The sequence below is a fragment of the Clostridium sp. D33t1_170424_F3 genome (assembly GCF_015667585.1).
Taxonomy (GTDB): domain Bacteria; phylum Bacillota; class Clostridia; order Oscillospirales; family Acutalibacteraceae; genus Anaeromassilibacillus.
The window spans coordinates 57,672-173,014 of the sequence record NZ_JADPEG010000006.1; the positions used below are offsets into that span (position 1 = coordinate 57,672).

Consider the following 115,343-nt stretch of genomic DNA (forward strand, 5'->3'; position numbering starts at 1 on the left):
GCGGTGAAGTATTCACTGGTGACATCGGAGATCTCCTCAGATTCCAGCTCAGATAGCTTTTGGTTTACCGCGTCTAATTTTACCTCCAGTTTGCTTTTCTCTTCAAAATACTCCGTTTCACTCATATCCGAATCGGCGTACATAAAAAGCAGATGAAGCCTGCTTAGCGCACGTTCGTGGCTGTTTTTTTCACCGAGATAAATTGCCTTTTGATCCGGTGCAGCTTCATGGTCGGGAAGATTGGGTTCATAACAGACGGGATTTTCAGAGAACACCTGTGTCTTAAGTGCCTGATATAACTGATTTAAGCCCGTCGTCTCAATGTGCGCAACCTCTTTGAAGGCTTCTCCCCGGAGAAGTTTATTTTCCAATGTTTCAATAGAAGTGCTTTTTCCAAAGGTTTTCTGAATCCGATACATATTGGCGACGTAGTTCAGGATAAAGGGACCGATCATGGAATCGCTGGTAAAGGGGTTGTCACACAGCCCGTGCCGTTTGTTGTAGCAGGAATAATTGCTGGGGATGATCCCGCCCTTTGATTTTAGCGGCTTGCCTATCTGGGCGGCCATCATGGAGCCGCAGTAATCACAGTAGAGGAGACCGGCCAGTACATGGCAATTTCCTCGAAAATAGGTGGAACGGTCGGAGCCGATCATGTTCCTCTTAAGCAAAGCATGGCAGCGTTCAAACTGTTCTGTATCAATGATAGCCGCATGATGGTTGTCGACCGTGATCCATTCATCCTCAGGTTTTAATTTTCCAGTCACAGAGATACGCCGCTTGTTATAGACCATAGTACCCTTATAAACGGGATTGCGCAGGATAAGGCAAATAGTGGAGGGATTCCACTTGTTACCCGCCTTTGTAGTAATTCCTTTCTCGTTTAAGAACTTTGCCACAGCCGTTGAAGATTGCATCCGCTCATAGGTATTAAAGATCAGTTTTACGACTTCTGCCTGTTCCGGATGGATGTGAAAAGCTTTCTTCTTTTTATCGTGAATGTATCCCAGCGGAACTTTGCCGCCATTCCAGGAGCCGCTTTCCGCCCGGGAAATCATAACGGCTGTCACTCGCTCCGACGTCATCTGCCTCTCCAGCTCTGCAAAAACCAGAATGATTTTCAGCATTGCTTCGCCGATGGCGGAAGATGTGTCAAACTGCTCGTTCTTGCTGATAAAGGCGACACCGAGGTCTTTGAGTTTCGCATACATCTCCGCAAAGTCCAATAGGTTTCTGCTTATGCGGTCTATCTTCCAAACCACCAGATGCGAAAATTCTCCGGTTCGAAGCTTACTCATCATTTTCTGATAATCCGGGCGGTCTGTATTCTTGGCTGAGTACCCGGCGTCTCGAAAGATCTCATAGTCCTTGATATTCAAAACCAACTTTGTGTAATTAATCAGTTCCCGTTCCTGCACCTTCAGGCTGTCCTTGTCGATCTGATATACGGTAGATACTCGGATGTACAGCGCGGCCTTATCTTTCTTTGCAGAAATGGGTCCGTTTTTCTTCTTCTGTGCCATATGTGCACTCCTTTCGTCTTCAATGGATTCAAAGTGAAGATGAAAGAAAGTGGATGCAGTAAAGAATTGGGGCAAAAAAGGCTTAGATTGTAAGCAAAAAAAGAAATGGTAGAGCGTATAAGAAATCTTCATTTTATAAAGCAAAGCAAATCCCCTTCGGATGATAAAACATCATTCGGAGGGGATTTGCTTTGCAAGAATCAATGAATCTGATTTTGGACTCAATGTCTTTCATATTTACGTTGGAGAAGGAAACCACTTTGCTGTGTTTTCATATCTCACAAGAAATCATTTTGGCATATAAAAGGAGGAGCGGAAATGAATCAATTTTTGAAGGACCGTTACATCGACTTTAACATTACGGAAGTAGTGCAAACAGGGGATAGGTATGGCTTTGAAATTCAGCTGCATTACAAAGACGAGAGTACAGTTCGGTTTTCAGGCCCATTCTGCGACTCGGCAGTAGAAGCGGAGCATTCCCAGAAAGACCATGAGAAAAGCCTTAAAAATCATTCCTACATTATTGATCCTGATTTGAGAGTGAGCGAATTCTTTGAAGCATGGCTGAATCAGATTGCAAAGCCCAAGATATCCAAGGCTGTGTTTTCTGCATATGAGAACGCTGTCTAGTATATCGTTGGCCGTTATGGCAAGCTCAGACTGAGCTTGATGAGCGAGGCACATGTCGTTTCAATCTTTAAGGGTGCGGTAGAATGTCCTATGCGAGAACCTGCATTTGTAAAGGAAGTATTGAAAAATGCGCTGAAATTTGCAAAGAAGGTCGGTTATATCAATTATGATCCGGCAAGAGATGAGCTGTTATTTTCGGCATGGTTTATAGAAAACGACGGATTATCCAGTTCGGATGATATTGAAACATCTGAGGACGGATGGCCGATATGGGATTGCGGTGAGATTATTGACGAATACATAAAGGAGATTGGGCTGGATCTCATGGAGAATGAGTAGCCAATGTTATGCTAAAATAATGCGTGCTGGTTTTTTGTCTCATCAGAAGTCTGGTATTGCTATAATTAAAAAAGGAGATGCAAAAATGCGAGAGAAAAACACTGTAATTTATGAAAGGAATTCGTGGTATTTCCGCTATAAGATCATAAACGAAGAAGGGAAAACCAAGTATATGAAAAAAGGAGGATTTGAATCCAAAGAAGAGGCGGAATACGCAGCTTTTCTATTCGAGCAACAGCGAATGCATGATAATGATGCGGCAGTGCAACCAGGTATGCATGCCAGTTATATAGCATTCCGAGATTATCTGCAGGAGTGGTTTGACAACCGGGATAGTATTAAGGGAGTTACCCGCTTGGTTTATGAACGTGTTTTAGAACTCATTTTGCCGGAGATGGACGATATTTTGTTGGGAAGTGTCAACTCAAACTACCTGTCGCAGTTGATCGCAGCGATTTCCAGGCAAAGAGCCTCCTACGGAGAAAAGCTATACGAGCTTTTTAGTATGGCGATTGGAGACGCATTCAGACAAGAATTGATCGCCTATAATCCCATGGTCAATGTTAAGAAGCCGGCTCGTCCGAAAAAAGAATTGGTTCGTTTGGATGAGGAACAGCGAAAAACCTTATTTCGTGCTGTGTTTGCATGTGAAGGCCGGTTTGAGTTACTGCTAGCTCTTTTATGTGGGTTAAAGAAAGGGAAAATCTATGGGCTCAAGTTTACCGATTTCAATATAAATGAAAAGACGGTGCATGTGCAGCGGCAGGTACAGCCTGATATGGTGGGAGAGAGAAAAGGGTTGAGCCAGACAGAGAAAGAGTTGGGGGCGTTTTCCAGCAACCGGGTTTTATCGGTTCATCCACTTATATTGAGGGAGCTTCAATACAAGAAAGCGGCTATAGAGAACAACAAAAAAACATATGGGCGTCAATATCATGATTTTGGCTATGTCAGTTGCCAAAAAGATGGAAACAGAAGAAGTCCCGCATATATGAACAACATGCTTTCCCGGCTGTGTAAAAAGGCAGGCCTTTCGTCTTTGTCCGTACAGGATCTGCGGGATCAGTATGCTGCAATTTTGTTAGAACAGGGGCAAGCGAACTTTCTGCAGTTAAAAGGCCTGTTGGGGTACTCCACGATTGAGGATGTTTATGACCGTTACAGCGGTTTGGCTGATACGAGAACAGATTTAGCAGAGAGGGTGGATCGGTTATTTGCGGAATAAAAGAGAAAATGATAGCGATGCGAGGCAATGGGTGCTTATTGGGCTGGGAAGTAAGCAAGATCTCAAAGAGTAATAGAGGATACAGATTTGAAATAACATTTACCTTTCAACACGAGAGCCAAAGCAGATGGAAGGGTGAGTTTGATACTTTGAAAGACGCGGAGACAGAAAGGGATAAGGTGGTTGCCGCTTTCTATAATAATACTTTTATTATGGATGAGACGATCAGTGTTTCTGAATTTTATCTGCATTGGCTGGAGGAAATCAAACGTCCATATCTAAAGCACGATTCCTACCTTTCCTATAGGAACTGCGTCTATAACTATATCATGCCATATTGGAAAGGAAAAACGATTTGCCAGATAGATCAAAAAAGCGTGGAAACTCTGCTCTTTGTGACCGCAGAGCGCTCGTATAGCGTTGCAAGAAATTTGAAGGCGCTTCTAACCACTTCTATGAAATACGCATTGGAGAATCATTTTATTTCTACAGATCCTTCCATAGGAATCAGATTAAAGAGAAAGAAGGCAGTGGTATCCGGCCATCAGCAAGCTGTATACAGCCAGTGGCAAATGAGGCGGCTTCTTATTTGCAGCAAGGGCACATCCCTATACCTCCCCATTTTATTTGCAGCCCTTTTAGGATTGCGGATGGGGGAGATTATAGGCCTTAAATATTCGGATGTGAATTACATGCAAAAAACAATTCATATACAGCGCCAGCTTAGAGCGGCTCCAAAATCCTCTGTCGAAATTCCTCCAATAAAACTAAAACAAGAAGTTTCTACAAAAACTCCGGCAGGGGATAGAGTGCTAAAATTGCCTCAGATTGTATTGGAAGCAGTCATGAAGGAAAGAACGAGATATGAGATGTTACGGGATAGGCGAAAGAAAGCTTTTCAAGACCTTGATTTTATCTGTTGTTCCTCTTATGGAAAACCACGTAGCAAGAACTATTTCTGGGAGCCGTTCAAGGATTTACTGAGAAGCCACGGCTTTCCGGATATAAAATGGCATGGGCTGCGCCATAGCTATACCACGTTGCTGCTAAAGGAAAACTGCAACCTAAGGGAGGTGTCTCGATCCCTGGGACACACCAAAGCCTCGTTTACCGCGGACGTCTATGCTGACATGGCCACAATTATTCGGGGCATAATTCCTGATGTGGATCAATACTTACCCGAATATAAATCTTCGGACTATTCTCATGTGCTTTTTCCAGAAGCATATTTACGCAAACTTTTACCCGAAGCGTGTATATAAAACCCACACACTTCGGGTAAAGATATCGAACAAAGTATTCATTTTGGGGCTGTTGAACATGGGACAAAGGCTATAGTTGTATACTTTGTCAATTATTATGATTAGTATTGGCCCTAAAGTCGATATAAATCAGATTTACACGAAACTTGCTTTTTCTATTTTATAAAATGCCGTCAAAGTCACCTGACGAACGATACCAATGTGTCATTCCGGTGACTTTCTGGGATTCTTATGTATAGAAAGGGCAAGTTTTTTGTTTGTTGGCGTTGCTTTCCAGGAAGCACAAAAAATGCTGATATCAATATTACAACGGTATCGAGCAAGAAATTGCTCAAGCCCTGGAATTTGGTACTCCTGTAATAAAACCTTCTCATACTCATTCTGACTAATCAAGTGAGCACCTCCTCAATAAGAATACTTCAATAGAAGCTCACTTGAAATATGAAAGAGATTGAAAGAAATGAGATCGTGATAATTTCAGCAGTGTAGTTTCTGTTTTTGTATTGGCTGCCAAACAGCACTTGCGGCAACTTGCTCACGTTTTTCTTCGGGCAGATTTATGAAATCCAAAATATATTCGTTAGGGAAATAACTCTCGCAGTAAAACGGCATAACACCCTTGGGTACAATACCGATCTTATCGCTTGCCGTAAGGCGGGCAGCCATTGCCCCACCATCGTTCATCCAAACCGGAATGTTTTTGCGGGCCAAAGCAAGATAGAACTTGATGGCTTCTATAGAGCGGCCATAGGATTTCCCGGCTGCGACTAAATAAATCCCTTTTTCGTCTTCCCGAACATATAGAGAGATATGTGTTGCGTTTCCCCCGCGGCATACCTCCCAAGGATGGCCGCTTCCTTCTCTATTATGAAGCCAGCTATGAAAAGCCTCGGGAGAATCCTCATGAATGTGTCGAAGGCCTTCGTCTCTTCCATCGGCATTTTTGTAATACTGTTCTTTGGGGGATAACGTATTGCAGCCATCATAGCAATTGGCTTGGTACCCCAGGGAGCAGTATTCATAAAATATTCCGGCTGTCAAGCGTGGAATTCGTGATTTGGGTTTTTCAGCCTGTTCTTGTATCAGCATATACTTCAAAAAATCCTGAATGTCTTCTGATGAAATGTCGCTCAGATACTCTTGCCGGTATTCGGGAAAAATATCCCAGTAATCACTGCGGAGGATGGTTCCCGTCCTGTGCTGCGGCGGTAACTCAAGACTGACCGTTTCATTGTAAGTATGTGCTTGCAAACCGAAGATACAGTTTTTAACCGATTGAATCATCCATTTTATAAATGGTGTTACGTCATGGCCCCACGAACTTTTTTCATGCGGGTCGATTTGAATGACGGGCTGATGCTGGACAATAATGGCACGGAAATCGTTGTATTCCACAGCAACAAAATGATACCAGACTTTTTCTTCGGGATATTCACTACGCCACCAATCTTCCCATTCCTCACGATTTTCAATTTCTCCGCCCGTGAGCATTTCTTCATAGTCGCCGAAGTCTTCAATCGTTCCGCGTTCGGCACAAAGCCAAAGCTCACGGCGATTGTCATCACCACAGGAAACGATCTTTTTTAATTCGTGATAAAGCGTATCTATTAAGGCGAGGGAGGCTTTGTCGAATGCGCTGGTACCATCGCGCAGCCATCTTATGTAATGGTCTATTTGAGGTGCTGCTAGTTCTGTTTTTATCATTTGGTCATCTCCGAAAATTACTGTGCGCGGGGCAAAAAATCAGACATCGTTCATATGGATAGAAAAACCTGGAGAGTTTCAACCACGAACGCTGTTTTATTAATAATATCATATTTTGTTTTTCGCTTCCAACTTTTTACGGTGGTTGCCCTTGTTTGAGCGCGATGAGAGGCTTCCAGATAGATAGCCTATGATGTGATCGGAGAGTACAAAGCAAAAGACCAGAAAGAACGTTCGCATGAGTACAAAGATGAATGATTGGCGAGATGGAAGTATCCGTCTAGCGGAAACAACGGGAATCTAAACCGACACTATATTGAGTGGTGATGAATGAAGCTTCTATATAAAAGAAATGGAGAATCTGTAGTATGGTGGCAGAAAAAGAACAAAATCACAATAACGCTTGATTTTATTCGGAATAATGTTGATTTTATTCTGAATCCAAAGTATACTATATTTAAAGGACTTGGGAGGTGCTTTAATGGACAATGCTATGACTGTAAAGGAAGCGGCGATGCTGTGGGGGATCACTGAACGCAGAGTAACCATCCTATGTAAAGAAGGGCGGATAGAAGGGGCATATAAAAAGGGACGCGGTTGGGTGATACCTATCGACGCCGAAAAACCTGCGGATAGTCGCATTAAGACCGGTGCATATAGAAAAAGTAAAATCCAGCCGAATTTGCCGCTGCCGGTTGGAATTTCAGATTATCGATTGGCTTCGTCAGAATACTACTATGTTGATAAAACCATGATGCTCAAGGACTTTCTGGATGAACGGCCGATGGTGTCTCTGTTTACCCGCCCCCGACGTTTTGGCAAGACTTTAAATATGGATATGCTCCGCACCTTTTTTGAAAAGACGGACGAAGATACGTCGGTTTATTTCAGAGACAAAAAGATTTGGTCCTGCGGTAAAAAATATCGTGATTACCAAGGAAAATACCCGGTGATTTTCATCACCTTTAAGGATATAAAGCGGGACACTTGGGAAGAGACTTATGATCAGATCTCAAAGATTCTGAGGCAGGAGTTTGAACGCCATAGCGAGCTTTTGGAAAGCGAACATTGCAGTATATATGAGAAAGCATATTTTAAAACGGTGCTGGAAGAGAAAGCGGACAATACGGACATGATGATGTCTCTGCAAAGGCTTTCTCAAATGCTGGATGAGCATTATGATATCCCACCAATCATTATTGTTGACGAGTATGACACGCCGATCCAGCAGGGGCACATGAGGGGTTTCTACGATGAAGTAATCCTTTTCATGCGCAACCTCTTTTCAGGCGGCCTAAAGGATAACCGGCATCTTTCCTATGGCTTTTTAACGGGTATTCTTCGTGTGGCCAAAGAGAGCATTTTCAGCGGTTTGAATAATCTTGCAGTCAATTCGATTTTGGATAGTCGATATAGTGAATATTTTGGCTTTACGCAGGAAGAGGTAAAAGAGATTGCCCGCTATTATCATGCAGAGGAGAAGTACGGGGAGATCTGTGCTTGGTACGATGGATACCGTTTTGGGGATTCGGAAATATTCAATCCTTGGTCTGTCATCAATTATTTTAGAAATCATTGCCAACCAAAAGCCTTCTGGCAGTCAACCGGCAGCAACGAAATTATCGGTGAGGTTCTGGCGCATGCGGGGGCAGATATTTATGAACGCCTCAAAGCTTTATTGCAAGGAGAATCTTTCTTGACCTATATTGATACCGGTGTCATTTATCCTCAGATTCGAAACAATCCATCTTCCGTATACAGCTTTTTGCTGGTTGCCGGTTATCTGAAGATCGTAAGGGTAGATCCCGCTTTTAGCGGAGATTACATGTGTGAGGTGGCGTTACCCAACCAGGAAATCGCATTTGTCTATAACAAAGAGATCCTGCAAAAGTTAACTGATATCATTCCCCAAGCCACTGCGATTTCGATTCAGGAAGCATTGTATTCCAATGATGCGCAAAGACTGCAAAAAGAAATGCATAAGCTTCTTCTCCAATCAGCAAGCTGCTATGATGCAGCCAGAGAAAACTTTTACCATGGCTTTGTCCTAGGCCTTTGCGCCATGATGGATAACCGCTACTATATCAGTTCAAATGGCGAGTCAGGGGAAGGCCGATACGATCTTCAATTGTTACCCAAGTCGGCGAATATGCCGGGCATTCTGATTGAGCTGAAGGCGGCCAAAAATTTCTCCGGGGATAAACTAAAACAGCTCTCAGAGACGGCTTTGGCACAGATTGAGGATCGTAAGTACGATACCGATATGAGCTCCAAGGGTGTTAAAACAATCTTCAAGTACGGGGTTGCCTTCAGCGGGAAACAGGTGGAGATTACTACAAACTCTTTATGAGTGTCATTGCGTTGAAAAAATGGTGAAAGCACGTTTGTATAGAAATTGAGATTTCTAAAGACAAGACTTTGCTGAGCGACAGAGAATCAGACAGGACGCTATATTCAGGCGATATTCTGGGGACTCAATTTGGATCAAGTCCGGCACTTTGGAAAATCCAGAAAGGAACAGTAGATGAAGATATATATAACAGGAGATACCCATGGAAGGTTTGAACGGGTGGAACACTTTTGCGAGAGGTTTGAGACCAAACGTGAGGATATATTGATCATACTTGGAGACGCAGGGATTAATTTTAGCGGCGGCCGCTATGACAGGATGAAGAAAAGTTTTTTGGAAACGCTGCCGATTACAATTTTTTCAATCCACGGGAACCATGAGCAGAGGCCGTATACAATAGACAGTTATCAAGAAAAATTGTGGCATGGCGGAACGGTGTATTATGAAGAGGAGTTTCCGAATTTGTTTTTTGCAAAGGATGGGGAAGTATTTGACTTGAATGGAAAGCAGTCTATCGTGATAGGTGGTGCGTATAGCATTGATAAAATGATGCGGCTCAGGTATGGTTATGGCTGGTGGCCGGATGAACAACCTTCTCAAGAGATTAAGAAGAATGTGGAGCAAAAGCTCGATGAGCAGGGATGGAAGGTGGACGTGGTGTTGAGCCATACCACACCGCTGAAATATGAGCCAGTGGAAGTGTTTCTGCCTGGAGTAAACCAGAGTCAGGTGGATAAGACTACGGAGGTTTGGCTGGATGGCATTGAGGATAGGCTGGACTATGAGAAATGGTACTGCGGTCATTATCATGTAGAAAAGAAGGTTGACAGGATGGAGATCATGTTTGAGAATTTTGATGAGTTTTGCGGAAAATAGTTACGGTGCTCAAGAAGAGCTTAAAAGCCCATTGGGAAGCAATATAAACATGTGGTATTATCATCAAAGCCTGTGCGGTGAGTAACTTCCGTACAGGCTTTGACTCATACTATACGCGCTTCTCCGCTTTGTGGACTGTGCGGGGATAAATAAACAGGAGGCATACCATGCGATAACCTATAAATCACAATAATTGTTTACTTTGAGGTTAATGTGCGGTATACTATAAAACGAAAGCGAGGCATGAATTTTATGGATCATATGGTTTTATCGGAATACAAAGATTTGCTTGAACGCAAATTGAAGCTGGAAACAGAGCTGCAGTCCCTTGTGCAAGGCTACATTTCAAAAAAGACGATTAAGGGCAACACCTACTGCTATTTGCAGAATAGAGTTGACGGGAAACTGACAAGCCGATATTTAAAGAGTGAGGAAGTGGATGCGGTCACAGAACAGATTATGCGACGCAAAGAATATGAGGTGAAATTACCAAAACTGAAAGCCCGGCTCAGTGAACTGGAACAGGCTGCGGAGTTACTTGGAAAAAATATCAGCCGTCAGCTCATGCTTTTGAAGCTTAGTACAGGGATGGACAATTTGACAACGGAACAGAAAAGGCAGAGCTCATCCTTTGCCAGCGCTATGAACGCTGTTGAGGGAATTCCTGTCAGCGAACAAACAGCGCAGGACATTGAGGCTTGGCAAAACGGAAACAAACCTTTCCTTTCGATTTTTGAAGCGACGCTCAAGAGGTATGGCTTCTCTGCGGAGGTGTGAAATGCGAGATCCATATTTATATGATGACGCTGACGTATTGGTAAACCTTGGCGGCATCAAAGACCCGGAGCTTCTGCATAAAGCCGAGGCGGACATCACCAATTTAGCAATGATGGGCATCTATAACCAGCAGTATGAGAAATTCAATACAGACACGTTAAAAGATATCCACCGTGCCATTTTCGGCCAAATTTATGATTGGGCGGGGGAGTTCCGTACCATTCAGATGATCAAGCAGGAAGACGTTTTGGGCGGCGACACGGTTCGATATGCATGTCCCAAGGAGATTAAGAAGCAATTGACGGCATCTATGAAAGAAATCGCCAAGCTGAAGCGAAACGGCCAGAATGATAAAGATGTTGTATTTCGTCTGGTCAGGATCATCGCCCAGATTTGGCAGACCCATCCCTTTCGGGAGGGAAATACCCGCAACGTTATCGTCTTTGCGGTATTGCTTGCCAAGTCGATCGGCTTTGAGGTGGATCACGAGTTATTCAAGGCACATTCCGCTTATGTATGCAGTGCCCTTGTTTGGGCGTCGCAGGGGATATATGCAAAGTATGAGTATTTGGAACGAATTTTCTTTGACGCGATTCTCCATGACGATATAACTTCCGATGAAACAGATGTACCTGCCGCTGGGAAATATGAGAAGGTTGGTGATTACCTGGTGCGGGATTACAAAGAGCGGCCGCACGAATATCAGGATCATGATAGATCCAGAAAATAGGAGCAAGAAATGATGAACGGACAAAACAGATCTGATGTGAAGATTGGAGCGACAGTCAAGATTGTCCTGAAAGCGGGTCAACGTGCGGGCAAGCTGACGGAGGGAATTGTGGCGCGGTTGCTGACGAAGAGCAGTTATCATCCCCACGGAATAAAAGTGATGCTTGAAGATGGGCAGGTTGGTCGGGTACAAGAGATTATCGAATAGATGATTCCAAGTTTGTCATGAGGGAAAATGGTATGGGTCGTTGATCTGGGTCCAGAACATAGATAAATATTTGACTACGGTAACGATGAAGAACAATTGGCTTGAGTATGTGCTGCGATTGCTATTTAACCGAATATGTCTATGAGGATTGATATCCTTCGGCTGAGCGAGTGCGGCTGATAGCATATTGCTGTTGGGGGAAATATGAGTTTTGAGAAATGAAAACGGTATATGAGGAAATAAGACTTTGGACAATTCAGCCATTGGCAGTATGGGAACAACTGCAAAGAGATAAATCTTTTCGGTGTGATAGCCGCCTTGCAAAGTGTATGCAGGAGTGTGAATTTGAGTGCGCTTACCAATGGATGACAAAGCAGATGTGACGGCGGATCGGTGAACCTCCGGCTGGTGTGACTTATCCCATTTGGGCATGGCACACCCTAGAGTGGCAGCACAAAAAACCAGATCTTCGAAGAATGGAGTTTCGCAGTTACAAGGGAAAGCACGTTTGCATAGAAATCGAGATTTCAGCAGACAAGGTTTTGTTGAGCGATGAGATAGATTGGCATTTCGTACTAAATGATTCATATATGCCATCGGCGCAAAATCAGAAGGAACTCGACAGGCAATGGGAAGAGCTTTGAGCATTTGCCGGAAGAAGAGAAAAGAATTACAAAGGAAAAGTCCTGGGAATCTATATTTACCGTCTCTCCACCACTCTATGATGAATGGAATCAGACAGGGCGATATATTCAGGCGACATTCTGGGAACTCAATATGGATCAAGTGCGGGGCATCTGGTACTTTGGAAGATAAGCGTTACTTTTTAATCCTAAGAAGAGGGAGGTGAAACGTATGGCGAAATATTCGGACGATGAGATTAGAACGATGTCAAAGATAACCATTAAAATTGCGGCCGATTACCTGGGTATCTCTCCCAATATGCTGACTCTGGGAATGAGAAATAATTTGCTTCCAATTGGATTTGCGGTACATAATGAAGACCGATACAGGGACAGTTGGAGTTATACCATCGTGCCGGAACGACTGATCGCGTATAATCATGGAAAAATCAATGAAATACAGGTCGAGAACATCGAAAAGAACTTGAATACTATTATCAATCAGTTTGAAGAAATGAAACGTGACTTGGTTTTTCTATTAAGCGAAAAAGAGGAATAGGAGGGATAAAACAGTACGACGCCATCATAGGCCGGAATGCTGAAAAAGAGTTACAGGATAAAAATGTGGGAGGCCTGAATTCTCCACCAGAAGTATTTGATGAAATTCATATAGTGAAAAGCAATGCGGGAGAAGGAAAAGCAGAGCATGGGCGACAGGCGGAGGTGATACAATTGCCGGAAAAGCCAGTGATTACTATAACAAGGAAACAGATTTACGATGAAGCTTGGAAGATTTCTGTAGCGGGAATGGCAAAGAAATACGCGATGCCTTATGCACACCTTTTGAAACAGATTAAAGCGGCAGATATACCGATCCCGCCTTCTGGGTATTGGACAAAATTAGCGCATGGAAAGCCAACAAAAAAACCTGAATTACCAGGTTTGCCCGATGTTTTAGTGAAACTCTATGAAACAACTCCTGATACAAGAAAAAAGAAACAGGCTGTACAAGAACAAATTGAAAGTTTAAAATCAACGGATTCAATTGCATCCATTCCTCCGGATTTTGAGAGCGAACTGGTTGTTGAGACTGATGAGAAGATACAAATTGTACCGGAAACCCGGGAACGGTATGGCCAAACTTTCAATGTCTACGATCGTAAAATGTTATATCAAGAGGTTTGGAAGCAGCCTGTTACCGAAGTGGCAAAAAGGTATAGAGTTTCTGATGTTGCCATCCATAAGGTTTGTAAGTCACTTAATATTCCAACGCCTCCAGCAGGGTATTGGGCAAAGAAAAAAGCGGGGAAATCAGTGCCCAAACCAACACCATTACCTGTAAGTAATTATCCAAAGCATAAAGAAGGGGTAAGAACTGCAAAAAATGAACTTAAAAATGTGGATCCTGATGATCATCTTGCTTTTTTGGAAGCAGAGGAGCGATCCATTGCTTTTTCTGTTGCTGAACAGCTTCAAATTCCAGATGCAGATGCCAGATTGCACACTAAAATCATTTCCCATCGAAAAAAGGTTGTGGAATGGCAAAAAGAGTTGAAAATTAATAAAGCGAAAGGGTGGGGGAAACGCAATATGCCACAGGCTCCATTTCTGGCGGATACCATTTCTGAGGAAACGCTTTCACGTGTATGCCGTATTTTTGATGTGTTGATTAAGGCGATGGAGCCATTAGGATGTAGTCTGACAGATCAACTGAATTTTATAGTTAATGGTGAGACGGTACGGGTAACAGTCACGGAGGCAAAAGATGAGGTAAAGCATATTCCAACGAGAGAAGAAAATATTCAGTTACTCAAATATGAAGAAGAACGACGTCGTTATTCCTATGCCTCCAAACCCAATATCAGGAAATATGATCACCCCTATAATGGGCGTATTTGCTTTACGGTATATGGACAAAAATCTTATCACGATTGCAAATCCTATGTCGTAGAGGACAAGCTGGGAGAAATTATGCTTTCTCTTTATGAAGCCTCTGAACTTGTTCGGCAGGAAAGAGAAGCGAGAGAAGAGGCGGAACGCAAGCGACAGGAAGAAACGCGTGAACGCGAAGAACGACGGGAACGATATAATCTGGAGGTGGAGAGGACGAATGCGCTTGTTCATGCTGCCGAAGATTATGAAATTGCCTGTAAAATCCGTGCCTATATCAGCGCGAAAGAGAATTCCGGCGCCGAGGATGAAGAAACAAAAGCATGGATTATGTGGGCAAAGCAGAAAGTGGATTGGCTTGATCCGACCATTGCCCGAAAAGATGAATATTTAGGAAAACGGGAATATGAAAAAGATGAAGATGCGAAGAAGTTGAAAAAATCCTATTCTTCTTGGGGATGGTGAGTTGGGTGCATAAAATGAATGACGTAACAGGCTTCTCTTTTAAGCTGAAACAAAGCTTAAAAACACAAAATTTTTCTCCTTGCATATTGACTTTCCAGCTAAATTCCGCTATTATAAATATACAGAAAAGCGGTGTAGGGAAAGTGTCCCTGCACCGCTCGTTTTTTCCAGATGCAATGCTCGTGGAGTGAGAAAAACTTTCAATTAAAAGAAAACCCGCAAAAGAGCAGTAAAAATGCCTTTTGCGGGTTTTGACTTTAAGGATGGTGGGGCCATATTTCCCCGCGCTGGGAAAAGCGAATGATGCGGTCCCGGTAGGGCAGCGTCTGCGGGTCCGAGAAGATGCGATCAAAAATAGAAAATTGGGAGCCGAAATGCATGGGAATGATTGTCTTTGCGTCGGCGTGCTGTGTGAAATACTGCAAGCCCAGCAATGCGTTTTCTTCCTGTCGTGGGTCGACAGGAAGGAAGGCAATATCGATGGGGATTCCCTCCAGTGTGTCAATTTGTTTTTGAAAGCTTTGTGCCATCAGACGATTGGCCTCTTCCGGCTCATCGTTCCAGTGCCACCAGTTCAGATCCCCCGCGTGGTAGATACAGAGGCCGTCTACCTGCACCAGAAACGCGACGCCCAAATCCGTAGAGGCCAGCGTTTGGATCTGCAGATCTCCGAGGTCGCAGCTTTGTCCGGCGCCTACCCGCAGGCATTCTTCGGAAGTGGTGATATCATCCGACAGGACATACCGGATGGAGGGAATTTGTTTGCGCCATTGAAAGATATTGCGATTGAAATGGTCCGCATGGCTATGGGAGACAAAAACCACCGTGTCGTAATCTTGCAGCTCTGTTGAGTCAACGACGCCGCTCTTCAGGCCGCCGGAGCGTGGAGAATCGAGAAAATAATCGAATATCAGGAAATGTCGTTCCGTTTTCACCGCAAAGCCGCTGTTGTATAAATACCAAATGGAAACAGGCTCCATAAAATCATCTCCTTTGATTTGGAAATTGTCAAAAAGGCGCATGCCTCCCCAGCCGAGTTAAACTATTCCCTAAAAAGATCTTCCGGACGTTGGACCGGCATGTGCTGCATGTATCACCCAATGTATGGTCAGGGCAGACGGTTTTCTGTACAGCGCGAAAAAGGGCGGGGCGTAGGGCTCTTCTGGGAAGACTGTGGTCCTTCCGCTTGCGGGACTTCCATTTCGTCTTCCGGTTTCTATAAAATAAGCATACCACAGTTATGCGCCCCGGACAATTGCTTTTTACGCACTTTTGCGTTAGAATAGGACGGGTAAAGAGGTGTGGTATGGAACGAACCATTTGTTATCAGGGTGAGACAATTGCCTATCAACTGGAATGGAAACATGTGAAAAATGTGAATATTCGCGTTATGCCGAGCGGGCTGGTCTGTGTGTCTGCCAACCGGAAAGTCGCTTCCAGGGAAGTTGACCGGATCGTTTCCAGCCGTGCGGAGTGGATTTTGCGTGCCAGGACATATTATGCGGGACGGGCGGTACAGCAGATGCCTGTTGCCTGTCAAAGCGGCGAACCCGTGTGTTTATTTGGGAAGCGCTATGAGCTGCAGCTGGAACGTTCCAACCCGGAACGGGTTGTTCCGGAGGGAACTAGTCTGCGTATGTTTGTAAATGACCCGGCGGATTCTGCTCATAACAAACGCTTGTTTGAAGCCTGGTATCGCGCCGTTTGTGAAGCGGCCCTGACGCGGGCGGTGGAGACGGTGTATCCGCTTTTTCAAGCGTACAAAATTCCCATGCCGCAGTTTCGTATCCGCAAAATGAAGACGCGTTGGGGTTCCTGTCTGCCCGTCAAACGGGTGGTGACCATCAATCTGTATCTGGCGCAGGCCCCCGTTGCCTGTATGGAGTACGTGGTGGCGCATGAACTTGCACATTTGGTGCGAGCGGATCATTCTGCACAGTTCTACGCGGTGTTGGACGCGGTCATGCCGGACCATAAGGAGAGAAAACGTTTGCTGCGGGAACAGCGAATCAACTGTTATGCCGAATGATTCCTATATAAATACAAACAAGCCCCCTTGGCATACAATTTGCCGAGGGGGTGTTTTTATAGCAGTATTGCATTTCAAAAAGAGAAGGCGTCCCCGTGGAAACCAAATTTATTGGATTTTTTCCAAAAGACGCGCGTTGGTTTTGCTTTTCAGCTGTTTGGCATTGGTGCTGGCATGTGCGATCGGCGCTCGCTGTATTCAGACGGTTTGGACGGCGGCAGACGCCTTTTCTGCGCCGGTTTATCGTGTCCAAACAGAAGAGAAGCGGGCGGCGATCACGTTCGATGTGGAATGGAATGACCGGCAGATCGAAGAGCTGCTGGCAGTAGTGGAGCAAAATGGCGCGGCGGCAACTTTTTTTGTCACCGGTCGTTGGGCGGAGACACATGCCGATTCCCTGCAGAAAATCGCAGCGGCGGGATGTGAGGTTGGAAATCATTCCGACACACATCCTCATATGGCAAAGATGCCCGCAGAACAGATGATTGTGCAAATGGAGAGCTGTAATAGAAAAGTGAAATCGATTCTGGGGAGAACGCCTGCATTGTTTCGTTCCCCCTACGGGGAGGAAAACGCAGAAATGATGGCAGCTGCGGAAGAAGCGCGCCTGCTGTTTGTTCAGTGGGACGTAGAAGCGCTCCGTACAAAAGAAAATACCGGTTTAGGCGTTATTCAGCGCCCAATGCCGCCATAGTGATATAGTTGTACGGCTGATTAAAGTGGGGCAGGAAAAACAGATCCAGCAGCTTGAGCCGGTCAATGGTGACCTTTTCCTGTACGGCGAGGGAGAACATGTGGATGCCCATGGACATGTCATAGCGGGAAGCCATCTGCGCGCCGAGGATGACGCGCGTGTCGCGTCGGTAGACAATGCGGACTTTTACTTTTTCGTTGCGGTCCATAAATTGCGGCTTCTGGTAATCTTCAAAGTCGGCGGAAGCGACGTCAAATCCGAACCGGCGCGCTTTTTCCAGCGTAAGGCCGGTGGACACCATATGAAAGCCCCAGATGCTGATACCGTTGGAGCCCTGCACGCCCTCGGTTTCCACATGTCCGCCGCAGACGTTGTTGGCGGCTATGATGCCGGAACGCACCGCATTGCTTGCAAGCGCGATGTAATTGACGTCGTCGATGGAATTGTCGTAGACAGTGGCGCAGTCGCCGATGGCATAGACGTCCGGCAGGCTCGTACGCTGTTCTTTGTCCACATGGTAAGCGCCGTTTTTAAACAATGCGATTTGGTCCGCGCCCAGCTTGGCGTTGGGCTTAAAGCCGATGGCCAGCACCGCCATGTCCGCGTCAAATTCGCCCTGGTCGGTAATCACCTTTTCCACCTTTGTCTTGCCGGCAATTTTTGTAACCGTCTGGTTAAAAGCAAGCTCAATACCGTGGCTGCGCAGTGTTTCTGCCATCAGGCCGCAAAAATCGTCGTCGTAATAGCTGGAAAGGCAGGTGGAGGCGCAGTCGATCAGTACGACTTCTTTGCCGTTGCGCTTGAAGGCCTCGGCAAGCTCCACGCCGATATAGCCTGCGCCGATAACGGCGACCTTTTTGATCTCATCTGTATGAAGCTTATGAATGACTTCGTCCGCGTCCTGGTAGCGCTTGACCAGCTGTACGTTTTCCAAATCACATCCTTCAATTTTCGGAATGATTGGCTGCGAACCGGTTGCCAGAATCAGTTTGTCATAGGGTTCCTCATACTGGGAGTGGCTGGAGTCCTCCGCGTACACAATTTTACGGTCAAAATCAATTTTATTTACGAGTGTTTCCATATGGACAATAGCGCCTTTTTCCTGTAACAGTTTTTGGGAGGAATAGAACAGTCCCTCCGGCCCGGCAATTTGTCCGCCAATCCACAGCGCCATACCGCAGCCTAGAAAGCTGATGTTGGAGTTGGCGTCGAAAACGACTATTTTGCTGGAAGGGTCCAGATCTAAAATGGTGTTGACAGCGGCAGTGCCGGCGTGGTTTGCGCCGATAATGACAATCTTACTCATATTGCACAGTTCCTCACTTTCGTATTGGGTTTTGCAGAGAATAAATCAGATTGCTGCTAGTATGTACATATTTGGAAGGAATAAACATTTAAAAGGCCTGTCCGCAGAGCTTCCCGCAGGCCAGGAAAGCCAAAGCTTTGCCTGGTTCCGCGGGGAGGTCAATCGTCCAGATGTGTGTCACCCTGTACCAAAAGGCCAAAGCGAAGCAACGCGGCGATAATGACCAGAATATCTGCGGAGTGGTTGATTTTACTGCGGCAAAATTGTTTGGGGTCGTTGCGGGCCTGGCATACGCTGTTGCCGGAAAGCTTAAAATAGAAAAGCAGGGCCGAAATAACCATGATACTGGAAAGCGCCTGAAACGGAAGCGTTTTTGGCAGGCATTTGCACAGCTCCGGATCCGTGGCGGAGCAGATCAGTTGCTTTCGCTGAATACTGACAGAGTAATAAGACAGCAGAATTGCACCGATAATGACCAGGATATACCACTGTGATTTGTCTATGATTTTCAGCTGTTGCCGGGTTTCTTCCGGCAGATCGCTGATACAAAAATGATTCGTTTGGATCACCGCCTATATATTAGGTGTTCTATTCTATGCGAAAACGTATGGGGAAGTGAAAACATAATCCACTGTATCCACTCATAAGTATGAGAATACAAGAGACTGTCTCAAGCTGAGTGAAAAGGGTGGATTACATATGACGGAAGTGGTTCAGGAAAATGGTTTTACGGTTCGAAATGTCTTTTCGGATTCGCCAAAAGAAAAAGGCCGGCAGGAATTTGTCCGGAGGGTAGGGGCGGCAATGGAGACGTTTGACCGCAATAAGCGGACAGAACCGTCCCCTGCGGAGCATTGAATGGAGAAATAGGAACTGCTATAATGGGGTTGCCGCAGGACTGCGGCAGCTCCGTTTCTTTGTAAGGCGGGGTGAGCATGTGATTGCGATTTATGCGCGGCAGTCCGTTGAGAAAAAGGACAGTCTGTCCATTGAAAGTCAAATTCAGCTGTGTAAAAATGAAACCGCCGGGGAAACATACCGGATTTATCAGGACCAGGGATTCAGCGGCAAAAACATGGAGCGGCCCGGCTTCCAGACGCTGCTGAGGGATGTGCGGGCAGGGCAGATCACGAAGGTTGTTATTTATAAACTGGACCGGATGAGCCGTTCCCTCTTGGACTTTGCCAATTTGATCGCGCTGTTTAAACGGTACGGTGTGGAGTTCCAAAGTACGCAGGAAAAATTTGATACATCCACGCCGATCGGGAATGCGATGCTGAGCATCACCATGGTATTTGCCCAGCTGGAACGTGAAACGATTCAACAGCGGATTCGGGACAACTATTATACGCGCGGAGAAAAAGGATTCTTTCTGGGAGGTCCGGCGCCCTATGGGCTTTGTAAGGTTGAAACAAGGGTGGAAGGGAAAAAGACCCATACCTATGTACTGGATGAAGCGCGGGGACCGGTTCTGCGGCGGGTTTTTCACACCTATGCGCAGGGAGGCCGGTCTCTGGGACAGATCGCCAAAGAGTTGAATACGGAAGGGATTGCGGGCCCGCGGGGAAATACAAAATGGGATTCCGGGAAGCTGAGCCGCATCCTGCGCAACCCAATCTATGTCAAATCCGATGAGGATGTGTTTGCTTATTATAAAGAAAAGGGATGCGGCATTGCGTGGAAACCGTTTGCCGATCGGATTGGAAACGGCTGCTATTTATATGGAAAGCAGCCGGAAGGAGCGCGCGAGCATGGGAGTTTTGCGGGGCGGATCGTATCTCCCGCGCTGCATCCGGGGATAATCGAACCGGACGTTTTTCTGGCTTGTCAGCGCCTGCTGGACCGGAACAGCCCGTTAAAAAACAGCGGCAGGGGGAAAAACAGCTGGCTTTCCGGAATCATCTGCTGCGGGCGCTGCAGCTTTGCCATGACGGTGGATACAGGAACCACCTCCGGGGAAAAACGGAAATACTTTCACTGCAGCGGCAGGAAGAATACCGGGAACTGCCCCGGACATTCCATCGTGTATCATGTACCGGATGTGGAACGTGCGGTGGAGCAGCAGCTTCTCCGTATGGTCCGGTTGCATGGGAATTGGGCCTGCACGCCGCCGGCGCAGTGTACAAAAGAGGAACGGGCTCTGCAGGCAGAACTGGATCAGGTAGAAGAGCGAATCAACCGTTTGCTGGCGCAGCTTTCTGCAGGAAGCGCAGTAGTAGACGGTTATATTGGCAGAGAGATTGAAAACCTGGATCAAAAAAAGTTGGAATTGAACGCCTGTATTTTACAGAAGAAAGAACAAAATAAGCAGGAGGCGTTTCGCTTGGAAATTTTGGCGGAACAGTGGCCATCCTTTTCTTTAGAGCAAAAGAAAGTGATCGCAAAGCTTTTTATTGAAAAAATAGCGCTGACGGATGACGTCATAACCATTCGCTGGCAACCGCCGTTTCAGTTGCAGACTTAATCTTTTTACGCAATGATTTTCTTTTGCATCGTACGGCGATTCGCTCGACTGGAAAAATCTTCCGCCGGAACAAATTCACAGGAGGGTATTGTCCCAGGTGAGGCCGGGCTCCATTATACGCTTTCAAAGCAGTGCACTGAATACGCCGGCCGCGGTAAGAAGAATCGTAACATCCCTCCGGGAGGACGGCTATGAGCTGGTAACCGTTTCCCATTTGCTGGAATCAAATGAAAGATGACAGGAGAAAATAGTATGGCAAGAATTACACAGATACGAAAATGCAAGCGGCCGATCCGCGTGGAAAGCCGCACGGTAATGGATATTAATATGGATACGCGTTATTTTTCCATGTGGGTTTATGCGGCGGGGCAGGAAAGCGGTCAGGATCTGCGTCCGCTCAGCATCCAGCTGGATCATGAGCTGGCCAGCCAGCTGCAGGGGTATCTGGAAACATTTTTGAAGAAGAAAGAATAGATAAATTTTCCAGTCCATCTACATATTTACGTGTCTGCGGCAAATACTGATTTCACACCCGTTCTGCGGGAAAACGGATTCGGCTGCGGCCGGTTTGGAGTGTTCGAGACAAATGACCGACATTTTGCTCTGCGGAAAAAGAAGCGACCATTCCCTTGCGAAGGTGCTGCTGCCGGCACTGGCGCGGTACGGCGAAGTCAGCTATTATCATCCGGAGCTTTTTCAAAAAAGCGGCAAAGGAAAGGAAAAATTTCTGATCTGTGATTGTGAGCACATACCACAGCTGCAGGCGGAGAGGGGAATTCTCCTTTTTAAAAACAGCTTTGAGGCGGAAGAAAAGCTGCGGATACCGCCAGGGTTCCTGTGTGTACTGGAACCGCAGAACCTGAAGGCCGCCGCGCTGCTACAGGAGGCGGGAGCCGCCGCGATGACCTGCGGCATGAGCGCGAAGGATACGCTGTCTATCTCCAGTCTGGACTACGGTGCAGCTGCGATGAGCCTGCAGAGAAGCGTTCCCACGCTGACAGGAGAGATTGTGGAGCCGGGGGATATAACGGTAGAGGTGGGCGATGCCCTTAGCCCGCGGCAGATTCTTTCCATATGTATGGTGCTGCTTCTGTCCGGTGTGGACGCCTCCAATGGATACCGGATTTCCTGACAAAACAACATGAAAAAATTAACAGTCATAAAATCACTCCAAGGACGCAAAATAGGAAAGCAAACGCAAAACAAATCAAATCAAAAATAAAAACGTTTAAGGAGTGTATTGATTATGTCTAGTAATAAGAATGTTGTTCCTGAGGCTCGTGAAGCACTTGACCGTTTTAAGATGGAAGCTGCGGCGGAAGTCGGCGTGAACCTGAAGCAGGGTTACAATGGCGACCTGACCTCCAGAGAGGCTGGTTCTGTTGGCGGCCAGATGGTTAAGACCATGATCAAGAAGTACGAAGAGAGCATGAAATAAATGTTTCCCCGAAAGCGCCATACCAAACGGTATGGCGCTTTTTCTATCAATAAATAAAAATTTCCGCAGACAAAGCGCCTGCGGAAACGCAAAGTGGTTCAGCTTTCATAATCTTCAATCAATTGGTTCAATTGTTCGCGGGTTGTTACCAAAATACCCTGTTCCAAAAGGGTCTGGTCGGCCTCCGGCAGTGTAACGACCGCTACGTCAATTTCGTCATATGGAAATTGACTGTCATTCAAAAAGATTCCGATATGTCCCTGATAACTGCGGACAGTATAGGTTTCTCCGCCGCTTGCCATGGCGTATGCGCCGCTGCTTTCTTGACTTGACGCTTCCTCCGGGGTATAATACATTATATTTGAGCTGGATTCCTCCGGCGGTACAGTCGCAAACCATTTGGCGGGATATCCCATCAGAAGCATACCGATTAACAGTACGTCTATGCTCGCCAAAACAATCATGAGCTTTTTCACATAAATCACCTCAGGTCTATTATTTGGTAATTTCAGTCAAATATGCAAAGTCTTTGCACATTCTATGAAGAAGGTTGGGAGGTGGCGCTTCATGCGAAAAACCGACATCAATCAGTTTGGCAATACGGGACCGCTGAAAGACCGTGCCGCGGCTGACACGGCAGGCTCGATCGGGAAGATCATTGGAAAAGCGTTTTTAACCTTAATCGCAATTTTAATGGTGACAGGAATTATCGTCGGGACGTTTTTAATCTCCTTTATCTGGAGTATGAAGGACGAAACGATCAGTTACGACCTCAACAAATTAAAACTGAATTACACCAGCTTTATTTATGTGAACGACGACAATGGAAATCCGGTGGAATACCTGAGCCTGCACAGCAATGAAAACCGTATCTGGGTCAGTTACGATCAGATTCCTCAGGCGATGAAGGATGCAATTGTTGCCATTGAGGACAAGCGGTATTGGGAGCATGAAGGCGTGGACTGGTACCGTACGTTCGGCGCGGTGACGCATCTCTTCTCACAGGGGAGCAGCTACGGCGGTTCCACCATCACACAGCAGCTGATTAAAAATGTGACAGGTGACAAGGACGTCAGTCTGACCCGTAAAGTCAAAGAGATTTTTCGTGCGCTGAACCTGAACAAAGCGTACAGCAAAGAGCAGATTCTGGAAACGTACCTCAATGTAGTGCCCTTTGGCAGCGGTACGAACGGCGTGCAGGCTGCGGCGAACCTATATTTTGACAAGGACATACAGGACTGCGATATCGCAGAGTGCGCCGCCATTGCGGGGATTACGCAAAACCCGTCCCGTTATACGCCTCTGGTCTATCCGGAAAACAATATGGGCCGTCAGCAGACGGTGCTGACGGAAATGTACAATCAGGAAAAGATCAGCAAGAAGCAATACGATGAGGCAATGGAAAAATCCAGAAATATGACCTTTGTCGGCAAGCAGAAGGAAGAGGGCGGCAGCAGCACACAGATCTGGAACTGGTATGTAGAGACCATGTTTGAAGACGTAAAGGAAGATCTGATGGAGCTGTACAGCTGTACCAGCGCCAAAGCAGAAGACATGATCTATCACGACGGACTCAAAATTTACAGCGCTATGGAACCCGAAATGCAGGAAACTGCGGAAGAGGTCATTAAAGATCCGGAAAACCTGCCGGAAAACCATAAAATTGATCTGGGTTATATGGCAATGGACTATAATGGACGGGTGCTGGCGGTAGTCGGCGCGCGCGACAAAACCAGAAACCGCCCGATGAATCTTGCAACCGACGCGCAGCGCCAGCCCGGTTCGACGATTAAGCCGATCGGCGTTTACGCGCCGGCAATCGAGATGAACGCCATCAATTATTCCACAATCGTGGAAGACGAACCCCTGGAAAATTGGAGCGGCAATAAGCCGGGCCCAAAAAACTTTGATAATCGTTATCTGGGGAGCATGACGGTAGAATTTGCGCTGGAAAATTCCCGGAACGCCCCGTCGGCGCGCATCTGTAAAGAGATTACGCCGGACGTCGGTTATACGTTTTTGAAGGATAAGCTGAACTTTAAAAGCTTGCAGCCTGCGGACAACGACCTGGCTCCCATCGCCGTCGGCGGAATGAGCGAGGGCGTTACCGTGCGTGAAATGACCGCCGCGTTCCAGATTTTTGCAAACGGCGGCGATTTCTATAAGCCGTACACGTATTACTATGTGGAAGACCACGACGGAAACGTCATTCTGGATAACCGTACGCCGGAGCCGGTGGAGGCAATTTCTTCACAGACGTCTTCTGTTATGCATAGGCTGTTGAACCGGGTCATTGTCGGTTCCCAGGGAAGCGGAAGCAAAGCGGCCATTTCCGGCTGGGAGGTATTCGGCAAGACCGGAACCACAAACGACCAGAAGGACAGCTGGTTCATCGGCGGTACGCCATACGCTGTTGCGGGCATTTGGACCGGATACCGGGACACGCCTACCGCGATGAATAATACGGAGAAAAAGTATGCCATTTCTATTTGGCAGAAGATTATGGCAAATTATCTGGAGGACAAAGAGCCTCTGAAATTCACATATGATGAAGAAGTAACGGCGGCAACCTTCTGCCAGCAGAGTGGAAAACTGGCGGTTTCAGGCGTGTGCCCGAAAACCGGGACCGGTTGGTATAAAAAGGGAGAGTTCCCCGGAAAATGTGAGATTGCGCATGAGGTGGAAAATCCGGAAGAAAACGCAGAGGGCGAGGATGGAGAAACTTCAACCACGCCGCCGGCAGAATCCAATCCTCTGGAAACGCCTTCCGACCCCGCCCAGACAGAACCGCCGGTGGACTCCGGAAACCATCAGCCGGAGCCGCCGAACCACACGCCTTCGGAGCCAATGGAGCCTCCGGTCAGCGTGCCCCCGGACGACAGCGTTTATGTGCAGCCGGGCAACGACGATATGGTTCCGCCGGGAGTGGTCCCGGTCGGATAAACCAAAGGGATGCGACGCTTATCAAGGGCGCGCATCCCTTTTTGCAGGGTAAAAGCGCCCAGGCTGCATCAAGCGTTTTGACAAGTGTTTTATAAATTACTGTGCTAAAGCGCGAATTGTTGTATTTTTTGATATTGAATGTCTAATCAAAAAATGGTAAACTGTAAAAGTATTTACGCTGTTAAGGCAGCGGCGTATCCGTTCCATGCGAAAATCCGCCGTGACGGATGAGACAAAAATTGAATCGGCGGCAATATAATATAGGGAGTGCTTGTAGATGGTACAGATAGCGGTTATGGGCTATGGCGTAGTTGGATCCGGTGTGGTGGAAGTGCTCACTACGCACACAGACAACATTGCAAAGCGTGCAAAAGAAGAAATACGGATTAAATATATTCTGGACCTGCGGGATTTCCCGGACAGTCCTTTTGCAGATACTTTTACAAAATCCTTTGAGGATATCATTAACGACCCTGAAGTCCGCGTAGTGGTGGAGGTTATGGGCGGTCTGAACCCGGCGTTTGAGTATACCAGGCGCTGTCTGGAAGCCGGCAAGAGCGTCGTCACCTCCAATAAGGAGCTTGTTGCGGCAAAGGGTGCGGAGCTTTTAAAGCTGGCACAGGAGAAGAACGTCAACTTCCTGTTTGAAGCGAGCGTCGGCGGCGGCATCCCGATCATCCGCCCGATCAGCCAGTGTTTGGCGGCGAACGATGTAATCGAGATCGCCGGTATTCTCAACGGCACGACAAACTTCATTCTGACCAAAATGATTCACGATCAGATGGATTTCCAGGACGCGCTGGCCCTGGCGCAGAAGCTGGGATATGCGGAGCGCAACCCGGCGGCGGATGTAGAAGGGCACGACGCCTGCCGCAAAATTTGTATTTTGGCTTCTTTGGCCTTTGGACGCCATGTTTATCCCGATCAGGTGCATACAGAGGGCATCACCAACATATCTTTGGCAGATGTGGAGTATGCGGACCTCTGGGGCGGCGTGGTCAAGCTGATTGGCCAGGTAAAGATGGCGGAGAGCGGTAAGCTGCAGATCATCGTCTGCCCGATGTTTGTCCCGCGTGAGAGCCAGCTGGCAAATGTGGACGACGTTTTTAACGGTATCATGGTGCGCGGCGATTCCACCGGCGACGTGGTGTTCTACGGAAAGGGCGCAGGCAAGCTGCCGACGGCCAGTGCGGTTGTGGCGGACGTCATTGACTGCGTCAAGCACTTTAAAGCCCGGAAGTACCTGTTCTGGAGCGACGGTTCTCCGGAGTATGTGGAAAATTATCTGGATGATAAAGTCAGCATGTTTGTGCGCGCCAAGGCGGACAACGAGGCGCTGGCCCTGGGCAATGCAAAGCATCTGCTGGGCGGCATCAGCCAGCTGATCCGGAAAAACGCACAGCCCGGCGAAATCGCTTTTGTAACCGATCAAAAACCGGAGCGTGAAATCCTTGCCGGACTGAGTAAGCTTTCCGAGCTGGGTGTAACGGTTGAAAACACCATCCGTATCGGCGAGCTGTAATAGAGAGAAACAAGAGGTAGGAGAGTTAGAATTATATGATTAGAATACAGATTCCGGCGACCAGCGCAAACCTTGGTTCCGGATTTGACTCACTGGGAATTGCGTTGACGATGTACAATCAGGTCTGGATGGAGGAATCCGATACGCTGGATATTTCCTCCAAGGATGACATTGTCATTCCGACAGATGAGAGCAATCTGATTTTCTGGGCTGCGAAGCAGGTGTATGAGCAATGTGGCCGCAAGCTGCCGGGGCTGAGACTGATTCAGCAGAACGACATTCCGATGGCGCGCGGTCTTGGAAGCAGCTCCGCCTGCATCGTGGCCGGTATCCTGGGCGCGAACCGCCTGCTGGGAAGCCCACTCTCCCAGACGGATCTCATCAATCTGGCGGCGAAGATCGAAGGCCACCCGGACAATACCACGCCCGCAATCGAAGGCGGCCTGGTTGCTTCCGCAATTGAAGCGGGCCGGGTGTACAGCGTAAGCGTACCGGTTTCTGAAAAAATCCGTTTTGCCCTTTTTATTCCGCCGTTTGAGCTGAAAACGGAAAAGGCGCGTTCGGTTTTGCCGGAACAGTATCCCCGTGCGGACGCCGTTTACAATCTGTCCCGTTCCGCTTTGATGACCGCCTCTTTGTTCTCCGGAAAGCTGGAAAATCTGCGCGTCGCGGTGCAGGATAAAATTCACCAGCCGTACCGCTCCGGCCTGATTGACGACCTGGACAACGTGTTCCGCCTCAGCTATGAGCTGGGTTCTCTGGGAACCTATATCAGCGGCGCCGGCCCCACAATTATCTCCATGGTTGATTCCGCGGATACCGATAACTTTGTCAAGTATGCCGGCAGCCACCTGGAGGAAAAGGGGATTACCGGCTGGCAGATCAAAATTCTGAACGCTGATTCCAAAGGCGCCCAGATTTTCATGGCCTGATCGACTGGGGAAATTACCGGGAGACCGGTTTTGATAGATGAAGCGCTTTCCTAAAGGCGCTTTGCAGATTTTATTCATTCAGAGACGGAGGATGAACCAATGAGCCTTATAGTCCAAAAGTTTGGCGGCAGTTCCGTAGCCAACGCCGAGCGTGTGTTTAACGTGGCCAGCATCGTCACGGAGAAGTACAAGGAAGGCAACGACGTCATTGTGGTAGTGTCTGCACAGGGCGACACGACGGATGATCTGATTACAAAGGCAAACGAAATCAACCCCAATGCGAGCAAGAGAGAGATGGATATGCTGTTGACTTCCGGCGAGCAGATTTCTGCTTCCCTGCTGGCGATGGCGATTGAAAAGCTGGGTTTCCCGGTGGTTTCTCTGCTGGGCTGGCAAGCAGGCTTTTACACCAGCTCCGCGTATGGCACAGCCCGCATCAAGCGAGTGACGCCGGACCGTATTAAAAAAGAAATTGACAAAAAAAATATTGTGGTTGTCACCGGATTCCAGGGCGTCAACCGCTATGATGATATGACGACGCTGGGCCGCGGCGGTTCCGACACCAGCGCCGTGGCGATTGCAGCTGTGATGAACGCCGATCTCTGCCAGATTTATACGGACGTCGAAGGCGTCTATACCGCGGACCCGCGCAAAATAAAGGATGCGCAGAAGCTCGACGTGATCTCTTATGACGAGATGCTGGAGCTGGCGTCCCTGGGCGCGCAGGTGTTGAATAACCGTTCGGTTGAAATGGCAAAGAAATACAACATCCAGCTGGAGGTTTTGTCCAGCCTGAAAAGGGCAAAAGGCACAATTGTGAAGGAGGCAACTAAAGTGGAAAAGATGATGATCAGCGGAATTGCAAAGGACGAGCGCGTTGCGCGTATCTCCGTCATAGGCGTGCCGGACAGACCGGGCCTTGCGTTTAAGATTTTCTCCAAGCTGGCGGCGAAGAACATCAACGTCGATATTATTCTACAGTCCATCGGCAGAAATGGCACAAAGGACATCAGCTTTACCATTGACCAGGATAAGCTGAAGGAAGCCATTGAGCTTCTGAATCCCTATGTGGAGCTGATTGGCGCGACCAGCGTGGTCTACGATGAAAACGTTGCAAAAGTTTCCGCCGTTGGCGCGGGCATGGAGACCCACCCGGGTATCGCCGCAGAGATGTTTGAAGCGCTGTATGAGGCCAACATCAATATTCATATGATTTCCACCAGCGAAATCAAGATTTCCGTTCTGATCGACCGTGCGGACGCAGATAAGGCGGTCGCAGCGGTTCATGAGAAATTCTTCAGCGATTCTATCAATTCCTGATAGGTTACATAGTAATCAAGGCGGGCTTCTAGATCAGAAGCCCGCCTTTAATATTTTTCGCTTAAATTACTGGCGGATATGGTTCTTTTTTGTTTAATATGATATAATACATACCAGTCCTTTTGGAAAAAGGAAGGAGAGGAAAAATGGATATTAAATTGATAGATGCATATCTGCAGGGCGGTTCCTTAGAGGGCTACCAGGTATTTGGCGCGCATCTGTGCCACGAATATGACCAGGACGGCGCCCGTTTTACGGTGTATGCTCCGAATGCGGCCCGGATACGGCTGATCGGGGATTTTAACGGGTGGACGGGTTACGATATGGACCGGCATCCTTCCGGTGTTTGGAGCATTTTTGTGCAGGGTGTGCAGGAAATGCATATGTACAAGTATCAGATTTACACGGCGGAGGGGGAAACCTATGATCGCGCGGACCCCTTTGCGTTTTACAGCGAGCTGAGGCCCAATACAGCTTCTATTGTGTACAATCTCAATGATTTCCCCTGGACAGACGAAACATGGCTGCAAACGCGCGACAAAGGCTATAATAAACCGCTGAGTATTTATGAAGTACACGCCGGGTCGTGGAAGATCAAAAACCTGCCGGAGGACGAACGGTTTTACCGGTACGACGAACTGGCGGAATTGCTGATTCCCTATGTGAAAAAAATGGGATATACGCATATCGAGCTGCTGCCGCTGACGGAGTACCCGTTTGATAAGTCCTGGGGCTATCAGGTTACCGGGTATTTCAGCGCGACCAGCCGCTATGGAAGGCCGAAGGACTTGATGTATTTTATCAACCGCTGTCATGAACAGGGAGTAGGCGTGATCCTTGACTTTGTGCCCGCGCATTTTGTTACGGACTTTTACGCGCTTCACCAGTTTGACGGCGGGTTTGTATACGAAAGCGAATATCAGGACGCGCGGTACAGCGAATGGGGAACGGTTCTGTTCGACTACACAAAGCCGCATGTGATCAGCTTCCTGAAATCCGCCATCAATTTTTGGATTACCTATTACCACTTTGACGGCATCCGTTACGATGCGGTTTCCAATCTGCTGTACCGGAATGGGGACACCAACAGCCCGGTTAATGAAACCGGCGTGTGGTTCCTGAAAAACTGCAATTACGCTCTTCAAAAGCGCCACCCGGACGTCATGTTGATTGCGGAGGACTCCTCCAACTTCCTGAAGGTGACGGCTCCGGTCGAGTATGGCGGCCTGGGATTTGATTACAAATGGGATCTGGGATGGATGAACGATACGCTGGATTATTTGTCCGTTCCCGCGACGCACCGGTCCGGCGTGCACAATAAGCTCAGCTTTTCCATGGGCTATTTCTACAACGATATTTTTCTGCTGCCCCTGTCGCATGACGAGGTGGTACATGGGAAAAAGACGGTTATCGATAAGATTGCCGGGACCTATGAGGAAAAGTTCCACCAGCTGCGCACGCTCTATTTGTATATGTATACCCATCCCGGCAAAAAGCTGAACTTTATGGGGAACGAATTGGCGGAATTCAAGGAGTGGGACGAAGAAAAAGAGCTGGGATGGAATCTGCTGGATTATCCGGCGCACAAAGATTTTTATCAGTATATCCAAGCTCTGCAGCATTTGTATCTGGAAGAAAAAGCGCTGTACAAGGAGGATTACCATCCGCAGAGCTTTACCTGGTTGGATGTCAATAACGCGTCTCAGTGCGTTTTTGCATACAAGCGCAGCGATCTGGATAAAAACGATCTGTACGTTGTACTGAATTTCTCCAACAGGATGTATGTCAACTACCATCTGCCGGTTTCCCATTACGGGGTATACGGCGAGCTGATTAATACGGACGATATGGCGTTTGGCGGTAAGGGGAAAGTCAATGCGGAAGAGTTGCGCGCCTCCCTGCGCGGCGGCAAATACGTGCTGGAGCTGACAGTCGCGCCGTTCAGCGCCTGTATTTTCAAGCAAATTCCAAAGCCGAACATTCCGGCGCTGAAGAGGCCGGGAATTGGTATTTCCATACAGGAACCCGCGAGTATGCGCGGTTCCCTTGCGGAGTACGAGTAAGCATAAAAAAGCAGCCGGGTTGCAATCCGGCTGCTTTTTACGTTCATCAGAGAAGATGGATGCCGTATCCTTCGCAGGCGTTGCGCATGCTGTCGGGCCAGACGGAAGACTGCACCTCGCCGATATGCGCCTTTTGCAGCAATGCCATACAGATACGGGACTGTCCGATTCCGCCGCCCATGGTCAGGGGCAGGCGGCCTTCCAGCAGCATGCTGTGGAACGGCAGTTCCGCGCGGTCTTGGCAGCCGGAAAGCTCCAGCTGGCGGCGGAGCGCGTCCGCGTCTACCCGGATCCCCATGGAGGAAAGCTCCAGGGAACGGTTCAGGACCGGATACCAGATGATGATGTCGCCGTTCAGGGACCAGTCGTCATAGTCGGGCGCGCGTCCGTCGTGCGGCTTACCGGATTGCAGCGCGCCGCCGATTTGGGAAATGAACACTACGCCGTATTCTTTTGCGGCGATGTCTTCCCGCTGCTTTGGCGTCAGGTCGGGATAACGATCCTCCAGCTCCTGGCTGGTGACAAAGGTGATTTCCTCGGGAATAAAGCAGTCGAGAGCAGGAAAGCGCTCCTGTAAAGCTGCCTGGGTTTTATGTAATGCGCCCATGATACCGTGTGCGGTATTTTGCAGGGTTTCCATCACGCGCTCTTCTTTTGTGATGACTTTTTCCCAGTCCCACTGGTCCACATATACGGAATGCAGATTGTCCAGTTCCTCATCGCGGCGGATCGCGTTCATATCGGTATACAGGCCGGTCCCGGCGGTGAAGCCATAGCGGGCCAGCGCCATGCGCTTCCATTTTGCCAGGGAATGCACGATCTGTACGTCCGCGTGAATCTCTGCTACGTCAAATTGGACAGGCCGCTCCACGCCGTTCAGGTCGTCGTTTAAGCCGGTTTCCGGCCGGACAAAGAGCGGAGCGGAAACACGGGTGAGGGAAAGGGCGGAGGCCAGTTCCCGCTCAAAGGTGTCCTTTGCGAGTTTGATCGCAATTTCCGTCTCTATAATATCGAGTTTGGAAGAATAATCCTTGGGTAAAATCAAATTGCTCAAAGCCATGTCAGTAACAATCCTTTCTGTCGCGGGGGGCAAAAAGAAAAACATAGCCGCAAGGGGCTGTGTTTTCCAGAACACGCTCCGCCGCCGGAATCATGTTTTTCATTATACCTCTAAAAAGCGCTTTTTGCAATCATTACGCAAAAGTAGAGCCGTCGTTTTCGGAATCCATGAGCAGGTTGATATAGGCCAGGTAGGGTTTGGTCTGCGGGGTAACCTCCGCCTGCCCGGACATGGCAGCCTGCAGGTCGTCCGGCAGTGCCATAAAGAAGCGGTTTACCTCTTCGTGTAATCGTAAATATTGGTACAGCTTGTCATCCATAAAAGTCGCCGTCCGCATAGTTGTTGTGTTCCATCAGGTAATCGGCGTGACGCTTGAGCTCCTCGTAGGACCGGATGTGATGTTCCTCGCGGCTGACGATTTCCCGCAGGTATTCGGGCAGAGAAAGGTAGTATTTCCGTGCCTGTTCATCGGTGTTGATGAAGTTTTGAAAGTCGGTTGGCATAAACTGCCTCCTTTCTGTATTCAGCTGAAAATTAGTATGTTCCAAATATGCGGCAAAATGCGTTATAAAGGCGCAGAGAAAGCATAAGTTAATTTTTTAACGTTTTCTTTCAGCGCGGTTTTTCGACATTCAGCAATTTGAACAAGGCTGTGATGGAGCGGGACAATTTATGGCAAATTTCTGACAAGAATGCGCATTTTCTCATTTTCCCCGGTGGAAGCTCTTGCATAATCTTCAGGATTGTGATATATTTAACATACACCTTAAGTCAATGATTAACCCGTTGATCCAGCCAAACAAACGGGTTAGTGAATAATGAAATGGAGGAACAAAATCATGTCTAAGAAAATCGTGTTAGCAGGTGCTGTGCGTACTGCAATCGGTAAAATGGGCGGCTCTCTGGCCAATGTCCCGGCTGCCACCCTTGGTTCCATCGTTATCAAGGAAGCTCTGAAGAGAGCGAACGTCGCTCCGGAGCAGGTTGATGAAGTTCTGATGGGTTGCGTTCTGCAGGGCGCTCTGGGCCAGAACGTTGCGCGCCAGGCTTCTGTGAACGCAGGCGTTCCGATTGAAGTTCCGGCTCTGACCGTTAATAACGTGTGCGGTTCCGGCCTGAAATGCGTGAACATGGCTGCGGCGATGATCGCGGCTGGCGAAGCGGATATCGTTGTCGCCGGTGGTATGGAGAACATGTCCTCCGCTCCGTATGCAATGACCCAAGCCCGTTTTGGCTATCGTATGAACAACGCTACCATCATCGACACCATGGTGAACGACGCGCTGACCGATGCGTTTAACGGCTATCACATGGGCATTACCGCTGAGAATGTGGCGGAAAAGTACGGCCTGACCCGCGAAATGCAGGATGAATTCGCCGCTGCCAGCCAGCAGAAGTGTGAAAAGGCGCAGGCGGAAGGCCGCTTTGACGATGAGATCGTTCCGGTCCCGGTCAAGGTCAAGAAGGAAACAGTCATGTTTGCAAAAGACGAGGGCCCGCGTGCCGGCGTCACCGCAGAAGGCATCGCAAAGTTGCGCCCGGCGTTCAAAGCGGACGGCAGCGTAACCGCTGCAAACGCTTCCGGCATCAACGACGGCGCCGCTGCAATCGTTGTGATGAGTGAAGAGAAGGCCAAGGAGCTCGGCGTCACCCCGATGGCAGAGTGGGTTGCCGGCGCTTCCGCAGGTGTTGAGCCGTCCATCATGGGCATCGGCCCGGTTGCCGCAACCAACAAGGCGATGGCAAAGGCCGGCCTGAAGGTTGCCGATATGGACCTCATCGAAGCAAACGAGGCGTTCGCGGCGCAGTCCCTCGCTGTTGCGAAGGATCTGGAACTCGATATGTCCAAGGTAAACGTCAACGGCGGTGCAATCGCTCTGGGTCATCCGGTCGGCGCTTCCGGCGCCAGAATCTTGGTCACCCTGCTGCATGAGCTGCAGAAGAGAGATTCCCAGTACGGCCTTGCTACCCTCTGCGTAGGCGGCGGCATGGGCGTTGCGGCGATCGTGAAGAACTACAAATAATTAGGAGCGATTAAAACATGAGCTTTGTGAAATATGAGCAGACGGGCTTTGTGGGCGTTATGACCATTGACCGCGAAAAGGCTCTGAATGCATTGAATTCCGAGGTCCTGGCTGATCTGGAAGCGACGATCGACGCGATTGATCTTGACGCGACCCGCTGTGTGGTTCTCACCGGCGCAGGCCAGAAGTCCTTTGTCGCCGGCGCGGACATCGGCGAGATGAGCACCCTGACCAAGGCGGAGGGCGAAGCTTTCGGCAAGAAGGGCAACGATGTGTTCCGCAAGCTGGAGACTTTGCCGATCCCGGTGATCGCGGCTGTCAACGGTTTTGCACTTGGCGGCGGCTGCGAGCTGTCCCTAAGCTGCGACATCCGCCTGGCTTCCGAGAACGCGGTATTCGCACAGCCGGAAACCGGTCTGGGCATCACCCCTGGCTTTGGCGGCACGCAGAGACTGGCCCGTACAATCAACGTCGGTAAGGCGAAGGAAATGCTGTATGCCGGTACGAAGGTAAAGGCGGACGAAGCGCTCAGCCTCGGCCTTGTCAATGCGGTGTATCCGGCGGATGAGCTGATGGGCGCGGCGATGAAGCTGGCGGAGAAGATCGCGAGAAACGCTCCGATCGCGGTCCGTGCTTCCAAGAAGGCTGTCAATGACGGCCTCCAGGTCAACATCGACGAAGCGATCGTCATCGAAGAGAAGCTCTTTGGCAGCTGCTTCGAGACAGAGGATCAGAAGAACGGCATGACCGCTTTTGTTGAAAAGCGCAAGCCGGAACCGTTTGTCAATCGATAAGTTCGTTTCCGCAGCAGGTACTGCGCCGCATGGCTGGCGCAGTACCTTTATACGGGATTTTAACATAATCAACAATGATTCAGGAGGTTTTTCATCATGAAAATTGGCGTTATTGGCGCAGGCACCATGGGCTCCGGCATTGCACAGGCATTTGCACAGACCGAAGGTTATGAAGTAAAGCTCTGCGACGTAAAGGCGGAGTGGGCAGAAGGCGGCAAAGCAAAGATTGCAAAGGGCCTCAATAAGAGAGTTGCAAAGGGCAAGATGGAGCAGGCTGCCGCAGATGCGATCCTGGCGAAAATCACCACCGGCACCAATGAGATCGTCGCGGACTGCGACCTCGTTGTGGAAGCCGCTCTGGAAAAAATGGAGCTGAAGAAAGAAATCTTCAAGCAGCTGGAAGCCATCTGCAAGAAGGATTGCATCTTCGCCACCAATACATCCTCCCTGTCCATCACAGAGATTTCCAACGGCCTTGACAGAGCGGTTGTCGGCATGCATTTCTTCAATCCGGCTCCGGTTATGAAGCTGGTTGAGGTTATCGCCGGTGAGACCACTCCGGAAGAGACCGTGAAGAAGGTTATTGAAATCTCCGAGAGCATCGGCAAGACCCCGGTGCAGGTCAACGAAGCGGCTGGCTTTGTTGTCAACAGAATCCTGATCCCGATGATCAACGAAGCAGTCGGCATCTATGCAGAGGGCGTTGCTTCCGTTGAGGGAATCGATACCGCGATGAAGCTCGGTGCAAACCATCCGATGGGCCCGCTCGCTCTGGGCGATCTGATCGGCTTGGACGTCTGCCTGGCAATTATGGAAGTTCTGCAGGCTGAGACGGGCGATCCGAAATACCGTCCGCATCCGTTGCTCAGAAAAATGGTCCGCGCCGGCAAGCTCGGCCAGAAGACCGGCAAGGGATTCTACGATTACACCAGATAAGAAATTGTTTGGCGTAAATTTGAATTTGGAGGAACAGGTATGGATTTCGTACTGAGCAAAGAACAAGAAATGGCCCGTACGCTCTTCAGAGAGTTTGCGGAAAATGAAGTAAAGCCCCTTGCACAGGAAGTGGACGAAACGGAGCGTTTTCCGGCTGAAACTGTTGAGAAGATGCAGAAGCTCGGCTTCCTGGGCATTCCGATGCCGAAGGAATTCGGCGGCCAGGGCTGCGACACGCTGACTTATGTGCTCTGCGTGGAAGAGCTTTCCAAGGTTTGCGGCACCACCGGCGTTATCGTTTCCGCGCATACGTCTCTGGGCGCGGACCCGATCAAGAAGTTCGGCACCCCGGCGCAGAAAGAAAAATATCTCCGCCCGCTGGTTTCCGGCGAAAAGCTGGGTGCGTTCGGTCTGACAGAGCCGGGCGCGGGCACGGATGCTTCCGGCCAGCAGACCAAGGCGGTTCTTGAGGGCGACCACTATGTCCTCAACGGCAGCAAGATCTTCATTACCAACGGCGGCAAGGCCGATATTTATATTATCTTTGCGATGACCGACAAGAGCAAGGGTACAAAGGGTATTTCCGCGTTCATCGTGGAGAAGGAGTTCCCGGGCTTTAAGATTGGCACCAAGGAGAAGAAGATGGGTATCCGCGGTTCCTCTACTACGGAGCTGATCTTCGAGAACTGCATTGTTCCGAAGGAAAACCTCCTCGGTCAGGAAGGCAAGGGCTTCGGCATTGCCATGCAGACCCTGGACGGCGGACGTATCGGTATTGCGGCGCAGGCGCTCGGCATTGCGGAGGGCGCGCTGGAAGAAACTGTAAACTATGTCAAGGAAAGAAAGCAGTTCGGCAGACCGATTGCGAAGTTCCAGAACACGCAGTTCCAGATTGCCGACATGGCAACCAAGATTGAAGCAGCCCGCTATCTGGTATACCGCGCGGCGGTTGCGAAGGACACGCAGAAGCGTTTCTCCGTAGAGGCTGCGATGGCAAAATTGTATGCCGCGGAAGTAGCGATGGAAGTAACCACCAAAGCGGTACAGCTCCACGGCGGCTATGGTTACACGAGAGAATATCCGGTTGAGCGCATGATGCGCGATGCCAAGATCACAGAGATCTACGAAGGCACCAGCGAAGTGCAGCGCATGGTTATTTCCTCTAACGTAATTAAATAGTCGATAAAGGCCAAAAGGAGTGAAATTTGTTGAATATCGTAGTTTGCATTAAGCAGGTTCCGAATACCAATGAAGTGAAACTGGACCCCGTTACCGGTACCCTGATCCGTGACGGCGTGCCGAGCATCATCAATCCGGATGATAAGGCGGGTCTGGAAGCCGCTCTGCGTCTGAAGGACGCACAGGGCGCGCATATCACAGTTGTTTCCATGGGTCCCCCGCAGGCGGACGCCGCGTTGCGTGAGGCGCTGGCAATGGGCGCGGATGAGGCAATCCTCGTTTCCGACAGAGCGTTCGGCGGCGCCGACACTTGGGCTACCTCCACAACGATCGCCGCTGCGATCAAAAACCTCAAGTATGATCTGATCATCACAGGCCGTCAGGCGATCGACGGCGATACCGCACAGGTTGGCCCGCAGATTTCCGAGCACCTCGGCATTCCGAACATCAGCTATGCGGAGGACATCCAGGTAGAGGGCGATTCCGTCATTGTCAAGCGTCAGTATGAGGATCGCTATCACATCGTGAAAGCGAAAATGCCCTGCCTGATTACCGCTCTGACCGAGTTGAACAAGCCGCGTTACATGACGCCGGGCGGTATCTTCGATGCATACAGAGAAAAAGAAGTCAAGGTTTGGGGCCTGAAAGATATTCAGGTTGACCAGGCGAATATCGGCCTGAAAGGCTCACCGACCAGAGTTTTCCAGACATTCACAAAGAGCTTGAAGGCGGCTGGCACGGTTGTCCAGCTTGATCCGGAAGAGTCCGCGGATTACATGATTGAAAAGCTCAAGGAGAAGTTCATCATCTAGTTTGCAGTGTGAATTCGTTTTTATATCATTCAGTAATTGAAAGTGGTGAGCAAAATAATGAATATTCAGGATTATCAAGGCGTATTTGTATTTATCCAGCAGGTTGATAATAAAATCACCGGCGTTTCATATGAGTTGCTCGGCAAAGCGAAGGAGCTTGCCGCCGACTTGGGAACCGAAGTCACCGCTGTTCTGCTTGGCTATCAGGTGGAAGAGCTGTGCCCGAAGCTTGCCCGCTACGGCGCGGACAAAGTCGTTCTGGTGGATGACAAGGCTTTGGAGCCCTATACCACAGAGCCTTATACCCATACGATGTACAATGTAATTGAGAAGTATAAGCCCGCTGTGGTTCTCTACGGTGCAACGGCGATCGGCCGCGACCTGGCGCCGCGCGTGTCCGCCAGAGTGCATACCGGTCTGACCGCAGACTGCACGAAGCTGGAAATCGATCCGGAGAACAAGAACCTGAAGATGACCAGACCGGCGTTTGGCGGCAACATCATGGCAACCATTGTATGTCCGGAGCATCGTCCGCAGATGGCGACGGTCCGCCCTGGCGTCATGCAGAAGATTAAGCCGGTCGACGGCGCTTCCTGCCCGGTGGAAGCGTTCAATCCCGGTTTTGAGCCGAACAATAAGAACGTGGAAGTTCTGGAAGTCATCAAGAAGGTCAGCGATAAGATTGACATTCAGGATGCAAAGATTCTGATTTCCGGCGGCCGCGGCGTTGGCTGCCCGGAGAACTTCAAGCTGCTGCAGGATCTGGCCGACGTTATTGGCGGCGAGGTCAGCGCGTCCAGAGCTTGTGTTGATGCAGGCTGGGCGGAAAAGGATGTTCAGGTTGGCCAGACTGGTAAAACCGTCCGTCCGAACCTCTACATTGCGTGCGGTATCTCCGGTGCGATCCAGCATCTCGCCGGCATGGAGGATTCCGATGTGATCATCGCGATCAACAAGGACGAAAATGCCCCGATCTTTGAAGTGGCGGATTACGGTATTGTTGGCGATGTTGCAAAGGTTCTGCCGATCTTCACAGAGAAGCTGAAGGAAGAACTGGCGCTCCGCAACGCGTAATTTTTGGAAAAGTAAAACACCCTTCTGCACGAATTTGTGTAGAAGGGTGTTTTTCATTACATTAAGAAAATAGCCAGAATTTCCGGTTCTGGACGCAACAAAAATTCATTCCTGCCAGACCAATTGAAAAGTATTTAAAGATGGTAAAACGAAACTGTTTTATTACATCGGGAAAACCATCAGGTTTTCCACCTGTGAATGCAGTAAAAACTTCTTTTCTGCTGAGTCAACCAAAAAGCACACAAAAATCATGTATATAAAGCCATTTTATGAATTTTTATAAACTTATCCCGCTTATTTGATAATTTATGAAGAAAACGATTGGTTTTGTAGTATAATGGAAAAACAGAATGTTTGAAAGGCGTGCGGGGTAGGTATGAAAAAAAAGCGGTTAACGATCCATCTGTTGTGCTGTGCGGAAAGTCTGATTTTGCTGGTTTTGATTATGTATACAACGCTTCATCTGCGGGAGCAGAGTCCTTTTGCTTGGATCATCTGGGGGTTGCTTCTGGCATTGATGGGAATCGGAATTCTTACAGAGGTTCTGTTTTATCAGTGGCATATCAACCCTTTGAAAAAACTGCGAGCTGCATTTGTCCGTCTTGTTCATTCGGAAGACCAGGAAGCAGTTCCGGAGGACGCAAACGCTGATCTGCTGGAAATAGGCGGCTTGATTCAAAAGGAGTGCGAGCGCATACAGAATCAGCTGGAGTATTCTGAGCAGCGCTATCGCCTTATGGCCAAGCTTTCCAACGATGTAATATTTGAGTTTGATTTAAAAAATGATACAATCTGCGATTCCAATGACTGGAATATTTTGGCGAGCGGGAAACAATTTGTGCAGGGAACGATTGACCAAAAGGTGGTTCATCCAGAAGAAGCAGACCTGTTTTATGATTTTTTCCGGGGTCCGCAGACTGTTGGGGAGTTGAAAGAGGTTCAGCTTCGGTTATACTCGCGAATCTGCGATGCTTACGAATGGACGCAGATTCGCGGTATTGTTTTGGGTGATCGGGAAGGGAAACCGGAAAAAATTTTAGGGCGAAGGCTGAACATCGATAAATTGAAAAAGGAGTCGGAGGGCCTGCGTGAAATGGCGCAGCGCGACTCGACGGGGCTCTATAACAAGCTGACAGCGGAAACACGCATTCGGCAGATCCTTGCCGGGGAGCCTGAGCAATCCTGTGTCCTGCTCCTCATTGATATTGACCACTTTAAAAAGGTCAATGATACGCTGGGGCATCAGGTAGGGGATGAAGTTATACAGGAAATTGCCCAAAAATTGGATGCTCTCTTCCGGGAAGATGATATTATTGGTCGTTTTGGCGGGGATGAATATATTGTTTTATTAAAAGGAAGGCCTGTTTTCCCCCGCGATGGAATCTGTAATTGCTGTAACAGGATCATTAATGTTTTCCACAACGCGGAGGTCGGAAAGAAATACGGCTATTCGCTTTCCTGTTCTATTGGGGTCGCTCTTTATCCGGAGGACGGTACAGATTTTGAAACGCTGTTCCAAATGGTGGATCAGGCGCTCTATACGGCGAAACGTTTGGGAAGAGACCGTTTTGCTTTTTATCAGGAAGATACCGCAAAGCAGTAAAGAGAAACTGTACCACATGGCGTGATATATAAAAATTCGATCAACATGACGATTCCCCCCGCTTATGGCGGGGGGAATCACTTTTTTATCTTATCAATTTTTCCGAGATAAAACATGCATGGTGATACAGATTCTTGTATCTGTTTATTTAGACAATCCCATTTTATCCTCTTTGAAAATACGCGCATCCATCGGTTTTAAATCAGGAGAAACAAGCGGCTTTTGCGGCATGTGCGCAAAAATGTCTTTTTCAATATCGACGCCGGGCGCATATTCAATCAGAGTGAGCCCGTCCTCTTTGAGCTCGAAAACAGCGCGTTCCGTAATATACATAACCGGCTGGCGGTTCTTCTTGGCGGTTTTGGCGCTGAATGTAATATGTTCCAGATCGGTCTTGAATTTATCAATGCTGCCGTCGGAGAGGATATGCAACACACCGTCTTTGACTTCGGTTTTTAACCCTTTTGCCGTAAAGGTACCGCAGAAGAAAAGCTGTTTGGCATTCTGGGAGATGTCGATAAATCCGCCGCAGCCCGGCAGCTTTACGCCAAATTTGGAAACATTGACGTTACCTTCGGTATCGCCCTCCGCGAAGCCGAGGAACGCCTGGTCCAGGCCGCCGCCCTGATAGAAGTCAAACATGGAGGGCTGGGACATAATGCAGCGCGGGTTAAGGCTGGCGCCAAAGTCCAGACCGCTCTGCGGGCTGCCGCCGGTCAGACCGGATTCTACTGTCAAAGTAAAGTCGTTTAAAATACCTTCTTCTGTTGCTACGGAGGAGATATATTCCGGGATGCCGATTCCCAGATTGACGACGCCGTTCTTTTTGAGCTCCAGCGCGGCACGGCGTGCAATAATCTTCTTCGGGGACATGGGGGCGGGGGTAAACTCACCGGCGCCCATGCGGTGCTCGCCGGAAAAGCCGGGATTGTACTGGGTGCCGAATGTCTGCATGTGATATTTCATATCGCTGACAACCACAACGGCGTCGACCAGAATGCCGGGAACTTCTACCTTCTGCGGGTCCAGAGAACCGGCTTTGACCACGCGCTCCACCTGTGCGATGACAGTGCCGCCGGAATTCTTACAGGCCTGTGCGACCACCAGCGCTTCCGCTTTGACGCCCAGATGTTCCATAGAGATATTGCCGTCCTCATCGGCGTAGGTGCCGGAGATGATCGCAAAGTTTACCGGCTGGTTCTTATAGAACAGATATTCTTTTCCGCCGATTTCCATCAGCTCTACCAGATCTTCCTGCTCTCGAGTGAGATCGTTCAGCTTGCCGCCCAACAGGCGGGGATCGACAAACGTACCCAGCCCGACGTGCGTAATGGTGCCGGGCTTATGCGCGGCCGCGTCGCGGAACATGTGTGCGGTGACGCCCTGCGGGAAATCGTACGCAATGATTTTGTTTTCTGCAACCATTTTGCCGAGCTTGGGAGCCAGTCCCCAGTGTCCGCCGATTGCGCGGCGCACCATTCCTTCATGCGCAAAATGGTTCAGGCCTTTATCCTTTGAATCGCCTTGTGCGGCGCAAAAAAGCAAAGTCAGATCATTCGGAGCGCCCGTCTCCAAAAAGCGCTGCTCAACCGCCATGGCGATTTCTTCCGGGAAGGAAGCGCCAATGAATCCATTCGTCGCCAGATTTACTCCATTGGGGATCAGATCCGCTGCCTCTCTGGCAGTCAATACTTTTACAGACATGAGCAGTCCTCCCATTAAACTTCTTTTCAACTGTTTATTTGCTTGTTAATATTATATCATACTGAGGAAGAAATTCAAGGGAGAATCCTGCTTTTCCAGTAGGAATCTGTAGATTTATCGCTTTTAAACAAAGTCGCCTGCAATTGTTCTCAAAGGATAAACATGTGTTCCAGATGTTCCAGAAATATTTTGCATCCGATTACAATTAGAACGATTCCGCCAATGACTTCTGCTTTGTTGCAGAATAGTGTGCCAAATTTTTTTCCGATTGCAATCCCACAGGCGGATAAAAGGAAAGTAATTAAGCCGATCAAAGACACAGACAGCAGCATCGCCGGAAGGGTGGCCGCGCCGACAGCGGTTGGCAGGATGATCCCGGTAGCGAGCGCATCGATACTGGTTGCGACCGCCAATGCCATAACGGTTCTAAATCCGATTGTCTCTCTTTGACATTCCACAGCGCCTTCTTTCTGTTTTTTCCGCGCTTCCAGCAGCATTTGAATGCCGATGTAGGACAACAAAATAAGGGCGATCCAGTGGTCTACGCTGCTGATCAGGCCTTCGCCGGCTTTACCGATGCCCCAGCCAATCATGGGCATTCCGGCCTGAAAAAGACCGAAGCTGACCGCCAGTTTTGCTGTAAATTTGGCGTCGACCTGTCTGGTGACGGCGCCGTTTGTAATGGATACCGCGAAGGCATCCATGGAGAGTCCGACCGCAATGCCAATCAAAGATATGTAATCCATTTCTCTACCCTCATCCTATCATCGTTCATGTTGTTCGCCTGTTTGGTCAGGGGCCAATAAGAGAGTATGTACTGATCCGGTAAAAAATGCCCATCTGCCTGCCAATCCATAAGGCAGGAAATTTATTTTACAAAATGTTTGCCTTTTTGTCACGCGAATGGTAAAATAAATGATAGTTTAGCTTAGCAATGTGTGAAAGTATACGAACATGAAAAGACAGGGGGAACAGCAATGATAGCGGTGATTGACTACGGAGCGGGGAATCTGCAAAGCGTGGTAAAAGCGTTTCATTATATAGGCTGTGATGTGAAAGTGACGGCGGACAAAGAGGAATTGATGGAAGCGTCGGCAGCAATTTTACCTGGGGTGGGTGCGTTTGGCGATTCGATGCGATGCTTAAACCAGTCGGGGATGGTGCAGCCGGCGCTGGATTTCATTGAAAGCGGAAAGCCGTTTTTGGGGATTTGCCTGGGCTTGCAGCTTTTGTTTGAGGGAAGCGAAGAGGATCCCGGTGTCCCCGGATTGGGCGTGTTAAAAGGAAAGATTTGCAAAATCCCGGAAAAAGGCCAATTAAAGGTTCCCCATATCGGGTGGAACTCGCTGAATATCCGCAAGCCGGAAGGGCTTTTTCAGGACTTGGAAGAGAATCCGTATGTGTATTTTGTTCACTCGTATTATTTGCACGCGGAAGACCGCGACGTCGTTTCCGCAACAACGGAATACGGCGTACAAATTGACGCCGCCGTTCAAAAAGGCAATCTGTTTGCCACGCAATTTCATCCGGAGAAGAGCGGACGCACGGGACTGAAGATGCTGAAAAACTTTGTATCCCTGATAGACCGGGATTGAGGAGGAAGACGCCATGTATGCAAAAAGAATTATTCCGTGTTTGGATGTCAATAACGGGCGTGTGGTGAAAGGAACCAATTTTGTCAATCTGGTAGACGCCGGAGACCCGGTTGAAGCAGCGAAAGAGTACGACCGCCAGGGAGCGGACGAGCTGGTGCTGCTGGATATTACCGCTTCCGCACAGGCGCGGGGCATCATATTGGATATTGTCAGTAAAGTGGCGGATTCTATTTTTATTCCCTTCACGGTGGGCGGCGGTATCCGCACCGTGGACGATTTTACAGCCTTGCTGCGCGCCGGTGCGGATAAGGTTTCCGTCAATTCCGCAGCAATTAAAAATCCCGCGATGATCGGTGAGGCGGCTGCAAAATTTGGCAGCCAGTGCGTGGTGTGCGCGATTGATGCGAAGCGGAAGCCGGAAGGCGGATGGACGGTTTATCTGAACGGCGGACGCGTGGACACCGGATTGGACGCTGTGGAGTGGGCAAAAAAAGCGGCGAGTCTGGGCGCAGGGGAGATTCTGCTGACCAGCATGGATTGCGACGGCGTAAAGAACGGGTATGATTTAGAACTGACTGCCGCTGTTTCAGGAAGCGTCAATATTCCGGTTATTGCTTCCGGAGGAGCCGGAAAGCTGGAGCACTTTTATGACGCGTTTACCGAGGGGAAAGCGGACGCAGTCCTTGCTGCATCGCTGTTCCATTTTGGAGAAATCAGTATACCGGAGTTGAAGACGTACTTGACTGGGAAGGGAATATCTGTCAGAAAATAAACACAGGGAAAGATGAAAAGCCGCTCACAGTTGTGAGCGGCTTCCGTTCTTCATATAAAACCACCCGCGATGGAACTGTCCTTTGATCTTGGTACAGTTCATTGACGGGTGGTTTTACTTTACACGTTAATTTTCATATCGCCTTCCTTAATCCATCCGATTTTGCGCAGGGCAAAATCAATCAGAAGCGTCAGGATGGCGGGCGCAATAAAGTGCATCAGAATCACCTCTACCCAGATCTGCCACTGCGGCATGGTTCCGCTCATCGCTGCGAATGCACCGAACTGGCCAACCAGTCCGCTGGTGCCCATACCGGCTCCGGTCGCAGTATTGGTCATTCGAAACACGCAGGTGGAAATGGGGCCGAGAATCGCGCTGGCCAGCGTGGGGGCGATCCAGATCTGCGGTTTGCGCATAATGTTGCTGAATTGCAGCATGGAAGTTCCGATTCCCTGAGAGAGCAGGCCGCCCCATTTGTTTTCACGAAAGCTCGCCACAGCGAACCCGATCATCTGGGCGGAACAGCCGACCACAGCGGCCCCGGCGGCAAGTCCATTGAGGTCCAACATGATGCAAAGCGCCGCAGAGCTGATCGGCGCAGTCAAAACCATACCGACAATTGCAGAGACCAAAATACCCATCGGCAGAGGGGAGAGCTCTGTCGCGTGGTTGATGACCGCTCCAAGACCGCTCATGAAGCTCTGGATGTAAGGGCCGACCAGCTGGCCGGCAATACTGCCGGTGATGATTGTCACCATTGGCGTTACCACGATGTCCACCTTGGTTTTACCACTGACCAGGCGCGCCAGCTCCGCACCGACCACCGCCGCGACATATGCGCCCACCGGACCGCCGGCCTGGTAGCCGAACGCGCCGCACACCACACAGGAAAACACCACCAGGGGCTTGGATTTCAGTCCCCAGGCAATCGCCGCGCCGATGGCGGAACCAACTACCGGAGAGGACGCGGCAGCCATTGCGGAATAAGGCTCCAGAAAGGAGAGAAAGGGAATCTTACCCAGCTGGGACATGATCAGTCCGATGATGAGAGAGGAAAACAGGCCCAGCGCCATCGCGCTCATCGCATCGATAAAGTACCGCTGAAAAAATTTCTTTACCAGCTGAAGCGCCTTGTTGTCCGTTGTTTTTTCCATTTCCATGTTCTGCACCCATTTCTAATATATTTTGTTCCGCCTCCTGTAAAGCGGCAAACAAATCCGGACAGACAGAAAAATAGCGGCTATGCGGGAATAAAACCCACATAACCGCTACTTCTTCTACAATACCGGATATGGTTGGTTGGTTCACACCGCGCACGCCTCGCCAGCAGCGCGGGAATCATGACAATATTACGCGATATAAAAAGCTAAAATCAGATGACGCCTTCCGCCATCATGGTATCTGCGACCTTTACAAAGCCCGCAATGTTGGCGCCCACAACGTAGTTCTTCGGATAGCCGTACTTCTCCGCGGCATCCGCAGCGTTTTTAAAGATGTCCTCCATGATGCCCTTCAGCTTGGAATCCACTTCATCGAAGCTCCAGTGAAGACGCATGCTGTTCTGGCTCATCTCCAGAGCGGAGGTTGCCACGCCGCCGGCGTTGCTGGCCTTGCCCGGGGCAAAGAGGACATTGTTTGCCTGCAGGTACTCGGTCGCCTCAATGGAGGTCGGCATATTCGCGCCTTCTGCAACCGCGTAAACGCCGTTGGCAACCAGCATCTTCGCGTCGTCGATCAGCAGTTCATTCTGGGTTGCACAGGGCAGCGCGATGTCGCACTTTACGCTCCAGACGCCCTTGCCTTCGTGATACTCAGCGTTCGGACGGTAGCTCTTGTACTCGCTCAGGCGGGCGCGCTTAACTTCCTTGATCTCCTTGATTGCCGCAAGGTCGATGCCTTCCGGATCGTAAATCCAGCCGGTGGAATCGCTCATGGTGACTACCTTGCCGCCCAGCTGCTGTGCCTTCTGGCAGGCGTAGATCGCCACGTTGCCGGCGCCGGAGATGGCGATGGTTGCACCATTGATGCTCTTACCGTTCGCTTTCAGCATGGCGTCGGTGAAATACAGCAGACCGTAGCCGGTTGCTTCTGTACGGGCGAGGGAACCGCCAAAGTTGAGACCTTTGCCGGTGAGTACGCCTTCAAAGGCATTGCGGATTCTCTTATACTGGCCAAACAGGTAGCCGATCTCGCGGCCGCCCACGCCGATGTCGCCCGCCGGGACGTCGGTATCCGGGCCAATGTGGCGATAGAGCTCTGTCATAAAGCTCTGGCAGAAGGCCATGATCTCGCGGTCGGATTTGCCCTTCGGATCAAAATCGGAACCGCCCTTGCCGCCGCCGATCGGCAAACCGGTCAGGGAGTTCTTGAAAATCTGCTCAAAGCCAAGGAACTTGATAATTCCAAGGTTGACGGACGGATGAAAACGCAGGCCGCCTTTATACGGACCGATCGCGGAGTTGAACTGTACGCGGTAGCCGCGGTTGACCTGTACCTTGCCGTTGTCGTCCACCCAGGCGACGCGGAATTTGATCTGACGCTCCGGCTCTGTGATTCTCTCCAGAATACCGGCCTTTTCGTACTGGGGATTCTGCTCAATCACGGGCTCGAGGGATTTCAGAACTTCTGTGACAGCCTGAATGAATTCCGGCTCGCTTTTGTTCAGGCGGATGACGTTTTCCAACTGTTCGCTCACATAAGACATACTTACACAGCCTCCTATATTTCATTTCCATTCATTAGTATACCCGCAAAGCCACGGTCCGCTGCGCGGAGCAGGGTAACATTATTGTTAGAATACGCATGAAAAAACGGCAGTTTGCAGGCTCCATTTTTTTTACTTCAACAGTTTAGCATATAGATACCGCTTTTTCAAGGTTTTCTTGTGGGAAAATCAAAGTTTTTTCAAGTGTTTTGCAGGAAAACAGAGTGGATGTTGCATGATGCCTGTGTTTTCGCCGGAAATCGGAGGAATAATTTTCAAAATTTGTGCATAAACATAAATCGAATCCTGCCCCGTAAAAATGATTGACACAACCTGTCAAATAGAATAAAATAAAAACGATATACGGCTGATTTTCGCAGCCACAGTAATTTGACAAGGAGGTTCTGCATTCAGGAACAGCCTTGTTATTTTTATTTTTAGGGGGATACGGCTTTGAGCAAATACACCAAGGAAGACATCATCAGGATCATCCGGGAAAACGACGTCAAATTTATCCGGATGCAGTTTACAGACATCTTTGGTACACTGAAAAATGTTGCAATCACAACGAGCCAAATTGAAAAAGCGCTGGACAACAAATGCATGTTTGATGGTTCTTCCATTGAGGGCTTTGTGCGTATTGAGGAGTCCGATATGTACCTCTGGCCGGACCTGGATACCTTTGTCATTTTGCCCTGGCATACGCAGCGCGGCAGAATTGCACGTGTGATCTGCGATGTGTATAAGCCGGACGGCACTCCGTTTGAGGGCGATCCGCGCTATATCCTTAAAAAGGCGCTCAAAGAGGCTGCAGATCTGGGCTACAGCTTCAATGTCGGCCCCGAGTGCGAATTTTTCCTGTTCAATACGGATGAATACGGTCATCCCACCACCATTACGCATGACACGGCGGGCTATTTTGATATGGGCCCCTCCGATCTGGGAGAGAGCTGCCGCCGCGATATCTGCCTGACGCTGGAGGAAATGGGCTTTGAAATTGAGGCTTCCCACCACGAGGTGGCGATCGCCCAGCATGAAATCGACTTTAAATACAGCGAGGCGTTGTCCGCCGCGGACAACATCCTTACCTTTAAAATGGTGGTAAAGTCTGCCGCGGATTCCCACGGGCTGTGCGCCACCTTTATGCCGAAGCCTGTCTATGGGCAGTGCGGTTCCGGCATGCATACCAATATGTCGCTGTTTAAAGACGGTAAAAACGCGTTTTATGATTCCGATTCGGAATCGGGCCTGAGTGAAATCGCCCATCAGTTTATCGCAGGCATCGACAAGCATGTCAAAAGCATCTGCGCGCTGACCAATCCGCTGGTAAACTCCTATAAGAGACTGGTACCCGGTTATGAAGCGCCCTGCTACATTGCCTGGACCACCAGCAACCGCAGCGCGTTGATCCGCGTGCCGGACACCCGCGGTGTTGGAACGCGCGTGGAGCTCCGTTCTCCGGACCCTGCCTGTAACCCGTATCTGGTATTTGCCCTGCTGCTGCAGGCGGGCCTGGAAGGTATTAAAAATAAGCTGACGCCGCCGGACCCGGTATCCGTCAATATTTACGACATGAAAGAAAAAGAACGCATCGCGAGCGGCATCGAAAATCTGCCGGCAGACCTGATTGAGGCGGTCGACTGCATGGAGGCGGACCCGTTTGTCAAAGAGGTGCTGGGCGACCATGTCTACAGCAAATATATTGAGGCGAAGCGTCAGGAATGGAAGGAATACACCACGCGCGTTTCTCAGTGGGAGATTGAGCGCTATCTGAATAAATTTTAAAATATGATCGTGAATCTCTTTTTGCAGGCGTCCAACTGGATCGGAGTTGGAAAATGTGAGGAATATTATAGTTGCAAATGCGAATATTGAAAATGCCAGGAAAATTGCTTCTGTTCTGAAAACGGCGGGATTCCCGATGCCCACTGTTTGCAACACAGGCGCGCAGGTCATGCAATTGATGGGCCGGAGCTGCCGCGGCGGCGTGGTGGTTTGCGGCGTTAAGCTGCGGGATATGCAGGCGATTGGTCTGCCGAAGATGGCAGAAGAAGGGTTTGAATTCCTGTATATTTCCAGAGGGCAGGTATCCATCGAATGGGAGCACCCCTACTTGCTGCTGCCGCTCAATCGCGCGGTTTTGATCGCTTCTGTCACCATGCTGCAAAGGATCCACGAGGGAAGCAGCCTGAATCTGAAAAAGCGCATCCAGTCCTGTGGGATGGATGAAAAGCAGATTGTCGATCGGGCCAAACAGCTTCTGATTTACCGATGCAACCTGTCGGAGTCTGCTGCACACCGTTTTTTGCAGAAGCGCAGTATGAATTCCAGCAAGAAACTATGTGAAACCGCAATGCTGGTGTTGGAGACGTTGGGCGCTTCCTCATAGGGCCAATGGCTCTAAACCGGACAGAAAGGGGAACAAACAATGCAATTTACAAAAATGCATGGCATTGGCAACGACTATATTTATGTAAACTGCTTCCAGCAGACGCCCGAGCATCCGTCGGAGCTGGCTGTAAAGTTGAGCGACCGTCATTTCGGCGTGGGTTCGGACGGTCTGATTTTAATCCAGCCTTCCGACGTGGCGGATTGCAAAATGGAGATGTTTAACGCCGACGGCTCCATCGGTATGATGTGCGGCAACGGCATCCGCTGCGTGGGGAAATATGTCTATGACCGGGGACTGGTTAAAAAGGATGTTCTTCAGGTGGAAACCCGGAGTGGGATTAAAACGCTTCATTTAAATGTACAAAATGGAACGGTTTCCTCTGTGCGCGTCAACATGGGTCCGCCGGAATTGGAGGCTGCTAAAATCCCGGTGCGGTTTGCAAAACAGCGGGTGATCAACGAGGCGGTGCAGTCGCCGTCCGGAAACATCTGGTACATCACCTGTGTTTCCATGGGAAACCCGCATTGCGTGGCCTTTGTTGAGGATGTGGACGGCTTGGACCTGCCGCGGTTTGGCCCGGAAATGGAACACCATGAGATGTTTCCTGAACAGGTCAATATGGAATTTGTACGGGTGATCAGCCCGGAAGAAATCCAGATGCGCGTCTGGGAGCGTGGCTCCGGGGAAACCTGGGCATGCGGAACCGGCGCCTGCGCCAGTGCGGTGGCGTCCGCCTTGAACGGTAAAACCGGCCGAAGGGTAACCGTCCATCTGAAGGGCGGCGATCTGGTGGTCGACTGGGACGAACAGACAAACAATGTATTTATGGAAGGACCCGCAACGTTTGTTTTTGACGGGACCGTAGAAATCTGATATAATATCCTATTGGGTCATATAAGAACAGAAAAAGAAAAAGTCAGACGAAAAGGGGGTTTTTTCATTTGTTGAAGGTCAACCAAAATTTTGTAAAGCTTCCCGCAAGTTATCTGTTTGTAGATATTAAAAATAAGGTAAATGCGTTTACCGAGCAGAATCCGGACATGGAAATCATCCGTCTGGGCATCGGCGACGTGACGCGTCCGCTGCCGAAGGCGGTTGTGGAGGCCATGTGTGCCGCCGCCCGGGAAATGGGGGAGGCGGAGACGTTCCGCGGCTATGGACCGGAAGCGGGCTATGCTTTCCTGAGAGACGCCATCGCAAAGCACGATTTTCAGGCGCGCGGGGTCGATATTTCCGCAGATGAAATCTTTGTCAGCGACGGTGCGAAGAGCGATACCGGCAGCATCGGCGATATTTTTGGAGTTGACAACGTCGTGGCGGTTTGCGATCCGGTTTATCCTGTCTATGTGGATACCAACGCGATGGCGGGACGCGCCGGCGATTACGAAGAGGGCAAAGGCTGGAATAAAATTGTCTATATGCCCTGCAAGGAAGAAAACAACTTCCTGCCGGAGCTGCCCACGCAGCCGGTGGATATGATCTACCTCTGTTTTCCGAACAATCCCTCCGGCGTCGGTATCACCAAAGCGGAGTTGAAAAAGTGGGTGGATTACGCGCTGGCGAACCAGTCCATTATTCTCTACGACGCGGCCTATGAGGCCTTTATAACCGAGCCGAATATGCCGCACAGCATCTATGAGGTGGAAGGCGCAAAGAAATGCGCCATTGAATTCCGCAGCTTCTCCAAAACCGCTGGCTTTACCGGAACGCGCTGTGCGTTCAGCGTTATTCCAAAAGAGCTGGAATACGACGGCGTTTCGCTGAATCAGCTTTGGGACAGACGCCAGTCCACCAAGATGAACGGTGTTTCCTATGTGGTGCAGCGCGGCGCGGAAGCGGTTTATTCCGAAGAGGGCCAAAAGGAAGTGCGCGCAAATATCGCGTATTATCTGAATAATGCAAAAATTATCCGCGAAGGGCTGCAGAAGGCCGGATTTACCGTTTACGGCGGCGTCAATTCCCCTTATGTATGGCTGAAAACGCCGGCGGGTATGACCTCCTGGGAATTCTTTGACCTGCTGTTGCAGAAGGCGGGCATTGTTGGCACGCCTGGTTCCGGTTTTGGCGCCGGCGGGGAAGGCTTCTTCCGTTTGACTTCCTTTAATACAAAAGAGAATACCGAAAAAGCTGTGCAGAAAATCGTGGAAGCGTTCAGCTGATCGAATGGTGACAAAGTCAGCCCCGCTCCGTTTGGAGTCCGGGGCCATTTGGCTGTAAATATCCCGAGAACGGGACCCTGAATAAAAAGAAACGGTTGGTGATTGAATGAAAGCACTCCTTATGCTCGAAAATGGCATGACATTTGAGGGCACGGGCTTTGGTTATGAACACGACGTCGTGTGCGAGGTCGTGTTCAACTCCGCGATGTGCGGGTATACCGAGCTCCTCACGGACCCGTCGTATGCGGGACAGGGCGTTGTCATGACATATCCGCTTGTCGGCAATTATGGGATCTGCTACGATGACGCGGAATCCACAAAGCCGTGGCTGGGCGCGTTTATCGTGCGCTCTGTCTCCGGCATTGCAAGTAATTTCCGATGCGATGTGGATCTGGACACGTATCTGAAGCAGAACAAGGTTCCGGGCCTTTGCGGCGTGGACACCCGCGCGCTGACGCGCGTCCTGCGTGAAAGCGGCACAATGCGCGGCATGATCGCGTACGGCGACAGGATCGATCCCGACTCCATGAAAAAGCAGATTGAGGCGTTTGTACTGGAATCCCACGTACCGGCGGTCAGCGACCGCGAGGGGAAACTCTACGGCGATGGCCCGATCAAAGTCGCTTTGGCGGATTACGGCGTCAAACACAACATTATCCGCTGCCTGGTGAAGCGCGGCTGTACGGTCAAATGTTTCCCGTACGACGCGACGCTGGAAGATTATCTGGCCTTTGCGCCGGACGGTGTGATGCTCAGCAACGGCCCCGGCGACCCGCAGGCCTGCGCGAAGTCCATTGCGGAGCTGAAGCGCATTTATGCGCACGGCATACCGACCTTCGGCATCTGTCTGGGACACCAGCTGATGGCGCTGTCGCAGGGCTGCGATACATATAAGCTGAAATACGGGCACAGAGGCATTAATCACCCTGTGAAGGACCTTTCTACCAACCGGGTCTACATCTCCTCTCAGAACCACGGCTATGTTGTCAATGCCGAATCCGTAAACCCCGCCGTTGCGGATGTCAGTTTCATCAGCATGAACGACGGCAGCGTCGAGGGCCTGCGTTATAAAAACGGCAAAGTGTTCACGGTACAGTTCCATCCGGAAGCTTCCTCCGGTCCTCTGGATACCGGATTCTTGTTTGACCGATTTATTGATTTGATGGGAGGGAGCCGTATATGAGCAAGAGGAAAGAGATTAAAAAGGTCGTCATCATCGGTTCCGGCCCGATCATCATCGGACAGGCCGCGGAGTTTGACTACGCGGGCACACAGGCCTGCCGTGCCATCCGGGAAGAGGGCGTCGAGGTTGTCCTGATTAACTCCAACCCGGCAACCATCATGACGGACAAGCAGATTGCGGACAAGGTCTATATTGAACCGCTGACGGTGGAGACGATCAAGAAAGTCATCATCAAAGAGAAGCCGGACAGCATCCTGCCGACCCTGGGCGGCCAAAACGCGTTGAACCTGGCGGTGGAACTGGAGGAATCCGGTTTCCTGAAAGAGCACAACGTGGAAATGATCGGCACCAGCGCGGATACGATCCGCATGGCGGAGGACCGCGAGCTTTTCAAAGAGGCCATGGAGCGCATCCACCAGCCCTGCGCGGAGAGTGAAATTGCAGAGGATCTGGATCGCTGCCTGCAGGTGGCGGACCGCATCGGGTACCCGGTGGTCGTGCGTCCGGCGTATACGCTGGGCGGCAGCGGCGGCGGCATCGCGTATGACCGCGAGCAGCTGATTTCCATTGCGTCTCTGGGATTGCACCGCAGCCGTGTGCACCAGGTGCTGATTGAGCGCTGCATCTCCGGCTGGAAGGAAATTGAATACGAAGTGATGCGCGATAAGAACGGCAACTGCATCACGGTTTGTAATATGGAAAACTTTGATCCGGTCGGCGTCCATACGGGCGACTCCATCGTTGTGGCGCCCTGCCAGACGCTGGCGGACAAAGAGACCCAGATGCTGCGCAGTGCGGCGCTGGATATTATCACCGAGCTGAAGGTGGAAGGCGGCTGCAACGTGCAGTTCGCGCTGAACCCGAACAGCTTTGAATACTGCGTGATCGAGGTGAATCCGCGTGTGAGCCGTTCCTCCGCGCTGGCTTCCAAGGCGACCGGCTACCCGATTGCGAAGGTTGCGTCCAAAATTGCGCTGGGTTACACGCTCGATGAAATTCAGAACGCGATTACACAGAAGACATACGCCTGCTTCGAGCCGACGCTGGATTACTGCGTCGTCAAGATTCCAAAGTGGCCGTTCGATAAATTCCAGAACGCGAAGCGCCTGCTGGGGACGCAGATGAAGGCGACGGGCGAGGTCATGGGCATTGCGCCGACCTTTGAATCCGCGTTGATGAAGTCTGTGCGCGGCCTGGAAATCAACATGACCAGCCTGATCGACAAGAACCTGAAGAGCCTGACCGACGACGTTCTGGCGGAACGCCTCCATGTGGTGGACGACCGCAGACTGTTTGTTCTGGCGGAGGCGCTGCGCCGCGGATTTACCGCGGAGGAAATCCACCACATCACCAAGATCGACCTGTGGTTCCTGGACAAGCTGGTGGAAATCATCAATGTGGAAAAGGCATTGGCGGGCGAGGAGCTGGACCGCGCGCTGCTTTATAAAGCGAAGGATTATGGCTTCCTCGATCAGACCATTTCCGAGTTGAGCGGAAAGTCCGTGGAAGAAATCCGCGCGCTGGAAAACGAGTGGAACATAAAACCCGTCTATAAGATGGTTGACACCTGCGCGGCGGAGTTTGACGCGGCCACACCGTATTATTATTCCAGCTATGGTGCGGAAAACGAATCCGTGTGCAGAAGCGACCGCAAAAAGGTCCTGGTTATCGGTTCCGGCCCGATCCGGATTGGACAGGGCATCGAGTTCGACTTCTGCTCCGTCCACAGCGTCTGGGCGCTGCGCGACTTGGGCTACGAAACCATCATCATGAACAATAACCCGGAAACCGTCAGTACGGACTTCGATATTGCGGACAAGCTGTATTTTGAGCCGCTGACCCCGGAGGATGTGCTCCATGTGGTGGAGCTGGAAAAGCCGGACGGCGCTGTGGTCCAGTTCGGCGGACAGACCGCCATCAAGCTGGCCGGTGCGATCGAGGCGATGGGCGTCCCGATTTTGGGCACCTCCTTTGACAGCATCGACGCCGCGGAGGACAGGGAGCGCTTTGACGCGATCCTCAACGAGTGTGAGATTCCGCGCGCGGCAGGCCGCACCGTGTTTACCTGTGCGGAAGCCCTTGTGGCGGCCAACGAGCTGGGTTACCCGGTTCTGGTGCGTCCGTCCTATGTGCTGGGCGGTCAGGGCATGCACATCGCCTACAGCGACGAGGATGTGATCGAGGACATCGGCATCATCAATCAGATCGCGCAGGAGCATCCTATCCTGGTCGATAAATACATCATGGGCACGGAGGTCGAGGTCGACGCGGTCTGTGACGGTGTGGATTCCGTCATTCCGGGCATCATGCAGCATATCGAACGCGCCGGCGTCCACTCCGGAGACAGTATTTCCGTCTACCCGGCTATCGGCGTTTCCAAGGATATGCAGGACATCATTGTGGAATATACCCGCCGCCTGGCAAAGGCATTGAAGGTCAAGGGCCTGCTGAACATCCAGTTTATCGTCAAAGACAACGAGGTCTATGTCATCGAGGCCAACCCGCGTTCGTCCCGTACGGTGCCGTATATCAGCAAGGTGACCGACATCCCGATCGTTCCGCTGGCGGTTGGCACGTTCTTCGGCAAGACCCTGCCCGAAATGGGCTTTGAGTACGGCCTTCAGGCCGAAAAGGACCTGATCGCCATCAAGATGCCGGTGTTCTCTTTTGAAAAGCTGTACGGCGCGGACGTCAACCTCGGGCCGGAGATGAAGTCCACCGGCGAGGTGCTCGGCGTGGCGCGGACCTTTGACGAGGCGCTGATTAAGTCCTTCTACGGTGCGGGAACGCACATGATCAAGAAGGGCAATGCCATTATCACGGTCAAGAACAGCGATAAGCAGGAGGTGCTGCCCATTGCGCGCGGTCTCTATGAGCTGGGCTGGACCATTTACGCGACGGCCGGAACGTCGGATTTCCTGAACGACAACGGCATCCCGACGATCCGCACCAACAAGATCGGTGCGGAAAAGCCGGATATTCTGGACCATATCCTGTCCGGTAAGATCAATCTGGTGATCAATACGCCTTCCAAGGGCGTTTCGCATAACCGCGACGGCTACCTGATCCGCCGCAACGCGGTGGAAGCGGGCATTCCCTGCCTGACCTCTCTGGATACGGCGAACGCATTCCTGACCTGCGCGCAGAATGTGGATACGACGCAGCTCTCCGTCATTGACATCACCAAGGTATCCAGCTTCCTGAATTTTATCTAACCGGTTTCGCCGGGAGTTCATACTCCCGGCAATACCTGTTTTATACATGTTAATTTGAAATGAACTATAACAGGGGGACGTCATCATGAAAAAATGTGAACAGCTCTATGAGGGAAAAGCCAAAAAGGTATTTGCCACAGAGGATCCGAATCTCTGCATCGTAGATTACAAGGACGATGCAACCGCGTTCAATGGCCAGAAGAAAGGCACCATTGTCGGCAAGGGCGTTGTCAACAACCGCATGTCCAACTGTATGTTCCAGCTGCTGGAAAAGCAGGGCGTCGACACGCACTTTGTGGAAGAGCTGAGCGACCGCGAGACGCTTGTGAAAAAAGTCGAGATTGTTCCGCTGGAGGTCATCATCCGCAATATTTCCGCTGGCTCCTTTGCAAAGCGTTTCGGCGTGGAAGAGGGCATCGAGTTTGCGCAGCCGACCATCGAATTTTCCTACAAAAACGACGATCTGGGCGACCCGCTGATCAATGATTACCATGCGCTGGCGTTGAATCTGGCAACCCAGGAAGAGATTGATACCATCAAAAAGATGGCGTTTAAGGTCAACGAGGTTATGAAGGAATACTTTAAGCAGCTCAACGTCATTCTGGTAGACTTCAAATTGGAGTTCGGCAAGACCCCGGACGGCAAGATCATCCTGGCGGACGAGATTTCCCCCGACACCTGCCGCTTCTGGGACGCTGATACCAAGGAAAAGCTGGACAAGGACCGTTTCCGCAGAGATATGGGCGGCGTGGAAGAAGCCTATGCGGAAATGATGAAGAGAATTGGACTTTGATTCGCAGAATTGGCATGGAGCAGGCCCGTGCAACCGGGCTTTGTTTGAGAAATAATTTAGGATGGTGAGATTTTGAAGGGATCTGTAATGGATTATGATTTCTCGAAACCGCACGAGGAGTGCGGCGTCTTTGGCGTATACTCTCCGGACGGCGCTTTGAACCCGGCTTATGCCACTTATAACGGCCTGCTGGCGCTGCAGCACAGAGGACAGGAGAGCTGCGGCATTGCAGTCAACAACAATGGCGTTATTTCCTGCTATAAGGAAATGGGACTGGTAACGGAAGCGTTTGACGACAAGATTTTGAATAGCCTGGTCGGTCAGATATCGGTTGGACATGTCCGCTATTCCACCGCGGGCGCCAGCGCGCGGGAGAACTCCCAGCCGTTGGTCATGCGCTACATTAAAGGGACGCTTGCAATTGCGCACAACGGGAACCTCAGCAATGCGTATGAGCTGCGCCATGAGCTGGAGCATCGCGGCTGCATTTTTCAGACGACCATCGATTCAGAAGTCATTGCGTATATGATTGCCCGGGAGCGTGTGGAAGCATTCTCCATTGAAGAGGCGGTTTGCCGCGCGATGCCGAAAGTGCACGGCTCCTATTCCATGATCGTGATGAGTCCGCAGAAGCTGATTGCAGCGCGGGATCCCAATGGCTTCCGTCCGCTTTGTATCGGCAAGGTTGAAAACACCTACGTGATTGCGTCCGAAACCTGCGCGCTTGACGCGTGCGGCGCGGACTTTGTCCGCGATGTGGAGCCCGGCGAAGTGGTTGTGGTGGACGCAGAGGGGCTGCGTTCCATTATGCTGCCGGTGCAGACAAAAAAGTCCCTTTGTGTTTTTGAATACATTTATTTTGCAAGAACCGACAGCATGGTGGATGGCATCAGCGTCTATGAAGCCCGCAAGGAAGCCGGACGATTGCTGGCCCGTCAGCATCCGGTGGACGCCGATATGGTCATCGGCGTACCGGAATCCGGTGTGGATGCCGCGATCGGTTACAGCGAGGAGTCCGGTATCCCATTCCAGAAGGGCATCATGAAAAACGGCTACATTGGCCGCACGTTCATTAAGCCGGACCAGGCGGCCCGTGAGCGCAGCGTACGCATTAAGCTGAATTCCATTGTCAGCGCGGTAAAAGGAAAGCGCGTCGTAATGCTGGACGATTCTATTGTGCGCGGTACTACCTGCGCGCATATTGTTTCCATGCTGAAGGACGCCGGCGCCAAGGAAGTGCATCTCCGCATCAGTTCCCCGCCGTTCCTGTGGCCGTGTTATTTCGGTACCGATATTCCGTCCAAGGACGATCTAATCGCCTGCCATCACACAGTGGAGGAAATCGGCAAGATGTCGTTTGCAGATTCCATTGAATTCCTTTCTCTGGAAAACCTGCCGAAGATGCTGGGAACAAACGGCGCGCTGGGCCACTACTGCGACGCATGCTTCTCCGGCAATTATCCCGCGCCGATCCCGGCCCATTCCATGGCGTCCAAAGAAAATAAATACTGTGAACCCATCCGGAAAGATTGAGGGAGGTTGCCAGAGTGAAGAATACATACGAATCCCCGCTGTCCTCCCGCTATGCGGACCCTGAGATGAAATTCCTGTTTTCTCCGGATAAAAAGTTCCGCACTTGGCGCAGGCTATGGATTGCCCTGGCGGAGACGGAGAAAGAACTGGGCCTTCCCATCACGCAGGAGCAGGTCGACGAGCTGAAGGCGCATGTAGAAGACATCAACTACGAGGTGGCGGAAGCGCGCGAAAAGGTGGTGCGCCACGACGTCATGTCCCACGTATATGCGTATGGAGAGCAGTGTCCCAACGCGCGCGCAATTATCCATCTGGGCGCGACCTCCTGCTATGTGGGCGATAACACCGACATCATCATCATGATGGATGCATTGAAGCTGGTACGAAACAAGCTGGTAAGCGTCATTCGCGTCCTTTCTGATTTTGCAATGCAGTATAAAGACCTGCCCACGCTGGCGTTTACCCACTTCCAACCCGCCCAGCCGACTACCGTCGGAAAGCGCGCGACCCTGTGGATTCAGGACCTGCTGATGGATTTGGAGGATGTGGAATATCAGCTCAGCAAGGCAAAGCTGTTGGGTTCCAAGGGAACGACCGGCACGCAGGCAAGCTTTCTGGAGCTGTTTGACGGAGACTACGAAAAGGTCAAGGCGCTGGATCGCAAAATCGCGGAGAAGATGGGTTATGAAAGCTGCTATGCCGTTTCCGGCCAGACCTATTCCCGCAAGCTGGACAGCCAGGTGCTTTCCGTTTTGAGCGGCATTGCACAAAGTGCGGCGAAGTTCTCCAACGACATCCGCCTGCTGCAGCATCTCAAAGAGGTGGAAGAACCTTTTGAGAAGAATCAGATCGGTTCCTCTGCAATGGCGTATAAGCGCAATCCAATGCGTTCCGAGCGTATCGCGTCGCTTGCCCGCTATGTGATTGCGGACAGTTTGAACCCCGCGATGACGGAAGCCACACAGTGGTTTGAGCGCACGCTGGACGACTCCGCCAACAAGCGCATCAGCGTCCCGGAGGCGTTCCTCGCGGTGGACGGTATTCTGAACCTCTACAGCAACGTGGCGGATGGACTGGTCGTCTATCCAAAGGTGATTGAACAGCATCTCCGCCGGGAGCTTCCGTTCATGGCGACGGAAAATATCATGATGGACGCGGCAAAGCGCGGCGCAGACCGCCAGCAGCTCCATGAGCATGTCCGCGTGCATTCCATGGCTGCTTCCAAAGTGGTCAAGGAAGAGGGCGGGGAAAACGACCTCCTGTCCCGCATCGCCGGCGACCCGATTTTCGGCGTTACGCTGGAGGAGCTGCAGGGAATCGTCAGCCCTGAGAAATATGTGGGCTGCGCGCCGATGCAGACCGAGGAGTTTGTCCGGAATACCGTGCAGTCCGCTCTGGCGGATTATGATTCCATTCCGACTGAAAAAGCGGAGATTTCTTTATAATCCCGCAAATATGCGGAGTTCGAGCCGCCGCCCCTTTCAGAGGCGGCGGAATCTGGTTTTGCGCAGAAGCGCACAGAATGAAAAGGCAGGTGTAAATCTATGGTAACAGCGATTGTAGGCGCCAACTGGGGTGACGAGGGCAAAGGTAAAATCACCGACGTGGAAGCCGCGCAGTCCGATATTGTCATCCGTTTTCAGGGCGGCAGCAATGCGGGCCATACCATCATTAACAACTACGGAAAATTTGCGCTGCATCAGCTTCCATCCGGTGTATTCTACGGCCATATTACCAATATTATTGGCAACGGCGTAGCGCTGAGCGTGGAGAACTTTATCAAGGAATTAAAGTCCCTGGAAGAGCGCGGCGTGCCGAAGCCCAATATCCTGGTTTCCGACCGCGCGCAGGTGGTCATGCCGTATCATGTGGCGCTGGACAGCTTTGAAGAAGCGCGTCTTTCTTCCAAGTCCTTTGGTTCCACAAAGTCCGGTATTGCGCCGTTCTATTCGGATAAATTTGCAAAAATCGGTTTTCAGGTGAGCGAGCTTTTTGACGATGAGGAAAGCTTAAAGGAAAAAATTGAGCATGTTATCACCCTGAAAAACGTATTATATAGAGAGTTGTATCATCAGCCGGAACTGACGGTAGATGAGGTATACAGCAAGCTGATGGAGTATAAAGCGCTTCTGGCGCCTTATGTGGCGGATACCTTTACCTTGCTGCAGAATGCGGTTAAGGAAGGGAAGCACATTCTGCTGGAGGGCCAGCTGGGCGCTTTGAAGGATCCGGATTTCGGCATCTATCCCATGGTGACATCCAGCTCCACACTGGCCGGTTACGGCGCGGTGGGAGCCGGCGTTCCGCCGTATGAGATCAAGGAAATCATCACGGTGGTAAAGGCGTACTCCAGCGCAGTGGGAGCCGGCGAGTTTGTCAGTGAAATTTTTGGGGAAGAAGCTGACGAGTTGCGCCGCAGAGGCGGCGATGGCGGCGAATACGGCGCGACCACCGGACGTCCGCGCCGTATGGGCTGGCTGGATCTGGTTGCTTCACGGTATGGCTGCCAGGCACAGGGGGCGACAAGCGTCGCGTTTACCGTCCTGGACGCTCTGGGCTATCTGGAAGAAATCCCGGTCTGTGTGGCCTATGAGCTCGACGGCAAGCGAATCGATTACTTCCCGACAACCGCGCAGCTGAAGAAGTGCAAGCCAGTTCTGGAAACACTGCCCGGCTGGAACTGCGACATCCGCGGCATTAAGAAATATGAGGATCTGCCTGAAAATGCACGGAAGTACATTGAGTTTGCAGAGAAGGCGATCGGAGTGCCGGTCAGGATTGTTTCCAACGGTCCGGCCCGCGAGGATATTATCTACAGATAATTTTGAAAGGTATGCGGGATTGGGGCCCGCATAAGGGGGATTTGTTATGTGTGGTATTGTGGGATACATCGGTGAAGATCAGTCGGCGCCTTTTTTGCTCAAGGGCTTGGAAAAACTGGAATACCGCGGCTACGATTCCGCAGGTGTGGCTGTTTATGACGGCACATCGCTGCGGGTGGTCAAAGCGAAGGGCCGTTTGCAGGTTTTAAAGGATTTGATTCACGACGGCAAGGACGTACCGGGCTGTATCGGGATCGGGCATACCCGCTGGGCGACGCACGGCGCGCCGTCGGATATCAATTCTCATCCGCAGGTGAGCGATTCCGGAAAATTCGCCGTGGTGCACAACGGTATTATTGAAAACTACATGGCGCTGAAGGATCACTTGATCCGCCGTGGCGTTTCGTTTGTTTCCGAAACAGATACGGAGGTTGTCGCGCAGTTGCTGGAGTACTATTACAAGGGCAATATTCTGGACGCGGTGATTAAGGTGCTGCAGAAGGTGGAAGGCTCCTATGCGTTGGGCATCATCTGCGCGGACGCGCCGGATCAGCTGATTGCGGTCCGTAAGGACAGTCCATTGATTATCGGTCTTGGAGAAGGAGAAAACTTTATCGCCTCCGATGTACCTGCCATTCTCAGTAAAACGCGCAATATCTATCGTTTGAACGACAATGAAATCGCAGTTATCAAGCGCGAGGGCGTTTCGATTTATGATATGGATCAGGAACTGGTCCCGAAGGAGCCGGTCTATATCGACTGGGATGTCTCTGCGGCGGAGAAAGGCGGCTATGAACATTTCATGGCCAAGGAGATCATGGAGCAGCCCAAGGCGGTCCGCGATACCATCTCGCCGCGCGTCAAAGAGGGCCGCGTGGTGCTGGATCACATCAGCCTGACGGCGGAGGACCTCAAAGCGTTCCAGAAAATTTTTATCGTGGCGTGCGGCTCTGCTTACCATGTGGGCATGGTAGCGAAATACGTGCTGGAGAAGATGACCCGCATTCCGGTGGAGGTGGATGTCGCTTCCGAGTTCCGTTACCGCCAGCCGATTATCGATGAGAAGACGCTGGTGCTGGTCATCAGCCAGTCCGGTGAAACGGCGGATACGCTGGCGGCCCTGCGTGAAGCGAAGCGTCTCGGCGCGCGTATACTCTCCATTGTCAATGTGGTGGGCAGTTCCATTGCCAATGATTCCGACGATGTCATTTACACCTGGGCGGGGCCGGAGATTGCCGTTGCCACTACAAAAGCGTACAGCACGCAGCTTGCGGTGGTGTATCTGCTGGCGATCTATATGGCGGACCTCTTAGGGAGAGTGACGGAGGAAGAGTACAATGCATTTCTCGCGGAGCTGCAGGCGCTTCCCGATAAAATTGAACAGATTTTGCAGCATAAGGAAAACATTCAGTATTTGGCGTCGCAGCATTTCAATGCAAAGGATGTTTTCTTTATCGGCAGAAACCTGGACTATGCCATGTCTCTGGAGGGCTCCCTGAAGCTGAAGGAGATTTCCTATATTCACTCCGACGCGTATGCGGCGGGCGAATTAAAGCACGGAACCATTTCTCTGGTGGAGGAAGGGACGTTGGTGATTGCGCTGGCGACCCATCAGAAGCTCTTTGATAAGATGATGAGCAATGTCAGGGAAGTCAAAGCGCGCGGTGCGGTCGTCTTGGGAATGACAACGGAGAACAATACACAGATTGAGCAGACCGCGGACGATGTGTTTTACATTCCGCAGACAAATGAATTTTTGCTGCCGTCCCTGACAGTCATTCCGCTGCAGCTTTTTGCCTATTATGTGGCTTCCATGAAGGGATGCGACATCGATAAGCCGCGCAATCTGGCAAAGTCGGTCACCGTAGAATAAGCGAAGATTAGATGTTAGAGGGAAGCTTCTGTATGGTTACAAGTACAGAAGTTTCCTGAATAAGGAGAAAATTCAGTATGTTGAAAAACGAAACAGTCCTGATTTTAGACTTTGGCGGACAGTACAGCCAGCTGATTGCACGCAGAGTGCGCGACTGCAATGTGTACTGTGAAATTAAGTCTTATAAAACGCCGGCGAAACAAATCGCGGACGCGGGATATAAAGGCATAATCTTCTCCGGAGGTCCCAATTCGGTCTATGCGGATGGCGTGCCGGTTTGTGAGAAAGAGATTTTTTCCCTGGGAATTCCGGTACTCGGCATTTGTTACGGCGCGCAGCTGATGGCCCATCTCCTGGGAGGAAAAGTCAGCAGCTCCGAGGTGCGCGAGTATGGAAAAACGCCTGTGCGCGTTCAGGGAGCAGCGGCGCTGTTTCAGGGCATCCCGGAGGAATCGGTTTGCTGGATGAGCCATACGGACTATATCTCCGCGGTTCCGGCCGGATTTGCAGTCGCTGCGGTAAGCGACGCCTGTCCAGTTGCCGCCATGGCGGATGACAGCAGACGCCTCTATGCGTTTCAGTTCCACCCGGAAGTGGAGCATTCCGTCTATGGAATAGACATGCTGAAAAATTTTCTCTATCATATCTGTGGCTGCTCCAAGGACTGGGTCATGTCTTCCTTTGCCAAGGAAACGATCCAGCACATCAAAGAAACCGTTGGAGACAAGCGGGTCCTCTGCGCGCTTTCCGGCGGCGTGGATTCCTCCGTGGCGGCGGTGCTGGTACACAAAGCGGTCGGAAAAAATCTGACCTGTATCTTTGTCGACCACGGGATGCTCCGAAAGAACGAAGGCGACGAGGTGGAGCGTGTTTTCCGGCAGCAGTTTGATATGAACCTGATCCGCGTCAATGCGCAGGATCGTTTTCTGAACCGTTTAAAGGGCGTGGAGGAACCGGAACAAAAGCGTAAAATTATCGGAGAAGAGTTCATCCGCGTGTTTGAAGAGGAGTCCGGGAAACTGGGGAGAATCGAATATCTTTGCCAGGGGACTATTTATCCGGATGTAGTGGAAAGCGGCGAAGGGGAGGCCGCGACCATCAAGAGCCACCACAATGTCGGTGGGTTGCCGGAGGATGTGGGCTTTGAAGGGATCATCGAACCTCTGCGCGATCTGTTTAAAGATGAGGTGCGCCGGGTCGGTCTGGAGCTGGGAATACCGGAAAACCTGGTATGGCGGCAGCCTTTCCCGGGTCCCGGGCTTGGCATCCGAATCATGGGCGATGTCACGAAGGACAAGCTGGAAATCCTCCAGGATGCGGATGCGATCTTCCGTGAGGAAATTTCCAAAGCGGGCTGGGATCGCAAAATCAATCAGTATTTTGCAGTGTTGACCGGAATTAAGAGCGTCGGCGTGATGGGCGATGGAAGAACCTACGACAATACCATTGCGCTGCGCGGTGTAACCACCACGGACTTTATGACGGCCGATTGGGCACGGATTCCGTATGATGTGCTGGAATCTGCCAGCAGCCGTATCATCAATGAAGTAAAGAATGTAAACCGCGTGGTTTATGATATCACGAGTAAACCGCCTGCAACCATCGAGTGGGAGTAGGATTCTATATCGGAAATATAAAAGCATTCAATATAAATGAGATGTTGGTGGCGGCTCCGCACGAGACCAACATACTGGAATCATGTACGCGGAGCAGAAGGGAGACCAAATGAAACAGGATATGATTGTTATTTTGGACCTGGGGAGTACGGAAAATACAACAGTAGCGCGTGCTATCCGCAGTCTCGGCGTGTACAGTGAAATTTATTCCCATGATATCACTGCGAACGAGCTGAAAGCACTGCCGAATGCCAAGGGTATTATTTTAAACGGCGGCCCGAACAATGTGGTAGACGGTGTGCAGATCGATGTGCGGGAGGAGCTTTACGGCTGCGGGTTGCCTGTTCTTTCTATTGCACACAATGGGAAAGCTGAACAGACGATGGACAAGCTTCCGGAGGATGAAACAGCGCTCTGTGATGTGCTGAAGCCCTTTGTATTTGACGTCTGCAAGGCGGAAGCCAACTGGAATATGAAAAACTTTATTGCCGATCAGATAGAGTTGGTCCGTCGTCAGGTGGGGGATCGAAAGGTACTGCTGGCGCTTTCCGGCGGTGTAGACAGCTCCGTTGTCGCTGCACTGTTGTTGAAAGCAATTGGAGATCAATTGACCTGTGTCCATGTCAATCATGGCTTGCTGAGAAAAGGGGAGCCAGAGCAGGTCGTTTCTGTTTTCCGCAATCAATTGAATGCTAACCTGGTATATGTGGATGCTTCCGAGCGTTTTCTCTCCAAGTTGGCGGATGTTGCAGACCCGGAGCAAAAGCGTAAAATCATCGGTGCGGAGTTTATCCGTGTGTTTGAAGAGGAAGCGCGCAAGTTGGAAGGAATTGATTTCCTGGCACAGGGAACCATCTATCCGGATATTGTGGAAAGCGGAACCAAAACCGCAAAAATGGTAAAATCCCATCATAATGTGGGCGGTTTGCCGGAAGACCTCAAATTTGAGCTGGTTGAGCCGCTTCGCCAGCTGTTTAAAGACGAAGTGCGCGCCTGCGGTATAGAGCTTGGATTGCCGGCAGAGATGGTGTATCGGCAGCCGTTCCCGGGTCCTGGCTTAGGTGTGCGCTGCTTGGGGGCAATTACCAAGGACCGCTTGGAGGCGGTACGGGAATCCGATGCTATTCTACGGGAAGAATTCCATATTGCAGGGCTGGATAAGAAGGTCTGGCAGTATTTCACAGTCGTTCCGGATTTTAAATCAGTCGGTGTCCGCGACAATGCCCGCTGTTTTGAATATCCGGTCATTATCCGTGCGGTCAACACCATTGACGCTATGACGGCGACCATTGAGACCATCGACTGGCCGGTATTGCAGAAGATTACAAACCGGATTCTGAAAGAGGTCAAAGAAGTCAATCGCGTTTGCTATGATCTTTCTCCAAAGCCTACAGCGACTATTGAGTGGGAATAATACAACCATCGCCGCAAACCCGCATGATAAGCGGGTTTGCGGCTTTCTCTTTTACACGCAAGTACACAAAAGGTACACGAAATGGGGTTAAAAGAAACTTTGCAGTCTCTCAGCTACTTCCCCCTGTTTATTTGGATACAGGTGGGAGTAGGTCTGCAAAGTTGTTTTTATATCTTCATGACCCAGCCGTTCGCTAATGAGAAGTGGGGAGAACCCCATCTCGATCAACAAGCTTGCGTGACTGTGGCGAAGATCATGAATTCTGATAACCTTGACGCCGCTTTTCTTGCAGCCTCTGCTCATCTCATGTTTGAGATAGTGCTTTGTCACGGTAAATAACCGTTCATCTGGTTCGTAATCTACAAGCTTTTCAACATAAGACTTTACAAGATCGCAGACAAAGGGCGGCAAAGTAACTTTCCGTTTGCTTTTTGGTGTTTTGGGCTCAAGAATCAAGTCCTCGTTATCGAGCCGTGCGTAGTTTTTGCTGATCGACACTGTGTTCGTATCAAAGTCGAAGTCGTTTAAAGTTAGCGCCAGCATTTCACCAGAACGCATCCCTGACCAGAAGAGCAGATTGAAAATGGTCGTGGAAACGATCTTATCGCTGACAGCTTCAGCAAATCGCTTAAACTCATCCACCGTCCAAAACAGCAGGCAGTCCGCATTCTTCTTTCCCATAGCGCCGCAAATCCGAGCGGGGTTTTCCGGGAGCCTGTAATATTTACAAGCAAAGTTGAAGATTGCGGACACCTGATTATGTACGGTCTTCAGGTAGGTTTCACTATAGCCGGCGGGATGCGAAATCAGTGTCGTTTGCCATTTCCGAATTGTTGTTGCAGAGATTTTATTGATTGGCGTATTCCCGAAGTAGGGCAGCACATGGGCGCCTATGAGAAATTGTTTATTTGCATAGGTCGTAGCTTTAGACGCGGCTTACAGTCCTCCATATAGAGTTCTACAAGGGAGGAAAAGAGCATATCGCAGGAAGCATGCGCCTTGCTTAAAAACTCCGTTTCATAGGCTTTCGCCTCTTTTTGCAGTTTAAAGCCCATTTTCTTTTTTTGTGTCTTCTTGCCCGCCCAATCAGTAAAAACAAATTTGCAATACCACAATCCGGTTTTCTTGTCTTTGTAGGTAGGCATTTGCACCTCCTTCTGCTACCACAACTTTATTTTATCATGATTTCGTTTGGGTGTATAGGATTGCAGATCAAAGGTAAACATTTTCAAAAAAGTATCGAGAAGAAATCTTACCAGCAATTGTGATTTTACCCTGTGCCTTAAGTTCGCCGTTTAATCGTTGGATGATACGATAGGCTGAACTCCTTGAAATATGAAGTATCTCAGCAACCTCAGTGGCTGTTAAGAATTTTTTGTCCTCTGGATGATTTAATGGATTCATATAGTCCTCCTTTGGATGTAATGGCATAAAAAAGCACCGCCTATTGGGAATGAATCCAATGAGCGGTGTTGTGTGCGGCTATAGCCCTTCCAGCAAGGTTTGAAAATAGGCGGTAAAGACTGCTTGTGTTTCCTCTGGTAGTGGCGGATAGGAATCATACTGTTTTAGTTCCGGCTGTCGAAGCATGGTCATGGCGAAGAGGTGAGCGAATAGTTCGCTGAGTTCTTCTGTACTACCCGCGGTTTGGGTGGTCCGTATCAAACCATCCAGTTGCACAAACGGCTCAGGCAACACCAACAGACTGCCGGTCAACTTGAGATTGAGCAGATGACCCAGTTCATGGAGTAGTATGGAGCCAGGGTTTGTTTTCGTGTCTCGCTGAATATGGGGCAAGATGATATCGCAGGTCCACTGTCCGTCCGGTGTGGTATAAGGGCGGCAAAGGGCATCATAGGTTCGGTGGGCATCGTTCGGCAACATCAGATACAAAAGCGTATCGCCCAGCACCTTTTGGGAAAAGTCATAATACTTGTCCAGTATGGATAAAATGTGCGTGATCTCCTGTACTGTAATCTGTTGGCCATCGGCGCAAAAGTAGTCCCGCTGAAGATGGTTGGCGATCTCCACCAGATAGTCGCGATTCGCCTTAAGGCTGCTTTGGTAACTCCAATTGCGATAGAGGTAGGTAAAGACAGCAGATGTGCCCTCGCAGATGTACCAGTTTCTATGCCCAGATAGCAGACTGTTTAGATAATGGCGCTGACAACGATCCTCCAGCGTGCTATATAGCTGTTTACACTCGTCCTGTTTTAAATCAGTCCGAGTAGCCTGTTCCTTGAGGTAATCGCCCAAGGCATTAAAAGTTTTGCAGTGGTCTATATTCATGGGGAGACCTTCTTTCCATTTGGATACGGGATAAGATTTTTGATGTTTTCTTTTGTACTGGATAGACCTATCCCCTCCTAAGCGATAGGTCTTACGTTCGATTCCAGTTTACTATTCCCTTTTTGGAAAAAGGCTTCGTCCATGCGTTTAGCATTGGTCATGCGGTTATTTTCTAAAATGTGACCATACAGGTCGGTAATCATATCTACTTGAGCATGGCCGGAGTCCCCCTGCACCGCCTTAAGATCTCCCTGTGACAGCACCAGCTTATATGTGATACTGCTGTGTCGCAGGCTGTGGAAGGTTACCTGTGGCAGACCAGCCGCTTTCAGCACCTCGTGAAAGCGGTCGGTTAGGGTATGTTCCTGGATGGGACGTCCATCTGGATAACAGAAAACGAGTCCCAGTTCAGTTGCAGGCGAGAATGCCTTAAAGGCTTCCAATTCCGACATCACTGAGGCCGGCAAATAGATAACCCGGCTGCTGGCTTTTGTTTTAGGACGCTTGAGCACCAATGTGGTGCAGGCAGTACTCAGCACGGATGGAAATTGATAGAGAATATCTCGTCCCTGTAGCTTAGTCAGCGCATAGTTACTGACCCGGCACAGGGTTTTACTTACTCGAATGCTGCCCTCGGCGAAATCTACATCCTGCCAGGTCAGCGCCAGCAGTTCGCCCTTGCGCAGCGTTCCCGCAAAGGCAAGTGTCACGGCCATGTGCAATATGGGGTTGGTGCAATTATCTAATAGCTGTCGTACCTGTTCTGGAATAAGGAAAGCAAGGGGAGAGGGGTGTGGCGTTGGCAGTGACGCGCCATGAAAAGGGTTTCGCACCAGATACTCCCACAGCACTGCCTGCTCAAAGGCACTGTGCAGCAGCTTATGAAGGCTGCGCAGGGTTTGCGTGGTAATTGCTTTGCCTGTTGGTGCATGGCAGTGACCACCCTGTTGTGGTAGCTGTGCAAAGCGGTGATATAACTGTGCCACCACACGAGGGGAGAGTTCTTGTAGCCGCATCATGCCAATGGCTGGGTTAAGGTAACGGCGAATAAGGCTGCAATTAGCTTGGTAGGTGGATAGTGACCAATGGCTTACACCATATAGTTCCACGTATTGTACAAAAAATTGTTCCACCGTCTGTACACACTGATGGCGGACTTCTGTTCGTGTATTTGAGCATAGCTCCAATAACTCCTTTCGTTGCTGAGCTTCCTCAAGACTGTAGTATGTCTCCCATTTTTGTTTTTTCTTTTCGCCTGTGGTGTCTGTATAGACAACCGCATAACTTTTGTTTCGTTTTACAATAGATGCCATAATATTGATTCCTCCATAAAAAATTACACTATTCAAACGAAAGTGCTATTTTTTAGGATAGCATCTATGTGCCACTATCCCCAAATGCAAACTCAAGGTTTTTACGTTAATAAGCTGTAGGCGTGTTTGTGACACATGTCATAAACACGCCTACAGCTTATTATTAATTGTCATCCAATAATATTAGTATAATTAGTCGAAACAGCGGTTGCTCTTATTTGGAAAAACAGCTATAATTAAATTTATAAGGATTAATATTTTTCTCTAGCAATCCTGTGATACGAAGTCATTTGGTGCGTGTATTTTGTCTTACTTAGGATGCCAAATAATGTTAAGAAAATAGGAAAATATACCAAAAAATATAACAAACAATTAAAATCGATTCTAATATAGAACTAGGTGGTGATTTCTTGTCTAGCATCTCTTTTGTTCATCTATCAGATATTCACTTTGTAAAGTCGAGTAACAATCCCGCTGACATAGACCGTGAGTTGCGAGATGCGATTATTACTGATTTAGATGTAAACGCTAAAATTGCTCTCGAAAATGTATCAGGCATTCTAGTATCAGGAGATATTGCTTTTTCCGGTGCTAAAACAGAGTATGAAAAGGCAAAAGAATATTTATTAGAAATATCCAAGCTTTTTTCTATCAACCCTAGTGATATATATTGTGTTCCGGGCAATCATGATGTAGACCTAACAATTGCGGATAAAAGTCCAGCCGTGTCACAAGCACAGAACACAATTGATGAACAGATCTTGTTGGATGCTGCAGACGCTGCCTTTGAAGAATCAATTACCGATTGCTCCTACAACAGCATTTTGTTCGAACCACTACGAGAATATAACGAGTTTGCGAACAGATTTAATTGCAACATCTCGGCTGAAAAAATAATCTGGAGCAAAGAATTTCCATTAGATTGCGGGCTGAAACTATGCTTAATTGGTATTTCTTCATGCTTTGTACCAAAAAGTAAAGATCGTCTTATGTATATAGGCCAATCTCAAATCCCTAGGCATATGCCAGACACAGCGGTTATGCTAATGTGTCATCATCCTCCCGAATGCTGGAAATTTAGCAGCGACATAATTGACAGAATTAACAAAAGAGCTGATGTGCAGTTATATGGTCATATGCATATGCAATCGGTCGAACTCGCTGAAAACAATGCTATATTGTTTTCCGGTGCTACTCACCCACAGAGGGCGGCTGATTGGTTCCCACGATATAACTGGATTACGATTAGCAGTGAAACAATAGATGGCGACAGAGTTTTAAATATTGACATCTATCCACGAATATTATCAGAAAATCGCGACCGTTTTCAGCCCGATATATCTGCCACCACTAATGGGATATTAATACATCACACAATAAATATTGATCGTAAAAGGCGGCAAGATTTAAGTGACCCTTGTCTATGCTACGAATCTGAGAAAACACCAAAGGATGACTTGGAGGAAACCCACGCTGTTGAAAGCAAAGCAAACCAACAGTCCAAAGTAGCAGTAAATGAGCGAGAGTTAATTTATAATTTCTATGAACTGTCAGTCTTTCGGCAATTTGAATTGCTCGAGAAATTTAAGCTATTCTCGGAACAAGACAAGGGGCGGTCTATTGCAGCAACATTAAATGTTGCAATCCAGCGTGCGAAGGATCAAGGAACCCTTCAATCTCTATATGATTGTATAATGGAAATCGTATCGAAAAAGGAGAAGATCATATGAAACAGTTTTTTTCCGAAAGCTATTCCAGAGTGGGGCTCGGAATATCCCCGGAGCAGCTTGAGCAGCGCTGGCAGGGAATTGAGCAGTATATCGAAAAAGAAGACTTAGATGTTTTTGAGCTAGTAAAAATGTATTATGGATTAAAAAATAATGAGGAGTTCGTCCAAGAGTTCGTCAAGGTTTTTAATGATCTAGATATTTCCTTTACGAAAAATAATCGGCGGGAGCTTAGCCTTTTATCGGGCATTATATTGGCTGAGTTAATGGAAAATAAAGACTATCAGCTGAATGCTATCTTTTCGATTGTTTGCTTATCAAAATATAATATTGATGTTGTTCTTCCCGAAATAATTGAAAAGGCTATCGGATGTTTTGGCAGCTTGTCGGCCAAAAGCAGAGAAGCTGCCCATGTTTATAAGAATGTGCCGACGAAACCCTTTACTGATTGTGCCAAATCCCTCAAAGAGAATCCATCAATGGATGAAACCCAGATTCAGAATCTAGAGGCTGCGTATCGATCCATTGCATCAAGTATTACTGCTCTGGTGTCTAATCAACGCGAGATGAGAAAGGAACTGGAACTTTATCGTGAAGAGTCTTCTATCCTTTCATGGATTTGTGGAGAGTGGAGTAATGATTTAGATATACAGCTTTCTAAAAAAAGAACACAAAAAAGCGTGGCATTTGTTTTGGCAAAAGAGTTGGCAGACCTAGTTCGTGTATTGCCAGGGCCATATGCGTCAAAATCATTTATTAAGAAAATGCTTGATTTGTGTAAAGGCGATAAGGCTACATACTCACTTGCAGAACTAGTAGATAGCTTGGATAATAATAGTAAGCAACGAATTATTGATAGCTATGATTGTATTGATTCAGCTGCAGTAATAACTCCTATTTTGTGTTCAGTAAAATGCGCTTTGGAGATAGGCGCTCCCGATGTGTGGAAACCCGTTGTTTTTGGGCGGCTTGGGTTTGATTTTCCGTCCACAGAAAATAACATTTTAGATTGGGCTGAATTGATGTACCTTGAATGCATGTTAATTAAAACGAATCGAGAGTAAGGATATGGAAGATATTATTAAGACTGATTCGAATATATTATCTGAACTAGAAGCTGATGCCGCAACTGATGTAGACAGCATGATCAGCGATGACATCGAAGTTTCGGACTCTGAAAGTCTACAAGAAGATGAGCTCCAATCAGGTTTTCTTCCTCTACCCTCCGGCCGTGCACTCTCTTTGCAAGAAACTTATGATGTTATGGCATCCGAGAACACAGCAGTGATTGTTTTAGTTGGTCCTTCTGGATGCGGGAAAACAACTATCGAATCTACGATATATCAGTTGTTTCAACGAGAGAAATTAGCGAATCATTTGTTTGCCGGCTCAAAAACAATTCAAGGCTATGAAGATCGTTCTTTTTATACCAGAATCAATTCTAGACAAGAGATTGCCACTACACCAAGAACCAGCCGAGGAGTACAAGAAATATTTCTTCATTTGCGTTTGTTTAATGAAGACAAAAAGCAGATAGCTAATTATCTGTTTGCAGATCTATCGGGAGAGGAAATCCAAGCACACATTGCCAATGTAGGTAGTTTGGCAAAACAAATGCCCTTTTTAAAAAACGCAGACTCAATAACGGTAATTCTTGATGGAGAACGCCTTGCAAATAAATATCGAAGAAATGGCGTTATTGAAGAAGCCTCAACGATGATAAGAACGATTTTTGACGCAGGATTGTATTCTGTGTCCACAAAAGTGCAGCTTGTTATCAGTAAATTTGATATCATTAGCGCAAGCGATGATTCTACCATTAGTTGTTTTATTGAAGATAAAATCAAAGAACTGCAGTCTTTAATCACTCATTATATTAAAAATGTTACAGTTCACGAGGTTGCCGCAATGCCTCACGACTCATCTTTTACCGTGGGATTTGGCCTTGAAAGCTTATTGTCGTCATGGGATTATGAGCCGCGATATCTCCATAGCAGTCCTCAGTATGAGTTTGATGAGCCAATAGATTCCGAGTTTAATAAACTGTTCTACAAGCTGAGAGGTACAACACATGAATAAAAAATGTTTTATTATGGGGCTTCCCGGCGCAGGAAAAACAACGTTTCTCGCGGCATTGTGGCATACAATTAATAGTAATTCATTTGCAGCTAGTCTGAAATTGGATAAAATAGATAATGGGCAGTATCTTGCACAACTAAGTCAAAAATGGGTCGATGCCGAACCACTTGACAGAACGGTTCCAAGCAACGAACAAACAAACCTTAGTATTAAGCTAAAAGCGCCTGATGAGACTATATTTGAATTGTTTTTCCCTGACTTGTCTGGAGAAACCTTTCAAAAGCATTATGTGCAAAGATCTATATCGGAAGAACTTGCAGATTATATTCAAACAGCGGATGCAGTTTTGTTTTTTATTCATGTAGATAGTGTGAAATCAATCGGTCTTATTTCGGAGCACATGACATGTATCCAGGATAACAAAGCAGAACCATCGTTGGCTAGGGATCCAAAAAAACATGATCCTTTGCAAGTTCAAGTGATTGAATTATTACAGTTTATATCGGATCTTAGGAAAGGGCAACTAACGAAGATTAGTTTTGTTTTTTCTGCATGGGATATAGCAATCCGAGCGAATTCCGAAATGACACCTGCAACCTTTTTTTCAACTCATATGAATATGCTATGGCAGTTCTGCTAAAGGTTCTTTACAAGGGCATAATAAAACAACTGAAAATACAGGGGCCAATCTACAACAAAACGCCGCCATTGTTACCAATGGGCGGCGTTTTTGCGCACATGGGAAAATTGCGCAAGGCGGGATCGTCCTGTCGATAGCATTAACCCATGCACTTCTGGACATTTTGTCCAGAGGTTGATGTATCTCGTCAACATGGCTCCTGTGGGTATATATCCCCCGTCGCCGCATCACAAAAAGCACAGACGGGGCCGCCTGTCAAGGGCGCGAACGCGCCGCCGCTTGCGGCGGTTTACCCTTGATGGGCGGCCCTGGCTGTGCTATCCACAAGGGGCGCGGCGGGGGATATATCCTCCAGAGCCGCCCCCTTTTCCATGATTGGAAAAGGGCGGGGGGATAAGGTTGAACCCGTAAATAAAAAAATCGGAGTGCTTAGAAACGAAACACACATGAAACCGGGGGCTGACCTGTTAGCTTTTAGCCCTTAAAAAGCCGCTTGTATCAAGGCTTTGCGGGCCCAGTTTGGAGGGGGCTGGTATCTTTCTATGGCCTGCCCCGGTTTTGGGTTTCAAAGCGTAACATTCGAGGTAAGAGCGTGGACAATTAGGACACCAGAAACCCGCTTATTTTAAGGCTCTGCGGAGTCTGTTCCGATGTGGCTGGTATCTTTCCATGCCCCGTCCCGGTTTTGCTCAAATATTGTCCACACTTTAGAATAGCTGGCAGCGGAGAAAAAAGCCCTCTATGCAGAGTATCACACGGCCCAGCGGGATACGCGGGAGGCCCTGGCCGTCAAGACGAACATCGACCATCTGCTGGGGATCACGGCCCCAGGCAGGGATAAGGAACAGGCGCGATAGCGCCGGGGACGCAGCCATTACTTCTGGACAAAATGTCCAGAGGTGGCGGGTTTGGGGAGCAACCCCAACAAGCATTTTTGCGGTCCCGGCGGGGCCGCAAAAATAGCAAGCGTTATACGCTTGCCCTGCTTGCCGGTAGCGCACAATCCCGGAAACTCTGAAAAAGAGCGTTGCAGTTTACTTGACATAAATAGATTCTTGATGTATTCTGTTAAGTAGATTAACAGAAGGGGATTGTAGTGGACAAATGGATAATTTATCAATAGATCAACTTTGTGAATTATTTCTTCAGACAATAAACCAATATACTGTTCTGGAAAAGTTGACACATACCTACGACATCGAGCCACAAATTTATTTAGCTGAGATTCATACCATTGTAGCTATCGAGACACATGAAAATATAAATATAACTGATTTAGCAAAATTGCAAGGGATTTCAAAAAGTGCTGTATCACAAGCGGTTAGTAAACTCGTCAAGAAAGGCTTTATTGAAAAAAAAGTTTCACCCGACACGGATAATGAAGTTGTCTTGACCCTTACTGTTAAGGGAAAACAAGTAGCTGATTTGCATAAAAAACAACACTCTTTGTTAAGTGAAAAATTAGTTGCTATATTTAAAAAATATCCACCAGAAACAGTTAATACCCTTTCTTCGTTGGCTGTTGATCTTCAAAAGATGTGGAAAGAACTATCCCCAAAATAAAGATACTTTAATTTTTGTTGCTTTTTCTGTTAAGTTACTTAACATATGGAGGTCGAAAATAATGAGTTACCTAATTATAAATCATATTCCGCAGTTTAATTTTCAGGCCAATAGAGTTTTAACTTACGGGGATTTAGCGTGTAATAGCGAAACAATTAAAACCAATATTCCGAGGATTCAGAACTTTGAAGATTGGTATATAGTCTGGTCAGATATGGCAGAAAGTGCCGAAAGGAAAATGCACTTTCTCCATGCGGCTTATTACTATCGTATGGCCGAGTTTTTCTTAAAAACCACTGATGAACGAAAAGAAGATACTTATAACAAATGTATTGAAAATTTTTATCGTGCCTTTGATTTAGAGCTACAATTACACTACGAAAAAATTCAGGTGCCCTTTGAAGGAAAAAATCTTTACTGTTTGAAACTATCACCCTTACATTCCAGAGGAACAGTCGTTGTCTGTGGAGGGTATGATTCCTTTATTGAAGAATTTGTACTTCAAGTACATGACCTTTTATCTCAGAACTATGAAGTATTACTTTTTGATGGACCGGGACAAGGGAAATGCCTCCAGGAAAAATTGTACTTCCGCTTTGATTTTGAAAAGGCTACATCAGCTATCTTGGATTTCTTTCATATCAAGAAATGTGCTTTTGTTGGTATCTCATGGGGTGGCTATTTTGCCTTGCGAAGTGCCGCCTATGAAAAGAGAATATCGGCCGTTGTTGCATATGACGTAATGGACAACGGATTGGAAGTAATGACAAACGTGTTTCCTGCTCTTGTCTGCCAAATTATTCGACTTGCTTATCGTAACAAATGGAAACGACTTCTTAATGGGTTGGCTGGTATGATAGCAAAGAAAAGTGTTCTAGCAGATTGGGCATTATCTCAAGGTATGTATATTACAGGGACAGAAACCCCTTTTGAGTTTTATCAAAACCTATCCCATCACAATCTTTTGGGAGTTACGGATTTAATCACGCAAGATGTGTTGTTATTGGCTGGTGAGAAAGATCATTATATTCCGTCCAACCAATTTTATAGACTGAAAGGTTCTATACATAATGCAAAAAGCCTAACTTGCAGATCGTTTACTACAGCGGAAGGAGGTGAACAACACTGTCAAATCGGGAACCATATGCTAGCTGTACATACCATTATTAATTGGTTAAACCAGCATTTTCAAAACTGATTACATATAGGGCACTCTGATTACCGAGAGGGTACTTTGTTTACATGGACGGGTTGGCACCGCCACTTCTGGACATTTTGTCCAGAGGTGACAGAAACAACAACCAGAAAGGAGGTCTGCGCTATGAACGCGGAGCAGAGAGTTTTGATTATTGACAGTGATTTGAAAAACTGCAAAGCCATCAAGTACGCCTTGACGGAATACGGCATCGGCGCTTATTATACCCTGTCCGTGGTGGACGGCATCGAGCGCCTTAACCGTCATAACTACGAGCTTGTGATCCTGGACATCTCCCTGTCGGAAACAGACGGACTCCAACTTCTCCGGTTCATGCGGCAAATGAGTAATATGCCGATCTTGGTGCTGTCCTTTCAGGGTGGTATTGAGCACCGGGCGCGGGCCTATGAAATGGGAGCGGATGATTTTATACAAAAGCCCCTGGAACTCCAGGAGTGCCTGCTCCGTGCCCAGGCCCTGCTCCGGCGCTATAACGCAACCGCCCCGCCCCTGCCCGGTCAGCGGTGCTATACCATTGTCACGTTTGAAAACCTGCTGATCGATCCCCTAACCCGCCACGTGGTCTACAATGGGCGGGAGTTGGACTTGCCCCGCCGGGAGTTTGATCTGCTGTATGTGCTTTCCTCTCAGGCGGGGCGGGTGCTTACGCATGAACAACTGCGCTACTATGTATGGGGCGATGATTTTTCCGGAGACGAAACCAACGCAATCCCTGTTAGTGTGAGCCGCCTGCGGCAAAAGCTGGACGGCGGGAAGTGCATTGAAAACGTCCGGGGCGTGGGCTACCGTTTCATAGACCCCAAACGCAAAAAGGAGTAATAAGCGTTTAATCGTGGTATTGTTACATCGCCGTCACTTCTGGACATTTTGTCCAGAGGTTCCAAGGTTGAAAGTTTACACAGTAATTACTTATTAGGGGGTTCGCTTTTAGCTCTAAAGTGCGGTTGATAGATAGAGGGATATTTTTTCTCTCCTGACGCAGAGCGGGCGGCTTCTGGACAAAATGTCCAGAGGTCGCCCGTTCCCCTTTGCCGTGGCATCCTTGTTGAAGATGGCCGGCAGAGGTATAATATACTTGTAGGTTGGCTCCTGTTCCAACGGAAAAGGAGCTAATTATGGATCATAGAATAGACGCTATTTACGGTAGACAATCCATCGACAAAAAGGATAGTATCAGCATTGAAAGCCAGTTTGAATTTTGCCGGTACGAATTAAAAGGCGGTGAGGGCAAGGAATATAAAGACAAGGGATATTCGGGCAAGAACATTGACCGTCCCGACTTCCAGCGGCTTTTGAGGGACATCAAGGCCGGGCTGATTAAGCGGGTAGTTGTCTACAAGCTGGACAGGATCAGCCGCTCCATCGTGGACTTCGCAAAGCTCATGGAAATATTCAAGCAGTACAACGTGGAGTTTGTCTCCTGCACGGAAAAGTTTGATACCTCAACCCCAATGGGCCGGGCGATGCTCAACATCTGTATTGTGTTCGCGCAGCTTGAACGCGAAAGCATCCAAATGCGTGTAACGGACGCCTTTTATTCCCGGTGCGCCAAAGGCTACTATATGCGGGGCCGGGCGGCTTACGGTTTTGATCTTGAGCCCATCGTCATGGACGGGATTAAAACGAAAAAGCTGGTGGAAAACGCGGAGATGGATTACGTTGAAATGATGTTTGAAATGTACGCGGAGCCGGAGAGCTCATACGGCGACATTACCCGGTACTTCACCACGCAGAATATTCTGGTATATGATAAAACACTAAAGCGCGGTTTTTTAGGCCAGCTTTTACGAAACCCGGTTTACGTCCAGGCTGATATGGATATTTACGAATATTTCAAGGCCCAGGGCGTGAAAATTGAAAGCCCGCCGGAACTGTTCACGGGTGATTATGGCTGTTATCTGTATCAGGGCCGTGAGGGTGAGGAGCCGATCCTCGTCATAGCGCCCCACAAGGGCCGCATCCCGTCGGGGCTCTGGCTGGCCGTCCAGCGCAAGCTGTCACAAAACACCACGTTCCAGAATGGGCGCAAGTGCCATAATACATGGCTGGCCGGGAAAATCAAGTGCGGCTGTTGCGGGTACGCTCTCGCAAGTCTCAACGCGCCGAATGGCGTTACCTACTTACGTTGTAAACAACGCTCGGAAAATAAAGGCTGTCAAGGTGCGGGCACTTTGACAAAACAAGTGCTGGAACAAACCGTGTATGAGGAATTGGTTAAGAAAATGCGGGTATTCCAAACGCTGAAAGGCGGCAAAACTGCAAGCTACAACCCGAAACTGACCGCCGCCCGCGCCGCGCTTGCCAAAACCGAAAGTGAGATTGAAAAACTGCTTGATACGCTTTCCGGCGCAAATCCCACCTTGTTACAATACGCAAACAGCCGCATTGAAGAATTGGACAGGCAACGGCAAGCCCAGGCAAAACTGGTTGCCGACCTTACCGCTAATTCCGTTTCGTCCTCTCAGGTTGAAAGCATAAGCGGCTATCTGCGGGACTGGGAGTCTGTTGACTTCGACGATAAGCGCCGGGTATCTGTTGACTTCGACGATAAGCGCCGGGTACTTGATACTCTTGTTTCACAAGTGCGGGCCACAAGTGAGCAAGTCGTGATATATTGGAAACTTTGATTTTTCTCACTTCGCATTATACCTTTGTCAAATACCTTTACTCAAATCCAGATATTATAGATTATGACATCTGGGGAGTCAGCGCACAAGGGGCTGACTATGCCGAGAAAGACTCCCTATTAGAAAAGAATTCTCCAGTTGAACGAATATTAGTTGTAGATGCAACTGGAAATGTAGGCAGTGATATCACTCTGCCGCTTTACTTAATTTTAGGTGAAAATAAATGAGCATAACACTAAACCAAACACTACATGGGTATTCAAGTGGCCACCACTTGTTGGCTTCTTCCATTAGTCTATCTGAGACGTCAAAAAGAAAAATGGATATATTGAGTGACCTATCTGGTCCAGATATCGCAGAAGGTTTTGAGGATTATTTTTCAGGCTACTTTCTCGAAACTGAGCAGTTGATTGTCCTCGCTAAGACTTGGTACGCTGGTGAAATGAGTCGACCAGGTTGCGTCTGGACACATTCAATATTATTCAAATTAGATGATATCGATGATTTATCTCAGGGCTTGGATGATTTACTCACTTTTTTTGTGCGTCCTAGCTCTAATATAAACTTCGATTCTTATTCACTGCCATTGGCGATGACATCTCTAAGCCAACTTACAAATAAAAAAGATAAAAAAAGATTGCAATATTTACTTTGGGTGATGTTCGGTCATCAACCTCCCAATATGATCATCTCCAAAAATTCGAACGAATACCTTAATGAGTTGTTATATCTTTGGCTAACATGTTATCGTGAACTACCTCCGAGCTATTCTTTTATTACAGGCTCAATGTCTATACGTAGCGACAGTGAAAATACTATTTGTTTGCAGTTTGTACCCCAAGGACTTAAAAACAGGGTGTATCATTCAGGCATGAACATATCTGTTTTGAAAAGCATAGACGAGGTGCAGAAATTTCCTCCATGGGTTTCGTTTGCCTGCAACATTATACAAAATGGGAAGTGGTCAGCATTTGTCTCGTTTAGAAATCTTTTCGGGCATGAGTATAGCGACTTCAAGTATCTAACATCATTTATAAAGTTCTATTCTGTATTGTGCGGAAAAAACGGTTTTTTGAACCTCTACGAATCTTTAGAATTAATTGAAAAACTCTTTTCTAATCAAAAAATATCCGTTGGAAATAAGCTTTTGCAGTTATACTTTGAAGGTGCTTTGACCTCGTGGGGCGAGAAAATATCTTATACAAATACAATAATAGCTACTTTGAAGTTTGAATGGATATCCGTAAATGAAAACTCACTAAATTCTCTTGTTAGCAACTCCTTTGACTTAGATAAGGATGGGGCAAAGAAAGTAGTCCAGTATCTTGCCAAGATTGAAAACAGCCAAATACAAGAACGCTATTTATCTCTATATGCAAATCTGTTGAGTGCCAAAATGCTCGAAGAGTTCACTGGCATGGATTACGGCATGTGCAGTGTGCTTATAACGCTAAATCCGGCATTAGCTGAATGTGATACTATTTGGACGCAGGCACTAGGCTATCAGAAAGGAATACTTGATTCCCTCAAAATATGTAAAGAAAGTGCCACATTGAGCAAAAAAATAGCATATAAAATTCTTGATACTAGCTCCTATGATTTTTCCTGTGAAATATTCACGCTCTGGGGAGAGTCGGCGATTCAAATTTTTTTGGAATATTTGCTCCAATTTAGAACATTACTTCATCGGGACACCGCCCAAATGGTAGCATTCTGTAAAGCACATTCTAAAACCGCTGCGTGTATGTTTGAAGAGAAATATAGCACTTTGTCAATTCAACAAGTTGTAATCCTACTAGATATTATTGATCCGTACACTGAAAAGGTATCCGAAAAAATTTTAATTAAATCATTTGAAGAAATAGCTTTAGAGGACTTAAGTATTCAGCAAAAGAATTGCTTAGCTGATTTCTACCTACCACTGATTCTAAGAAGCAGTACTAAATTTCCGAATGATTTAGTTGCATTTGCTGTTACTAACGTTCATGATCGCTTGGCAAACCTTTTATATCCTGAAGATAGGTGGAGAAAACTCCAGACTCTATTGCCTGACACAACATGGTTGAACCAGTGGGACAAATGTAAACGAGTTCGAAAAGCCATAAAGAAAAAGGGATATAACATAAAAAAACTTGACGCATACAATGACAATGAAATGGATATACATTTGCTCTAAAGTTCTTTAGCAATAATTAAGTATAATGCTTTAGGCTTGTCAGAAAGACAAAAAACACCAACAAATGAACCTTGCTAAACTCCCCGTTATGTTTACGCCATAGGTTATTCAATTTTGATAATAAATTTTGGTGTATACACTTTATAGATCAAGGCATGGGCCCTCGTTTATAAAAGCCCATGCCTTGTTGTGGTAGCATATTTAATTGTAGTAACGTTGCAATTATACCGTACTCCGGCTGATGCATTGCTACAGAAAACGAAGTGCGGCATAATGATACTCAGAGATACTAACTTGCAGTACCCGTGATACCCATGAGATATGTGAAACTGCAGTACATGAAAAGTACACGGATCCTCTGCAAATCAAAAAATCTCCGAAATTGAGTGGGAATTTTGCGGATAATGACACCAAAAGCATGGAAAGTAGCTGTGAAAGCAAACACGGAACAGAGTGGGAATAAGAAACAAAACCCCGGGAACTCGCTTAAATAGCGAGTTCCCGAGATTCTTTTTTGCCTTTTGATAACAGGAGCATTTTGGGCATTTATTGCAGACTGCCAATGGTTTGCGGGTGTTCATCGACTCCAGCCATATAAAACGGTCTTGCTGAACGAAAAATCAGCAAGACCGTTTTGTCATTTATCCAATTCTTTTAAAAGCAAAGGATTATAAGCTCTTACGAAAGGCCATCGGCAGTAAACAGGCAGACGAGCTTTTGCAGCAGGCAAGAGCCCCGCAGCGCAGTCTAAAAAGCGTGATAAACGCTTTAGAAATAACAATTATGAAAGATGAGGGATACACCATGAAACAGCATTTTGCAGATGAAAAAACAGGTATCAGCTACACGTTGCAGGGCGACTATTATCTTCCTGACCTTGTTTTACCCACTCAAATGCCAATGTGCAGGCGGAAACACTCTGGGCGGTAAAGAAACTTGCTGAAAAAGAAGGGGTAACAGAAGAACTAAAAGCTCATGACCAGATGGAGTGGGTGGGGCGGATGAATAACATTCGGGCACGTGCTGAGGAAATTGTTGCAAACGATATCATTTACAATTAATCTCGGAGAATCAAATCAATAAAATATAAAACACCTATTGACTTTGGGACATCCTAAGTGCTATACTTAGGATGTCCCAAAGTGAGGTGATTAATTGGACAAGAAAAAAATGGGACGGCCAACCGATAATCCGAAGCCTTACAAAATAGGTGTGAAATTAGATCAAGAGGCAAAAGATATACTTGATGCCTATTGCGAACAAGAAGCTGTTTCTGTAATGGAAGCGGCAAGGCGTGGGATTAAACGTTTGAAACCAGACCTAAAGAAAAAATGAAAGGAAGCGGCTCTCCCTCACAAAAGTTGAAGCCACTTCCAGTACGGCAACTACCTAAAAGATAATTACAGTATAAATATTATACCATGCGCTGTGATTTCTTTCAAGGGTTGCACGATTTTTGAAAGGAATTTAAAACTATGGGTAAAAATGAAGAATGGAACGAGTTCTTAAGTAATCTGCTTTCCAATGCTTTAGAAACGTACAAAGAAACGACGGAATATGAATATATCAAGAAGCAACAGGAAGAGATATACATGATCTTTCGTGATAATCTGAAAGCTGACCAAAAAGAACTTGTCGAAGAATGCATATTCGACATTGGCCTTGTTGCTGATCGTGAATCTGAAGTTGTTTATAGGCAAGGTCTGAAGGACTGCGTTTGGCTGCTTAAAAGTTTGGGGGTGCTGTCATGACTATTCTTGAGATTTATATTATGGCAATATTAACCCTAATGACAAATGCTTTAACCGTAAGTCCCGATATGGTCAGTTTGCTAAAATCGTTACAGATAATGAGGGAAAACTTACTGCATTTTTAAATGCCCTATTTTTGTGCGTTGCTTTGGGTTTTAGATCTTATATCCTGTATGTGTGCCGCTTTGCACACAAAGAAAACAGCCGTATGCAATCATTTGCATACGGCTGAAATAAATTTATAACCACTTGTTACCGCACAGAAAACTTATAAATTGTCGTGTGGCGATATACTTCTGCAGGAACCAATACGGTACTTGGGAAGTTGGAATGATGCGGGGAGTCCGGATAAAACTGCGTTTCCAGACAAAAGGCGTGGTGCGCCTGCAACGGAATTCTACCACTGGCAAATACATTTTCCGGGAAGCCGTTTGCCGTGTAGAGCTGCATGCCCGGCATATCCGTAAAGGTTTCCATAACACGACCACTGACGGGCTCATATGCCTCCGCGGCCTTCCTGATCCCGCTCTCGGCGGATAAAACAAAGTTGTGATCGTATCCACCGCATTGCAGCAGTAGGGGTTCTTCCGCGTGAATGTCACGGCCGATCGGCTTTGCCTGCCTGAAATCTGCGGCGGTGTCTGCGACTGGGGAGAAAGCGCCGGTCGGAATGAGTCCGCTTCCGGCAACCGTAATAGAGTCTGCATGGATCTGCAGCTCATGGGAGAGAATGTCCTGCCCCGGGTCTCCGGACAGATTAAAGAAGCTGTGGTTGGTTAGGTTGACGAGCGTGGCCGCGTCCGTTTTCGCTTCATAGTCGATCACCAGCGCATTGTCCGTGGAAAGGGTATACTTAATGGTAATATCCAGATTTCCAGGGAATCCTTCTTCTCCGTCAGGACTATGATATGTAAAAGAAATTGAGGGGACATCATCGCTGTTGTTGCTGTCTTTTACCTGCCATACTTTTTGATGGAATCCATGGAATCCACCGTGAAGCGTATTGCCGTTTTCATTCTGGCTCAGAGAATAGGCGGCGCCGTCGATGCGGACAGTGCCGTCGGCAATCCGGTTTGCGTACCGTCCCACTGCAGCACCCAGAAAGTCCCCGTCTGCAAGGTACTCTTCCAAAGTGTCGTGACTCAGGACCACATTGGAAAAGATTCCGTTTTTGTCAGGCACATGGATACTGACGACTCTCGCGCCATATTCCATAATTTGAATAGAAACGTTATTTTTGTTTTTTAATGTGTACAAATGAATTTTTGTTCCGTTTGGCATCTCGCCAAAAATATGTTGTTCAATGCTCATATTCCATCCCTCTAACAAACAATTTATCAGATACCCAGCAGTGCAGCGCCGATGATGCCTGCGTCGTTGCCGAGCTGTGCCTTACAAATTTTGGTACGGATTTTCGCACCGCCGTACTGCTCTTTGTCTACGTATTCGCGCAGGGGCGCCAGCAGGGTTTCTCCCTCGTTGCAAATGCCGCCGCCAATGCAGAGAATGTCAGGCTGCAAGGTGTTGACACAGTTGGCAAGACCGCATCCAAGATAAGCGATGTATTCATCAACAACCTGCTTGCCGATGGAATCTCCAGCACGCATGGCGTCAAAGGCGGTCCGTCCGCTGACCTTTTCGATGTCGCCGTCCACCAGCTTCCAGATGGGCTGTTCCTTATCCGGATTTGCCATCATAGCTTCTTTGGTGCTGATGATTAGACCGGTTGCCGCAGAGTACCGCTCCCAGCAGCCGTTGCGCCCACAGGAGCAGTGCCGGCCATTGAAGACGATGACTGTATGTCCCATTTCACCGGCACAGTGATTGGTGCCTGCATAGATTTTTCCGTCTATGATAATACCGCTGCCAACGCCGGTACCCAAGGTGATGGCAAGACCGTTTTTAGCGCCTTTCAAAGCGCCGGCCTTGAACTCTCCATATGCCGCTGCGTTGGCGTCATTTTCGACAATGACGTTCTTTTTCATTCTTTCCTGCAGCATTTGTTTCAGCTGAAAATTGTTAAAATAAAGGTTGTTGGAGAACTCTACAACGCCGTTATCGCGATCGACTGTACCGGGGGTTCCGATTCCAACCCATGGAATATCGTCAATGGAGATATTGGCGTCTTCCAAGGCGGCAAAGGCTGTGACCGCGAGTTGTTCGCACATTTCCTCCGAAGAGCAGGGGACTTTTGTTTTGTTTTTTCCTCTTCCAATAATCTGATAGTTTTCATCTACAACGCCTACTGCGATATTGGTTCCGCCCAAGTCAATTCCTAAATAATATGCCATTAAAAAAACCTCCTTGTGTTTTTACATAGAAATTAAGCAGCAACATTTCTTCATTCAATATATAACTCGTGTTAAATCATATCTCAACTTAGTATAACATTTTTTTATATAAAATGTAAATAAGGAACGCGCTTTTTTTCTGTGGTTTTCGTGAATAACGCTTTAAAAAAGAAGTAACAATGAGAAAGAAGGGGCAAAATCTGTTCCTGTAAGGATTTTTATGCTATAATAATAAAAATATGTGGATGGGAGATCATGCCGTGAGCTATGAAAACTTGCCGGAAGAAATGCGGAACATATATACAAAAGTCTATTGGGAAGGCTTGCAAAAGAGAAAAATCTCACTGGTGGCAAAACGCGCCTTTGATATTTTTGTATCTGTAGTTTTATTGGCAATACTGTCTCCTTTCCTGTTGATATTGGCTGCCGCCATCAAATTGGATTCCAAAGGGCCCGTTTTTTATCGCCAGGTTAGAGTGGGAAAATATAATCAGGATTTTCGGATCTACAAATTTCGCACTATGGTTCAAAATGCCGATCAAATTGGCCCTTCTATTACTGTTGGGCATGATCCGCGTGTTACTAGGGTAGGACATTTGATCCGTAAGTTCCGGTTGGATGAGGTATCCCAATTGTTAAACGTATTAAACGGTTCAATGAGTATGGTCGGTCCCCGGCCGGAAATTCGGAAGTATGTGGATATTTATACGCCGGAGCAAATGGCCACCCTGTTGATTCGCCCGGGTATAACAGCTCCTGCCAGCATCGCTTTCAAGGACGAGGACGCATTGCTCAGTTCCTGTGAAAACACCGATGAAGTTTATATAGAGAAAATACTGCCTCCCAAAATGACTTTAAATCTGGAATATATGAAAAAATTTTCATTTTGGAAGGACATCTGTATTTTATTCCAGACAGTAATTGCCGTATTTATATCAAAAGGAGACAGCAAACATGCTCAATGAATTTTCCCGGTCCCAGCTGCTGCTTGGGAAGCGGAGTATCCAGCGGTTAAAGGAATGCAGTATTGCAATTTTTGGGATCGGCGGCGTGGGCGGCTATACGGTTGAGGCTTTGGTGCGCACTGGGGTTGGGCGTCTGCTGTTGATTGATAATGACACGGTCAGCTTAACCAACATCAACCGGCAGATTATCGCGGATCACCAGACCATCGGCAGGAAAAAGGTGGATGTTATGAAAGAGCGGGCCCGCGCGATCAATCCAGAGGTTCAAATTGAATGTTACTCCATCTTTTTTCTGCCGGAAACGCCGTCAGATTTTTTAGATGGCTGCGATTACATCATAGACGCTGTGGATACCATTTCCGCAAAACTGGCGCTGGCAGAAATTGCCCGGCAAAAGCAAATTCCCATTATCAGCAGCATGGGAGCAGGGAACAAACTGGATCCTACACAATTTGAAATTGCTGATATTTACGATACGTCGATGTGCCCGCTTTGCCGGGTGATGCGCAGGGAGCTGAAGAAAAGAAACATACCGGCATTAAAGGTTGTATATTCCAAAGAGCAGCCTGCTCCAAGAGAAGAAGCTGAAGAAATAGAAGCAGACTCATCCAAACGTCAGACGCCCGGCAGTGTGGCGTTTGTCCCGTCTGTTGCCGGACTGATCCTGGCTTCGGCGGTCGTAATGGATTTGACAGAGGGAATGCGGCCTGCTACATAAAGTCATATTCGTGCCGAATGAGGGAATACTGCCATAGGGGTGATTTTATGGTAGAAGGAAAAAACGGACTATTGGCAAACAAGCAGTCCAAGAAGAAATCCGGCGCAGAACAGAAGGCCGAAAAAGTAGCATCCATGATGAAACAAACGGGGAAAGGCAGCATCCTTTCGGACGTCGGCGGCAGCTATACCGGCACGCCCCAGGACGACCTGTATCCCGTCCAGGATGCAGACGACCTGTAACCAGATGATTTTTTGATATTTCAAACAAAAGGCCTTGCAGAGCATGATACTCTGCAAGGCCTTTTGGTGCCGCTGACCGGGATCGAACCGGTACAGTGTTTCCACCGAGGGATTTTAAGTCCCTTGCGTCTGCCAATTCCGCCACAGCGGCGAATGAACGAAAAATATTATACCATAGCAATACGATAAAATCAACGTTTTGTCACCGCTAATTTGAGAGGAATTGGAATTTCTTTGCTTCTGTTTTTATTTGGCGATGCGCTTTCTGTGTGGAATTCCTTTTATTTTGTCATATAATCCGCAGAGGCCCAACGCGGGGATCGTAATGAAGAACCAGAGAATCGAAAAAGGAAGGCAAACCTGTCCCAGAACATTGAGGGGAAGGTCAGAGTAGTCCCAAACGTTCTGCTTCAACAGGACATTGACGACAATGCCAGTCAAAAACTCCACAGAAGTGATAATGCCGGAACCGACACAGCATTTAAAGGACAGGCTTTTCTTTTTAAAAGGTCCATTGCAAAAACGGTTGATCAGACAGAGACATACACCGCCTGCGATTGACATGGAAACATCGCTATAGCCACGGCTGGCAATTTCCAAAACGGGATAAATGATACCTCCTGTGGCGAATAAAACAGCGTCTTTTTTCATAGTGTAGTGTTGTACCCTCCTGTTTGCATATCTTGTCACAATTGTTTGCAAATTGGGCAATAAATATACGGCCTACGCTGTTGCTATTCCTGATAAAAAAGGTATAATAGAAGCAGAATATTTTATTGGCTGCCACTGTCAAAAAAGTTGGCAGTTCGCGGCCGCGAAAGGAAGGTTTGTATGAAGATTTTCAGCGCACCGGATTACACCGCAATGAGCAGGAAAGCCGCAAATCTCATTTCTGCTCAGGTCATTTTAAAACCGGATTCCGTCCTTGGCCTTGCTACAGGTTCCACACCATTGGGGGTGTATTCCCAATTAATCGACTGGTATGAAAAGGGAGATGTAGACTTCACAAAGGTACGCAGCGTTAATCTGGACGAGTATTGCGGGTTGGCTCCGGAGCATGAACAAAGCTATCACTATTACATGAAAGAAAACTTCTTCAAGCATATTAATGTTCAGATGGTAAATACGCATGTACCGGATGGTTTGGCAAAGGATGTTGCAGCGGAAGGCCACCGCTATGACAAATTGATTGATAGTCTGGGCGGTATTGATCTGCAGCTGTTGGGTATTGGCAATACCGGCCATATTGGTTTTAACGAGCCAAGCGATAGTTTTATTAAAGAGACGCACCGTGTTACGCTAAAGCAGAAAACAATCGATGCAAACGCTCGTTTCTTTGCCAGTAAGGATGAAGTGCCGCGCTATGCAGTCACGATGGGAATCGGCGCAATTATGGGGGCGAAAAAAGTTCTGCTGGTCGCGAATGGCGCAGGGAAAGCGGAAATTCTTTATCAGTCTTTGTTCGGACCGATTACACCGGAGGTTCCTGCGTCGATTCTGCAGGTGCATCCGGATGTAACCGTGGTTGGAGATGAGGCGGCAATGGCGGTTATCCGGGAAAAGTGTCCCTCCGCAATCGATTGAGTTTTATTAAAATAAAAACTAAGGCTCTGATTTTACACAAAGTTTTTGTGTAAAATCAGAGCCTTTATATTTTTATAAAAAATGTCTGCAGGTGAAGTATTATCACTTTACTTTGTTAAAACAGTAGAAAGATGATGGAAAACACTTTTAAAAATACAGTATTTTAATTCGTATTTCTCTATTTTTGCTAAGATTTAGAAAGAAATATTGTGAGGAATTCCATTTGCTTCTGACGGAAATCAAGTTGACAATATTTGACACATAGGTATATATTTAGAAATATCATAAGTTATTTTGTAAATTAAATTAAAGTCTGAAATTTTTTGGAATTTATGGGAAGGAAGTGTAAAGATGCATTTTTCAAAACAGAGTCGGAAAGTAGCCTCTTTTTTATTGGCTCTTTCTATGGTAACGAGTTCTTTGACAGCGACAACGGGCTTTGCGAAAACGTCTACAGGAAAGCTTGCGTCTCAGTTTGCTGCGAGTGTGCCAAATTCCGTATTGACAGAACCGGAATGGGATTCGGATGAAGAAACGGGCGAATTAGAGCACGGACATTCTGGATATGTACAGCCGTTTATGAATCCGTCCTATTTGCAGCAGGCCTATGTCCCCAAAACGCTTGCAAGAGCGGCAAAAAGTTTTCCAAGCTCCTATGATTTGCGCAATAAAGATGAAGTGACGGATGAGATACGCAATCAAACCCGTTGGGGGACCTGCTGGGCATTTGCGGCGACTGGCTCGGCGGAGTCTGAGTTATTTCCGGAGGATGACGTCGTTTTTTCGCCGCGTCATTTGGCGTATTTCACTTACAACGGTTTGGCAAACCCGGACACGCCAGAGGACGGGACTGCGGGAGATACCTTCCAGCCTTGGGGAAATTCTGCAAATGAAACAAAAGACATGTTATATCCCTGGTATGAATTCGGCGGCAATACCTTTATGGCAAATGCAACCTTGTCCAGAATTGGATTTCAGTTGGAAAAAGCTGTCCCTTATCCGGAAAGCTACAGCAATTTTAATTATGTCAATGGACAATACATTTTAAAGGATGTCGAAAAATACGGAGAAGTAGGAGAAGAATACCATTATACGACTCCCTATTATCTGGTGGAAAGCAATTATTTGCCAACGAAAGATCAAAATGGAAAATGGAACGGCGCTGCAATTAAACAAGTGCTGATGGACGGCAGCAGCGTTTCTGTCTCGTACAAATCAGCGGCTTCCTACGACTATAATATTAAGAATATCAATGGGGAAATATTTGTTATGCAGCCATATAATGGTCCGGAGAAGGTGAATTTGGACCATGCAGTGCAGATTATCGGTTGGGATGATACGATTCCGGCTTCTTATTTTAAAAGCGGCATAACTGGAAGACAGCCGAAAAACGATGGAGGCTGGCTGATTCGCAACAGCTGGGGTTTGGATGGCAATGTCAATTCAATGGATGGCTGCTTCTATCTTTCCTATGAAGACAGTTCCATTTCTGAAACCTGCCAGTTTATCGCTTCCGCCGACCAGCCGTACGATCACAATTACCAGTATGACGGCACCGGCTGGAGCACGACGCTCGGTTTGGCGGGTAACCCCACAGCGCCGATGAAAATGTCCAATGTGTTTACCGCGACAGGCGATGAGACCATTAAAGCGGCGGCGTTTTATACAACAACATACGACTGCACGTACTCTATTCAGGTTTATACCGATCTGCAGGATGACGCCGACCCAACCAGCGGCATAAAAGCGTACGAAACAGAACAAACCGGTTCAGAACCGTACGCGGGTTATCACACAATTGAGTTGGATACCCCGGTCCCCGTTTATGAAGGTGAAAAGTTTGCGATTGTTATAACGATGAAAATTCCCAGAACCACCGATCAAATGTGGGATCATGAAACCATCTATCCGATTGCCTGCGAGCTGAACGGATATTGTGATGGGGTGACGGCTGAAGCCGATTGCAGCAGGGGAGAAAGCTTTATCAGCTATGACGGTGAAGACTGGCTGGACATTTTGGATTATGATGAAACTCTCTATGGCTCAGATGAAAAAAGCGAAGTTACGCTTGCAAATGTGTGCTTAAAAGCGTTGACTGTCGATGGACATGAGGCATTTCTCGAAAAAAATGCGCTGATAGAAGCGGTTTCCAATGCCCAAAAGATCCAAAGTACGTTGGCTTATATTTATGCGGACGCTGAGAAGAAAACAGCTTTTGATCAGGCTTTAAAAGATGCGGAAGAGCTTTTACAAAGCTTGGGTGCAACGCAGGAAGAGCTTGATGCGGCTGCAGCCAAATTACAGGAAAAGCAGGCGCAGTTGAACGGCGTGAATTTTGTAAAGAACGAGCTGGAAGAAACAATTGTAGCGGCCAGGAAGATCAAAAATACATGCGTTTACACCGATGCAACCGCAAGCAGGAAAAGTGCCTTTGATGAGGCGCTGAAAAAAGCAGAGGACCTTTTGCAAAATAAGGATGCTGTCCCCGAAGATATGGATACAGCAAGGATTACGCTGCAAGAGAAGCAAGGGCTATTGGACGGCGCGGAGGTTGTGAAAAAAAGTCTGATTCAGACAGTGTTCGATGCAAAAGAAACAAAAGATACGTATAGTTATCTCTATGCAGCCGCAGAGAAAAAAGCCGCATTTGACAAGGCCTTGCGTACTGCGGAAGCGCTTCTGCAAAATCAGAGTGCGGCATTGGAAGAGATGAAGACGGCAGCGGCAGAGTTACAAGAAAAGCAGGAGCAATTGGACGGCGCGGCATTTGTAAAGAACAAGCTGGAAGAAACCATTGCTAAAGCAAAAGAGATTGGAAATACAGCAGAGTATACATACGCAACCGCAAGCAAAAAAGAAGCCTTTGATAAGGCTTTAAAGGATGCGGAAGAGCTTCTGGCGGATAAGGAAGCTGCTTTAAAGGAAATGGCTGCGGCAGAAACGGCGTTACAGGAAAAGCTGAATCAGTTGGACGGAATTAATATTGTAACGAATAAGCTGAACCAGGCGATAAGCAGTGCGAAGGCAGTTAAAAACAATTATCTCTATACCAGAGGGTCTGCCGACGTAAAAGCAGCGTTTGACGAAGCCTTGGAGGCTGCGGAAGCGGTTCAGGCCAATCTGGACGCAACGCCGGATCAGAAGAATACTGCGGCAGAGAAACTTATTGGCACGCAGCGCCAATTGGACGGGAAAAAGCCTGTTTCTGGAGGCGGCGGTAGCGGAGGAGGAGGCAGCAGAAAAGATACCGCCTCTAACACAACGGGGGACGGAACCGCTGTGGCAACCGCTCCAACTGTCCCAATTACTCCGGTCGTGACAATACCAACGGTAACTGCGCCCGCTCCTGCGTCTGTACGCTCTGATACAACGATGGAATTTACCCTGAAAAGAGGCAGCGCTTATTGCTTTAAAATGACTGTTTTAAATGGCAGTACCGCGATGCCGAGCTTTGCCGTAGGCAACGGGAATATCTTTAAAACGCAGTTTGTAGCCAAGATCGGCAACGACTACTATTTCCGTATTTGGGCAGTCGGCGCCCCAGGAACAAAAACAGGCGTCTATACCACGATGCCGGGTGAAGCGGCACAGCTGCACTGTTCGGTTGTTGTAGGATAAAATCATATTATAAAAGGGACACAAAGCCATATATGGCTTTGTGTCCCTTTTGCATATAACTGTCCAATAGCCTCACCTTTTACAATCGCTGAACCCCTGTTTGACATTTTCTTTTTTTCCCTTTACAATGAAGAAACCTGCTATGGGTATGTTACAGTAGATTGAAGCGTTTACCCCTAAAAAGGAGAATTTATCATATATGGAATGTAATGAGCAAAGAAAGTTAGCGGTGGGAATTCTTGCCCATGTGGACGCTGGGAAAACCACGCTTTCGGAAGCGATGCTTTTTCAGAGCGGACAGCTCAAAAAGCTGGGCCGGGTAGATCATCAGAATGCTTTTCTGGATACGGAATCACTGGAACGGGAAAGAGGGATTACAATTTTCTCCAAACAGGCGGTGCTTTCTGTAGGCGATCTGGAAATCACTTTGCTTGACACGCCGGGCCATGTGGATTTTTCCAGCGAAATGGAACGGACGCTGCGAGTGCTGGATTATGCGGTATTGGTTGTGAGCGGCACTGCGGGTGTGCAGGGCCATACCCGGACGCTCTGGCAGCTTTTGAATAAATACCAGATCCCGACCTTTCTGTTTGTCAACAAAATGGATTTACCTGTGACCGGTCAGGCGGCTCTACTGCAGGAATTAAAGCGGCTCAACGGCGGCTGTGTGGATTTCAGCGAAGGGCAAGTTCCAGCGGAATTTTGGGAAAATATCGCGATGTGCGACGAATCGGCGCTGGAACATTTTTTAGCAACAGAAACGTTTGCCGATGGGGAAATCACCGACTTGATTGCGCGGCGCAGGCTCTTTCCCTGCTATTTTGGTTCTGCGCTGAAGCTTGACGGAGTAAGCGCCTTCCTAAAGGGATTGCAACGCTATACCCGCTGCAAAACGTTTCCACCTGACTTTGGCGCCAGAGTTTATAAGATTGCACGGGATTCGCAGGGGAACCGGCTGACCTATTTAAAAGTGACGGGCGGCAGCCTGCGGGTTCGTATGCCGCTGACAAATCGCAGGGATGGGCTTACAACGGATCAAATCTGGGAGGAAAAAATAGACCAGATCCGCATTTACTCTGGAACTAAATTTCGGGCGGTGGAGGAAGTGCCGGCGGGAACTGTCTGTGCGGTAACCGGATTGAGCCGGACGTACCCCGGGGAGGCCCTGGGTGCGGAAGAGGCGTCGGAACCGCCGGTGCTGGAACCAGTGATTACGTATCAGGTCCTTTTGCCGGAAGGGTATGACCCGCACCTTACGCTGCTCAAATTGCGCCAATTGGAAGAGGAAGACCCGCAGCTTCATATTGTCTGGAACGAAACGCTGAGGGAAATTCATATCCAGCTGATGGGTGAAGTGCAGATGGAAATTTTACAAAAGTTGATTGCGGAACGGTTCGGATTGGAGGTTCAGTTTGGTACAGGCAGTATCGTCTACCGGGAAACGATCGCCGAGCCGGTGGAGGGCGTGGGACATTTTGAACCGCTCCGTCATTATGCGGAGGTCCACCTGCTGCTGGAACCGGGAGAGAGGGGCAGCGGCCTGCAATTTGATACGGTTTGCAGCGAGGATGTTCTGGACCGCAATTGGCAGAGGCTGATTTTGACGCATCTGGAAGAACGGATCCATGTGGGGGTATTGACAGGTTCTCCGATTACCGATATGAAAATAACGCTTCTGGCAGGGCGCGCCCATGTGAAGCATACGGAGGGCGGGGATTTTCGCCAGGCGACGTATCGGGCCGTGCGTCAGGGATTGATGTGCGCCAAAAGCGTTTTGCTGGAACCCTGGTACCGCTACCGTCTGGAGGTTCCGGTGGAATGTGTCGGGCGCGCCATGGCGGACTTACAGCGAATGTCCGGGAACGCTTCCCCGCCGGAAACCGAAGGGGAAGAAGCGATCCTGACCGGCTTTGCTCCGGTTGCCTGCATGCGGGACTATTCCAAAGAGCTGGTATCCTATACCAAGGGCAGGGGGAGGCTCTCCTGTGTTTTGGCGGGATATGACACATGCCATAACCCGGAGGAAGTGATTGCGGAAATCGGGTATGAAAGGGAACGGGATTTGATTCATCCGGCAGATTCTGTATTTTGTGAGCACGGCGCGGGATTTACCGTAAAATGGGACCAGGTGCGAAAATACATGCATGTGGACAGCGGATTAAACCAGGAAGTGCGGGAACCGGAGTTGGAACAGGTTCCCACGCGCGCGCCGCGTTCCGTCTCTTACGCTGGCACGCTGGAGCAGGACAAAGAACTCCAAAGCATTTTTGAAAAGACATACGGGCCCGTCAAACCGCGGGCGTTTTTGCCGCGGCCTGTGAACAGGGAGGAAGATCAACAGGAGCATATTGAACTCCCACCGAGAAATACGGACCCTGAGTATTTGTTGGTGGATGGTTACAATATCATCTTTGCCTGGGAGGAACTGAAGGAGGCTGCCTGGGAAAATCTCGGTGCGGCGCGGCAGGCACTGATGGATTTGCTCAGCAATTATCAGGGGTTCCGTAAATGTAAAGTCATCCTCGTTTTTGACGCTTATAAGGTACCTGGCAATATTGGTGAAGTGTCACGGTACCACAACATTTATGTGGTATATACAAAAGAAGCGGAAACAGCGGACGCCTACATTGAAAAAACAACTGCGGAAATAGGGAAAAAGTACCGTGTCCGTGTTGCCACTTCCGATGCGGCAGAGCAATTGATCATTTTAGGGCATGGGGCGCTGCGGCTTTCCGCGACCGGTTTTCGCGCGGAGATCGAGCAGGCAAACGGCCAAATTTCTGAAATATTGGCGGATAATCGCCGCAGAATGAAGCCGATTAAGTTAAGAGACTCACTGGGAAAAGCAGAACGAGGAAAAAAACGATAGTTGAATCAAAAAAACATAACCGTATGACTGTGCTGAAAAGCCGTTCTTACGGTTTTTTACTTGCCATTATCAGAAGAGGTTAAATGCTTTGCTGCCGCCATTCTTCATGTGCTTTTTATAATATGAAGCCGGAAATGGAGTCCGTTAAAAGACATTGCTTTTTAATAGATTGCCTTGTTCAAATGAGAAGCAGTCGTAAATTTTAATGCTTTTCCAATTGGGAACATTTTAACATCCTTGCAAATTCACAGGGTGCATTTTACATGGGAATGACGGCTGCTCCATAGCAAAACGACTGGATATCTGTTATACTACTAAAGAAGTTTTTTATATATGAAAATTACGCGGAAGCGGATTGTCTTTGATAGAAGCGGGGCCGATAAGAAAAAGGGGGAGCTGACGATTCAAAACCTGGTGAAAGTATCTGTGAAAAATCTGGTGGAGTTCCTCCTGCGCAGCGGAAGTTTGGATAATCGATTTGGTGGAGTAAATCGGGCGGATGAGGGCGCACGTATTCATCGTAAGCTGCAAAAAGCCGGAGGCGAAGGTTACCAGGCAGAAGTTTTTTTGTCCCATACAGTCGAGCGCTATGGAATTACCTATCAGGTAGAGGGGCGGGCGGATGGCGTTCTTACAAACAAAGAAGGAATCGTCATTGATGAAATCAAAACGACACTGGTCCCCTTGGAGCGGATCACAGAGGACTTTAACCATGCACATTGGGGACAAGCCATGTGCTATGCTTATTTTTATGTGGTGCAGCATCAACAGGAACGAATAGCCGTGCAGCTCCGTTATTATCATGTGGACACGGATCAGATCAAAGAGTTTCAACGCACCTTCATGCTGGAAGAACTGCAAAGGTTTTATTTTGATCTTTTGGATCAGTATAGAAAATGGGCGCAACTGCAGCAGGGCTGGCTTGCAGTGAGAAAACAATCCATACAGGAACTGAATTTCCCCTTTTCGTCCTATCGAGCGGGACAGAGACAGCTTGCGGCGGCTGTCTACCGTACGATTGCAGCCGACGGCATGTTGTTTTGTCAGGCGCCCACAGGTATCGGAAAAACCATGTCCACCTTGTTTCCCGCGATAAAGGCGATGGGAGAGGACAAGACGGAACGTATTTTTTATCTGACGGCAAAGACGATTACACGGCAGGTAGCGGAAGACGCGCTTCTTCGCATGAGGGAGAAAGGCCTGCGACTCAAAACGATTACGCTGACCGCAAAGGATAAAATCTGCTTTTTAGAGGAACGAAACTGCAATCCGGAAGCATGCCCGTATGCGGACGGATACTATGACCGTGTCAATGACGCCCTGTATGATCTGCTGGAGCATGAAGAGGCGATGACCCGGCAGACGATCGCATGCTGCGCGGAGACCCATAAAGTGTGCCCCTTTGAACTGGCTTTGGATGTTTCCCTCTGGTGCGACGCGGTGATTGGAGACTATAATTACCTGTTTGATCCGGTGGTTTATTTAAAACGGTTCTTTTCCGGTAAAAAAGAAAAGTATGTGTTCTTGATTGACGAAGCGCACAATCTGGTGGACCGTTCCCGTTCCATGTATTCCGCTCTGCTGAGTAAAGCGCAGATTCTGGAGGCAAAAAGACTGGCTGGCAAGGAGAACAAGCGCATTTATCAGGCATTGGGAAAAGTCAACGCGGAAATGCTCTCTATGCGCAAGCAATGCGAAGAGCTGGGGCAGAAGGGCATTACACAGAAGGACTTTCCAAAAGAGCTGGTTCAGTTGCTGCATCAATTTGTTCATTGCATGGAAGAATGGATGGAGCGCCACCGGGGCGAGTCGATGGTTCCAGAGGTGTTGCAATGCTATTTTGACGCCCGCTTTTTCCTTAAAATAACAGAGTTATACGACGACCATTATCTGACCTATATTGCGGTACAGGGGAGCGAGGTGCGCGTTAAACTCCTGTGTATGGACCCGTCTGCGCTGCTCCGCCAGGCGATGGAGCGGGGGAGTTCCTCCATTCTGTTTTCGGCTACTTTTTCTCCGCTGGACTATTTTGCTTCTGTTTTGGGTGGGGACGAGGTTTCAAAGAAATACGCGCTGCCATCTCCGTTTGACGCGCAAAATCTGGGGATTTTTATCGCAGGCAGCATTAGCACCAAGTACAACGACAGGGAAAAAAGTTTGCGGCCGATTGCCGACATGCTGTATGCGATGATGCGGGAAAAACGCGGCAATTATATGGCTTATTTCCCCTCCTACCGGTATATGAACGATGTGCATGAGGTGTTTCGGACTATTTATCCGCAGGTTCGCACGCTTTTGCAGAGCAGCGGCATGAGAGAAGCGGAACGGGAACAGTTTTTGGAGCAATTTGATGCAGCGGGTTCGGAGTCCCTTTTGGGATTCTGCGTTTTAGGCGGCGTCTATGCAGAGGGCGTGGATTTACAGGGGGACCGCCTCATAGGAACGGCGATCATCGGCGTTGGCCTCCCGCAGATCAGCGTGGAGCAAAATATATTGCGGGACTATTACGATCAGGTCAATGGAATGGGGTTCCCTTATGCCTATCAGTATCCGGGGATGAATAAGGTGCAGCAGGCGGCCGGACGTGTCATCCGCGGTGAGTCGGAACGCGGCGTCATATTGCTGATCGACAGCCGTTTTACAACCGGTTCTTACCGTGCGCTGTTCCCGCCTCATTGGCAGCATGCGCAATATGTAAGAAATAGGGAAGAACTTTGCGAGAAATTACGCGAATTTTGGTAAGGTAATTTTCCTAAACTTCCAAATTCAAGTTGTAATCTCTTTTTTGTTTTATTATAATAAATACGATATTGCTCTTTTTGGGTATAAGGATGAGTGAGGTAAAAAATGAAAGCAGAAGTAGGATTTGATAACGACAAATATTTGGAGCTGCAATCGCAGCACATCTTGAAGCGGATTGAAATGTTTGACAATAAGCTGTATCTGGAAATGGGCGGCAAGCTTTTTGACGATTATCACGCGTCGCGCGTGCTGCCGGGCTTTCAGCCGGATAGTAAAATGAAGATGCTGCTCCAGCTTTCCGACCAGGTGGAAATTGTCATTGTCATCAACGCGGCGGATATAGAAAAAAGTAAAATTCGCGGGGATATCGGAATCACCTACGATGCCGACGTACTGCGTCTGATCGATGCGTTCCGCGATATTGGCCTTTACGTGGGAAGCGTGGTCATTGCGCAGTATTCCGGCCAGCCGGTGGCGGATGCGTTCCGTAATTTACTGGAGAAAATGCACGTGCCGGTCTATCTGCACTATCCGATCGAAGGGTATCCGTCCAATATTGCGCACATCGTCAGCGACGACGGATTTGGAAAAAACCAATATGTGGAGACAAGCCGTCCGCTGGTAGTTGTGACCGCGCCGGGACCTGGCAGCGGAAAAATGGCAACCTGCCTTTCTCAGCTTTATCATGAATACAAGCACGGTCTCAAATCCGGCTATGCCAAATTTGAAACTTTTCCGATCTGGAACCTGCCGTTGAAGCATCCGGTCAATCTGGCATATGAAGCGGCGACGGCGGATCTGAATGACGTCAATATGATCGACCCATTCCATTTGGAAGCGTATGGGGAAACGACCGTAAACTATAACCGCGATGTGGAGGTCTTTCCGGTGTTAAATGCGATCCTGGAGAAAATAGCGGGCAACAGTCCATATCATTCGCCCACGGATATGGGCGTCAATATGGTTGGAAATTGCATTATAGACGACGAGGTATGCAAAGAAGCGTCCCGGCAGGAGATTATCCGCCGGTATTATCATGCCATGTGCGAGCAGAGACAGGGCCGCATTGCGGAAGAGGCTGTTTTTAAACTGGAACTCCTGATGAATCAGGCAGGCGTGACGGTCGCGGACCGGAAGGTCGCGGCGCCCGCGTTAAAACGGGCGGAAGAGACCGGTATGCCCGCAGCGGCGATTGAACTGTGTGACGGCACCATCATCACTGGAAAAACCTCGTCTTTATTGGGCGCGTCCGCCGCAGTCCTGCTGAACGCATTAAAGCATTTGGGCGGCATCAGCCATACCATGCCTTTGATTTCTCCCATTGTGATTGAACCCATCCAAAATTTGAAAACGCGCCATTTGGGAAACATCAACCCGCGTCTGCATACGGACGAAATCCTGATTGCGCTCTCCATCTGCGCGGCAACGAATCCTACCGCGGAGCTTGCGCTGCGGCAATTGGCCAAACTGCGCGGCTGTGAGGCACATTCCTCTGTGATTCTGTCGCAGGTGGATGAGATGACGTTCCGAAAATTGGGCGTGAATCTGACCTGTGAGCCAAAATACCAGACAAAGAAGCTTTACCATAAGTAAGAGGAAAGACAGGAAGCAATACCATGCAGATTTTAGTAATCGACGGACAGGGCGGCGGAATCGGGAAATGCCTGATTGAAAAGCTTCGCCAGGCGATGCCGCAGGCGCAGATTGTCGCCGTGGGAACCAACTCGCTTGCGACCTCCGCCATGCTGAAAGCGGGGGCGAGCGTCGGTGCGACAGGAGAAAACCCTGCGGTTTTTAACGCAAAGTCGGCGGACGTTATCGCTGGCCCGATCGGTATTATCATGGCAAACGCGATGTGGGGAGAGATCACTCCTGCAATGGCCGCCGCGGTATCCGGGAGTCCTGCCCAGAAAGTTTTGATTCCAATAGAGAAGTGCCGGATTCATGTTGCGGGCAATGTGGAAAAACCGCTGACCAAGTATATTGAGGAAGCGGTGGCTGCTATTCAGCTCTTTATGCAGGAATCAATGTGACAAAAAAGAAGCGATCGATTGAAATTTTTTCAATCGATCGCTTCTTTTTTGTGTCGTTATGTATAAACAAAGAAATTCCATGGCGGGTATGTATTTCACTATCGGAGTAAATTTCAAAGATGCTGTTTAACTATTCTGTCATCCGGTAACGTACCTGCACATCGCCTGTTCCCAGCGCTTCAGAAAGCCCGGCAGGATCATCGATGCTACCTAACGGAGTGTAACTGTAGGCGGTGGAAAAACTCTCGTAAAACAATACCAGGCAGTCGGGGCCATAGAGCATCAAGTCGCCCGCATGGATACCAGCTGGCCGATTGGCGTTGGTGGGCAGGCCATCGGCAAAATAATGGTATTTTTCATTGCCGTTCATTTCGCTCATGGTAAGAGTCAGCGGCAATTTTTGAATCAGGGCGCGGGTCGTTGCATTGTCATAGAGTGTGGCGGTAAAGTTTTTATTTCCCACTTCGATTTGAAGCAGCGGCATGGTCGTAAAATTTTCCTGAGAAGATGGCTGCTGCATTGTCACCTGTTGATCAGGTTCTGGCGTAGAAACAACGGGATCCGGCGCAGGGGCACTGGGCTCGGTTTCCTGCGGCAGAGTGGAAGCAGTTGTTTTTGATTCCTGTAGCGGCGCGGAGGAATCGGGTTTTGTTTGTGCTGGTGGAGCGGACGCGATGGTTTTTTCCTCCTGCGGAGGGGCGGAAGCGCTTGACGCTCCGTCCGTCTCTGCCGATTCTTCCGCTTCTGTGATCCGTATTTCCCCGGAAAGGGTTGGGATCAGCTCAGCACCGGACACCGCTTCACCAAGTTCGTATAATCCGGAAGCGCCCTTGCAGGCCGCGTAAAAAAACACGACGTCTCCCCATGGCTCGTAATAGGCAAGGGTTCCCGCGGGGCCTTGTGCCAAAGGGGTATTGCTTACATCCAGCTTTTCGGGCGGATGAAAAATCTTTTCGCTTCCCGCGTAGTCCTCTATTTGGACAGCAAGGGGGAGCTGCCGATAAAGCGAGCTTGCCGCGGTGCTGTCGTTTAACCGGAACAGGATGGCGTCGCTGTCGTTGGTCTGCACCTGAACCAGCAGTTCTTCCGGCAATGTCAATTCTTCCGTTGGCGGCGTCTTTTCCGGAGAGGAGCCGGATTCTGCGGCGATTTCCATGATGGAAGAGACGGGCTGTTCGATCTGTGGCTCCTGGTCCTTTTGGCCGCAAGCTGTCAGTGAAAGGGATAGCAGCAATGCGGCGGCAAGGGACACTTGCCTTTTCACATTACATTCCCTCTTTCACAACTGCTTTTCCCATTTCGTAGGCTTTTTGCAATGCGGGATTTCCCTGGATGCTTCCTACCGTATCCGCACCGCCGCCGAAGACAACGCCAGCCAGACGCGCCTTTTCAAAGCAGGCGACCCAGCCTTCCAGTCCATGAACGGCTCCCTCCACGGCGTTTTCCTCCGATTCTGCCGCTGCCGCCAACAGATAGATGTCGCGGAATGCATAGTCGGCGGAGTAGAGCGGATTGGCCCGGTCCAGCAAAGTTTTCATCTGGCCGCACATCTCATAATAGTAAACAGGGGTGGCAAAGACGATTATATCAGCAACGCGCATCTTTTGGGCGATGACGTCCGCGTCATCATGAATGACGCACCGCTGGGTTTTTTGACACGCCAGGCAGCCCTTGCAGAACCCAATGGTTTTATCATACAGACAAATTTTTTCTACCTGTTGGCCGGATTCCCGGGCGCCCCGGGCAAACTCCTCCGCTAAGGCGTCCGAATTGCCGCCCTTGCGGGGGCTTGTGGAAATAATCAGTGTTTTCTTGCTCATCCTATTTTCCTCCTATATCTATCATTCGTATGTTATAGTGAAATGTGCTTGATGATTTTTGCTGGAACGCCGCCCACCATCGTGTTTGCGGGAACATCCTTTATCACCACTGCGCCGGCTGCCACAACCACTCCGTCGCTGATGGATACGCCGGGGCAAATGGTGGCATTTGCGCCAATCCAGACATTGCGGCCGATAACAATAGGTGCGGGATGCATGTCTTTTCTGTGGGTCGGGTCTATCTCGTGATTCAGCGTTGCCAATACTACATTATGGCCAATCAGGCTTCCTTCACCGATGGTGATGCCGCCCTGGTCTTGAAAGTGGCAGCCGGAATTAATAAAGACGCCTTTTCCCACTGTGATGTTCTTACCGAAATCAGTATAAAAAGGGGGGAACAGCGCAAAGGTTTCATCCACCGGTTTGCCAGTAATGCGTGCAAACAGTTCCCGGCTTTCGTCCAGATCATGATAGCTGTTGTTGAGTTCTGCGGTCAGTTTCATCGCTTCAAAGGCAGCCATACGCATAAACTGATGCGTTTCCGATTCATTCACCACATGATCTCCGCAATTTAACTGATCCAAAAATTCTTGCAGCTCCATCTTCATCATTCCTCACATTTCTCCATTCAGGTTTTCCGGCTTTGCTTTCGCTTTGGTTACATTATATCGGCTGTGTGTTCAAATATCAAATGCCTATATTAAATAAATACTTATGCTTGACGAGTATGGATTTCTGATGCTATAGTAAAATTAAACCGGAAGGAGGGAACCAATGGAACTTCGTGTGTTGCGTTATTTTTTGGCGGTTGCCCGGGAGGAAAGTATCTCTGGCGCGGCCGATTACTTGCACCTGACCCAGCCGACGCTTTCCCGCCAGTTGATGGACCTGGAGGAAGAGCTGGGTAAAAAGCTGTTTATCCGGGGAAACCGGAAAATTGTTTTGACCGAGGATGGAATACTCCTGCGGAAGCGGGCCAATGAAATTGTGGAACTGGTGGAGAAAACGGAATCGGAATTTCGTGAAACAGAAGACGTTACTGTTGGCGATATTTATATTGGCGGTGGAGAAAGCGACGCCATTCGTTTGATCGCCCAAGCTGCACGGGAACTGCAAATTGAATGCCCGTTGATTCGGTATCATTTGTTCAGCGGCAACGCAGACGACGTGGGGGAACGGCTGGATAAAGGCCTTCTGGACTTCGGTATTATGATTGAACCCAGCGACATGAAAAAGTATGATTACCTCAGACTGCCCGTCACCGACGTTTGGGGCGTATTGATGCGCCAGGACAGCGCCCTGGCTGAAAAAGAAAGCATCTGCGCGGAGGACCTATGGGAGGTTCCCCTCCTACTTTCCCGGCAGGCGCTGAGCAAAAGCCGCTTGTCTGACTGGCTGAACCGAGAATACGATTCCCTGCATGTTGCAGCCACTTACAACCTGATTTTTAACGCCTCCCTGATGGTGGAAGAAGGGCTGGGGTACGCGCTGACGTTGGATAAGCTGGTGAATACCGCCGGTAACAGCCCGCTTTGTTTCCGGCGGGTCGAGCCGCAACTGGAATCGCCGCTTTACATCGTCTGGAAGAAGTATCAGGTATTTTCCAGAGCGACGGAACGATTTTTACAGATGCTTCGGGAAAAGTTTCAGGCGGAGTAAATCCTGCATATAAAAATGAAACGGCCCTGAACTGCCTTTGAGCAGTTCAGGGCCGTTTTGCGTGGAGAAAAGCGTTTTAACGAACGATAAAATTCTAAAATGTCCGTATACGGATCAGAATATCGCCATCATAACACTGAATGATACGTATTTTCTGGAGACTTGTTGTAATTGAAGGATAAGAAAATGATAAACTTTCACAAACTGCAAACTGCAGCAAAGTTTTAGAGTGCGTCTCGTTTTAAAAGGTACAAAGTTAAAAATTTTTTCTTCCGTTATCAGGTCGAAGAAAGACGGTTATGGTTAAGGATTCGGGTCTCCAACAGAGCCGTCGCCTTTTAATTCGTGGTAAACTTTCAGCTCCGGTGACGCTGTTCCGGCGATAATCGGGCGCGCGTGATCCTTACCGTGCTTGGCTTTGCCCTGAATCTGCGGTACGGGCGGGATGTCATTTTTGGGTTGCTTGGACCAATCGGGACGGGCCATTCCTTGTTTTGCCATTTTAATCACCTCAGGAATAGTGTGTCCCATAAAAAAGTCGATATGAGGGAGACTGGCAAAAACGATCGATAAAAAACGCCCGCTGTACGCACACAGTGAGCGTTTTTTCTTTATGAACCTGTGACGACGCCTTTTCTCAGAATGACATTGGCATACAGAGCGGTTTCCCCGGTCATGATGACAAGTGCGGATTTTTCCTGTGTGCGCCGGTAAAACGCCCATTTGTCGATTTCTTCAAAGCAGGCCGCGCCCCGGGGATCGTACTTTGCCACAATGCGCCGGTATTCGTCCCAGATAGGTGTTTCCACAGGGTCGTCGGGAACCACCGCCATCAGCGCGGCTGGATGCTCCACATAAGCATCCAGTGGGAAAAGCTGCAGGATTGCGTCCAATACTTCCGGTACGCCGTGCCCGTCCAGCCGGATCACTTTCTTACCGTAGGTGTGACCCGGAAAATTGCCGTCCCCGATGGTCAGTTCGTCGGTGTGGCCCATCTCGTCCAGCGCCTTTAAAAGCTCCGGCGAGAGGATGGGGGGAATCCCTTTCAGCATGGCGCGCCCTCCCGCTCGTAGCCGTTCCAGCCGGGGATGGTGCCGTCCACGTCCCACAGGTCCAGCCACGATTTTGCGCCGGGCCACAGGAATACCGGCCCTTTGATCAGGCGGCAGTTGCGGTCCACGCTCTTGAGCGCTTCCAGTTCCTCCGCGGTGAGCGGGTCCTCTGTGGCGCACTGCAGATTGCTGCGGTACTCCGCCGGACGGATAGAGAACGGGATCGGCACCTGTCCGCGCGCCACCGCCCATTTGACGCAGATCACCGCCGGGTGGACGCCGTGCGCCTCAGCGATGCGCTTAACCACGGGCTGCTCGATGTCTGTAAGATCGTCCTCGGCTTTGTCGCGGTCTGGACGCGTGGGAGAACCGATGGGACAAAAGCCGACCGGCTGGATATTGTGATCCAGGCAGTAGCGGAACAGCTCGCCCTGCTGGAAGCATGGGTGCAGCTCCATCTCGTTGATTGCGGGCTGAATGCGCGCGTCGCGGCGGATCAGCTCCAGCTTGGGGATGGTGACATTAGAGGTGCCGATATGCTTGCACAACCCCATATCCACCAGGCTTTCCATCGCGCGCCAGGTGCGCATGAATTCCTCATGGATGTACGGACGGGCGTCCGGCCAACGGGATTCCACGTCGCAGCCGGCGGGATGAAAATTTGGGAAAGGCCAGTGAACGAGATAACAATCCAGATAGTCGAGCTGCAAATCCTTGAGGGTCTGTTTACAGGAGGCGATCACATCCTCCGGCTCGTGCTTGTCGTTCCACAGCTTTGACATGACGAACAGCTCCTCGCGGGGCAGGCCGCCGTCGATGGCCTCCTTTAAAACGCTGCCGACCAAGTCTTCGTTGCCATAGCAGGCGGCGCAGTCCACAAAGCGGTAGCCGACGCGCAGCGCGCCGGAGACAGCGGCGGCGATGTCCTCGCCGTTGAAGCGGTCGGATCCGAAGGTCCCGATACCCACGCCGGGCAGTTTTGCGCCGGTATAAAGGGTTTTGACAGGAAGCTTGGAGACGTCCACCGCGTCCGGGGACATCATAAAGGGTTTTGACATAGCAATTCTCCTTTGTATGTAAAGTAATATGGATTTAATCCGGGTTGACCAGCATGATCTTTCCCTTGACCGCGCCCGGTGTTTCAAAGAGGCGGAATGCCTCCGCCGTGTCCCGCATGGGGAAGGTTTTATATACCAGCGCAGGGTCGAAGCGCAGTTTCCCGCTGCTGAAATAGTCCGCCGTCATAGTCCATTCATTTCCAGGAAAGGGGGCGGAGTAGCTCATCCAGGAGCCGGTGAGGTGAAATTCCCTGCGGTTCATCAGTTCGAATTCTTTCCATGGGAATTGCAGGTCGCGGCTGGAGGTGCCTATAAAGCAGACGCCTGCCTGGTTGGCTGCGAGGGAAAAAGCCATGCGCATGGTTGCGTTCTGTCCGGCGGTTTCAAATACAAAACCGTAGCCCCGGTTTTCGGTTACCGCCATCGCGCGGTCCAGAAAGCCCAGGTCGGTGGTGTTTATAACCTCATCCGCCCCCAGACGCTTTGCCAGCTCCAGACGTTCGTTGCTGATGTCAAATACCACGGTGTGGCGCGCGCCCAGCAGCTTTGCCCACTGCATGGTAAACAATCCCACCGTGCCGCCGCCCAGGATTGCCACATCCTCTCCGCCGTGGTAATGGGCGCAGTTCAGGCCATGCAGCCCCACTGTGGCAGGCTCAAAAAAGGCCCCTTGGACAAAATCAACGTCCCGGCTGAATTTGACCACATTCCGCGCCGGGACTTTGACGAAATCGGCAAAGCTGCCAAACGCACTGGAACCGGTGAATGTGTATTGCTTACAGAGGGCATAGCGGCCTTTCTGACAGTCGGGGCAGGCCATACAGGGAATAAGCGGGGCCGCGGTGACACAGTCGCCCGGCGAGACAGCGGAAACGCCTTCTCCGGTTTCTTCCACAGTGCCGGAGAACTCATGCCCCAGTACAATAGGGTAGAAATGCGCCGCAGGACCGTTGACTCTGGGAATGTCGGACCCGCAGATCCCCGCGGCTTTGACGCGGATCACCACCTCGCCGGGGCCTGCCCTTGGCGTCTCAATTTCTTCGTACCGCAGGTCTTTGACCCCGTGCAATACCGCTGCTTTCATCATAGGACCACCTTTCTGTTTTTCCGGCCCGCCTGCGCGTTTTGCAGCGCGGCGGCCTTTTCCATCGTTGGTTTTAAGCGTTCGTACAGTTCCAGGTAAAGGGGATACAGCGCCCGATAGACGGCGCGGTTCTCCGGATTGGGAATATGCTCCCGCTGAATTTGGACTGTGGCGCGGACCGCCTCCGCAAAGCCGGGGTAGAGGCCTACGCCCACGCCGGCCAGAATCGCCGCCCCTAAAACGGTTGCAGTGTCTGAGGCAGGCACACAGATTTTTTTGCCGGTTACGTCGGCCTTGATCTGCGTCCAGAGACGGCTGTTTGCCGCGCCGCCCATCGCGTACAGGGTTTCGGTCTGCACGTTCACTTCCTCTGCCGTGCGCAGGTTGTGCAGCAGAGAGAAGGCCGCGCCTTCCAGCAGCGCGCGGAACAGATGCGCCCGCGTCGTTTGAAAGCTGAGGCCGAAGAAGACGCCGGACGCGTGCGGGTCCCAGATGGGGGAGCGTTCCCCGGAGAGATAGGGGAGAAAGAGTACGCCGTCTGCGCCGGGCGAAATGGATTCCGCGAGCCGGTCCAGAAGGGCGAAAACGGTTCCGCCCTCTTTTTCTGCGAGAAGGCGTTCCGTTTCTCCCAGTTCCCGCGCGAGCCAGCGGAGGCTTGCGCCGCCGCCCACCGTGCCGCCCTGCAGCAGCCAATGTCCGGGGACGACGTGCGGACTCAGTATCAGCGAGGGATGAGAAACCGGCTTGTCCAGACAAATGCTCATGCCGCCCGCCTGTCCGCCCTGTTCCTGCGTCTGGCCCGGTTGGAGGACGCCCGCCCCGAGCGCCCCGCACGCGGCGTCCAGCCCGCCCGCCACAACGGGCGTACCGGAGAGCAGCCCCGTCTGCCGGGCGGCGGCTTCCGTCACGGTCCCCACCACGGCATGGCAGGGGAACAGCGGCGGCAGGCGGTTAAGGTCGATTTTCAGCCGTGCAGCGGCTTCTTTGCTGTAGGCGCCTGCTCCAACGTCGAATACATGCAAGCCGTAGCTCTGGCAGAAATCCTGTGACAGTCGTCCGGTCAGGCGGTATGCAACATAACCGTTGCTCTGCAAGAAGCAGTGCGTTTTTTGATAAAGCTCCGGCGCATTCCGCTGGAACCAGAGGATTTTGGGTGTGGTATAGGAGGGTTGAAAAGGGTTTCCACTGACCGCAAAAAGCGCTTCCCGGTCTGTCTGTGTCAATTCGTCACAGATTGCCTGTGCGCGGGTATCCATCCAGATGGGGGTGTTGTGCAGAACGTTGCCCTCTCGGTCCACCGGAATGCAGGACCAGCTCTGGCCGTCTATTCCAATGCCCGCGATACGGCCGGGAGAAAGCTTCCCCTGCTCCAGACAGTCTCGGACGCCGATGCAGATTTCCCTCCACCATATGTCCGGGTTCTGTTCCGCCCAGCCGGGAGCGGGATAAAGCACCTCATATTCCCGCGTGCTGGAGGAGAGGACCTGCCCCTCCGGAGTGAACACCGCAATCTTGCATGCGGAGGTCCCAACGTCAATTGCGAGCAGCAGATCGCTTTGTGCGTTACCCAAGACGGTTCACCTGCCCCTTGCATAAAATCGCCGCGAGATCGTCCAGATGGAAAAATCCGGTCTTTTCGCACATGGCATTGGCGGAGGAGACGCTCAGCGCAAGATGCAGGGCGGCTTCCGCGCTGTAATTCCGTGCGATGGCCACCGCGAACGCCGCGACCATGCTGTCTCCGCAGCCGACCGTATTTTTCACTGGAACATCCGGCGGGGTTCCCTCGAATACGCCTTCCTCACAGGCCAGCAGCGCGCCTTCTTTCCCCAGAGAGATAACGACGCAGGCAACGCCGCTCTCGTGAAGCTTTACCGCTTCGCGCGCTGCGTCTTTTTTGGAATGAATCGGCGTACCGGTGAGCGCCTCCAATTCGTCAAGATTTGGCTTGATCAGGTAGGGGTTTGCTTCGATCCCTCTTGCGAGCGCTTTGCCGCTGGCGTCCAGAATCGTTCGTACGCCCCGGTTGTGCGCGCATTGGATCAGCCAGGCATAGAAATCTTCGGGACAGCCGCAAGGCAAACTGCCGGAAAAAACAGCGAGCTGCGTTTTCTGCAGCAGTTCGTCGAAATGAACGGTAAACCGCTGCAGATCGTCTTCGCCCACCGGTGCGCCGGGTTCCAGCAGTTCCGTGCTGGCCCCGGTCCTGTCGATGAGATTGATACAGGTGCGCGTTTCCCCCTCGATGGGAACAAAGCTGCTGGGAATCTGGTCCTGCGATAGAAGTTCTTTTAAATATGCGCCGCTGTGTCCGCCGCAAAAGCCGGTCGCCAGGACAGGTTCCCCCAGAAATGCGGCGGCGCGGGATACGTTCAGTCCTTTGCCGCCCGCCGTGGCGGCGCAGGAAGCGACGCGGTTGACTTTGCCCGGCTGGAACGTTTCCAAGCGGTACAGTTTATCGATTGCCGCGTTGAGCGTTATGGTGGTAATCATATCGTCCACTCCTTTTATTTGGCGCGTCCAGCACAGCCGCAGACCAGGATGCGTTCCTTCACGAGCGTTTTGACCGCTTCCCGGCCCGCCGCGCAATACTGTTTGGGGTCGATGGCGCCGGGGTTTTGACTCAGGTAGGATCGGATTGTGTGGGTGTAAGCGACGCGCAGCTCCGTCGCAAAGTTTACTTTACAAATGCCCGCCCGGATGCAGGATTGAATTGCCTCGTCGCTGAGGCCGGACGCGCCATGCAGAACCATCGGCACGGTCAGGCGCGCTTTTAACACGCCGATTAATCCTACGTTTAAAACGGGCGTCGAGGTGTATACGCCGTGTGCGGTGCCGACCCCCACAGCGAGCGAGGAGACGCCGGTTTCCCGCTCAAAGCGGACGGCTTCTTCCGGGTCTGTGTAGCCTGCGCTTTCGCCCTCCAGATCATCCTCCTTGCCGCCAACCTGTCCCAGCTCGCCTTCCACGGGGATGCCGTTCGGGCGGCAGGCGTCCACGACCGCTTTGGTTAAGGCAATGTTTTCCTTCAGCGGTTTTCTGGAGCCGTCGATCATAATGGACGTATAACCGGCGCGCAGCGCCTGCACGGCGAGGGAAAAGCTGTTCCCGTGGTCCAGGTGCATGGCAACGGGCACGGGAATCCGCTCCGCAGCGGCGGCAGTGTTCGCCAGATAATAGTCCAGACCGGCATACCGCACGGTGCCGGGGGTGGTTTGAATAATAACCGGCGCGCAGAGCTCATCCGCGGCCTCCGTGATGGCCTGTACCATCTCCATATTTTCCGCGTTGAACGCGCCCACGGCGTAGCCGCCCTTTTGCGCGTCCAGCAGCATTTCTTCGGTGGTTACCAAAGGCATAAAAAGACCTCCTTGTTTCTGTGGTCATAAAAACGAAACGCTCCTCTTTGCTTCAAGGATAAGGAATGCAGAGAAAGAAAAGAAGGGAATATCCGACGGAAAACCGGCGAAATCCTCCTGACTATCGGAACCGCTCTTTCCCCGCCAAAGGCTTTATGATACAATGTGGAAAATGCTTGAAGGGGGGAGAAGCATGCGGCAAAAATGGAGACGTTTTCAGCAGGCGCTCGCGCGGAACATGAAGTGGAACAGCCTGCTGATGGTGATTGCAGTGAGTACGACCGTGATCGCAGTCATGGCGGTACTGGTCATTACCCTGCTCATGAAAAACCGGTTTGACGCCGCGACGGATGAGACCATCCGCATGACCAACGCACAGATTGTGGACAACCTGCGGCAGAACATCGACGGCTATTTGAGCGAGATGGTGGAGGTATCCGATTCCGTGGCGGCGATGCTGCAGGATGGGGGAATCCGGGAGGAAGCGCCGCGCTTTGTTCTGCGCAGGGACATCGACACCATCGCGGTATTTGACCGGGAAGGCGAGCTGCTGCTGAAGACGGACGCGCGGCCGATCAAATCCTACGCACAGATCAAGGAAGAGCAGTGGTTCCGCAGCGTGCCGCCCGGCAGTAAGAATTACTACATTTCCGCGCCCCATGTGCAGCGTTTGTACGGAGGGGAATACCCCTGGGTGCTCTCCCTGAGCAAAGGGGTCAACTGGCGGGAAGACGGGCGCACACAGATGGGCATCATCCTTGTAGACATGAATTTTCAGAGCATCCAGCAGCTCTGCTCCAACCGGTTGGGACAGGGCGGTTACCTGTTCATCCTGGATGAGAACGGGGAGCTGATCTATCATCCCAACCAGCAGATGATTTACTATGGCATCGCGGACGAGGCGGTGGAGCGCGCCGCGTCGATCGGGCCGGGCGATACCATCATAGATTTGGGGAACAGGCGGTTTTCTGTCAGCGTCCGCAGGCTGTCCGGTACCAACTGGCGAATCGTGGGCGTCAGCCCCCTGCAGGGACTGTTTTACTACGGGACGGAGCTGCCAAACCTGATCACAATGATCGCAGTGGCGGCGGCCCTTATCGTACTGGTGCTGTCTGTTGTTGTATCCTACTTTACAACCAATCCAATCCGCCGTTTAATTCGCGTGATGGGAAAGGTGGAGGACGGTTCCCTTGACGCCTTTTCCACGGAGCACGGCGTATACGAGGTGCAGGAGCTGTCGCGTTCCTTTAACAACATGATTTACCGCATCCGGCACCTGATGGTGCAGGTGGTGGAAGAGCAGCAGCGGCTGCGCAAGAGCGAGATGAAAACGCTGCACGCCCAGATCAACCCGCACTTTTTATATAACACACTGGATTCCATCGTTTGGATGGCGGAGAGCGGAGACAACGCCAATGTCGTAAAGATGATCTCCGCGCTCGCGCAGTTCTTCCGCCTGTCTCTGTCCGGCGGACACGATACCATCACAGTGGAAGAGGAGCTGCGTCATGCGGAAAACTACCTGATTATTCAGAAAATGCGGTACAGCGACCAGTTTACCTATACACTTGACGCACCGCCGGAGGTGAGAAAGTGCAAAACGCTTAAAATCGTATTGCAGCCCCTGGTGGAAAACGCCATCCTGCACGGCGTTTCCAATCTGCCGTACCCGGGAGAGATACGGGTATCCGCCGAAATACGGGATGGGAAGCTCTTGTTCGTCGTAAGCGACAACGGTTTTGGCATTCCGCCGGACAGGCTGGCGCGTATTTTAGAATCCAAGGTTCAGAGTAAATCGGGCATTGGCGTCAAGAATGTCAACGACCGCATTCAGCTTCTGTTTGGCAAGGAATACGGCTTGCAATACGAAAGCGAGCTGGACGAAGGGACAACGGTGCGGGTCTGGCTGCCGCTTACGGGGGATGAGGAAGGGATGGTGACGCAAAAATGAAGAACCGGCTGTTACGGGCCGCTTTGCTGGCCGCGGTTCTTTTGCTGTTGCTTTGTGCCTGCAGCGCGCGGCCCGCGGAATACGAGGTGGACCTCATCATCAAATCCACAGAATCGGAGTACTGGCAGAGCGTGTATGCCGGGGCGCAGGCCGCGGCAGGCACCTACCGGGTCAGGGTCAACTTTATGGGTCCGAAAGAGGAGAAGGACTATCGGGATCAGCGTGCGTTTATCGAGGGTGCGGTGGAGCGTGGGCCTGACGCGGTGATCCTCGCTGCCGGTGATTTCAGCTTGATGGCGGAACCGATGGAACACGTTACCGGCGCGGGCATTCCCGTGGTACTGATTGATTCGTTTGTCAACAGCGATCAATGGAAGGCGTCGGTTTCCACGGACAACTACGAGGCGGGCCGTATCCTCGCGGAGGAGATGGCGGCAAGACTGCCGGAAGGCGGAAAAATCGGCGTCATCGGGTTTGTACAGAATGCCTCGCCCGGCATCGAGCGTGAGAAGGGGTTTCGTGACTACATGGAGAAGCAGTCCGGTTTTACGGTGGAGACCGTGCTCTACTGCGATTCCAATGTGGACACCGCGGCGGCGCAGACAAGGCAGATTCTGGAAACGTTCCCCGACGTCGCCGCCATAGCGGGCCTGAACGCCCAATCTGCCACGGGCGCGGCGCGCGCACTGGATCAGGCGGACCGCGCGGACATCTTTCTCGGCGGGATCGACTGCATGGTCGAGGAAGCGGCCTATGTGGAAAAGGGAATCCTTGACGTGGCGGTCCTCCAGAATCCCTACATGATGGGGTATTACAGTGTGGAGACCGCATACCAGATTCTGACCGGGAAGCCATATGAAAAGAGCGTCTATACGGATGTGACGGTGGTGGACCGGGACAACCTGTTTTCGCGGGAACACCAGCAGTTGATTTTCCCTTTTACCGGTCCGTCCACCTCCGAAACGGAAGCCGTTTTCCCTTCCCTTTCATAAAAACTGCCCTCTATCTCAGATGAGATAGAGGGCAGTTTCTGTTTTTTCATATGTTTTTGAACGGCGGCCGCCATCTGGCGACCGTCGTTTTTTGACCAATTGCAGTCGTTTTTTCCATTCTGTTTCGTCTTTTTGGCTGGTAAGATAAACCTGTAAAAACGAAACGGTTCTCTTTGATCCAATCAACGATCCATGCGGGGCTTCCTCTGGAACGCTCCACGAAAGGCGGGAAAAACGAAATGGCGGAACTATTGCGAATGGAGCACATCTCCAAATCGTTCCCCGGTGTAAAGGCCTTGAGCGATGTCAGCCTGACCTTGAACGAAGGCGAGGTGCATGCGCTCTGTGGCGAAAATGGCGCGGGGAAATCCACGCTGATGAAGGTGCTCTCCGGCGTGTACCATGCCGAAGAAGGGGAAATTTTCATCGGTGAGGAACGGGTGACCATTGAAAACACAAAAAAGGCGCAGGAGCTGGGGATCAGCATCATCTTTCAGGAATTCAACCTCTGCTCCCAGCTTTCCGTAGCGGATAATATCTGGCTGGACCGGCAGGCAAAACGCGGCCCCTTTGTAGACGACCGGAAGATGTACCAGGAGACACAGGCGATCCTGGAAGACCTGGGGCTGCACATCAGCCCCAAAGCGCTGGTGCGCAGCCTGAGCGTGGCGGAACAGCAGATGGTGGAGATCGCCAAAGCCATCTCCTTCCACTCCAAAATTCTGGTGCTCGACGAGCCGACCGCCGCGCTGACGGAATCGGAAATCGACCGGCTGTTTGCCATCATTCACAAGCTGAAAGAAAAGGGCGTGGGCATGTTCTACATCTCACACCGGCTGGAAGAGCTGGCGCGCATTACGGACCGCGTTTCCGTTATCCGGGACGGCCAGTACATCGGCACCCGGGACTATGCGGACGTGACCATCGACGAGCTGGTTCAGATGATGGTGGGTCGCGAGCTGACGGCGAAGTTTCCCGCCTATGAGCGGAAACTTGGCCCGGTGCGGTTCGAGGCGCGCAATATCAAAAACAGCAAGGTAAACGTCAGGGAAATTCAGGTGCGGGCAGGCGAAATCGTCGGTCTGGCGGGTCTGATGGGCGCGGGGCGCACAGAACTGGCACGGGCGATCTTCGGCGCGGACCGCACGGAAAGCAAAGAAATCTTCATCGACGGCAAGCAGGTCCCCGTGCACAGCATCCAGGCGGCGATCAGGAATGGCGTCGGTTATATCACGGAGGACCGCAAACGCGACGGCCTGGCGCTGAACATGACCGTGGAGCGCAACATTAATCTGGCCCATATTCCGGAGCTTTGCCGCGCGGGCCTGATCAACGACGTGCAGGCGCGGGACAACG

General features: G+C 49.5%; 102 protein-coding genes, 1 tRNA gene and 1 pseudogene (2 of these 104 cut by a window edge). 71 read left to right on the forward strand and 33 right to left on the reverse strand.

Translation table 11 applies throughout. From position 1 onward, the window contains the following. Window positions 1–1,667: the 5' portion of a recombinase family protein gene (locus I4V53_RS05420; RefSeq protein ID WP_195984369.1), read on the reverse strand. The gene continues 223 nt to the left of window position 1, outside the view; only the first 1,667 of its 1,890 coding nucleotides appear in the window; the start codon lies at window positions 1,665–1,667; its stop codon lies off the left edge, out of view. A 174-nt stretch (window positions 1,668–1,841) separates the two neighbouring features. Here I4V53_RS05420 and I4V53_RS05425 point away from each other — a divergent pair, with 174 nt between their 5' ends. The 4 genes from I4V53_RS05425 (at window position 1,842) to I4V53_RS05440 (ending at window position 4,979) form a co-directional block, all read left to right on the forward strand. Next, window positions 1,842–2,153, forward strand: a complete 312-nt coding sequence (locus I4V53_RS05425; RefSeq protein ID WP_195984370.1) for a hypothetical protein — start codon at window positions 1,842–1,844, stop codon at window positions 2,151–2,153. 39 nt (window positions 2,154–2,192) lie between these two features. After that, window positions 2,193–2,492 (forward strand): hypothetical protein, encoded by a 300-nt coding sequence (locus tag I4V53_RS05430; RefSeq protein WP_195984371.1) that lies wholly within the window; start codon window positions 2,193–2,195, stop codon window positions 2,490–2,492. A gap of 85 nt (window positions 2,493–2,577) precedes the next feature. Then, window positions 2,578–3,717: an Arm DNA-binding domain-containing protein gene (locus tag I4V53_RS05435; protein WP_195984372.1), complete on the forward strand. Its 1,140-nt coding sequence runs from the start codon at window positions 2,578–2,580 to the stop codon at window positions 3,715–3,717. Window positions 3,718–3,866: 149 nt separating this feature from the next. Then, window positions 3,867–4,979 (forward strand): site-specific integrase, encoded by a 1,113-nt coding sequence (locus tag I4V53_RS05440; RefSeq protein ID WP_195984373.1) that lies wholly within the window; start codon window positions 3,867–3,869, stop codon window positions 4,977–4,979. A gap of 204 nt (window positions 4,980–5,183) precedes the next feature. Here the strand turns inward: I4V53_RS05440 and I4V53_RS05445 are convergent, their stop codons facing one another. Together I4V53_RS05445 and I4V53_RS05450 are read right to left on the reverse strand one after the other, a co-directional pair. Continuing rightward, on the reverse strand, window positions 5,184–5,372 hold the full coding sequence (locus I4V53_RS05445; protein WP_195984374.1) for a hypothetical protein: 189 nt from the start codon (window positions 5,370–5,372) through the stop codon (window positions 5,184–5,186). Window positions 5,373–5,456: 84 nt separating this feature from the next. Then, the gene (locus I4V53_RS05450) at window positions 5,457–6,683 is read right to left on the reverse strand and encodes a hypothetical protein (RefSeq protein ID WP_195984375.1); all 1,227 of its coding nucleotides are present in this window, start codon (window positions 6,681–6,683) and stop codon (window positions 5,457–5,459) included. 481 nt (window positions 6,684–7,164) lie between these two features. Here I4V53_RS05450 and I4V53_RS05455 point away from each other — a divergent pair, with 481 nt between their 5' ends. The 5 genes from I4V53_RS05455 (at window position 7,165) to I4V53_RS05475 (ending at window position 11,623) form a co-directional block, all read left to right on the forward strand. Next, entirely contained in the window at window positions 7,165–9,033 is a 1,869-nt protein-coding gene (locus I4V53_RS05455) for an AAA family ATPase (protein ID WP_195984376.1), read from the forward strand. 174 nt (window positions 9,034–9,207) lie between these two features. Continuing rightward, window positions 9,208–9,909, forward strand: a complete 702-nt coding sequence (locus I4V53_RS05460; protein ID WP_195984377.1) for a metallophosphoesterase family protein — start codon at window positions 9,208–9,210, stop codon at window positions 9,907–9,909. Window positions 9,910–10,161: 252 nt separating this feature from the next. Beyond that, window positions 10,162–10,686, forward strand: coding sequence for a DUF6788 family protein (locus I4V53_RS05465; RefSeq protein WP_195984378.1), 525 nt, complete (start codon window positions 10,162–10,164; stop codon window positions 10,684–10,686). Between the two features lies 1 nt (window position 10,687). Continuing rightward, the gene (locus I4V53_RS05470) at window positions 10,688–11,416 is read left to right on the forward strand and encodes a Fic/DOC family protein (protein WP_195984379.1); all 729 of its coding nucleotides are present in this window, start codon (window positions 10,688–10,690) and stop codon (window positions 11,414–11,416) included. A gap of 12 nt (window positions 11,417–11,428) precedes the next feature. Next, entirely contained in the window at window positions 11,429–11,623 is a 195-nt protein-coding gene (locus tag I4V53_RS05475; protein WP_195984524.1) for a YwbE family protein, read from the forward strand. 15 nt (window positions 11,624–11,638) lie between these two features. Here the strand turns inward: I4V53_RS05475 and I4V53_RS14270 are convergent, their stop codons facing one another. Next, window positions 11,639–12,409: a hypothetical protein gene (locus tag I4V53_RS14270; RefSeq protein ID WP_502709356.1), complete on the reverse strand. Its 771-nt coding sequence runs from the start codon at window positions 12,407–12,409 to the stop codon at window positions 11,639–11,641. Window positions 12,410–12,478: 69 nt separating this feature from the next. Between I4V53_RS14270 and I4V53_RS05485 the strand changes: the two genes are divergently transcribed. After that, the gene (locus I4V53_RS05485; RefSeq protein WP_195984380.1) at window positions 12,479–12,805 is read left to right on the forward strand and encodes a hypothetical protein; all 327 of its coding nucleotides are present in this window, start codon (window positions 12,479–12,481) and stop codon (window positions 12,803–12,805) included. A gap of 65 nt (window positions 12,806–12,870) precedes the next feature. Next, window positions 12,871–14,601, forward strand: coding sequence for a hypothetical protein (locus tag I4V53_RS05490; RefSeq protein ID WP_353616480.1), 1,731 nt, complete (start codon window positions 12,871–12,873; stop codon window positions 14,599–14,601). A 257-nt stretch (window positions 14,602–14,858) separates the two neighbouring features. On the opposite strand, the gene I4V53_RS05495 is transcribed toward I4V53_RS05490, so the two are convergent. Then, complete coding sequence (locus I4V53_RS05495; RefSeq protein ID WP_195984381.1) at window positions 14,859–15,581, reverse strand: MBL fold metallo-hydrolase; 723 nt, start codon at window positions 15,579–15,581, stop codon at window positions 14,859–14,861. A 326-nt stretch (window positions 15,582–15,907) separates the two neighbouring features. Between I4V53_RS05495 and I4V53_RS05500 the strand changes: the two genes are divergently transcribed. Beyond that, window positions 15,908–16,630 carry a M48 family metallopeptidase gene (locus I4V53_RS05500; RefSeq protein WP_195984382.1) on the forward strand — a complete coding sequence of 241 codons (723 nt, stop codon included), beginning with the start codon at window positions 15,908–15,910 and terminating at the stop codon, window positions 16,628–16,630. Between the two features lie 142 nt (window positions 16,631–16,772). Then, complete coding sequence (locus tag I4V53_RS05505) at window positions 16,773–17,324, forward strand: polysaccharide deacetylase family protein (protein ID WP_195984383.1); 552 nt, start codon at window positions 16,773–16,775, stop codon at window positions 17,322–17,324. Here the strand turns inward: I4V53_RS05505 and nox are convergent. Together nox and I4V53_RS05515 are read right to left on the reverse strand one after the other, a co-directional pair. Then, entirely contained in the window at window positions 17,299–18,630 is a 1,332-nt protein-coding gene (gene nox, locus I4V53_RS05510; protein WP_195984384.1) for a H2O-forming NADH oxidase, read from the reverse strand. The two genes, I4V53_RS05505 and nox, sit on opposite strands and share 26 nt — an antisense overlap. Before the next feature lie 158 nt (window positions 18,631–18,788). Next, complete coding sequence (locus I4V53_RS05515; RefSeq protein WP_195984385.1) at window positions 18,789–19,199, reverse strand: hypothetical protein; 411 nt, start codon at window positions 19,197–19,199, stop codon at window positions 18,789–18,791. A gap of 368 nt (window positions 19,200–19,567) precedes the next feature. Between I4V53_RS05515 and I4V53_RS05520 the strand changes: the two genes are divergently transcribed. The 4 genes from I4V53_RS05520 to I4V53_RS05535 all read left to right on the forward strand — a co-directional run bounded on the left by I4V53_RS05520 (window position 19,568) and on the right by I4V53_RS05535 (window position 22,532). Next, window positions 19,568–21,094: a recombinase family protein gene (locus I4V53_RS05520; RefSeq protein ID WP_195984386.1), complete on the forward strand. Its 1,527-nt coding sequence runs from the start codon at window positions 19,568–19,570 to the stop codon at window positions 21,092–21,094. 252 nt (window positions 21,095–21,346) lie between these two features. Then, window positions 21,347–21,568 carry a hypothetical protein gene (locus I4V53_RS05525; protein WP_195984387.1) on the forward strand — a complete coding sequence of 74 codons (222 nt, stop codon included), beginning with the start codon at window positions 21,347–21,349 and terminating at the stop codon, window positions 21,566–21,568. 112 nt (window positions 21,569–21,680) lie between these two features. Next, window positions 21,681–22,226 carry a hypothetical protein gene (locus I4V53_RS05530; RefSeq protein ID WP_195984388.1) on the forward strand — a complete coding sequence of 182 codons (546 nt, stop codon included), beginning with the start codon at window positions 21,681–21,683 and terminating at the stop codon, window positions 22,224–22,226. Between the two features lie 114 nt (window positions 22,227–22,340). Further along, on the forward strand, window positions 22,341–22,532 hold the full coding sequence (locus tag I4V53_RS05535; protein WP_050698245.1) for an alpha/beta-type small acid-soluble spore protein: 192 nt from the start codon (window positions 22,341–22,343) through the stop codon (window positions 22,530–22,532). A 98-nt stretch (window positions 22,533–22,630) separates the two neighbouring features. On the opposite strand, the gene I4V53_RS05540 is transcribed toward I4V53_RS05535, so the two are convergent. Further along, window positions 22,631–23,008, reverse strand: a complete 378-nt coding sequence (locus tag I4V53_RS05540; RefSeq protein WP_195984389.1) for a hypothetical protein — start codon at window positions 23,006–23,008, stop codon at window positions 22,631–22,633. A 91-nt stretch (window positions 23,009–23,099) separates the two neighbouring features. Here I4V53_RS05540 and I4V53_RS05545 point away from each other — a divergent pair, with 91 nt between their 5' ends. The 5 genes from I4V53_RS05545 to glgB all read left to right on the forward strand — a co-directional run bounded on the left by I4V53_RS05545 (window position 23,100) and on the right by glgB (window position 31,312). Next, window positions 23,100–25,475, forward strand: coding sequence for a transglycosylase domain-containing protein (locus I4V53_RS05545; RefSeq protein WP_195984390.1), 2,376 nt, complete (start codon window positions 23,100–23,102; stop codon window positions 25,473–25,475). A gap of 277 nt (window positions 25,476–25,752) precedes the next feature. Then, complete coding sequence (locus tag I4V53_RS05550) at window positions 25,753–26,997, forward strand: homoserine dehydrogenase (protein WP_195984391.1); 1,245 nt, start codon at window positions 25,753–25,755, stop codon at window positions 26,995–26,997. A gap of 35 nt (window positions 26,998–27,032) precedes the next feature. Continuing rightward, window positions 27,033–27,929 (forward strand): homoserine kinase, encoded by an 897-nt coding sequence (gene thrB, locus I4V53_RS05555; protein WP_195984392.1) that lies wholly within the window; start codon window positions 27,033–27,035, stop codon window positions 27,927–27,929. A 99-nt stretch (window positions 27,930–28,028) separates the two neighbouring features. After that, window positions 28,029–29,249 (forward strand): aspartate kinase, encoded by a 1,221-nt coding sequence (locus I4V53_RS05560; RefSeq protein WP_195984393.1) that lies wholly within the window; start codon window positions 28,029–28,031, stop codon window positions 29,247–29,249. A 146-nt stretch (window positions 29,250–29,395) separates the two neighbouring features. Continuing rightward, the gene (gene glgB / locus I4V53_RS05565) at window positions 29,396–31,312 is read left to right on the forward strand and encodes a 1,4-alpha-glucan branching protein GlgB (RefSeq protein WP_195984394.1); all 1,917 of its coding nucleotides are present in this window, start codon (window positions 29,396–29,398) and stop codon (window positions 31,310–31,312) included. 46 nt (window positions 31,313–31,358) lie between these two features. Here the strand turns inward: glgB and asnA are convergent, their stop codons facing one another. From asnA to I4V53_RS05580, 3 genes are all read right to left on the reverse strand, one after another. Next, window positions 31,359–32,372, reverse strand: a complete 1,014-nt coding sequence (gene asnA, locus I4V53_RS05570) for an aspartate--ammonia ligase (protein WP_195984395.1) — start codon at window positions 32,370–32,372, stop codon at window positions 31,359–31,361. A gap of 133 nt (window positions 32,373–32,505) precedes the next feature. Beyond that, window positions 32,506–32,691, reverse strand: a complete 186-nt coding sequence (locus I4V53_RS05575) for a hypothetical protein (protein WP_195984396.1) — start codon at window positions 32,689–32,691, stop codon at window positions 32,506–32,508. Continuing rightward, the gene (locus I4V53_RS05580) at window positions 32,684–32,875 is read right to left on the reverse strand and encodes a hypothetical protein (RefSeq protein ID WP_195984397.1); all 192 of its coding nucleotides are present in this window, start codon (window positions 32,873–32,875) and stop codon (window positions 32,684–32,686) included. The genes I4V53_RS05575 and I4V53_RS05580 overlap by 8 nt, the downstream gene beginning before the upstream one ends. Window positions 32,876–33,211: 336 nt before the next feature. Here I4V53_RS05580 and I4V53_RS05585 point away from each other — a divergent pair, with 336 nt between their 5' ends. The 7 genes from I4V53_RS05585 (at window position 33,212) to I4V53_RS05615 (ending at window position 40,794) form a co-directional block, all read left to right on the forward strand. After that, on the forward strand, window positions 33,212–34,396 hold the full coding sequence (locus I4V53_RS05585; protein WP_195984398.1) for an acetyl-CoA C-acetyltransferase: 1,185 nt from the start codon (window positions 33,212–33,214) through the stop codon (window positions 34,394–34,396). 17 nt (window positions 34,397–34,413) lie between these two features. Next, window positions 34,414–35,190: an enoyl-CoA hydratase-related protein gene (locus tag I4V53_RS05590; protein ID WP_195984399.1), complete on the forward strand. Its 777-nt coding sequence runs from the start codon at window positions 34,414–34,416 to the stop codon at window positions 35,188–35,190. A gap of 96 nt (window positions 35,191–35,286) precedes the next feature. Beyond that, window positions 35,287–36,126, forward strand: a complete 840-nt coding sequence (locus I4V53_RS05595; RefSeq protein ID WP_195984400.1) for a 3-hydroxybutyryl-CoA dehydrogenase — start codon at window positions 35,287–35,289, stop codon at window positions 36,124–36,126. A 39-nt stretch (window positions 36,127–36,165) separates the two neighbouring features. Next, window positions 36,166–37,305, forward strand: coding sequence for an acyl-CoA dehydrogenase (locus I4V53_RS05600; RefSeq protein WP_195984401.1), 1,140 nt, complete (start codon window positions 36,166–36,168; stop codon window positions 37,303–37,305). A 29-nt stretch (window positions 37,306–37,334) separates the two neighbouring features. After that, entirely contained in the window at window positions 37,335–38,117 is a 783-nt protein-coding gene (locus tag I4V53_RS05605) for an electron transfer flavoprotein subunit beta/FixA family protein (protein ID WP_050698232.1), read from the forward strand. Between the two features lie 57 nt (window positions 38,118–38,174). Beyond that, entirely contained in the window at window positions 38,175–39,191 is a 1,017-nt protein-coding gene (locus I4V53_RS05610; protein WP_195984402.1) for an electron transfer flavoprotein subunit alpha/FixB family protein, read from the forward strand. Window positions 39,192–39,621: 430 nt separating this feature from the next. After that, window positions 39,622–40,794 carry a sensor domain-containing diguanylate cyclase gene (locus I4V53_RS05615; RefSeq protein ID WP_195984403.1) on the forward strand — a complete coding sequence of 391 codons (1,173 nt, stop codon included), beginning with the start codon at window positions 39,622–39,624 and terminating at the stop codon, window positions 40,792–40,794. A 144-nt stretch (window positions 40,795–40,938) separates the two neighbouring features. Here the strand turns inward: I4V53_RS05615 and I4V53_RS05620 are convergent, their stop codons facing one another. Beyond that, window positions 40,939–42,498, reverse strand: a complete 1,560-nt coding sequence (locus I4V53_RS05620; protein ID WP_195984404.1) for an acyl CoA:acetate/3-ketoacid CoA transferase — start codon at window positions 42,496–42,498, stop codon at window positions 40,939–40,941. Between the two features lie 149 nt (window positions 42,499–42,647). Next, on the reverse strand, window positions 42,648–43,244 hold the full coding sequence (locus I4V53_RS05625; protein WP_195984405.1) for a manganese efflux pump MntP: 597 nt from the start codon (window positions 43,242–43,244) through the stop codon (window positions 42,648–42,650). Between the two features lie 231 nt (window positions 43,245–43,475). On the opposite strand from I4V53_RS05625, the gene hisH reads away from it, so the two are divergent. Together hisH and hisF are read left to right on the forward strand one after the other, a co-directional pair. Further along, window positions 43,476–44,093 (forward strand): imidazole glycerol phosphate synthase subunit HisH, encoded by a 618-nt coding sequence (gene hisH, locus I4V53_RS05630; RefSeq protein WP_195984406.1) that lies wholly within the window; start codon window positions 43,476–43,478, stop codon window positions 44,091–44,093. A 13-nt stretch (window positions 44,094–44,106) separates the two neighbouring features. Continuing rightward, a complete protein-coding gene (hisF, locus tag I4V53_RS05635; protein ID WP_195984407.1) occupies window positions 44,107–44,865 on the forward strand; it encodes an imidazole glycerol phosphate synthase subunit HisF in 759 nt (252 codons plus the stop codon). Window positions 44,866–44,984: 119 nt separating this feature from the next. Here the strand turns inward: hisF and I4V53_RS05640 are convergent, their stop codons facing one another. Together I4V53_RS05640 and gdhA are read right to left on the reverse strand one after the other, a co-directional pair. Then, the gene (locus I4V53_RS05640; RefSeq protein ID WP_353616481.1) at window positions 44,985–46,025 is read right to left on the reverse strand and encodes a PTS sugar transporter subunit IIC; all 1,041 of its coding nucleotides are present in this window, start codon (window positions 46,023–46,025) and stop codon (window positions 44,985–44,987) included. 212 nt (window positions 46,026–46,237) lie between these two features. Then, window positions 46,238–47,569, reverse strand: a complete 1,332-nt coding sequence (gdhA, locus tag I4V53_RS05645; RefSeq protein WP_195984408.1) for an NADP-specific glutamate dehydrogenase — start codon at window positions 47,567–47,569, stop codon at window positions 46,238–46,240. 453 nt (window positions 47,570–48,022) lie between these two features. On the opposite strand from gdhA, the gene glnA reads away from it, so the two are divergent. The 13 genes from glnA (at window position 48,023) to guaA (I4V53_RS05710) (ending at window position 66,569) form a co-directional block, all read left to right on the forward strand. Then, a complete protein-coding gene (gene glnA, locus I4V53_RS05650) occupies window positions 48,023–49,354 on the forward strand; it encodes a type I glutamate--ammonia ligase (RefSeq protein ID WP_195984409.1) in 1,332 nt (443 codons plus the stop codon). Window positions 49,355–49,409: 55 nt separating this feature from the next. Continuing rightward, the gene (locus I4V53_RS14145) at window positions 49,410–49,958 is read left to right on the forward strand and encodes an ANTAR domain-containing response regulator (RefSeq protein ID WP_195984410.1); all 549 of its coding nucleotides are present in this window, start codon (window positions 49,410–49,412) and stop codon (window positions 49,956–49,958) included. A 39-nt stretch (window positions 49,959–49,997) separates the two neighbouring features. Next, window positions 49,998–50,834: a diaminopimelate epimerase gene (gene dapF / locus I4V53_RS05660; protein ID WP_195984412.1), complete on the forward strand. Its 837-nt coding sequence runs from the start codon at window positions 49,998–50,000 to the stop codon at window positions 50,832–50,834. 68 nt (window positions 50,835–50,902) lie between these two features. Beyond that, window positions 50,903–52,120 carry an LL-diaminopimelate aminotransferase gene (locus I4V53_RS05665; protein WP_195984414.1) on the forward strand — a complete coding sequence of 406 codons (1,218 nt, stop codon included), beginning with the start codon at window positions 50,903–50,905 and terminating at the stop codon, window positions 52,118–52,120. Between the two features lie 106 nt (window positions 52,121–52,226). Continuing rightward, window positions 52,227–53,303 (forward strand): carbamoyl phosphate synthase small subunit, encoded by a 1,077-nt coding sequence (locus tag I4V53_RS05670; RefSeq protein WP_195984416.1) that lies wholly within the window; start codon window positions 52,227–52,229, stop codon window positions 53,301–53,303. Beyond that, the gene (carB, locus tag I4V53_RS05675) at window positions 53,300–56,518 is read left to right on the forward strand and encodes a carbamoyl-phosphate synthase large subunit (protein WP_195984418.1); all 3,219 of its coding nucleotides are present in this window, start codon (window positions 53,300–53,302) and stop codon (window positions 56,516–56,518) included. The genes I4V53_RS05670 and carB overlap by 4 nt, the downstream gene beginning before the upstream one ends. Window positions 56,519–56,603: 85 nt before the next feature. After that, the gene (gene purC, locus I4V53_RS05680) at window positions 56,604–57,311 is read left to right on the forward strand and encodes a phosphoribosylaminoimidazolesuccinocarboxamide synthase (protein ID WP_195984420.1); all 708 of its coding nucleotides are present in this window, start codon (window positions 56,604–56,606) and stop codon (window positions 57,309–57,311) included. 87 nt (window positions 57,312–57,398) lie between these two features. Continuing rightward, window positions 57,399–58,844, forward strand: a complete 1,446-nt coding sequence (gene purF, locus I4V53_RS05685) for an amidophosphoribosyltransferase (protein ID WP_195984529.1) — start codon at window positions 57,399–57,401, stop codon at window positions 58,842–58,844. 14 nt (window positions 58,845–58,858) lie between these two features. After that, window positions 58,859–60,289 carry an adenylosuccinate lyase gene (gene purB / locus I4V53_RS05690; protein WP_195984422.1) on the forward strand — a complete coding sequence of 477 codons (1,431 nt, stop codon included), beginning with the start codon at window positions 58,859–58,861 and terminating at the stop codon, window positions 60,287–60,289. Between the two features lie 99 nt (window positions 60,290–60,388). Continuing rightward, window positions 60,389–61,666, forward strand: coding sequence for an adenylosuccinate synthase (locus tag I4V53_RS05695; protein ID WP_195984424.1), 1,278 nt, complete (start codon window positions 60,389–60,391; stop codon window positions 61,664–61,666). A 46-nt stretch (window positions 61,667–61,712) separates the two neighbouring features. Further along, entirely contained in the window at window positions 61,713–63,539 is a 1,827-nt protein-coding gene (gene glmS, locus I4V53_RS05700; RefSeq protein WP_195984426.1) for a glutamine--fructose-6-phosphate transaminase (isomerizing), read from the forward strand. An 80-nt stretch (window positions 63,540–63,619) separates the two neighbouring features. Continuing rightward, window positions 63,620–65,155 (forward strand): glutamine-hydrolyzing GMP synthase, encoded by a 1,536-nt coding sequence (gene guaA, locus I4V53_RS05705; RefSeq protein ID WP_195984531.1) that lies wholly within the window; start codon window positions 63,620–63,622, stop codon window positions 65,153–65,155. A gap of 109 nt (window positions 65,156–65,264) precedes the next feature. Beyond that, complete coding sequence (guaA, locus tag I4V53_RS05710) at window positions 65,265–66,569, forward strand: glutamine-hydrolyzing GMP synthase (RefSeq protein WP_195984428.1); 1,305 nt, start codon at window positions 65,265–65,267, stop codon at window positions 66,567–66,569. Window positions 66,570–66,656: 87 nt separating this feature from the next. Here the strand turns inward: guaA (I4V53_RS05710) and I4V53_RS14275 are convergent. The 4 genes and pseudogenes from I4V53_RS14275 to I4V53_RS05730 form a co-directional block, all read right to left on the reverse strand. Then, window positions 66,657–67,714 (reverse strand): annotated as a pseudogene (locus I4V53_RS14275) (site-specific integrase). Window positions 67,715–67,781: 67 nt separating this feature from the next. Next, window positions 67,782–67,973 carry a helix-turn-helix domain-containing protein gene (locus I4V53_RS05720; RefSeq protein WP_195984430.1) on the reverse strand — a complete coding sequence of 64 codons (192 nt, stop codon included), beginning with the start codon at window positions 67,971–67,973 and terminating at the stop codon, window positions 67,782–67,784. A 78-nt stretch (window positions 67,974–68,051) separates the two neighbouring features. Next, the gene (locus I4V53_RS05725) at window positions 68,052–68,858 is read right to left on the reverse strand and encodes a hypothetical protein (protein WP_195984431.1); all 807 of its coding nucleotides are present in this window, start codon (window positions 68,856–68,858) and stop codon (window positions 68,052–68,054) included. A gap of 77 nt (window positions 68,859–68,935) precedes the next feature. Then, a complete protein-coding gene (locus tag I4V53_RS05730; protein ID WP_195984433.1) occupies window positions 68,936–70,171 on the reverse strand; it encodes a site-specific integrase in 1,236 nt (411 codons plus the stop codon). Between the two features lie 410 nt (window positions 70,172–70,581). Here I4V53_RS05730 and I4V53_RS05735 point away from each other — a divergent pair, with 410 nt between their 5' ends. The 14 genes from I4V53_RS05735 (at window position 70,582) to I4V53_RS05795 (ending at window position 83,950) form a co-directional block, all read left to right on the forward strand. Beyond that, a complete protein-coding gene (locus I4V53_RS05735; RefSeq protein ID WP_195984435.1) occupies window positions 70,582–71,901 on the forward strand; it encodes a metallophosphoesterase family protein in 1,320 nt (439 codons plus the stop codon). Next, complete coding sequence (locus I4V53_RS05740) at window positions 71,898–72,962, forward strand: GTPase-associated system all-helical protein GASH (RefSeq protein ID WP_195984436.1); 1,065 nt, start codon at window positions 71,898–71,900, stop codon at window positions 72,960–72,962. The genes I4V53_RS05735 and I4V53_RS05740 overlap by 4 nt, the downstream gene beginning before the upstream one ends. A 4-nt stretch (window positions 72,963–72,966) precedes the next feature. Then, a complete protein-coding gene (locus I4V53_RS05745; RefSeq protein ID WP_195984438.1) occupies window positions 72,967–73,977 on the forward strand; it encodes a TRAFAC clade GTPase domain-containing protein in 1,011 nt (336 codons plus the stop codon). After that, complete coding sequence (locus tag I4V53_RS05750; protein ID WP_195984441.1) at window positions 73,970–74,617, forward strand: TRAFAC clade GTPase domain-containing protein; 648 nt, start codon at window positions 73,970–73,972, stop codon at window positions 74,615–74,617. The genes I4V53_RS05745 and I4V53_RS05750 overlap by 8 nt, the downstream gene beginning before the upstream one ends. Before the next feature lie 1,104 nt (window positions 74,618–75,721). Then, the gene (locus tag I4V53_RS05755; protein WP_195984443.1) at window positions 75,722–76,180 is read left to right on the forward strand and encodes a MarR family winged helix-turn-helix transcriptional regulator; all 459 of its coding nucleotides are present in this window, start codon (window positions 75,722–75,724) and stop codon (window positions 76,178–76,180) included. Window positions 76,181–76,241: 61 nt separating this feature from the next. Beyond that, window positions 76,242–77,378, forward strand: a complete 1,137-nt coding sequence (locus tag I4V53_RS05760) for an alpha/beta fold hydrolase (protein ID WP_195984445.1) — start codon at window positions 76,242–76,244, stop codon at window positions 77,376–77,378. A 123-nt stretch (window positions 77,379–77,501) separates the two neighbouring features. Further along, on the forward strand, window positions 77,502–78,215 hold the full coding sequence (locus I4V53_RS05765; RefSeq protein WP_195984448.1) for a response regulator transcription factor: 714 nt from the start codon (window positions 77,502–77,504) through the stop codon (window positions 78,213–78,215). A gap of 296 nt (window positions 78,216–78,511) precedes the next feature. Then, complete coding sequence (locus tag I4V53_RS05770; RefSeq protein ID WP_195984533.1) at window positions 78,512–80,023, forward strand: recombinase family protein; 1,512 nt, start codon at window positions 78,512–78,514, stop codon at window positions 80,021–80,023. Then, window positions 80,011–80,250, forward strand: coding sequence for a TRAFAC clade GTPase domain-containing protein (locus I4V53_RS05775; RefSeq protein WP_195984450.1), 240 nt, complete (start codon window positions 80,011–80,013; stop codon window positions 80,248–80,250). Before I4V53_RS05770 ends, I4V53_RS05775 begins: the two co-directional genes overlap by 13 nt. Continuing rightward, a complete protein-coding gene (locus I4V53_RS05780) occupies window positions 80,247–82,199 on the forward strand; it encodes a GAP1-N1 domain-containing protein (RefSeq protein ID WP_195984452.1) in 1,953 nt (650 codons plus the stop codon). Before I4V53_RS05775 ends, I4V53_RS05780 begins: the two co-directional genes overlap by 4 nt. 717 nt (window positions 82,200–82,916) lie before the next feature. After that, window positions 82,917–83,129 carry a hypothetical protein gene (locus tag I4V53_RS14160; protein WP_353616486.1) on the forward strand — a complete coding sequence of 71 codons (213 nt, stop codon included), beginning with the start codon at window positions 82,917–82,919 and terminating at the stop codon, window positions 83,127–83,129. Next, entirely contained in the window at window positions 83,102–83,260 is a 159-nt protein-coding gene (locus I4V53_RS14280; protein WP_502709357.1) for a TnpV protein, read from the forward strand. The genes I4V53_RS14160 and I4V53_RS14280 overlap by 28 nt, the downstream gene beginning before the upstream one ends. Window positions 83,261–83,354: 94 nt before the next feature. Further along, complete coding sequence (locus I4V53_RS05790; RefSeq protein WP_195984543.1) at window positions 83,355–83,534, forward strand: hypothetical protein; 180 nt, start codon at window positions 83,355–83,357, stop codon at window positions 83,532–83,534. Window positions 83,535–83,674: 140 nt separating this feature from the next. Further along, window positions 83,675–83,950, forward strand: coding sequence for a hypothetical protein (locus I4V53_RS05795; protein ID WP_195984455.1), 276 nt, complete (start codon window positions 83,675–83,677; stop codon window positions 83,948–83,950). A 252-nt stretch (window positions 83,951–84,202) separates the two neighbouring features. Here the strand turns inward: I4V53_RS05795 and I4V53_RS05800 are convergent, their stop codons facing one another. Together I4V53_RS05800 and I4V53_RS05805 are read right to left on the reverse strand one after the other, a co-directional pair. Next, complete coding sequence (locus tag I4V53_RS05800; protein ID WP_195984457.1) at window positions 84,203–85,261, reverse strand: aldose epimerase family protein; 1,059 nt, start codon at window positions 85,259–85,261, stop codon at window positions 84,203–84,205. Between the two features lie 26 nt (window positions 85,262–85,287). Beyond that, window positions 85,288–86,241 carry an ROK family protein gene (locus tag I4V53_RS05805; protein WP_195984459.1) on the reverse strand — a complete coding sequence of 318 codons (954 nt, stop codon included), beginning with the start codon at window positions 86,239–86,241 and terminating at the stop codon, window positions 85,288–85,290. A 260-nt stretch (window positions 86,242–86,501) separates the two neighbouring features. Here I4V53_RS05805 and I4V53_RS05810 point away from each other — a divergent pair, with 260 nt between their 5' ends. Genes I4V53_RS05810 through I4V53_RS05820 form a run of 3 tightly spaced genes read left to right on the forward strand, consistent with a single transcriptional unit; the run spans window position 86,502 to window position 88,166 of the window. Further along, window positions 86,502–87,206 (forward strand): sugar transferase, encoded by a 705-nt coding sequence (locus I4V53_RS05810; protein ID WP_502709358.1) that lies wholly within the window; start codon window positions 86,502–86,504, stop codon window positions 87,204–87,206. Continuing rightward, on the forward strand, window positions 87,196–87,924 hold the full coding sequence (locus tag I4V53_RS05815) for a tRNA threonylcarbamoyladenosine dehydratase (protein WP_195984464.1): 729 nt from the start codon (window positions 87,196–87,198) through the stop codon (window positions 87,922–87,924). The genes I4V53_RS05810 and I4V53_RS05815 overlap by 11 nt, the downstream gene beginning before the upstream one ends. A gap of 47 nt (window positions 87,925–87,971) precedes the next feature. Further along, a complete protein-coding gene (locus I4V53_RS05820; RefSeq protein WP_050698202.1) occupies window positions 87,972–88,166 on the forward strand; it encodes a hypothetical protein in 195 nt (64 codons plus the stop codon). 64 nt (window positions 88,167–88,230) lie between these two features. On the opposite strand, the gene I4V53_RS05825 is transcribed toward I4V53_RS05820, so the two are convergent. Continuing rightward, window positions 88,231–88,317, reverse strand: a tRNA-Leu gene (locus I4V53_RS05825). A 95-nt stretch (window positions 88,318–88,412) separates the two neighbouring features. Continuing rightward, complete coding sequence (locus I4V53_RS05830; RefSeq protein WP_195984465.1) at window positions 88,413–88,817, reverse strand: putative ABC transporter permease; 405 nt, start codon at window positions 88,815–88,817, stop codon at window positions 88,413–88,415. Between the two features lie 180 nt (window positions 88,818–88,997). On the opposite strand from I4V53_RS05830, the gene nagB reads away from it, so the two are divergent. From nagB to I4V53_RS05860, 6 genes are all read left to right on the forward strand, one after another. Next, on the forward strand, window positions 88,998–89,750 hold the full coding sequence (nagB, locus tag I4V53_RS05835) for a glucosamine-6-phosphate deaminase (protein ID WP_195984467.1): 753 nt from the start codon (window positions 88,998–89,000) through the stop codon (window positions 89,748–89,750). A gap of 420 nt (window positions 89,751–90,170) precedes the next feature. Beyond that, window positions 90,171–93,368, forward strand: coding sequence for a lectin like domain-containing protein (locus I4V53_RS05840; protein ID WP_195984469.1), 3,198 nt, complete (start codon window positions 90,171–90,173; stop codon window positions 93,366–93,368). 199 nt (window positions 93,369–93,567) lie between these two features. Beyond that, window positions 93,568–96,237 carry a translation factor GTPase family protein gene (locus I4V53_RS05845; protein WP_195984471.1) on the forward strand — a complete coding sequence of 890 codons (2,670 nt, stop codon included), beginning with the start codon at window positions 93,568–93,570 and terminating at the stop codon, window positions 96,235–96,237. 333 nt (window positions 96,238–96,570) lie between these two features. After that, on the forward strand, window positions 96,571–98,979 hold the full coding sequence (locus I4V53_RS05850; protein ID WP_195984474.1) for an ATP-dependent DNA helicase: 2,409 nt from the start codon (window positions 96,571–96,573) through the stop codon (window positions 98,977–98,979). A gap of 105 nt (window positions 98,980–99,084) precedes the next feature. Continuing rightward, complete coding sequence (locus I4V53_RS05855) at window positions 99,085–100,572, forward strand: DUF1846 domain-containing protein (RefSeq protein ID WP_195984475.1); 1,488 nt, start codon at window positions 99,085–99,087, stop codon at window positions 100,570–100,572. A gap of 23 nt (window positions 100,573–100,595) precedes the next feature. Then, window positions 100,596–101,012: a DUF3842 family protein gene (locus tag I4V53_RS05860; RefSeq protein WP_195984477.1), complete on the forward strand. Its 417-nt coding sequence runs from the start codon at window positions 100,596–100,598 to the stop codon at window positions 101,010–101,012. Window positions 101,013–101,142: 130 nt separating this feature from the next. Here I4V53_RS05860 and I4V53_RS14005 read toward each other — a convergent pair whose 3' ends face one another. Genes I4V53_RS14005 through I4V53_RS05880 form a run of 3 tightly spaced genes read right to left on the reverse strand, consistent with a single transcriptional unit; the run spans window position 101,143 to window position 103,434 of the window. Further along, window positions 101,143–102,276 carry a cyclophilin-like fold protein gene (locus I4V53_RS14005; RefSeq protein ID WP_353616483.1) on the reverse strand — a complete coding sequence of 378 codons (1,134 nt, stop codon included), beginning with the start codon at window positions 102,274–102,276 and terminating at the stop codon, window positions 101,143–101,145. Window position 102,277: 1 nt separating this feature from the next. Then, a complete protein-coding gene (locus tag I4V53_RS05875; protein ID WP_195984480.1) occupies window positions 102,278–102,832 on the reverse strand; it encodes a flavodoxin family protein in 555 nt (184 codons plus the stop codon). A gap of 32 nt (window positions 102,833–102,864) precedes the next feature. Then, a complete protein-coding gene (locus tag I4V53_RS05880) occupies window positions 102,865–103,434 on the reverse strand; it encodes a DapH/DapD/GlmU-related protein (protein ID WP_195984536.1) in 570 nt (189 codons plus the stop codon). Between the two features lie 172 nt (window positions 103,435–103,606). On the opposite strand from I4V53_RS05880, the gene I4V53_RS05885 reads away from it, so the two are divergent. Beyond that, entirely contained in the window at window positions 103,607–104,491 is an 885-nt protein-coding gene (locus I4V53_RS05885; protein ID WP_195984482.1) for a LysR family transcriptional regulator, read from the forward strand. Window positions 104,492–104,794: 303 nt separating this feature from the next. Here the strand turns inward: I4V53_RS05885 and I4V53_RS05890 are convergent, their stop codons facing one another. The 7 genes from I4V53_RS05890 to I4V53_RS05920 all read right to left on the reverse strand — a co-directional run bounded on the left by I4V53_RS05890 (window position 104,795) and on the right by I4V53_RS05920 (window position 111,044). Continuing rightward, a complete protein-coding gene (locus I4V53_RS05890) occupies window positions 104,795–104,992 on the reverse strand; it encodes a hypothetical protein (RefSeq protein ID WP_195984484.1) in 198 nt (65 codons plus the stop codon). A gap of 110 nt (window positions 104,993–105,102) precedes the next feature. Further along, window positions 105,103–105,543 (reverse strand): RbsD/FucU family protein, encoded by a 441-nt coding sequence (locus tag I4V53_RS05895; protein WP_195984486.1) that lies wholly within the window; start codon window positions 105,541–105,543, stop codon window positions 105,103–105,105. Further along, a complete protein-coding gene (locus I4V53_RS05900; RefSeq protein ID WP_195984538.1) occupies window positions 105,537–106,583 on the reverse strand; it encodes an aldo/keto reductase in 1,047 nt (348 codons plus the stop codon). The genes I4V53_RS05895 and I4V53_RS05900 overlap by 7 nt, the downstream gene beginning before the upstream one ends. 52 nt (window positions 106,584–106,635) lie before the next feature. Further along, window positions 106,636–107,685 (reverse strand): galactitol-1-phosphate 5-dehydrogenase, encoded by a 1,050-nt coding sequence (locus tag I4V53_RS05905; protein ID WP_195984488.1) that lies wholly within the window; start codon window positions 107,683–107,685, stop codon window positions 106,636–106,638. Next, window positions 107,685–109,256, reverse strand: coding sequence for a xylulokinase (locus I4V53_RS05910; RefSeq protein ID WP_195984490.1), 1,572 nt, complete (start codon window positions 109,254–109,256; stop codon window positions 107,685–107,687). Before I4V53_RS05910 ends, I4V53_RS05905 begins: the two co-directional genes overlap by 1 nt. Then, window positions 109,249–110,178, reverse strand: a complete 930-nt coding sequence (gene pfkB, locus I4V53_RS05915; RefSeq protein WP_195984492.1) for a 1-phosphofructokinase — start codon at window positions 110,176–110,178, stop codon at window positions 109,249–109,251. The genes I4V53_RS05910 and pfkB overlap by 8 nt, the downstream gene beginning before the upstream one ends. Before the next feature lie 14 nt (window positions 110,179–110,192). Beyond that, window positions 110,193–111,044, reverse strand: a complete 852-nt coding sequence (locus I4V53_RS05920) for a class II fructose-bisphosphate aldolase (RefSeq protein ID WP_195984494.1) — start codon at window positions 111,042–111,044, stop codon at window positions 110,193–110,195. A gap of 193 nt (window positions 111,045–111,237) precedes the next feature. Between I4V53_RS05920 and I4V53_RS05925 the strand changes: the two genes are divergently transcribed. From I4V53_RS05925 to I4V53_RS05935, 3 genes are all read left to right on the forward strand, one after another. Next, the gene (locus I4V53_RS05925) at window positions 111,238–112,995 is read left to right on the forward strand and encodes a cache domain-containing sensor histidine kinase (RefSeq protein ID WP_195984496.1); all 1,758 of its coding nucleotides are present in this window, start codon (window positions 111,238–111,240) and stop codon (window positions 112,993–112,995) included. Continuing rightward, window positions 112,992–113,987, forward strand: coding sequence for a substrate-binding domain-containing protein (locus tag I4V53_RS05930; protein ID WP_195984498.1), 996 nt, complete (start codon window positions 112,992–112,994; stop codon window positions 113,985–113,987). Before I4V53_RS05925 ends, I4V53_RS05930 begins: the two co-directional genes overlap by 4 nt. 239 nt (window positions 113,988–114,226) lie before the next feature. After that, on the forward strand, window positions 114,227–115,343 hold the 5' portion of the coding sequence (locus tag I4V53_RS05935; protein WP_195984500.1) for a sugar ABC transporter ATP-binding protein. The gene runs 395 nt beyond the window's last position; only the first 1,117 of its 1,512 coding nucleotides appear in the window; it begins with the start codon at window positions 114,227–114,229; its stop codon lies beyond the right edge, outside the window.

Excerpts from the sequence above, each read along its gene's own strand:
- I4V53_RS05580 (WP_195984397.1), bottom strand. The coding sequence starts at position 32,875 with ATGCCAACCGACTTTCAAAACTTCATCAACACCGATGAACAGGCACGG.
- I4V53_RS05755 (WP_195984443.1), top strand. The coding sequence starts at position 75,722 with ATGGATAATTTATCAATAGATCAACTTTGTGAATTATTTCTTCAGACA.
- I4V53_RS05795 (WP_195984455.1), top strand. The coding sequence starts at position 83,675 with ATGGGTAAAAATGAAGAATGGAACGAGTTCTTAAGTAATCTGCTTTCC.
- I4V53_RS05495 (WP_195984381.1), bottom strand. The coding sequence starts at position 15,581 with ATGGAGCCTGTTTCCATTTGGTATTTATACAACAGCGGCTTTGCGGTG.
- I4V53_RS05525 (WP_195984387.1), top strand. The coding sequence starts at position 21,347 with ATGGCAAGAATTACACAGATACGAAAATGCAAGCGGCCGATCCGCGTG.
- I4V53_RS05855 (WP_195984475.1), top strand. The coding sequence starts at position 99,085 with ATGAAAGCAGAAGTAGGATTTGATAACGACAAATATTTGGAGCTGCAA.
- I4V53_RS05425 (WP_195984370.1), top strand. The coding sequence starts at position 1,842 with ATGAATCAATTTTTGAAGGACCGTTACATCGACTTTAACATTACGGAA.
- I4V53_RS05575 (WP_195984396.1), bottom strand. The coding sequence starts at position 32,691 with ATGGATGACAAGCTGTACCAATATTTACGATTACACGAAGAGGTAAAC.
- I4V53_RS05695 (WP_195984424.1), top strand. The coding sequence starts at position 60,389 with ATGGTAACAGCGATTGTAGGCGCCAACTGGGGTGACGAGGGCAAAGGT.
- I4V53_RS05890 (WP_195984484.1), bottom strand. The coding sequence starts at position 104,992 with ATGGCAAAACAAGGAATGGCCCGTCCCGATTGGTCCAAGCAACCCAAA.
- carB (WP_195984418.1), top strand. The coding sequence starts at position 53,300 with ATGAGCAAGAGGAAAGAGATTAAAAAGGTCGTCATCATCGGTTCCGGC.
- I4V53_RS05920 (WP_195984494.1), bottom strand. The coding sequence starts at position 111,044 with ATGCCTTTGGTAACCACCGAAGAAATGCTGCTGGACGCGCAAAAGGGC.
- thrB (WP_195984392.1), top strand. The coding sequence starts at position 27,033 with ATGATTAGAATACAGATTCCGGCGACCAGCGCAAACCTTGGTTCCGGA.
- I4V53_RS05610 (WP_195984402.1), top strand. The coding sequence starts at position 38,175 with ATGAATATTCAGGATTATCAAGGCGTATTTGTATTTATCCAGCAGGTT.
- I4V53_RS05885 (WP_195984482.1), top strand. The coding sequence starts at position 103,607 with ATGGAACTTCGTGTGTTGCGTTATTTTTTGGCGGTTGCCCGGGAGGAA.
- I4V53_RS05730 (WP_195984433.1), bottom strand. The coding sequence starts at position 70,171 with ATGGCATCTATTGTAAAACGAAACAAAAGTTATGCGGTTGTCTATACA.
- I4V53_RS05430 (WP_195984371.1), top strand. The coding sequence starts at position 2,193 with ATGAGCGAGGCACATGTCGTTTCAATCTTTAAGGGTGCGGTAGAATGT.
- I4V53_RS05625 (WP_195984405.1), bottom strand. The coding sequence starts at position 43,244 with ATGGATTACATATCTTTGATTGGCATTGCGGTCGGACTCTCCATGGAT.
- I4V53_RS05805 (WP_195984459.1), bottom strand. The coding sequence starts at position 86,241 with ATGGCATATTATTTAGGAATTGACTTGGGCGGAACCAATATCGCAGTA.
- I4V53_RS05450 (WP_195984375.1), bottom strand. The coding sequence starts at position 6,683 with ATGATAAAAACAGAACTAGCAGCACCTCAAATAGACCATTACATAAGA.
- I4V53_RS05895 (WP_195984486.1), bottom strand. The coding sequence starts at position 105,543 with ATGCTGAAAGGGATTCCCCCCATCCTCTCGCCGGAGCTTTTAAAGGCG.
- nox (WP_195984384.1), bottom strand. The coding sequence starts at position 18,630 with ATGAGTAAGATTGTCATTATCGGCGCAAACCACGCCGGCACTGCCGCT.
- I4V53_RS05850 (WP_195984474.1), top strand. The coding sequence starts at position 96,571 with ATGAAAATTACGCGGAAGCGGATTGTCTTTGATAGAAGCGGGGCCGAT.
- I4V53_RS05455 (WP_195984376.1), top strand. The coding sequence starts at position 7,165 with ATGGACAATGCTATGACTGTAAAGGAAGCGGCGATGCTGTGGGGGATC.
- I4V53_RS05745 (WP_195984438.1), top strand. The coding sequence starts at position 72,967 with ATGGAAGATATTATTAAGACTGATTCGAATATATTATCTGAACTAGAA.
- I4V53_RS05535 (WP_050698245.1), top strand. The coding sequence starts at position 22,341 with ATGTCTAGTAATAAGAATGTTGTTCCTGAGGCTCGTGAAGCACTTGAC.
- I4V53_RS05500 (WP_195984382.1), top strand. The coding sequence starts at position 15,908 with ATGGAACGAACCATTTGTTATCAGGGTGAGACAATTGCCTATCAACTG.
- purF (WP_195984529.1), top strand. The coding sequence starts at position 57,399 with ATGGATTATGATTTCTCGAAACCGCACGAGGAGTGCGGCGTCTTTGGC.
- I4V53_RS05875 (WP_195984480.1), bottom strand. The coding sequence starts at position 102,832 with ATGAGCAAGAAAACACTGATTATTTCCACAAGCCCCCGCAAGGGCGGC.
- I4V53_RS05800 (WP_195984457.1), bottom strand. The coding sequence starts at position 85,261 with ATGAGCATTGAACAACATATTTTTGGCGAGATGCCAAACGGAACAAAA.
- I4V53_RS05470 (WP_195984379.1), top strand. The coding sequence starts at position 10,688 with ATGCGAGATCCATATTTATATGATGACGCTGACGTATTGGTAAACCTT.
- I4V53_RS05670 (WP_195984416.1), top strand. The coding sequence starts at position 52,227 with ATGAAAGCACTCCTTATGCTCGAAAATGGCATGACATTTGAGGGCACG.
- I4V53_RS05560 (WP_195984393.1), top strand. The coding sequence starts at position 28,029 with ATGAGCCTTATAGTCCAAAAGTTTGGCGGCAGTTCCGTAGCCAACGCC.
- I4V53_RS05465 (WP_195984378.1), top strand. The coding sequence starts at position 10,162 with ATGGATCATATGGTTTTATCGGAATACAAAGATTTGCTTGAACGCAAA.
- I4V53_RS05460 (WP_195984377.1), top strand. The coding sequence starts at position 9,208 with ATGAAGATATATATAACAGGAGATACCCATGGAAGGTTTGAACGGGTG.
- I4V53_RS05905 (WP_195984488.1), bottom strand. The coding sequence starts at position 107,685 with ATGAAAGCAGCGGTATTGCACGGGGTCAAAGACCTGCGGTACGAAGAA.
- I4V53_RS05550 (WP_195984391.1), top strand. The coding sequence starts at position 25,753 with ATGGTACAGATAGCGGTTATGGGCTATGGCGTAGTTGGATCCGGTGTG.
- I4V53_RS05765 (WP_195984448.1), top strand. The coding sequence starts at position 77,502 with ATGAACGCGGAGCAGAGAGTTTTGATTATTGACAGTGATTTGAAAAAC.
- I4V53_RS05740 (WP_195984436.1), top strand. The coding sequence starts at position 71,898 with ATGAAACAGTTTTTTTCCGAAAGCTATTCCAGAGTGGGGCTCGGAATA.
- dapF (WP_195984412.1), top strand. The coding sequence starts at position 49,998 with ATGCAATTTACAAAAATGCATGGCATTGGCAACGACTATATTTATGTA.
- I4V53_RS05770 (WP_195984533.1), top strand. The coding sequence starts at position 78,512 with ATGGATCATAGAATAGACGCTATTTACGGTAGACAATCCATCGACAAA.
- I4V53_RS05750 (WP_195984441.1), top strand. The coding sequence starts at position 73,970 with ATGAATAAAAAATGTTTTATTATGGGGCTTCCCGGCGCAGGAAAAACA.
- glgB (WP_195984394.1), top strand. The coding sequence starts at position 29,396 with ATGGATATTAAATTGATAGATGCATATCTGCAGGGCGGTTCCTTAGAG.
- I4V53_RS05620 (WP_195984404.1), bottom strand. The coding sequence starts at position 42,498 with ATGTCTGTAAAAGTATTGACTGCCAGAGAGGCAGCGGATCTGATCCCC.
- purC (WP_195984420.1), top strand. The coding sequence starts at position 56,604 with ATGAAAAAATGTGAACAGCTCTATGAGGGAAAAGCCAAAAAGGTATTT.
- I4V53_RS05720 (WP_195984430.1), bottom strand. The coding sequence starts at position 67,973 with ATGAATCCATTAAATCATCCAGAGGACAAAAAATTCTTAACAGCCACT.
- I4V53_RS05585 (WP_195984398.1), top strand. The coding sequence starts at position 33,212 with ATGTCTAAGAAAATCGTGTTAGCAGGTGCTGTGCGTACTGCAATCGGT.
- I4V53_RS05475 (WP_195984524.1), top strand. The coding sequence starts at position 11,429 with ATGAACGGACAAAACAGATCTGATGTGAAGATTGGAGCGACAGTCAAG.
- I4V53_RS05860 (WP_195984477.1), top strand. The coding sequence starts at position 100,596 with ATGCAGATTTTAGTAATCGACGGACAGGGCGGCGGAATCGGGAAATGC.
- glmS (WP_195984426.1), top strand. The coding sequence starts at position 61,713 with ATGTGTGGTATTGTGGGATACATCGGTGAAGATCAGTCGGCGCCTTTT.
- nagB (WP_195984467.1), top strand. The coding sequence starts at position 88,998 with ATGAAGATTTTCAGCGCACCGGATTACACCGCAATGAGCAGGAAAGCC.
- I4V53_RS05435 (WP_195984372.1), top strand. The coding sequence starts at position 2,578 with ATGCGAGAGAAAAACACTGTAATTTATGAAAGGAATTCGTGGTATTTC.
- hisH (WP_195984406.1), top strand. The coding sequence starts at position 43,476 with ATGATAGCGGTGATTGACTACGGAGCGGGGAATCTGCAAAGCGTGGTA.
- I4V53_RS05600 (WP_195984401.1), top strand. The coding sequence starts at position 36,166 with ATGGATTTCGTACTGAGCAAAGAACAAGAAATGGCCCGTACGCTCTTC.
- I4V53_RS05760 (WP_195984445.1), top strand. The coding sequence starts at position 76,242 with ATGAGTTACCTAATTATAAATCATATTCCGCAGTTTAATTTTCAGGCC.
- I4V53_RS05845 (WP_195984471.1), top strand. The coding sequence starts at position 93,568 with ATGGAATGTAATGAGCAAAGAAAGTTAGCGGTGGGAATTCTTGCCCAT.
- I4V53_RS05530 (WP_195984388.1), top strand. The coding sequence starts at position 21,681 with ATGACCGACATTTTGCTCTGCGGAAAAAGAAGCGACCATTCCCTTGCG.
- hisF (WP_195984407.1), top strand. The coding sequence starts at position 44,107 with ATGTATGCAAAAAGAATTATTCCGTGTTTGGATGTCAATAACGGGCGT.
- I4V53_RS05590 (WP_195984399.1), top strand. The coding sequence starts at position 34,414 with ATGAGCTTTGTGAAATATGAGCAGACGGGCTTTGTGGGCGTTATGACC.
- I4V53_RS05640 (WP_353616481.1), bottom strand. The coding sequence starts at position 46,025 with ATGGAAATGGAAAAAACAACGGACAACAAGGCGCTTCAGCTGGTAAAG.
- I4V53_RS05900 (WP_195984538.1), bottom strand. The coding sequence starts at position 106,583 with ATGTCCCCGGACGCGGTGGACGTCTCCAAGCTTCCTGTCAAAACCCTT.
- I4V53_RS05820 (WP_050698202.1), top strand. The coding sequence starts at position 87,972 with ATGGTAGAAGGAAAAAACGGACTATTGGCAAACAAGCAGTCCAAGAAG.
- I4V53_RS05485 (WP_195984380.1), top strand. The coding sequence starts at position 12,479 with ATGGCGAAATATTCGGACGATGAGATTAGAACGATGTCAAAGATAACC.
- gdhA (WP_195984408.1), bottom strand. The coding sequence starts at position 47,569 with ATGTCTTATGTGAGCGAACAGTTGGAAAACGTCATCCGCCTGAACAAA.
- I4V53_RS05880 (WP_195984536.1), bottom strand. The coding sequence starts at position 103,434 with ATGGAGCTGCAAGAATTTTTGGATCAGTTAAATTGCGGAGATCATGTG.
- pfkB (WP_195984492.1), bottom strand. The coding sequence starts at position 110,178 with ATGATTACCACCATAACGCTCAACGCGGCAATCGATAAACTGTACCGC.
- I4V53_RS05830 (WP_195984465.1), bottom strand. The coding sequence starts at position 88,817 with ATGAAAAAAGACGCTGTTTTATTCGCCACAGGAGGTATCATTTATCCC.
- I4V53_RS05725 (WP_195984431.1), bottom strand. The coding sequence starts at position 68,858 with ATGAATATAGACCACTGCAAAACTTTTAATGCCTTGGGCGATTACCTC.
- I4V53_RS05815 (WP_195984464.1), top strand. The coding sequence starts at position 87,196 with ATGCTCAATGAATTTTCCCGGTCCCAGCTGCTGCTTGGGAAGCGGAGT.
- asnA (WP_195984395.1), bottom strand. The coding sequence starts at position 32,372 with ATGGCTTTGAGCAATTTGATTTTACCCAAGGATTATTCTTCCAAACTC.
- I4V53_RS05595 (WP_195984400.1), top strand. The coding sequence starts at position 35,287 with ATGAAAATTGGCGTTATTGGCGCAGGCACCATGGGCTCCGGCATTGCA.
- I4V53_RS05780 (WP_195984452.1), top strand. The coding sequence starts at position 80,247 with ATGAGCATAACACTAAACCAAACACTACATGGGTATTCAAGTGGCCAC.
- I4V53_RS05925 (WP_195984496.1), top strand. The coding sequence starts at position 111,238 with ATGCGGCAAAAATGGAGACGTTTTCAGCAGGCGCTCGCGCGGAACATG.
- I4V53_RS05545 (WP_195984390.1), top strand. The coding sequence starts at position 23,100 with ATGCGAAAAACCGACATCAATCAGTTTGGCAATACGGGACCGCTGAAA.
- guaA (WP_195984428.1), top strand. The coding sequence starts at position 65,265 with ATGAAACAGGATATGATTGTTATTTTGGACCTGGGGAGTACGGAAAAT.
- I4V53_RS05930 (WP_195984498.1), top strand. The coding sequence starts at position 112,992 with ATGAAGAACCGGCTGTTACGGGCCGCTTTGCTGGCCGCGGTTCTTTTG.